The 115,343-nt window shown below is 40.0% G+C and carries 101 protein-coding genes, 2 tRNA genes, 3 rRNA genes and 1 pseudogene (1 of these 107 running past the window's edge); 48 read left to right on the top strand and 59 right to left on the bottom strand.

The genetic code is table 11. The annotated features are described in order from the left end of the window. The 5 genes from NGC85_RS00535 to gshA all read right to left on the bottom strand — a co-directional run. Positions 1-698, bottom strand: the 5' end (the start) of a protein-coding gene (locus NGC85_RS00535; RefSeq protein WP_254804503.1) for a hypothetical protein. Its footprint begins 1,717 nt before the window's first position; only the first 698 of its 2,415 coding nucleotides appear in the window; the start codon lies at positions 696-698; its stop codon lies beyond the left edge, outside the window. 2 nt (positions 699-700) lie between these two features. Continuing rightward, a complete protein-coding gene (locus NGC85_RS00530) occupies positions 701-1,234 on the bottom strand; it encodes a hypothetical protein (protein WP_254804502.1) in 534 nt (177 codons plus the stop codon). Positions 1,235-1,241: 7 nt separating this feature from the next. After that, positions 1,242-4,643, bottom strand: a complete 3,402-nt coding sequence (locus NGC85_RS00525) for a type VI secretion system Vgr family protein (RefSeq protein WP_254804501.1) — start codon at positions 4,641-4,643, stop codon at positions 1,242-1,244. A 169-nt stretch (positions 4,644-4,812) separates the two neighbouring features. After that, positions 4,813-5,319 carry a disulfide bond formation protein B gene (locus NGC85_RS00520; RefSeq protein WP_254804500.1) on the bottom strand — a complete coding sequence of 169 codons (507 nt, stop codon included), beginning with the start codon at positions 5,317-5,319 and terminating at the stop codon, positions 4,813-4,815. Between the two features lie 19 nt (positions 5,320-5,338). Beyond that, positions 5,339-6,913, bottom strand: a complete 1,575-nt coding sequence (gene gshA / locus NGC85_RS00515; RefSeq protein WP_254804499.1) for a glutamate--cysteine ligase — start codon at positions 6,911-6,913, stop codon at positions 5,339-5,341. Between the two features lie 227 nt (positions 6,914-7,140). Here gshA and NGC85_RS00510 point away from each other — a divergent pair, with 227 nt between their 5' ends. Genes NGC85_RS00510 through NGC85_RS00500 form a run of 3 tightly spaced genes read left to right on the top strand, consistent with a single transcriptional unit; the run spans position 7,141 to position 9,603 of the window. Continuing rightward, positions 7,141-7,680, top strand: a complete 540-nt coding sequence (locus NGC85_RS00510; RefSeq protein WP_005060266.1) for a DUF924 family protein — start codon at positions 7,141-7,143, stop codon at positions 7,678-7,680. 38 nt (positions 7,681-7,718) lie between these two features. Next, the gene (locus NGC85_RS00505; RefSeq protein WP_169108565.1) at positions 7,719-8,276 is read left to right on the top strand and encodes a hypothetical protein; all 558 of its coding nucleotides are present in this window, start codon (positions 7,719-7,721) and stop codon (positions 8,274-8,276) included. 19 nt (positions 8,277-8,295) lie between these two features. After that, a complete protein-coding gene (locus NGC85_RS00500) occupies positions 8,296-9,603 on the top strand; it encodes a DUF445 domain-containing protein (RefSeq protein WP_254804498.1) in 1,308 nt (435 codons plus the stop codon). A gap of 36 nt (positions 9,604-9,639) precedes the next feature. Here the strand turns inward: NGC85_RS00500 and NGC85_RS00495 are convergent, their stop codons facing one another. Beyond that, on the bottom strand, positions 9,640-10,089 hold the full coding sequence (locus NGC85_RS00495; protein WP_254804497.1) for a hypothetical protein: 450 nt from the start codon (positions 10,087-10,089) through the stop codon (positions 9,640-9,642). 317 nt (positions 10,090-10,406) lie between these two features. On the opposite strand from NGC85_RS00495, the gene NGC85_RS00490 reads away from it, so the two are divergent. Beyond that, complete coding sequence (locus NGC85_RS00490) at positions 10,407-11,561, top strand: methionine aminotransferase (protein WP_254804496.1); 1,155 nt, start codon at positions 10,407-10,409, stop codon at positions 11,559-11,561. 99 nt (positions 11,562-11,660) lie between these two features. Further along, positions 11,661-13,028, top strand: coding sequence for an MATE family efflux transporter (locus NGC85_RS00485; protein ID WP_254804495.1), 1,368 nt, complete (start codon positions 11,661-11,663; stop codon positions 13,026-13,028). Positions 13,029-13,104: 76 nt separating this feature from the next. Here the strand turns inward: NGC85_RS00485 and NGC85_RS00480 are convergent, their stop codons facing one another. Then, the gene (locus NGC85_RS00480) at positions 13,105-13,932 is read right to left on the bottom strand and encodes an SDR family oxidoreductase (RefSeq protein ID WP_254804494.1); all 828 of its coding nucleotides are present in this window, start codon (positions 13,930-13,932) and stop codon (positions 13,105-13,107) included. Positions 13,933-14,237: 305 nt separating this feature from the next. On the opposite strand from NGC85_RS00480, the gene NGC85_RS00475 reads away from it, so the two are divergent. The 4 genes from NGC85_RS00475 to NGC85_RS00460 all read left to right on the top strand — a co-directional run bounded on the left by NGC85_RS00475 (position 14,238) and on the right by NGC85_RS00460 (position 17,825). Next, entirely contained in the window at positions 14,238-14,915 is a 678-nt protein-coding gene (locus NGC85_RS00475; protein WP_005052631.1) for a TetR/AcrR family transcriptional regulator, read from the top strand. A 249-nt stretch (positions 14,916-15,164) separates the two neighbouring features. Further along, positions 15,165-15,875, top strand: a complete 711-nt coding sequence (gene phoB, locus NGC85_RS00470; RefSeq protein ID WP_005052633.1) for a phosphate regulon transcriptional regulator PhoB — start codon at positions 15,165-15,167, stop codon at positions 15,873-15,875. A 9-nt stretch (positions 15,876-15,884) separates the two neighbouring features. Further along, a complete protein-coding gene (gene phoR / locus NGC85_RS00465; protein WP_005060283.1) occupies positions 15,885-17,243 on the top strand; it encodes a phosphate regulon sensor histidine kinase PhoR in 1,359 nt (452 codons plus the stop codon). Between the two features lie 114 nt (positions 17,244-17,357). After that, a complete protein-coding gene (locus NGC85_RS00460) occupies positions 17,358-17,825 on the top strand; it encodes a DUF2147 domain-containing protein (RefSeq protein ID WP_005060284.1) in 468 nt (155 codons plus the stop codon). 68 nt (positions 17,826-17,893) lie between these two features. On the opposite strand, the gene NGC85_RS00455 is transcribed toward NGC85_RS00460, so the two are convergent. Then, entirely contained in the window at positions 17,894-18,346 is a 453-nt protein-coding gene (locus NGC85_RS00455; RefSeq protein WP_254804493.1) for a PACE efflux transporter, read from the bottom strand. Positions 18,347-18,440: 94 nt separating this feature from the next. Between NGC85_RS00455 and NGC85_RS00450 the strand changes: the two genes are divergently transcribed. Then, on the top strand, positions 18,441-19,325 hold the full coding sequence (locus NGC85_RS00450; RefSeq protein WP_254804492.1) for a LysR family transcriptional regulator: 885 nt from the start codon (positions 18,441-18,443) through the stop codon (positions 19,323-19,325). Between the two features lie 441 nt (positions 19,326-19,766). After that, positions 19,767-20,108, top strand: a complete 342-nt coding sequence (locus NGC85_RS00445) for a DHCW motif cupin fold protein (RefSeq protein WP_254804491.1) — start codon at positions 19,767-19,769, stop codon at positions 20,106-20,108. Between the two features lie 403 nt (positions 20,109-20,511). On the opposite strand, the gene NGC85_RS17440 is transcribed toward NGC85_RS00445, so the two are convergent. Continuing rightward, positions 20,512-20,637 carry a hypothetical protein gene (locus NGC85_RS17440; protein ID WP_302885510.1) on the bottom strand — a complete coding sequence of 42 codons (126 nt, stop codon included), beginning with the start codon at positions 20,635-20,637 and terminating at the stop codon, positions 20,512-20,514. Positions 20,638-20,733: 96 nt separating this feature from the next. On the opposite strand from NGC85_RS17440, the gene NGC85_RS00440 reads away from it, so the two are divergent. From NGC85_RS00440 to NGC85_RS00425, 4 genes are all read left to right on the top strand, one after another. Beyond that, positions 20,734-21,645, top strand: coding sequence for a LysR family transcriptional regulator (locus tag NGC85_RS00440; RefSeq protein WP_254804490.1), 912 nt, complete (start codon positions 20,734-20,736; stop codon positions 21,643-21,645). A 272-nt stretch (positions 21,646-21,917) separates the two neighbouring features. Next, positions 21,918-22,127 carry a cold-shock protein gene (locus NGC85_RS00435; RefSeq protein WP_005052641.1) on the top strand — a complete coding sequence of 70 codons (210 nt, stop codon included), beginning with the start codon at positions 21,918-21,920 and terminating at the stop codon, positions 22,125-22,127. 108 nt (positions 22,128-22,235) lie between these two features. Then, complete coding sequence (locus NGC85_RS00430) at positions 22,236-22,463, top strand: hypothetical protein (RefSeq protein WP_005052642.1); 228 nt, start codon at positions 22,236-22,238, stop codon at positions 22,461-22,463. Between the two features lie 428 nt (positions 22,464-22,891). Continuing rightward, complete coding sequence (locus tag NGC85_RS00425; RefSeq protein WP_254804489.1) at positions 22,892-23,644, top strand: DUF4882 family protein; 753 nt, start codon at positions 22,892-22,894, stop codon at positions 23,642-23,644. 92 nt (positions 23,645-23,736) lie between these two features. Here NGC85_RS00425 and asd read toward each other — a convergent pair whose 3' ends face one another. From asd to pncB, 3 genes are all read right to left on the bottom strand, one after another. Then, the gene (gene asd / locus NGC85_RS00420; RefSeq protein WP_254804488.1) at positions 23,737-24,588 is read right to left on the bottom strand and encodes an archaetidylserine decarboxylase; all 852 of its coding nucleotides are present in this window, start codon (positions 24,586-24,588) and stop codon (positions 23,737-23,739) included. Continuing rightward, on the bottom strand, positions 24,585-25,433 hold the full coding sequence (locus NGC85_RS00415; RefSeq protein WP_254804487.1) for a sulfurtransferase: 849 nt from the start codon (positions 25,431-25,433) through the stop codon (positions 24,585-24,587). Before NGC85_RS00415 ends, asd begins: the two co-directional genes overlap by 4 nt. 471 nt (positions 25,434-25,904) lie before the next feature. Further along, positions 25,905-27,101: a nicotinate phosphoribosyltransferase gene (gene pncB / locus NGC85_RS00410; RefSeq protein ID WP_254804486.1), complete on the bottom strand. Its 1,197-nt coding sequence runs from the start codon at positions 27,099-27,101 to the stop codon at positions 25,905-25,907. A gap of 149 nt (positions 27,102-27,250) precedes the next feature. Between pncB and dtd the strand changes: the two genes are divergently transcribed. After that, positions 27,251-27,691 carry a D-aminoacyl-tRNA deacylase gene (dtd, locus tag NGC85_RS00405; RefSeq protein ID WP_254804485.1) on the top strand — a complete coding sequence of 147 codons (441 nt, stop codon included), beginning with the start codon at positions 27,251-27,253 and terminating at the stop codon, positions 27,689-27,691. A gap of 48 nt (positions 27,692-27,739) precedes the next feature. Here dtd and NGC85_RS00400 read toward each other — a convergent pair whose 3' ends face one another. The 3 genes from NGC85_RS00400 to serB all read right to left on the bottom strand — a co-directional run bounded on the left by NGC85_RS00400 (position 27,740) and on the right by serB (position 30,335). Further along, complete coding sequence (locus NGC85_RS00400; RefSeq protein ID WP_005052654.1) at positions 27,740-28,219, bottom strand: hypothetical protein; 480 nt, start codon at positions 28,217-28,219, stop codon at positions 27,740-27,742. Between the two features lie 152 nt (positions 28,220-28,371). Further along, positions 28,372-28,707: a ciprofloxacin tolerance protein AciT gene (gene aciT, locus NGC85_RS00395; protein ID WP_005052656.1), complete on the bottom strand. Its 336-nt coding sequence runs from the start codon at positions 28,705-28,707 to the stop codon at positions 28,372-28,374. Between the two features lie 407 nt (positions 28,708-29,114). After that, positions 29,115-30,335 (bottom strand): phosphoserine phosphatase SerB, encoded by a 1,221-nt coding sequence (gene serB / locus NGC85_RS00390; RefSeq protein WP_254804484.1) that lies wholly within the window; start codon positions 30,333-30,335, stop codon positions 29,115-29,117. A gap of 68 nt (positions 30,336-30,403) precedes the next feature. On the opposite strand from serB, the gene NGC85_RS00385 reads away from it, so the two are divergent. The 8 genes from NGC85_RS00385 (at position 30,404) to glmS (ending at position 38,671) form a co-directional block, all read left to right on the top strand. Further along, positions 30,404-31,696 carry a hypothetical protein gene (locus tag NGC85_RS00385; RefSeq protein WP_254804483.1) on the top strand — a complete coding sequence of 431 codons (1,293 nt, stop codon included), beginning with the start codon at positions 30,404-30,406 and terminating at the stop codon, positions 31,694-31,696. A 236-nt stretch (positions 31,697-31,932) separates the two neighbouring features. Further along, entirely contained in the window at positions 31,933-33,054 is a 1,122-nt protein-coding gene (ribBA, locus tag NGC85_RS00380; RefSeq protein WP_005052661.1) for a bifunctional 3,4-dihydroxy-2-butanone-4-phosphate synthase/GTP cyclohydrolase II, read from the top strand. A gap of 11 nt (positions 33,055-33,065) precedes the next feature. Then, positions 33,066-33,536, top strand: a complete 471-nt coding sequence (gene ribE / locus NGC85_RS00375; RefSeq protein WP_004659764.1) for a 6,7-dimethyl-8-ribityllumazine synthase — start codon at positions 33,066-33,068, stop codon at positions 33,534-33,536. Between the two features lie 3 nt (positions 33,537-33,539). Next, a complete protein-coding gene (gene nusB, locus NGC85_RS00370; protein WP_005052664.1) occupies positions 33,540-33,989 on the top strand; it encodes a transcription antitermination factor NusB in 450 nt (149 codons plus the stop codon). A gap of 15 nt (positions 33,990-34,004) precedes the next feature. Next, a complete protein-coding gene (gene thiL / locus NGC85_RS00365; RefSeq protein WP_254804482.1) occupies positions 34,005-34,922 on the top strand; it encodes a thiamine-phosphate kinase in 918 nt (305 codons plus the stop codon). Next, on the top strand, positions 34,900-35,433 hold the full coding sequence (locus NGC85_RS00360) for a phosphatidylglycerophosphatase A (protein WP_254804481.1): 534 nt from the start codon (positions 34,900-34,902) through the stop codon (positions 35,431-35,433). Before thiL ends, NGC85_RS00360 begins: the two co-directional genes overlap by 23 nt. A gap of 22 nt (positions 35,434-35,455) precedes the next feature. Continuing rightward, positions 35,456-36,820, top strand: a complete 1,365-nt coding sequence (gene glmU / locus NGC85_RS00355) for a bifunctional UDP-N-acetylglucosamine diphosphorylase/glucosamine-1-phosphate N-acetyltransferase GlmU (RefSeq protein ID WP_254804480.1) — start codon at positions 35,456-35,458, stop codon at positions 36,818-36,820. A gap of 12 nt (positions 36,821-36,832) precedes the next feature. Beyond that, complete coding sequence (gene glmS, locus NGC85_RS00350; RefSeq protein ID WP_254804479.1) at positions 36,833-38,671, top strand: glutamine--fructose-6-phosphate transaminase (isomerizing); 1,839 nt, start codon at positions 36,833-36,835, stop codon at positions 38,669-38,671. 71 nt (positions 38,672-38,742) lie between these two features. Here the strand turns inward: glmS and NGC85_RS00345 are convergent, their stop codons facing one another. From NGC85_RS00345 to pncA, 3 genes are all read right to left on the bottom strand, one after another. After that, positions 38,743-39,381 (bottom strand): YitT family protein, encoded by a 639-nt coding sequence (locus NGC85_RS00345; RefSeq protein ID WP_005052676.1) that lies wholly within the window; start codon positions 39,379-39,381, stop codon positions 38,743-38,745. Positions 39,382-39,596: 215 nt separating this feature from the next. Beyond that, a complete protein-coding gene (locus NGC85_RS00340) occupies positions 39,597-40,061 on the bottom strand; it encodes an Lrp/AsnC family transcriptional regulator (protein WP_254804478.1) in 465 nt (154 codons plus the stop codon). A 94-nt stretch (positions 40,062-40,155) separates the two neighbouring features. After that, positions 40,156-40,782, bottom strand: coding sequence for a bifunctional nicotinamidase/pyrazinamidase (pncA, locus tag NGC85_RS00335; protein WP_254804477.1), 627 nt, complete (start codon positions 40,780-40,782; stop codon positions 40,156-40,158). 289 nt (positions 40,783-41,071) lie between these two features. Here pncA and dapA point away from each other — a divergent pair, with 289 nt between their 5' ends. From dapA to purC, 3 genes are read left to right on the top strand one after another with little or no spacing between them, the layout of a single operon-like run. Then, positions 41,072-41,965, top strand: coding sequence for a 4-hydroxy-tetrahydrodipicolinate synthase (gene dapA, locus NGC85_RS00330; RefSeq protein WP_005052681.1), 894 nt, complete (start codon positions 41,072-41,074; stop codon positions 41,963-41,965). Positions 41,966-41,981: 16 nt separating this feature from the next. Beyond that, positions 41,982-42,584: a hypothetical protein gene (locus tag NGC85_RS00325; RefSeq protein WP_034710646.1), complete on the top strand. Its 603-nt coding sequence runs from the start codon at positions 41,982-41,984 to the stop codon at positions 42,582-42,584. 36 nt (positions 42,585-42,620) lie between these two features. Then, positions 42,621-43,340 (top strand): phosphoribosylaminoimidazolesuccinocarboxamide synthase, encoded by a 720-nt coding sequence (purC, locus tag NGC85_RS00320; protein ID WP_005052684.1) that lies wholly within the window; start codon positions 42,621-42,623, stop codon positions 43,338-43,340. Between the two features lie 65 nt (positions 43,341-43,405). Here purC and NGC85_RS00315 read toward each other — a convergent pair whose 3' ends face one another. From NGC85_RS00315 to NGC85_RS00290, 6 genes are all read right to left on the bottom strand, one after another. After that, on the bottom strand, positions 43,406-45,139 hold the full coding sequence (locus tag NGC85_RS00315) for an amidohydrolase (RefSeq protein ID WP_254804476.1): 1,734 nt from the start codon (positions 45,137-45,139) through the stop codon (positions 43,406-43,408). A gap of 133 nt (positions 45,140-45,272) precedes the next feature. After that, a complete protein-coding gene (gene yddG / locus NGC85_RS00310; protein WP_254804475.1) occupies positions 45,273-46,157 on the bottom strand; it encodes an aromatic amino acid DMT transporter YddG in 885 nt (294 codons plus the stop codon). A gap of 103 nt (positions 46,158-46,260) precedes the next feature. Beyond that, positions 46,261-47,535: a replication-associated recombination protein A gene (locus tag NGC85_RS00305; RefSeq protein WP_254805520.1), complete on the bottom strand. Its 1,275-nt coding sequence runs from the start codon at positions 47,533-47,535 to the stop codon at positions 46,261-46,263. Positions 47,536-47,618: 83 nt separating this feature from the next. Beyond that, a complete protein-coding gene (gene ampC / locus NGC85_RS00300) occupies positions 47,619-48,806 on the bottom strand; it encodes a class C beta-lactamase (protein WP_254804474.1) in 1,188 nt (395 codons plus the stop codon). Positions 48,807-48,829: 23 nt separating this feature from the next. After that, positions 48,830-49,987 carry a PQQ-dependent sugar dehydrogenase gene (locus NGC85_RS00295; protein ID WP_254804473.1) on the bottom strand — a complete coding sequence of 386 codons (1,158 nt, stop codon included), beginning with the start codon at positions 49,985-49,987 and terminating at the stop codon, positions 48,830-48,832. A gap of 105 nt (positions 49,988-50,092) precedes the next feature. Then, positions 50,093-50,545 (bottom strand): YcgN family cysteine cluster protein, encoded by a 453-nt coding sequence (locus tag NGC85_RS00290; RefSeq protein ID WP_254804472.1) that lies wholly within the window; start codon positions 50,543-50,545, stop codon positions 50,093-50,095. A 189-nt stretch (positions 50,546-50,734) separates the two neighbouring features. On the opposite strand from NGC85_RS00290, the gene NGC85_RS00285 reads away from it, so the two are divergent. The 7 genes from NGC85_RS00285 (at position 50,735) to NGC85_RS00255 (ending at position 55,510) form a co-directional block, all read left to right on the top strand. After that, positions 50,735-50,893, top strand: coding sequence for a DUF1328 domain-containing protein (locus tag NGC85_RS00285; RefSeq protein ID WP_004878181.1), 159 nt, complete (start codon positions 50,735-50,737; stop codon positions 50,891-50,893). 163 nt (positions 50,894-51,056) lie between these two features. Further along, a complete protein-coding gene (locus NGC85_RS00280; protein WP_254804471.1) occupies positions 51,057-51,794 on the top strand; it encodes a dienelactone hydrolase family protein in 738 nt (245 codons plus the stop codon). Between the two features lie 203 nt (positions 51,795-51,997). After that, positions 51,998-53,035 (top strand): A/G-specific adenine glycosylase, encoded by a 1,038-nt coding sequence (gene mutY, locus NGC85_RS00275; protein WP_254804470.1) that lies wholly within the window; start codon positions 51,998-52,000, stop codon positions 53,033-53,035. 38 nt (positions 53,036-53,073) lie between these two features. Then, a complete protein-coding gene (locus tag NGC85_RS00270; RefSeq protein ID WP_169108598.1) occupies positions 53,074-53,610 on the top strand; it encodes a M23 family metallopeptidase in 537 nt (178 codons plus the stop codon). A gap of 9 nt (positions 53,611-53,619) precedes the next feature. Then, positions 53,620-53,865: a hypothetical protein gene (locus tag NGC85_RS00265; protein ID WP_005060356.1), complete on the top strand. Its 246-nt coding sequence runs from the start codon at positions 53,620-53,622 to the stop codon at positions 53,863-53,865. Between the two features lie 37 nt (positions 53,866-53,902). After that, positions 53,903-54,457, top strand: coding sequence for a DNA-3-methyladenine glycosylase I (locus tag NGC85_RS00260; protein ID WP_005060358.1), 555 nt, complete (start codon positions 53,903-53,905; stop codon positions 54,455-54,457). A 27-nt stretch (positions 54,458-54,484) separates the two neighbouring features. Next, a complete protein-coding gene (locus NGC85_RS00255) occupies positions 54,485-55,510 on the top strand; it encodes an NAD(P)-dependent alcohol dehydrogenase (protein WP_254804469.1) in 1,026 nt (341 codons plus the stop codon). On the opposite strand, the gene NGC85_RS00250 is transcribed toward NGC85_RS00255, so the two are convergent. After that, a complete protein-coding gene (locus NGC85_RS00250; RefSeq protein WP_254804468.1) occupies positions 55,507-56,934 on the bottom strand; it encodes a PLP-dependent aminotransferase family protein in 1,428 nt (475 codons plus the stop codon). The two genes, NGC85_RS00255 and NGC85_RS00250, sit on opposite strands and share 4 nt — an antisense overlap. A 90-nt stretch (positions 56,935-57,024) precedes the next feature. Here NGC85_RS00250 and NGC85_RS00240 point away from each other — a divergent pair, with 90 nt between their 5' ends. Further along, positions 57,025-57,435 carry a hypothetical protein gene (locus NGC85_RS00240; protein WP_254804467.1) on the top strand — a complete coding sequence of 137 codons (411 nt, stop codon included), beginning with the start codon at positions 57,025-57,027 and terminating at the stop codon, positions 57,433-57,435. On the opposite strand, the gene NGC85_RS00235 is transcribed toward NGC85_RS00240, so the two are convergent. Then, positions 57,383-58,285, bottom strand: coding sequence for a LysR family transcriptional regulator (locus NGC85_RS00235; RefSeq protein ID WP_005052718.1), 903 nt, complete (start codon positions 58,283-58,285; stop codon positions 57,383-57,385). The two genes, NGC85_RS00240 and NGC85_RS00235, sit on opposite strands and share 53 nt — an antisense overlap. A 136-nt stretch (positions 58,286-58,421) precedes the next feature. On the opposite strand from NGC85_RS00235, the gene dkgB reads away from it, so the two are divergent. Both dkgB and NGC85_RS00225 read left to right on the top strand, forming a co-directional pair. Further along, a complete protein-coding gene (gene dkgB, locus NGC85_RS00230; protein WP_254804466.1) occupies positions 58,422-59,228 on the top strand; it encodes a 2,5-didehydrogluconate reductase DkgB in 807 nt (268 codons plus the stop codon). Position 59,229: 1 nt separating this feature from the next. Continuing rightward, positions 59,230-60,417 (top strand): MFS transporter, encoded by a 1,188-nt coding sequence (locus NGC85_RS00225; protein WP_254804465.1) that lies wholly within the window; start codon positions 59,230-59,232, stop codon positions 60,415-60,417. A 68-nt stretch (positions 60,418-60,485) separates the two neighbouring features. Here NGC85_RS00225 and NGC85_RS00220 read toward each other — a convergent pair whose 3' ends face one another. The 6 genes from NGC85_RS00220 to NGC85_RS00195 all read right to left on the bottom strand — a co-directional run bounded on the left by NGC85_RS00220 (position 60,486) and on the right by NGC85_RS00195 (position 68,172). Then, entirely contained in the window at positions 60,486-61,136 is a 651-nt protein-coding gene (locus NGC85_RS00220; protein WP_254804464.1) for an START domain-containing protein, read from the bottom strand. A 97-nt stretch (positions 61,137-61,233) separates the two neighbouring features. Then, positions 61,234-62,055, bottom strand: a complete 822-nt coding sequence (dapB, locus tag NGC85_RS00215; RefSeq protein ID WP_254804463.1) for a 4-hydroxy-tetrahydrodipicolinate reductase — start codon at positions 62,053-62,055, stop codon at positions 61,234-61,236. A gap of 115 nt (positions 62,056-62,170) precedes the next feature. Continuing rightward, positions 62,171-63,286 carry a molecular chaperone DnaJ gene (gene dnaJ, locus NGC85_RS00210; RefSeq protein ID WP_005060380.1) on the bottom strand — a complete coding sequence of 372 codons (1,116 nt, stop codon included), beginning with the start codon at positions 63,284-63,286 and terminating at the stop codon, positions 62,171-62,173. Positions 63,287-63,430: 144 nt separating this feature from the next. After that, complete coding sequence (locus tag NGC85_RS00205; protein ID WP_005052732.1) at positions 63,431-63,808, bottom strand: hypothetical protein; 378 nt, start codon at positions 63,806-63,808, stop codon at positions 63,431-63,433. A gap of 132 nt (positions 63,809-63,940) precedes the next feature. Next, on the bottom strand, positions 63,941-67,069 hold the full coding sequence (locus NGC85_RS00200; protein WP_254804462.1) for an efflux RND transporter permease subunit: 3,129 nt from the start codon (positions 67,067-67,069) through the stop codon (positions 63,941-63,943). A gap of 2 nt (positions 67,070-67,071) precedes the next feature. Continuing rightward, the gene (locus NGC85_RS00195; protein ID WP_254804461.1) at positions 67,072-68,172 is read right to left on the bottom strand and encodes an efflux RND transporter periplasmic adaptor subunit; all 1,101 of its coding nucleotides are present in this window, start codon (positions 68,170-68,172) and stop codon (positions 67,072-67,074) included. A gap of 153 nt (positions 68,173-68,325) precedes the next feature. Between NGC85_RS00195 and NGC85_RS00190 the strand changes: the two genes are divergently transcribed. The 3 genes from NGC85_RS00190 to NGC85_RS00180 all read left to right on the top strand — a co-directional run bounded on the left by NGC85_RS00190 (position 68,326) and on the right by NGC85_RS00180 (position 73,307). Next, positions 68,326-68,949, top strand: a complete 624-nt coding sequence (locus tag NGC85_RS00190) for a TetR/AcrR family transcriptional regulator (protein ID WP_254804460.1) — start codon at positions 68,326-68,328, stop codon at positions 68,947-68,949. An 84-nt stretch (positions 68,950-69,033) separates the two neighbouring features. Continuing rightward, on the top strand, positions 69,034-71,715 hold the full coding sequence (ppc, locus tag NGC85_RS00185) for a phosphoenolpyruvate carboxylase (RefSeq protein WP_254804459.1): 2,682 nt from the start codon (positions 69,034-69,036) through the stop codon (positions 71,713-71,715). Positions 71,716-72,017: 302 nt separating this feature from the next. Beyond that, positions 72,018-73,307 carry a solute carrier family 23 protein gene (locus tag NGC85_RS00180; RefSeq protein ID WP_005060394.1) on the top strand — a complete coding sequence of 430 codons (1,290 nt, stop codon included), beginning with the start codon at positions 72,018-72,020 and terminating at the stop codon, positions 73,305-73,307. 57 nt (positions 73,308-73,364) lie between these two features. Here the strand turns inward: NGC85_RS00180 and NGC85_RS00175 are convergent. Then, positions 73,365-74,119 (bottom strand): annotated as a pseudogene (locus NGC85_RS00175) (SDR family oxidoreductase). 123 nt (positions 74,120-74,242) lie between these two features. Between NGC85_RS00175 and NGC85_RS00170 the strand changes: the two are divergent. After that, positions 74,243-75,154 carry a LysR family transcriptional regulator gene (locus NGC85_RS00170; RefSeq protein ID WP_254804458.1) on the top strand — a complete coding sequence of 304 codons (912 nt, stop codon included), beginning with the start codon at positions 74,243-74,245 and terminating at the stop codon, positions 75,152-75,154. Between the two features lie 114 nt (positions 75,155-75,268). Next, positions 75,269-76,162, top strand: a complete 894-nt coding sequence (locus tag NGC85_RS00165; RefSeq protein WP_254804457.1) for a LysR family transcriptional regulator — start codon at positions 75,269-75,271, stop codon at positions 76,160-76,162. 8 nt (positions 76,163-76,170) lie between these two features. On the opposite strand, the gene NGC85_RS00160 is transcribed toward NGC85_RS00165, so the two are convergent. The 3 genes from NGC85_RS00160 to ilvD all read right to left on the bottom strand — a co-directional run bounded on the left by NGC85_RS00160 (position 76,171) and on the right by ilvD (position 80,262). After that, positions 76,171-76,902 (bottom strand): sulfite exporter TauE/SafE family protein, encoded by a 732-nt coding sequence (locus NGC85_RS00160; protein WP_254804456.1) that lies wholly within the window; start codon positions 76,900-76,902, stop codon positions 76,171-76,173. 80 nt (positions 76,903-76,982) lie between these two features. Next, the gene (locus tag NGC85_RS00155; protein WP_169108617.1) at positions 76,983-78,272 is read right to left on the bottom strand and encodes a hypothetical protein; all 1,290 of its coding nucleotides are present in this window, start codon (positions 78,270-78,272) and stop codon (positions 76,983-76,985) included. 160 nt (positions 78,273-78,432) lie between these two features. Continuing rightward, positions 78,433-80,262: a dihydroxy-acid dehydratase gene (ilvD, locus tag NGC85_RS00150; protein ID WP_005052763.1), complete on the bottom strand. Its 1,830-nt coding sequence runs from the start codon at positions 80,260-80,262 to the stop codon at positions 78,433-78,435. Between the two features lie 605 nt (positions 80,263-80,867). Between ilvD and fmt the strand changes: the two genes are divergently transcribed. Both fmt and rsmB read left to right on the top strand, forming a co-directional pair. Next, positions 80,868-81,830, top strand: coding sequence for a methionyl-tRNA formyltransferase (gene fmt / locus NGC85_RS00145; protein WP_254804455.1), 963 nt, complete (start codon positions 80,868-80,870; stop codon positions 81,828-81,830). Next, entirely contained in the window at positions 81,827-83,134 is a 1,308-nt protein-coding gene (rsmB, locus tag NGC85_RS00140; protein WP_254804454.1) for a 16S rRNA (cytosine(967)-C(5))-methyltransferase RsmB, read from the top strand. The genes fmt and rsmB overlap by 4 nt, the downstream gene beginning before the upstream one ends. A 41-nt stretch (positions 83,135-83,175) precedes the next feature. Here rsmB and NGC85_RS00135 read toward each other — a convergent pair whose 3' ends face one another. From NGC85_RS00135 to NGC85_RS00120, 4 genes are all read right to left on the bottom strand, one after another. Beyond that, entirely contained in the window at positions 83,176-83,319 is a 144-nt protein-coding gene (locus tag NGC85_RS00135) for a methionine/alanine import family NSS transporter small subunit (RefSeq protein WP_005052772.1), read from the bottom strand. Between the two features lie 10 nt (positions 83,320-83,329). After that, the gene (locus NGC85_RS00130) at positions 83,330-84,808 is read right to left on the bottom strand and encodes a sodium-dependent transporter (protein WP_005052774.1); all 1,479 of its coding nucleotides are present in this window, start codon (positions 84,806-84,808) and stop codon (positions 83,330-83,332) included. A 369-nt stretch (positions 84,809-85,177) separates the two neighbouring features. Next, the gene (locus NGC85_RS00125) at positions 85,178-85,750 is read right to left on the bottom strand and encodes a DUF1287 domain-containing protein (protein WP_254804453.1); all 573 of its coding nucleotides are present in this window, start codon (positions 85,748-85,750) and stop codon (positions 85,178-85,180) included. Continuing rightward, positions 85,747-87,195: an aldehyde dehydrogenase family protein gene (locus tag NGC85_RS00120; protein ID WP_254804452.1), complete on the bottom strand. Its 1,449-nt coding sequence runs from the start codon at positions 87,193-87,195 to the stop codon at positions 85,747-85,749. The genes NGC85_RS00125 and NGC85_RS00120 overlap by 4 nt, the downstream gene beginning before the upstream one ends. A gap of 130 nt (positions 87,196-87,325) precedes the next feature. On the opposite strand from NGC85_RS00120, the gene NGC85_RS00115 reads away from it, so the two are divergent. Continuing rightward, positions 87,326-88,099: a TIGR04219 family outer membrane beta-barrel protein gene (locus NGC85_RS00115; RefSeq protein ID WP_169108623.1), complete on the top strand. Its 774-nt coding sequence runs from the start codon at positions 87,326-87,328 to the stop codon at positions 88,097-88,099. A gap of 50 nt (positions 88,100-88,149) precedes the next feature. On the opposite strand, the gene NGC85_RS00110 is transcribed toward NGC85_RS00115, so the two are convergent. The 9 genes from NGC85_RS00110 to tyrS form a co-directional block, all read right to left on the bottom strand. Beyond that, on the bottom strand, positions 88,150-89,925 hold the full coding sequence (locus NGC85_RS00110) for an SLC13 family permease (protein ID WP_254804451.1): 1,776 nt from the start codon (positions 89,923-89,925) through the stop codon (positions 88,150-88,152). A 373-nt stretch (positions 89,926-90,298) separates the two neighbouring features. Then, a complete protein-coding gene (locus tag NGC85_RS00105; protein ID WP_254804450.1) occupies positions 90,299-90,610 on the bottom strand; it encodes an ankyrin repeat domain-containing protein in 312 nt (103 codons plus the stop codon). A gap of 27 nt (positions 90,611-90,637) precedes the next feature. Next, positions 90,638-91,270 carry a hypothetical protein gene (locus NGC85_RS00100; protein WP_254804449.1) on the bottom strand — a complete coding sequence of 211 codons (633 nt, stop codon included), beginning with the start codon at positions 91,268-91,270 and terminating at the stop codon, positions 90,638-90,640. A gap of 88 nt (positions 91,271-91,358) precedes the next feature. Then, a 5S ribosomal RNA gene (gene rrf, locus NGC85_RS00095) occupies positions 91,359-91,473 on the bottom strand. A gap of 173 nt (positions 91,474-91,646) precedes the next feature. Next, positions 91,647-94,540, bottom strand: a 23S ribosomal RNA gene (locus NGC85_RS00090). Positions 94,541-94,954: 414 nt separating this feature from the next. After that, positions 94,955-95,030, bottom strand: a tRNA-Ala gene (locus NGC85_RS00085). Positions 95,031-95,100: 70 nt separating this feature from the next. After that, a tRNA-Ile gene (locus tag NGC85_RS00080) sits at positions 95,101-95,177 on the bottom strand. A 59-nt stretch (positions 95,178-95,236) separates the two neighbouring features. Next, positions 95,237-96,774: ribosomal RNA gene (locus NGC85_RS00075) — 16S ribosomal RNA — on the bottom strand. The 16S, 23S and 5S rRNA genes sit together here with 2 tRNA genes alongside, the layout of an rRNA operon. Before the next feature lie 499 nt (positions 96,775-97,273). Beyond that, complete coding sequence (tyrS, locus tag NGC85_RS00070) at positions 97,274-98,506, bottom strand: tyrosine--tRNA ligase (protein WP_254804448.1); 1,233 nt, start codon at positions 98,504-98,506, stop codon at positions 97,274-97,276. 61 nt (positions 98,507-98,567) lie between these two features. On the opposite strand from tyrS, the gene NGC85_RS00065 reads away from it, so the two are divergent. Beyond that, positions 98,568-99,701, top strand: a complete 1,134-nt coding sequence (locus tag NGC85_RS00065; RefSeq protein WP_254804447.1) for an anhydro-N-acetylmuramic acid kinase — start codon at positions 98,568-98,570, stop codon at positions 99,699-99,701. Positions 99,702-99,748: 47 nt separating this feature from the next. Here the strand turns inward: NGC85_RS00065 and erpA are convergent, their stop codons facing one another. The 6 genes from erpA to NGC85_RS00035 form a co-directional block, all read right to left on the bottom strand. After that, entirely contained in the window at positions 99,749-100,084 is a 336-nt protein-coding gene (gene erpA, locus NGC85_RS00060) for an iron-sulfur cluster insertion protein ErpA (protein ID WP_005055364.1), read from the bottom strand. Positions 100,085-100,205: 121 nt separating this feature from the next. After that, positions 100,206-101,210 (bottom strand): putative solute-binding protein, encoded by a 1,005-nt coding sequence (locus tag NGC85_RS00055; RefSeq protein WP_254804446.1) that lies wholly within the window; start codon positions 101,208-101,210, stop codon positions 100,206-100,208. Positions 101,211-101,432: 222 nt separating this feature from the next. Next, positions 101,433-102,440 (bottom strand): putative solute-binding protein, encoded by a 1,008-nt coding sequence (locus tag NGC85_RS00050; protein WP_005055366.1) that lies wholly within the window; start codon positions 102,438-102,440, stop codon positions 101,433-101,435. Positions 102,441-102,657: 217 nt separating this feature from the next. Further along, a complete protein-coding gene (locus NGC85_RS00045) occupies positions 102,658-103,659 on the bottom strand; it encodes a putative solute-binding protein (protein WP_254804445.1) in 1,002 nt (333 codons plus the stop codon). Between the two features lie 225 nt (positions 103,660-103,884). Next, on the bottom strand, positions 103,885-104,892 hold the full coding sequence (locus NGC85_RS00040; RefSeq protein WP_254804444.1) for a putative solute-binding protein: 1,008 nt from the start codon (positions 104,890-104,892) through the stop codon (positions 103,885-103,887). Between the two features lie 46 nt (positions 104,893-104,938). Beyond that, positions 104,939-105,946 (bottom strand): putative solute-binding protein, encoded by a 1,008-nt coding sequence (locus NGC85_RS00035; protein ID WP_254804443.1) that lies wholly within the window; start codon positions 105,944-105,946, stop codon positions 104,939-104,941. A gap of 211 nt (positions 105,947-106,157) precedes the next feature. Between NGC85_RS00035 and NGC85_RS00030 the strand changes: the two genes are divergently transcribed. After that, entirely contained in the window at positions 106,158-108,083 is a 1,926-nt protein-coding gene (locus NGC85_RS00030; protein ID WP_254804442.1) for an ATP-binding cassette domain-containing protein, read from the top strand. A 282-nt stretch (positions 108,084-108,365) separates the two neighbouring features. After that, on the top strand, positions 108,366-108,923 hold the full coding sequence (locus tag NGC85_RS00025) for a VTT domain-containing protein (protein ID WP_254804441.1): 558 nt from the start codon (positions 108,366-108,368) through the stop codon (positions 108,921-108,923). Positions 108,924-109,043: 120 nt separating this feature from the next. On the opposite strand, the gene gyrB is transcribed toward NGC85_RS00025, so the two are convergent. The 4 genes from gyrB to dnaA form a co-directional block, all read right to left on the bottom strand. Beyond that, positions 109,044-111,512: a DNA topoisomerase (ATP-hydrolyzing) subunit B gene (gyrB, locus tag NGC85_RS00020; RefSeq protein ID WP_254804440.1), complete on the bottom strand. Its 2,469-nt coding sequence runs from the start codon at positions 111,510-111,512 to the stop codon at positions 109,044-109,046. A 48-nt stretch (positions 111,513-111,560) separates the two neighbouring features. Further along, positions 111,561-112,643: a DNA replication/repair protein RecF gene (recF, locus tag NGC85_RS00015; protein ID WP_254804439.1), complete on the bottom strand. Its 1,083-nt coding sequence runs from the start codon at positions 112,641-112,643 to the stop codon at positions 111,561-111,563. A 27-nt stretch (positions 112,644-112,670) separates the two neighbouring features. After that, entirely contained in the window at positions 112,671-113,819 is a 1,149-nt protein-coding gene (gene dnaN, locus NGC85_RS00010; protein WP_005060448.1) for a DNA polymerase III subunit beta, read from the bottom strand. 111 nt (positions 113,820-113,930) lie between these two features. Next, on the bottom strand, positions 113,931-115,343 hold the full coding sequence (dnaA, locus tag NGC85_RS00005; protein WP_254804438.1) for a chromosomal replication initiator protein DnaA: 1,413 nt from the start codon (positions 115,341-115,343) through the stop codon (positions 113,931-113,933).

The raw sequence follows: 115,343 nt of genomic DNA, 5'->3' as shown, positions 1-115,343 counted from the left end.
GCCAATATATTTTTATCTACATCTTTTAAGCTAATATAAATTTTTCTATTACAACACTGTTCTAAATCAAACCCACCAAAATCCTCAATATATTTCTTAATATGAGTTCCATTGCCATCTACTTGTTTTATACCCTTAAATTTTGAAATCCCTAAAAAGGCACCTAGGCCTCCAATTCCAACAAGATGCATTCCGGCAATTGCGCCTGACTCTGTAATTTCTACATTCTGAATAGTTCTACCGAAATGCTCATTAAAATTATTATTTCTAAGTTGATTACATAAATATTTGACCCACTCCTTAATAATTTCATATTGGTTTTCAGGGCTTTTTAGAAAATCTTGTTTTGATTTTATATTCCTCTTACCAGACCACTTACCTACCCAGTTATTAGAGCTAAATTGATTTTTCCAACTTGTACGTAAAGATGAGTTTTTATCTGTATTCTTAATATCAGCATAAGAAATACCTTGATCCCCTAAATAATAACCTAAATCATATAAAGCCTCTTCTCCCCATTGAAACAATCCCATAAAACCACTTTTGTTTACAATACTAGCTGATTCCATGTTCAATGGATGGTTTAGAGGTAATTTTAAAACTGCTGAAGATTCCTTAAAGCTAACAGCCTCAATAAAACCTGCTAAATTAGTCTCAAAACTTTTACTTGACTTTTTAAAGTTAATTGTTTTTTTCATAATCAATTCTCTTTATACCAATCACCCACTTTATAAAAACTCATATTTACTGATGTATTATTCTTTAAATAACTATTTAAAACAGTTTTTGCCTCTTCATAATCTCCATTCTTCGCACAACTTAGTTCTACCCGAGAACTCTCATCTTCTTTCTGATGAGTAGCTACTTTTCTAAAGTAAGAAAATGCATTTTTATCATTATATGCAATCCATATTTCATCTTTATCCTCTTTATAATAAGCTCGATAAATATAATAATTGTTTTTATTATATGTAACTTTTGCACAATTTCCTGTAGACATCCATTGATTATTCTTTGGTTTTAAACTTAGTTGACTTAATAATTGCAATCGATTTTTACTAGTATTACTCTTTCCATAATCCCATATATGTTCACACTCTACTTCACCCATTTTTTTAATAGATACAACAGGCTTTTCATTCCAATATTTCATACATTCTTTAGCACTTTCTGCATGTAAATTTATACTATTTAGTAAAATACATGCACCAATCATTATCTTTACAGTGTTCATTATTAAATTAATCCTTAATTCCAAAACTTTCAAAATCTGCTTTTAAATCTGTATCTTCAATATGTTCATCACTATAGTGTTCATGGTTATGATCATCATCACCACCACAACAGGCCTCATCTGAACCATGACCTTGCCCTTCCGTGATCACTTCTTCAACCAGTTGTAGCTTATCTGAACTGTCATCATTCTTACCTAGTAAAAGAATTTCGACGCTATCTGGGTTATCACTAAAGATCCGCCCTGTCCTTGCTAACTGATCAAGAAAACCGATGTATTCTGTTTTCTTAGCGTGATTAATAACTTTATATTTAAATCCATCTTTCAATAAATCCGCATTAACCAACCCGCTAAAATCAAATCTTCGACTAAAAATTCCACTCTCTGGCATTTTAGGCAATTCTGAATTTACCGTTGCCCCCCCTGTAAACAAATGCTGACCAGCCTTACTCTCAAACTTACCACCTGTAGTTGAGAACACACCATCCGCATTAATTTTGAGTTGTGAACCACCCGCTGTTAATACAATCTCTTTAGGACTGGTAATTTCAATCTTATCTTCAGTAGAAATCAGTTTAATCACCTTCTTGGCAATCGCTTCAATCGCATCATCCTGCGCCTGCAACTCCAATTTCCCTTTTGCTGCATAAGCTCTAAAGCCCTTTTGCGCGGCAAACAAACTGATCTTGTCCTGTGCATGACCAATAATATTCTTCTGTGCACTCAAGTTAATTGAGCCACTGGCGCTCTCGGCAATATCCTGAGAGGCCTGCAAAATAATATTTTCAGGCGTAGTTAACGCAATTCCATTCGGTGAAGCCAACAACATCAAGGCCTGTCTGAAAATCTTGCCTTGCTCTTGTTGCTTGGCATCGGAACTGCTTTCCAAACCTTGAGTATAACCCTCCATAAAGCCCTGTAATGAGCCCAATGCTTTGGATGGGGTGATTTCTAGTTTGCTACCTTTACTAAAGGTTCCACAGCTACTCATCAGCTCAAAATCTTTAATATCGACATTGGCTAAAACCTTTCCGACTTCTTTAAGACTTTCAAACGGATTTTGCTGAATCCGATCTTTAATACTGGCAAGCTTGCCTTTGACAATATCAGCACCATGCTCTTCTACGTTTTCGATGAAGTCTTTTAGATTTTCTACCGCATCTTTGGCATCATTAAAGAACGCATTAAATTCTTCAACCGCACCTTTAGCATCACCACCGAGCGCACCAATATCCTCAATAAAACCACCGCAATCCTTTAAGGCATGGATGGGATCATTATTCATCCCTTCTTTAAATAGATTTAAAGTGCTACCCAGTGCTTGACCTGTGGTCTTAAGCTCCAGTGACTGAATAAACTTCGGTAAACGATTAATCACATTCAGCGCATCGGTCTGCTGCTTCGCTGCAATTTCACTGAGCATTTTCATGCTGTCATAGCCTTGCGATAGCAAAGATTGTGCTTGTACGGCTTCCAGATGATCAGCAATGGCCTGTTCTTGGGCATAGGTACTAATCAGCATGCCTTTGCCTGCCCGAACCGCACCCCAAGCATCAGTTCTGAGCTCAAAGCCCTCACCACGACCATTACTGGTCTCCTGCACTTTTGGGTGACTTAAATTACCTAAATTCAGCTGTGTTGCAGCATGGCTACTTTGCAACTGGGTACTGATTTGCCCTGTTGTATCATCGAAGCGTAACTGATTAAAACCACTCCCATTGACCTCCTGACTGCGGATACCACTGAGTTTTTTAGTGTCGGGAAGCTGCCCTTTAATATCAAATTTGGTCGGAGAACGCTGTGCTTCATGGATTCGTCCTGTCACAAAAGGACGGTCGATATTGCCATCAAAGAAGTCGATGACCACCACCTCACCAATCCGTGGTAAGAACCGTGCACCATAACCCTCTCCCGCCCAAGGTGTGAGGACATCCACCCATGCAGAATCGGTGTCATTGTCATTGCTACCTGCACCGCCATCATGTCCATGATCATCATTACGAGTAAACAGAAAACGTACTTTGATTCGTCCCCATTCATCCACATAAATGCTTTCACCTTCAGGTCCAACCACTTTGGCACGTTGCGGATAGACTATCGGACGATACTGTTCAGGATTATATTCAGGCGTTATTTTGATGTGACGGCGAATCAAGGTCAGTTCATTACCCTGACGCTCGGCATCATCATAGCTACTTTGATCCCAACGGCTCTGGATTAACAGCTGACGTACCTGTTGCTGTAAATCTTTAGGTAAATTATTTTGATTATAAAAATTCTTGGCAATAATCAGGAATTCTTGATCCGCCCCTTCATGCTGATCAATTTCAGGATGTTCTCTGAGATTAAACCAATAACCAACTTGGCTATCACGCACGGTACTATAAGCCTTAAAGTATTTGGCTTGAATAGCATACATATCATTAAATTGCTGATTCAGTTTTTCTAACTGACTGTTTCCAGAAGCAGTGGCTTGGTCTTCACCCTTTAAGTCCTGCATCCAAGCTGGACTGATATGCCATGCCTGTTCAAGACTCAAACTTGCCGAATCGAAACTATCTGAATGGCTATGCGTTGTCACCACTGAACCTGCGCCTTCTGCTTGTTCCAAGGCATCGGGCTGCCAGCGTTGCACATGGACTGCCGTTGGCTGCAAGCTTCGCACCGCTACAAAACCTGTAATACTGTCTTGGAATTCTGTCGCACTGCTACGGTGATAGCGAATACTCCGTCGAGCCAAAGCCTGATATTCGCTATTCTCATCAATTAGTCTGAGCTTTTGGGCTTGTATCGGCGTACTGGAATGGGCAACAAAAAGCTCAGCTTCATCAATTAACCAGTTAATTCCTTCACTACGCCATAACCGCGTCAGAAATTCATAATCTGATTCATTATGTTGCATCGTAAATGGTCGAATATCATAATTCTGACTCAAGCCTTTGAGATCAAGTGCCAAACTTGCTGCAAATAGTTGGCTTTTCTCTTGCCATTCCTTGAATAAAACCTCAGTGATTTCCACGATATTTTTATTCATAAAGACACGACTATTTCGACGTTTTTGCCATAAATTCGTTGCATCTTTTAAAGTGAGTTTATAGGGTGTTAAAGCGCCATCACTTTGCCCATAACAGGCTTCCGTTATTATTCCTGAGGTTCTAAACAATTGTCCTGAATCTGTGACCTGATCAACAGCGACCTGAACACCAATGAATTGTTTAAGAGGAATCTGTGCATTGACGGAAAGGCAAATCAACTCCGCTTCTAAGCCACTATTGAGCTGATGTTTTCCCTCTATACGTTGCAGTAAAACTTGATGATTGAGTAATTCATTAGAAAATTGTACGTGTATGGCACGTTTTTGTGCATTTAGCCCCATTTTTTCTAATACATTAAATATATTAAAAAGCATTTTTTATAATCGTAGTACAAAGAATCGGCTGAACTTTATAAAAAACAGAACTATCTGTCTACAAATAAGTGACCTAAATTAGCAAAAAATTACACTTTTGTTTTTTTCTGACAAAAAATAAACCCAAAATTGAGATAAGCAATTTTGGGTTTATGGTAATTATAAAAGCTTATTTTTTGAGGACATTATAATTCCTGAAAAGTTGCCATAAACAGATCAGTAAAATTAGGCTGAAATATAGGAGAGACCATACTGGTAAAGACTGTCCTAAGAAAGTCCAATCAACCATTGCACATTCCCCAGAGCCCGAAAGGACTTGTTGTAATACCGTTTTCATGGGTAAGGCATCGACCAAATAATCTAAACCTGGACCACAACTCGGCACTTGATCAGGTGGTAAGTTCTGCAACCAAACATGACGTGCAGCCACACCGACAGACCAGCCAATCGACAAAGTGGCTAACAAAGCATAGAAATGCTTAAAACCATTAGAGATAGGATTATGGATAAATGCAATCAGTGCGATAAATCCCATACCGATCAAACCAATCCTTTGGAAAATACAAAGTGGACATGGCTCTAAACCCTGCACGTGTTCTAGATACAAGGCAAATGAGATACCAATAATACTTGTCAGAACAAGCAAAGCACTGACCAAACGGTAATTCCATCGCATGGGAAATCCTCTAAAAATTTTAACGGTATTTTGCAAGATATTGGCTAAAACTCATGTCGTTATCTTGTTCAAGTTCAGCCTGTTTTTGCAACGAGATTTGCGCCAATTGTTCGAAATATTGTTTGCGTTCTTGACTAAGCGGATGGTGATCATAATGGTCGACATGTTGTTGTGCCATTACACTCCCAAAATTCCACGTTCCGCCATTCTCTAAAGTATCTTTAATGACCTGCGCGGAAAGTGTATCTTCAACATGATCTAAACGTTGTTGCATCACTTGAATAGACTTCTGATATAACTTTGAATCATTCATTTGATCTAAGATATTGGCACATTCTTGAATCGCATTTAAATGATGCTGTGCCCAATCTTGCAATAAAACGGTTGTTTGACCTAGTTCAATTTTGGCATCCGCTGCACGTCCACGATTGACCACTTCAGTTTGATTCTGATCAATTTGCTCTTGTTCTTCAGCAAACAGCTCTGGACTGTCACTTAATAAACAATACAAGGCTAAACTCTCAAGAAAACCTGCCGAAATTTCATCAATCCCAATTGCACTATATGGATTGACATCAACAGCTCGAAGCTCAACATAACCCACACCACGATTTTTTAAGGCTTGTGATGGTGTTTCGCCTGCCTGAGGAACTTGCTTCGGACGAACCAAACTATAGTATTCATTTTCAATCTGAAGCACGTGATCATTGATCTGAATCGGCTCACCTTGCTCATCATCCAAACCTAAATCACTAAATTCAGGATAAGGTGTATGTACTGCTTTCTGTAATCCATCCAAATAATCATGTAGGTCGTTATAATGAATACCGAGCTCTTTTTGTGCTGAGTTTTGGTAACCTAAACGCCCCATACGCAAAGCTGTCGCTTCAGGTAAATATAAGGTTCCTTTGACTAAAGGCTGTAAATGATGTTGGCGACCCGTTAAAAAACAACGACAAACCGATGGACTGGCACCCAACATATACATGACTAAAGGAATTAAACGGATAAAGTTCCGAATCAAACCAAAATAGCGATGACTACGATAATCTTGTGAGCTGAGCTGTTTTAGTTCTGGCTTGTTTTCATGGCGTTGTAATTCAGCAAATAAAGCATCTGGAAAAGATAAATTATAATGCACCCCCGAAATCGTCTGCATACGGCGACCATAACGTACGCCTAAACCATGACGATATAAGGTTTTGAAACGGCCAATATTTGAAGTCCCATATTGGGCTAATGTTATATTTTCTTCATTATCATCTAGCATACATGGCATCGACAGTGGCCATAGACGCTCGCCATCTTCTAATTGCTGATGTACGACACTGTGAATGTCTTTTAATTCGTTTAGTGCTGCTGCAATTGTGGTTTGAGGAGTGGTAATAAACTCCATCAACGCTTCTGAATAATCTGTCGTGATATGTGGATGTGTTAGTGCTGAACCCAAAGCTAAAGGATGCGTTTTTTGTGATAAAAAGCCATTACTTTGCATACGTAAGCTTTCACGTTCTATTCCACGCAACATCCCCTTTAATAGCGAGGCATCTACCCAAGTTGGTATCACAAAGGGATTAAGGCTGGGTTGATTCATATTATATGCTCGCTCGTTCAAGATCAGCCGACCCAATACATGGTATCGACTTCGCCGAATATGACAGTATTCAGACTGTGCTCATGATTTCGACTTAGCCAATTATAACGACAATTATGATCTAGTCATCTGATTTAGTTTGGCAATTTTTATCACAATCTTATTACATAAGACATGCAGAAATTGTGATTTTATTAAAAAATAAATCTTCCAACGGATACTTGTTTATGCAAGCACAAGACATTATTAATTTCTGGTTTGCGCCAGAACATCAGTCGCTTTGGTTCGCTAAAAGTGATGAATTTGATATTAAAATTCGTGATAAATTTCATACAATTCATCATCAAGCAACTCAAGCAGAACTTTGGTCATGGCGTCAAACACCTGAAGGACGTTTAGCCGAAATTATTGTTTTAGATCAATTCTCTCGAAACTTGTATCGTGATCAAGCACAAGCGTTTGCTTATGACAGTCTTGCTCTGGCATTGTCACAAGAAGCAATTAGTTTACAACTGGATGCACAGCTTAGTCCTGAACAACGCTCCTTTTTATATATGCCGTTTATGCACAGTGAGTCGAAGCTGATACATGAGTTTGCTCTCAAATTATTTCAACGATTAGGCAATGAAATCAATTTAAACTTTGAGAAAAAGCATAAAGTGATCATTGATCGTTTTGGCCGCTATCCACATCGCAATGCAATATTGGGAAGAATCTCAACCCCTGAAGAGTTGGAATTTTTAACTCAACCGAACAGTAGTTTTTAAGTCGGCTAAGCTCGTCATTTTAAAAACAGGAATAGCAAATGAAAAGATTATTGATATGTACACCGCTTCTTGTCGCATTGGCATTGGCAGGATGCGCGACGGTTCCTTCCAAACCACGAACCTTTGATCAACTTGGGCAATTCACCGCTTATCCGTTAAATAACAAAACCTACCGTATTGGTTTCCAAGCTGATAATAATTTAAGTTATGGTACGGCTGAAGAGATTACTTTATTAAAAGCAGCACAAACCACAATCAAAAATGGCTTTCGCTATTTCACCGTGGTGGATGACCCAAGCAATGCACGGCATAAAACGCAGCGACAAGCCGTGATTTATCCAACTCCATCATATTATCCTTATGGCTACTATCGTCGTCATCCCGCCTTTTGGCCCGATCCATTCTATGATATGCCACAAGTGGTCAATATTGATCCAATCCAAGTGTCGTATACTATCGAGTGTTTTCAGACTCAACAGCAATCACCCGATGCCTTTGATGCACAGCTAATTTTGCAATCGTTAGGGCAAAAATACGGTTTGAGTCCCACAGGAGAAGTGTTGCAGCCCCCTGCACCACCTCAAAATAAGAAATGATATTTATAAGGATGACTAAATGAGTTCAGTCGAAGAAATTCACGTTCCGAGTCTACAAAGAAGTAAATACTTCGCCACAATGGCACTGATTATTGCCGTGGTGACATGGATTTGCTTAATGGTCGCGGCACACTTTCTCCCTGAATATAAATGGCTCATCCATATTTTTATGCTTGCTGCTGAAGCAGGTGTGGTGGGTGGCTTGGCTGACTGGTATGCGGTTACCGTGTTATTCCGTAATCCCTTCGGAAAAATGCCACTGCCTAAACTATTGCGTGATCACACTGAAATCATTCCACGAAATAAAGCGCGTATCGCTGAATCCATGGGTCGCTTTGTACAGGAAAACTTTTTATCACCTCAAATTGTTGAACGTAGCTTAAAAAATGCTGATATTAGTTTGGCTGTCGGTGAATGGTTAGCAAATCCTAAGAACAATAAACAAGTGGTACAGATGATTCAGCACACTGTGCCGAAAATCTTTGAATTTGTCAGCCAAGATCAAATTGCTCACTTTGTACAAAACAACAGTGTGCAATGGGTCAGAAGCACTAAAGTCAATAAACTTGCCAGCGAAATGCTACGTGCTGTATTAGAAAATGATTTCCATCAAGATGTATTACAACGTGGACTTGATCTCGCACATGAATGGATGGTGTCTCATCCAGAAGAAGCGCGTGATCTATCTCGTAAATTATTTCAAGAACTGGGGGTTTGGAAACTCGCAAAAGGTGCAAGCTGGATTGGCATTGATGTACAGCAAAGAACCATTGACTCACTGATTGAAAAAGTTGAATCAATGTTGGCTAATCCTGAGCATCCTTGGCGTCAAGATATTGAAGCAACCACGCACTCGCTCATGTTACAACTAGCAGATACGGATAGTGGTGCTAGCCAACGTTTAAACAGTGGTAAAGATGCATTATTAGATAGCCCACAAGTACTGAACTTTATCAGTGGCGCCATCGCTATTTTATGTGACGCAATTAAAACGGATTTAATGCAACCAGACTCAGGCATTGCCACTAACTTACAAGTGGCGATTCAACAACTTGGCGAAAGTTTGATTCAAAATGAAAAAGTACGACAAGTTTTAAATGAGAAAATGGTCGGGCTGGGCACCACGTTCAGTGAACAATACAGCGACAAGATTATCCGTTATATCAGTGAGCGTATTCATGAATGGGATTCACGTGAAATGATTGCAAAAATTGAAAGCGAGGTTGGCGGTGATTTACACATGATCCGCGTCAATGGTGTAATCGTGGGTGCTTTTATTGGTTTAGCTCTCGGGATCATCCGTGCCATTGTTGAAAATGTTTTGTAAAGAATAAATAACTATGAGGAAGTTTATTTCTCATAGTTATGCAGATTGCGCAAGTTGCTGCTTACTTTGCTGATAATATCGAACCAGTGCGTCAGTATCCTGCTTTAAAAATGCAGTGAGATAGCTTTTCACCTGTACCAGTGAAAGTTGCTTAAATTGAACTGTCTCTTTTATCTGAAGCGTAATTAAGCCAAATATTTGTTTTTTTGGTACAACTATTGGAATATCTGTCTTTACAATAAAGCTAAGCTCCTGAGATGACTTATACGTATTCAATACGATTTCTATGGTCTGCCTCGTCTTCTCATCTGTAATGGTAAACGTCGGACTTGCACCATCTAGCTGCAACCAACGGCTTAATTGCTGCTTCCAGTCCATTCTGTCAAATTTGGTTAATATCCCAATGGTATTCAATGTCCCGAACTGCTCCACATCATTGAGATCAATATGATGTGGATAGCGTATTTTTAAATCGAAACTGTCCATACTCTATGCCCCATTTCACTATAATTGATATTTAATTGAATCCCTCGATGTAAATTATAGTACTTAAATCGCTCAACACAAATGCCTTATCATCATGAAAAACAACAAATTTTCTAGACATTTTTAAATAAAAACCGACCAATTCCGTCACTATTGTTTTTATTCAGACTCTCTTACTCTATTTTCCTGACCTAAGACACATTATTTAGTCAATTAACGGCAAGGTTCAATATTTACCTTCACAGAGGCACCTTGGTAAGAACTCAGCTTTCGCTATACAATCAATGCAAAATAGAATGTCAATCAGGTCAAAAACAATGTTGCAACTTCAGTCAAAACTCCCAAGCCAAGGCGTGACTATTTTTAGCGTGATGACTGAACTCGCACAACGACTAAATGCCCTGAATCTCTCCCAAGGCTTCCCCGATTTCCCCGCGCCACCTGCGCTACTCCAAGCGCTCAGTGAAGCGACGCTTTCAGGTTATAACCAATATCCTGCGGGTGATGGTGTTCTGACTTTAAGAGAGCAGTTGGCAAAACAATTCTTTGCAAGGGATCAATTACAACTCGACCCTCTCTCTGAAATCACGATTACCCCAGGCGCAACCATCGCGATTTTCTGCGCGATTCAAGCGTGTATTCATGCAGATGATGAAGTGATTATTTTTGACCCGAGCTATGACAGTTATGATCCTGCGGTACAGTTGGCAGGTGGAAAATCAGTGCATATCCATCTAGAAGCACCAACTTTTCAGGTGAATTGGCAAGAAGTCAAAGACAGTATCAATGCTAAAACGCGCATGATCATTGTCAACACACCACATAACCCAACAGGTGCAATTTGGTCTGAACTGGACTGGACACAACTGATTGAACTGATTCAAGATAGAAATATCGTGGTGCTCTCCGATGAAGTTTATGAGCATTTGGTTTTTGATGGGCAAAAACATCATAGTGCCCTGCAATTTCCAGAACTTCGTGAACGTAGCTTTGTCATCGGTTCTTTTGGTAAAACTTACCATGTCACCGGTTGGAAAACGGGTTATTGCGTTGCCGCGCCACAACTCATGCGTTTGTTCCGCCAAATTTACCAGTTTGCCAATTTCTGTGGCACCACCCCTTGCCAGATTGCGCTTGCCAACTATATGCAACAACATCCAGAGCATATTCAGGAGTTACCCGATTTTTATCAGACAAAACGAGATTTATTCAACCAACAGATTCAAAACTCACGTTTTAAATTGATACCATCTCAAGGCACTTATTTTCAAAATCTAGATTACAGCAACCTTCGTCCTGATCTCAACGATGTAGAGATGTGTCAGTTCTTAGCCGAGAAACATAAAATTGTGGCGATTCCGATCTCAGTGTTTTATCAACATGCACCATCTTCACTTCGACAAATTCGCTTTTGTTTCGCTAAAACTGATCAAACCTTAAAACGTGCGAGCGAAATCCTCGTACAGTGTTGATCTACAAAAATAAACTCAACAAGCCTGACTCGAACACAACGGATAATGATATGTTGAAGAAAACACAGCCGTTTCGGGATCAAGCTTGAAGGAAATTGAATGACTCCACACCAACCTTTGGTGATGCAACCGAATCTCTGGAAAACCTTTTTAGTTTTTTTAGTTCCCTTGATTGCCACTAATATTTTACAAAATCTATCAGGCACCATTAACACGATTTTTGTCGGTCAAATGATGGGGGTGGATGCAATTGCTGCAGTCTCTGTATTCTTTCCTATTCTGTTCTTTTTACTTGCTTTTGTGATCGGGATCTCCGCGGGGTCAACGGTTTTGATTGGACAAGCTTGGGGAGCACAAAATTTAGAGAAAGTTCGTAGTGTCATTGGTTCTACTATTTTTATGACCCTGATCGGTGGCAGTATTATTGCTGTACTTGGTTTAGTGTTTGCTAAACACATCCTCGAATTACTCGGCACCGATCCGAAGGTGATGCATCTATCTTTGCCTTATGTACAGTGGATGCTAGTGGGTAGCCCTTTGCTATTCGTCTATATTATTTACACCTCAATTTTACGTGGTGTCGGCGACAGCGTAACCCCTTTAATTGCTTTGAGTTTGACCAGCCTAATTGGTTTAGCTGTCACACCCGTATTGTTAAAAGGTTATTTTGGCTTTCCTGCTTTAGGTATTGTGGCTCCTGCAATCGCCACCATTATGGGCTACGCTGCGGTACTTATCTTTCTTAGCTTATATCTGAATTATAAAAATCATCCGCTCAAAATAGATGTTCGTTTATTAAAAAGTATTCGCCACGACCCTGTGTTAAGCAAATTGATTTTAAAACTGGGCATTCCAACTGGCATTCAAATGGTGACAACTTCGCTTGCAGGCTTAGTGATCATTGGTTTGGTCAATCAGTACGGCGCACATGCCACAGCCGCTTATGGTGCAGTCAATCAAGTGCTGAATTATATTCAATTTCCAGCACTCTCAATCTCAATTGCAGCATCTATCTTTGCCGCTCAAGCGATTGGTGCAGGCAAACCCGATTTATTAGCGAAAGTTACTCGCACGGCACTGGGAATGAATATCCTATTTACCGGAAGCTTGATCACACTGGCTTATTTATTTTCAAAATATTTAATGGCGTTATTTATTACGGATGACAGTGTGATTGAATTGGGGCAACAGCTTTTATTTATTGTGTTGTGGTCGATTCTGTTTTTTGGTGCTAGTGCTATTTTTGCATCGATTATGCGTGCTAGTGGCACCGTGAATGTTCCAATGATGATTAATATTCTAACCATTGTCTTAATAGAGGTGCCATCTGCTTATTGGTTTAGCTCGATGTGGGGCTTAACGGGCATTTGGATTGCGTATGCCCTTTCTTTTGTTTGCTTATGTGTATTGCAAGCGTCTTATTATCAATTTTTTTGGAAGAAAAGTAAGATCAAAATTCTCATCTAAACGTTTAATGATGAGTGATGTGGTCTCACCAATAAAAAAGCCATTCTGATTAGAATGGCTTTTTTAATTTTTTGGCTTACATCATCTTGGTCGCAAGTGCGGCAATACGTTGATAACCCGTCGGGAATAAACGTTGGAAAGAATCCACAATACGCGCATCTGTACCAATCAACAAACGACGTTTATCTTTCAATACTGCATTTAAAATTTGACGCGCTGCTTCTTCTGGTGGTGTGCGTAAGAATTTATCAAATTGCTTGATTGATTTATTCGGATCCATACCTAAGCTTTTTAAGCTGTCATTCATTTTTGCAGCTTTGGCAATATTGGTACGAATACCACCTGGATGTACGCAAAGTGAACTTACACCACTTTTCTCGATATCAAGCTCTTGGCGTAAAGACTCAGTAAAACCACGTACTGCAAATTTAGTTGCGTTATAAGCAGATTGTGTTGGTTGCGAAGTTAAACCAAAGATACTTGAGATATTGATGATATGGCCATCTTTGGTTTGTTTGATGAACGGTAAAAACTCTTTGGTACCGTAAACTACACCCCAGAAATTAATCCCAACAATCCATTCTAAATCTTCGTAACTTGCGCCTTCCACAGTTGAGCCTAGTGCCACTCCTGCGTTATTGAAGATTAAATTCACTGAACCATGATCTTGTACAGTATCTTGTGCCCACTGTTTAACTGCTTCACGGTTTGAAACATCAAGCACCTTGATTGTTACGGTGACTGGATATTGTTTCACTAGCTCAACAGTTTGCGCTAAGCCCTTTTCATTGATATCACTCAATGACAAATGACAGCCTTGTTTAGCCAATAAAATTGCCAATTGTTGTCCAATCCCAGAACCTGCACCTGTGATCGCTGCGACTTTATTTTTAAAATTTTTCATTGCCTATCCTTTGTATTGCGAATGAGAAGCACATATTTGTCTAGATCATGTGCAGTTTAAGCTGTAACCAATATAATTTTGACAATACAGGTTGTCAATATAGTACAATACAGCTTTAAGACAAATGGCAATAACAAACACATTCCTTGTCATATTAGGTCTATTTACATTCTAGGCTGAAGATGTTTAAACGATATACAGCATGTTTTGCAAAATTTAGTTATCCTAAGTCAGCAAGACCTCGTTAAAACGTAAACAAATCTTAGATATACGATTCAAAGACTTTTTTAGGGAACGGTTTTTCCATGGCAAATGAAGATCTAGCGACGCGCAAGAAAAATAATACCGAAGTGAAAGAACGCCAATTCAAAGGTCTATCTTTAACCGAACGCAAAGAAGCACGCCGCGAAAAGTTAATTGAGGCAGGCATCGCAACCTATGGAACACATGGTTTTTTCTCGGTTACGGTAAAAGACGTTTGTAATGAAGCCAAACTTACTGAACGCTATTTCTATGAATCATTTAAGAAAAGTGAGGAGTTATTTCAAACTGTTTTCTTAAAAATGATTGGAAAAATGCAAACCTGTTTGACGCAAGCCGTCATCATGGCTGCGCCTGAACCTAAAAATATGGTTACTGCTGGTTTATCTGCACTGCTAACCGCAATTAAAGATGACCCACGCATGGCACGCATTATTTATATTGATGCCATGTTGGTACAAGACTTACATAATCAGGCCACCATTCAAGAGACTTTGACGCAATTTGATCGGATTATTCAAGGTTTCGTGATGATCACCATGCCGAACGCTCCGCAAAGTGCCGAAGAAATCTCATTGATGGCAACTGGTTTAAATGGTTACGTCACACATATTATTATTCGTTGGGTATCCGAAGGCTTTAAACAGCCTTTGTCAGAGGTTTTGGCGGCCTGTTGTGCGGTATTTTTATCGTTTATAGAAACAACAACCGAAAAAAATTAAACTCTTTTTACAGTTTTGTGACCAAAAGAACTGCTAAAATACAATGATATTAACCCAATGAATTTATTTTGTTTATTGCAGAACAAGTTGTCATCATTTGGTCATTGCTCTGCCCTATAATTGTCACAATTTATTGCTAAATTCGACTTTATTCACTCTTTTGCAATGATATTGTCATAATTAATCTTTGTAATAAGCCTGTCATAACAACAAAACGGTTAACCGTTACATATTTAAGGGTATTGCGCTGTGAAAGATGACTATATTTTAATTGTCGATGATGAATTACCGATTCGTGAAATGATCCATACCTCTCTTGATATGGCAGGCTTCCAATGTTTACAAGCTGAGGATGCCAAACAAGCACATCAGATTATTGTTGATCAGCGTCCTGCTCTTATTTTGTTAGATTGGATGCTACCAGGTGGTATTAGTGGGGTTGATCTGTGCCGTCGCTTAAAACGTGATGAAAATTTATCAGAAATCCCTGTGATCATGTTGACTGCTCGTGGTGAAGAAGATCATAAGGTTCAAGGTCTAGATGCAGGCGCAGATGACTATATGACCAAACCATTCTCAACACGTGAGCTAGTATCACGCATCAAAGCCGTTTTGCGTCGCGCCAATGCACTCAGTGGTGAAAAGGTAATTGATGCCAATGGCTTAATGCTTGATCCAGTCAGTCAACGCGTCAGTTTTGGTAACAGTATTTTAGAGATGGGCCCAACAGAATATCGTTTACTCGCATTCTTTATGACGCATCCAGAACGTGCGTATACACGTGCTCAATTGCTTGATCAAGTGTGGGGCGGTAATGTCTATATCGAAGACCGAACCATTGACGTGCATATCCGTCGTTTACGCAAAGTTTTAGAACCTTTTGGTGTAGATCGTTTTGTACAAACGGTGCGCGGTACAGGGTATCGTTTCTCTACACGAGCAGATTTAGCAGTAGGTTAAAAATCCTTTATGTATGAACCTTATCCCGTCCCTGAATTGGCACGTGAACATCAACGTTTTCGTTACAGCAGTTTATGGACGTTTGCAAAACAAGATTTAAGATTGTTACTTTTTTTCTTATTAATTGCGAGCTTAATTGGATTTGGGGTTGGATACTTTTGGAGCTGTATTTTTGTTGCCTTTATCGTTTTTTTTACTCTACAGCTCCGCTCACTTTATTTAGTGAATGAATGGATTTCAAATCGTCCCTATGATGTACCGCCTAATTTAGGGGGTATTTGGGGAGCTTTGCTATTCAATGTCTATCGAGCTCAACGTCAAGAACGTATTGTACAAGCTGAAATGGTAGGCCTAATCGACCGAGCGCAGTCTTCGTTGGTCGCTTTGGCAGAAGCAGTCGTTTTAATTGACGATCAACACCAAATTGAATGGTGGAATCCAGCAGCAGAAAAATTATTAGGCATTAATCCTCTAGATCGTGGTCGTAACCTATTATCGATTTTACGCCAACCGAGTTTTATTGAATATTTTAACCATAGCGATCAAGCACCTGATGGTATTCGTCTACAAGCGCAAATGGATGAAGAACGATATGTTCAAGTCAAACTCACTCGCTTTGGTGGAGAAAGCCGTCTTTTAGTCGCATATGACACCACTCGAGTACATAATCTTGAACAAATGCGTAAAGATTTTGTCGATAATATTTCACATGAACTACGTACGCCTTTAACCGTATTGAGCGGATATATCGAAACTTTTACAGATCAAGATGATATTACGCCTCGTTGGAAACGTGCTTTCACCCAAATGCAATCACAAACCAAACGTATGAATGCCTTGGTGAATGACCTATTGCTATTATCTAATCTAGAAAATAATAAAAAAGTGGCAAAAAACCAGATCATCGATATGGCGAATCTAATGAACCAAATCTTTGATGATGCTCGTGCTTATAATCTTGATTATGGTCATACGCTAAATTTAGACATTGATAGTCATTGTGATTTAATCGGCTCAGATATGGAAATTGCCAGTGCTTTTAGTAACTTAATTACCAATGCAATTAAATATACGCCACCCGGCGGTATTATTACCATTGGTTGGCATGAAGATGGTGACCATGCCTATTTCACAGTACAAGACAATGGAATTGGTATAAATCCCAAACATTTACCTCGCCTAACAGAACGTTTCTATCGCGTAGATAGCGCTCGAAGCCGTCAAACAGGTGGTACTGGCTTAGGTTTGGCGATCGTAAAGCATGTCCTTATGCAGCATGGTGCGCATTTAGAAATTAGTTCTAAAGAAAATGAAGGTTCAACATTCACTGCCGTTTTTCCAAAAGAACGCTTATATCGTATGATTTAAGCAGCACAGGGAACTGCTGAGTTCCCTGAATTATAATGTTATCATTCCACTATAATTATATAATAACCCTTTGTTTAAAATCTTTATTTCTATAATTTACTTTGATCTAAATTTATGATGAATCTTCAATTTCTTCGTCCTTTGATTTTACTCATCGGACTCAGCACTCCCCTTTCTGTTTTTGCAACATCGTTTGATCCACTCATTGGCACATGGAAAGTTGTAGATGAACGTACCGGCTCTTATCTATCTGATATCGTGATTAGAAAAAATTCTAAGACAGAACAATACAGTGCTGTGATTGTAAAAATTTATCCCAGCAGTAAAGGAACAACGCCCACACTATGCACAGCGTGCTCAGGCACTTTAAAAGATCAACCGCTTCTTGGGATGGAAGTTCTCACAAATCTGAAAATGCTAAAACCCAATGAAGAATTAGGACAAGGTATTTGGATAAACAGCACCGATGGCAATAAATACAGCCTGACTGGTCGCCTAAGTAAAACTGGAAAAATGTTAAATATCAGTGCAAAAAATCCAAGTAATAATACTTTCCGCAATATGACGTGGATACGACTTTAATAAAACGCTTTCAACAAGTGTATCCATTCACACTGTTTTCAAGTAGCTGATTACTTTCAATTTGAGCATCAGTTTGATGTATTGATGCTCAGTTGTTTAGCTTCAACCAAATGATTGGGCAAACCAAAAACATGATCAAAAAAGTAATTATAAACAAAGGTATAGCACGGAATCAGTATCATTAAACTAAAATCAAGTAAAAACGCTTTTATTAAACTAATCTGCATCCACCACGCGATCAATGGAATTAAAATAGTAATTAAAACCAGTTGAAATCCAATCGCATGTGCCACTCTTCTCTTAACAGTTCGTGTTTTTGAAATTTGTTGTTTTTCCCACATTTCAAAAACATAGTTATAAATGAAATTGACCGTGACTGCGATCACAGCAATCAAAATAGATAAAGGTCCCGTATGACTCATACTGGTACCTGAAAGCATTGCTAACAGCATTGCACAGATAAAAAAACTAAAAATCTCATAGAAAAAAACATAAGTCACTCTTCTTTTTATACCTTGCATACTCACACTCTGAAATCAATAATCAGTGGATTTTACTCCGACATTCTGATAAAAAAAGTCAATCGTTATCAGATTTACTGACAAGAAAATAGATATGAAACTCAGCAGTGAACAGCTTGAATTGATTCTGGAAATTATTGATCGTGGTAATTTTTCTGCTGCGGCACGTGCTCTCAATCGCGTCCCTTCCGCAGTCAGTATGGCAATCGCCAATATAGAAGCTGAATTGAATTTAAAATTATTTGATCGAAGTAAAAACCATCTGAGCCCCACTGAAATCTCACTTTCGATTGAGCCACATGCCAGACTGATCGTAAATAAAATTCGCCAACTAGAAATGCATTTATCGGAACTTTCAACAGGTTTAGACACTAGTATTTGCATCGGTGTTGCAGCCGATTTGAATCAGAAATTATTATTATCTGGCATTCAACAACTCACTCAGCGCTATCCATTATTAAATATTGAAATGATTTGCGCCCCGCAACAAGAGTTAAAAGCACGTTTGCACAATAATGAAATCGATCTCTATGTTGCTTACAGTTCATCGAATATCGATACCAATCAACGATTTCGATTATTGGGTGTTGAAAAATTTGTTGCTGCTGTTTCTCCCCAAGATGCTCAACAGCTAAAAGACAGTCATAAAAATGAACTCACGACTTTGTCTGAATTAAGACAAATTATTGTTGCGAGTAAACAATATCCCCTTTCAGATCCGCGTATCTTAGTTTCTGAGTCATATTGGTATACCGATAATTTATTCATGGCAATTAATATGGTGGAACAAGGACTGGGTTGGGGGAATTTCCCGCTTTCTGTGGTCAATGAAAATTTCAGCAAGCAGAGTTTAATTCGTTTAGAATTTAGCGATACCACCAATGGACTGGATATGCCAATACATGCCATTTGGCCAAGCTATAAACCATTGAATCAAGCACTACAATTATTAATCGAACTTTGGGCAAAAAAAATTTAAATAGAAATGAAAAAAGCCCGACATCCAAGTCGGGCTTTTTCGTATTCCTTTCACTAGATACAACTCCTGACATATCTCACGTCCTGATGCGCAAACTTATTATTATTGTTTTATGTTTTGGAACATCCTGTTCCTGATGAGTTGATATTAGGTGATTTGATTAGGGCTGAATATGGGTCATTACCCCTAATAGGTGTAAGAAAAAGCGTACATGATTTATGTTTAAAAATCTGAGAAGAAATATCTAAGCCATTCATAAAAAATCTATCTTATTTTAAATCAATGGTTTTTGTAGTTTCTTAATAAGGTCTAAATAAGCATTTAATTTAATTTTTTTTAATTAATGTTCATTCGCCTCAAAGCTCTTCGCTTAAATAAGAGTATTGCAAAAACTAAATTTATCTATATTTTTAGAATAAATCTAAAGTTTTGGAACAGTATATGAATATTTTCCCTTTTCCATTTCAAGTCACTAAATGGGATGAAATAGAAACAGTAGAATACCGCGGAGAAACAGGAAATGCTTATTGGAAAACACAATACTTTGGTGAAGAAGAAAATAGAATTAGAGTAAGAATTGTAGAATACTCAGCCAATTACCTAGCTGACCATTGGTGCGAAAAAGGACATATTCTATTTTGTTTAGAAGGTGAACTTGAAAGCAGATTAAAAGATGGAAGGACGTTTCTTCTAACTCAAGGGATGAGCTATCAAGTGGGTGATCATGCCGAACCGCACCAATCCTTCAGTCTGAATGGGGCTAAATTACTCATTGTTGATTGAGTTAAGCTCATATGGCTAATGTAAAATACATAAGATTCAATCTTAAACCTCAGGTTTAGTGATACACCTAATTCACTACAATTCTGTTGCTTCTAAAAACAGCAAGCCAATGCACTCAGCCACTTGTTAGATTTGCAATAAAAAAGCCCGACATCCGAGTCGAGCTTTTTCGTATTCCTTTCGCTAGATACAGCTCCTGTCATATCTCACATCCTGATGCGCAAACTTATCATTCTTGTTTTATGTTTTGGAACATCCTGTTCCTGATGACTTCATATTAGGTGATTTAACACAGGTTGAAAATGGGTCATTGGCTGTAATTGCTGTAAGAAAAAACGTACATCAGCAAACCGCACCCATGTTTAAGAAATATAATCAAAAATTCGTATTTTGCTAAACTACTCTAATCGCCCAATACATCGCTATGATCTACTGTTTTTTCTACGCCCATATAAGCATCAAAACTTTGAGCAAATATACAAACCATAACGAAAGCGATCAATATCAATATTTTCTTTGTCATCATCATTTTGGTTTACTCAACTCAAGAACTTATGAAAAAGATATAAGATTTCTTTGATCTAATCTAATATAGAAAAAACACTGAATGATCTAATTTTGAGATATGTGGACTTTAAAACAATTCAATTATTTAATTACCATCGTTGAAACTGGCGGTTTTATTGCAGCTTCAGAAAAATTATTTATTGCTCAATCTGCACTCAGTCGACAAATTAAAAACTTTGAAGAAGAATTAGGTTTTGAGATTTTTGATCGTTCTGAAAAGAAAATAAAACTGACCCCAGCAGGCGAAGCACTCTATAAAAGTTTAAAGACCAATATCGATCATTTAAAAAGCTCAATTGTAAGCGCACAGAGTATTAGCCGCGGTGAAGGTCGTATTATTAAAATAGCGCACTCTAGCAGTATTGTGCTTGATCAAAATAAACTCGAAGTATTTGAACAATTATGTGATGCAAACATGATTGATATTGAAATGAATACTTTATCTTCTGAATTACAACTCGAATATTTATTAAATGGCACAATTGACCTTGGCTTCATCCGCCCACCGATTTATCACAATCTAAATGAGGTGAATTCAATCAGCTTATATACAGCACCTTTGTATGTTGCGGCTCATAGCTCAGATCCTTTTTTATCTGAAAAAGAAAGTGTATCTATCCGAGAGTTAGAGCAGTTAAATTTCGTTTCTGTACCTCATAAAGGACGCGGTGGTTTAAGTTATTTGGCTGCTAATTTATGTTTGGTCAATGGTTTTTCACCTAAAAGAACGCGAATATATTCCAGAAAAAGATCTCAGCTTGAGTTGGTTGCCAACGGCTTTGGGATTTGTATTGTTCCTGAAGAATTTAAGGTGATTCTTCCAAATAATGTCACACTCATTCCAATCAAAGATGAAAATGCTTTTAGTGAAGTAAAGTTGATTTGGAAAAAAGATCAAGATTCTGTCGTCAACCACTGTGCAGATTCAATTCATCGTTATTACGAATCTAAGCGTGAAAAAATGAATTGATTCAGTACGCTTTTTTTATCTATGCGATAAACACTTGATCTTTAGTTAAAAACATAAGATAAATAAATAATATATATAAAAAACTTGAATATTTATAAATATCATGTATAGTTGAACTAACTAGAAAAAGTATCGTTTAGTTAAATCTTCTTTAAGTATCGCAGTTTTAGTCATAATCCTTCGTTTTTTTTAGATCTTAAGCTTTATTCTTTTTCGAAGTTATGTACAGTCTTCGAATGACTGAAAATTATTAAAATTTAGTAGGATATATTATGTCTAATACAGTTACTGGTACAGTAAAGTGGTTTAACGAAACTAAAGGTTTTGGTTTTATTCAACAAGAATCAGGTCCTGACGTTTTTGCTCACTTTAGCGAAATTGCTAACTCGGGCTTCAAAACGTTACATGAAGGTCAACAAGTTTCTTTCAGCATCGCTCAAGGACAAAAAGGTCCAAATGCTGTAAATATTGTTGCTCTGTAATAAAGAATATGTGTAAAAAAAGCACTATATAGTGCTTTTTTTTCGTCTAAGAATTGAATTTTTCATTTTTAGCCTTAATCAAATAATTATATAAAAGTTGGTATAACATTGAATCAAACTAATAATCTTGTTGCTAAATCGATTAACGGAACTGAAATCTTAGTTTCACTTGTGCCTTTAAACAAAATGCAAAGTACTCGTGATGGATTTAAATCAATTGAAGTGGGAAAGCGAGTATTACTTCAATCAGGCGTTGAAGTTGACTTAAATCTGGATGGTCGTACTTTTTATACTGCGTTAAATCAGTTATTTAAGTTGAATTATAAAGTCGCTTAATTTTTCAAATTTTATCAATCGAATTAATTATAAAGAAATGAATAATCTAAAGAGAAAAAGCCCGACATCCTGTCGGGCTTTTTCGTATTCCTTTCACTAGATACAACTCCTGTCATATCTCACCCTGATGCGTAAACTTATAATTCTTGTTTTATGTTTTGGAACTTCCTGTTCCTGATGAGCCCATATTAGGTGATTTAGATGGGTACGGATATGGGTCATTGACTGGAATTGGTGTAGGAAAAAGCGCACATGATATAAATATTTAGCGAATCACACCCAAATTCCGCATAATCGATCTTTTTATTTGTTTAACGTTATAAGTGTTGAATTTCACTTATGTACCACTATGTTAATTTTAGAAAATACTTTTTTTAAATATACTATGACTATATATTAAAATTTCACAATAATACTGAGACGAATTAATGAAAAAAATTATCATATCTCTTGCTTTTGGATTAGCAAGTGTAAATTCATGGAGCATATGCGCTTACAATCTTGATGCAACACAAGCTGATTTACAATCTCAATTAAGTGAAAGATTTCCTTCAGTGACAGGGAGTGAAGTTTCTTATAGTACTACACTTACTAATAAAATATATTCAGCTATGAGCAAATCAATCTACAATAATCTAGTTACTTCAGCAGGTGATTTCAATACACTAAATGGTGATAAAGAATTAGCAACAAATGGAATACAAGCTTTTGAGTTTAAATTTAAACTTCCACAAATTTTAGATAACAAAACTATGCTAAATATTTTTCCAATTATTGCGGGAGGGAAAATGCTAAATGGAGAAAATATTAACTTTATGATTTCATATCAAAAATTAGGTTCAGTAAACTCTTTTTATCTAACACTAACATCACCAAATAATGTAGGTCAAACAACGACTTTACCTATCCAAACTACATCTGATGGATATCAATATTTAGGAATTTATTTAAATCAAAATTCAAACCAAATCGGGGTAATTTTTAACGGAGTTAATAAAGGATATATTGATAATTACCCCTCAAAATTGAAAAATATATTTTTCACAATAAATTCAAATTACACTGATATGACGAATCAAGATATAGGAAAAAATGTCGAAATTAAACTAATTACTGATTCAAGTCAGATTTCACAAAGTTACCCTACAAGTACAACTGATATTTGTGGAATAAATATTTAATTCTTATCCATAAAAATAGTTCATTTAACATAATACACCTTATGTGAAATATATAAAAAGCCCCTATCAAGGGGCTTTTATAATTTTATTAATTACACTGAATGACCTAATCGCTCACCCATTACCACAGTTGAATTGGCTTTAAATTGTTCTTCCCACACCATTTTATCTTTTTCAAATAAAACCACAGCTGTAGAACCTAAATAGAAACGCCCTAACTCCGCACCTTTATCTAACTGCATTTGGTGATGCTGTAGTTCAACTTTACCTGATGGCTTCACTTTACCAGTAGCAACAGTTTCAATCCCCGCCACAATCATTGCACCGACTAAAACTACAGCCATGCGACCAAGTTCAGTGTCAAACAAACACACCATACGTTCATTACGCGCAAACAAACCTGGTACATTTTCAGCCGTGGTTTGATTAACTGAGAACAACTCACCTGGGATATATAAAGTTTCAGTCAATGTACCTGCAAATGGCATATGTACACGGTGATAGTCTTTTGGTGACAAATAAACTGTCGCAAACTGACCATCTACAAATGGCTTTGCAAGTTGTGGATCACCAACCAATTTCTCTACAGAAAAACTTTGACCTTTGGCTTGGAAAATATCACCCGCTTCAATCTTACCAAGCTGAGAAATTGCGCCATCCGCAGGACACACAATACTATCTGCACGTTCATCCACACCACGCACACCTTGTTTTAATGCACGGGTGAAAAATTCATTAAATGATTTATATTGATTTGGATTAGCTTGTTCGGCAATGCTCATATCAATGCCGTATTTTGCTTTGAATGCTTGAATCACAGCAGTTTTCACCAAAACGTTTTCACTTGCTGCAACTTTGCCAATGACACGGCTCAGTTGATGTTGCGGTACTAAATTTTGTGCTTTGATAAAAAATTGTTTTTTTAAATCTGCTGAAAAACTCAAGATGGTGACTCCCCTGAAATAATAGGACTATCGAGGCGATTGCCCCATTCACTCCACGCACCATCGTAGGCTCTAACTTGCCAATTGAGCAATCTTGCCAAAATATACGCTAAACCTGAACGATGATGTGACTGACAGTACACCACGACAGGTTGCTGTAAATTAAAGCCTAATTGCTCTAAACGTTGCTGAGTGCGTTCAAGTGGGTGTAATTTTAGATGATTTTCACGGTTTAGGGCAGTACTCCACTCAAAATGCAGTGCATTTGGAATGTGACCGCCGCGTCGCGCTGCTAATCGCAAGCCTGTATATTCTTCAATGGTTCGGCAATCCCACAGTTGAATCTTCTGTTCTTGGACTTGCTCGAGTAGCTCATCATATTCAATTCGATGTTTTTGAACTGCATCAAGATCCACTTGCACCAGTTCCGTAACAGGGCTGAAACGTTCGACCTCAGCACTGGTCGGAAGCCCTGCACCTAACCATGCATGAATACCACCGTTAATGACACTGGTGCGTTCAAAACCTAGGCAATGCAAATTCCAAATCAAACGTCCAGCCCAAGCCCCACCTTCATCATCATAGACCACGACATGATGCAGAGGTGAAATATTTAATTTCTCAATCAGGAATTTTAAACCTTCGATTTCAGGCAATACACCATTGGCTTGTTCTTGCTGTGCAACCAAATATTTTGGCTGTAAATGAATCGCATGGGGAATATGTAGTTGCTCATATACCGAAGCTCGGCTTAAATCAACAATCCGAATCAACTCGCTGCCTAAATAAGGCACAAGCTGTTCGGGTTCAATCAGTAAACCCAGTTTAAAATCAGTGTCAGTCATTGTTATGGAATCTTGTGATCACAGCATTGTGGTTGATTTTAACATAGCTCACTTTTTATCTTTGTCTGATTTTTTGCATTCATTTAGCAGAAAATGAGATATACCGTCTGATGAATATCCATAATGCTTTTGAAATTTAATATAATCTATCAAATGAAATTGGATACTCGAAAACGTCATCCGCAACCTGAGCAAGTCAAAGCGATTAAAGCTTTGACTCAGCGCAAGACAAACGGAGTGCGTAGTTCATGCTCAAGCATAGCTTTCGCCTTGAGGTACTGCAAAAATTATTAATCTTAGCTATTCTTACCTCAGGTTTTGTGGATCTTACGCTGCTTTAGTCGCAGCTCAGGTTTTGCCTACTTTTCCCAAAAGAAAACTAGGTCGAACCGAAGGTTTACCCTAATATTTAGATCATGCTTAGCAATAAACAGCAGTCACAATAATCTGAATGAGAAGTTAACTTTTATTTTATCCAATCTCAAACACTTGTCTTAAATACGCCAAGAACGTTTCATTATCTGTCATGGTTTTTCCAGAACTATCGGAAATTTTTGCCACCGATTGACCATTACATTCCACCAATTTCAACACGATATTTAATGGTGTTTGCCCCATATCATTGGTTAGATTCGTCCCGATACCAAAACTCACTTGGAAGCGATCTTTAAAATATTGATGTAATAACCATGCTTTCTCTAAATTTAGACCATCACTAAAGGTCAGCATTTTGGTCTTGGTATCAATCTTTAATTTACGATAATGTGCATAGGCCTTATCTCCCCATTCATATGGGTCACCACTGTCATGCCGTAAACCATCAAACAACTTGGCAAAATACAGATCAAAATCACGCAAGAATGCATCCATTCCAACAACATCGGTCAAGGCGATGCCTAAATCCCCTCGATATTCTTGCACCCAAGCTTCTAAGGCTGCTTTTTGGAAATTACGCAATCGAACATCCAACGCTTGAAACGCCTGCAAAAACTCATGTGCCATCGTTCCAATTGGACTAATTCCTAATTCTTTGGCTAAAAGCACATTACTGGTTCCACGAAAGACTTTGGGCGCGGCTGCATGAAATGCTTGTACCACGTGTTTTTGCCATTCAAAACTATAACGACGGCGAGTACCAAAATCTGAGACTAAAAACGGTGGATCATTTTCTTGTTGTTGCTCTGCATAATGTTGTAGTTGGACTAACTTTTGCTGTAAACGTCGCTCACCTTCTATATAAACATTTTCATTGCGGATACGTCGGAAATACAGCTCATTGACGATGGCTAAGACAAATATCTCAAACATCATCGCCTGAACCATTGGACCTTCAATTCGGATATCTAATCGACCGGCATCATCAATCGTTGCTTGGATAAAACGACGTTTAAGTTGAAATAATTCTAAATAATCAACGAAATCACTTTTGATAAAACGTAATGATCGTAAAAACTGTAACTCGTCCTCTGCAAAGCGAAGTTCACACAACAAATCAAGCTGATGGTTTAGGTCCGTTAAAATATCAACCAGTGGATAAACGGTATCTTCTAGATTTCGACAGCGAAATAAATAAACACTATGGGTTTGTGGAAACTGATGTAGTACCACTTGCAACATGGTGAATTTATATAAATCAGTATCAAGTAATGATCGAATAATCGCAGACATAAAGGATGGTTTTAACCAATTTTTATAAGATATGTTTTGTTATACAACCAAATAACAGCGTTTGAATAGTAGACTTTTGATCCACAACTCAATTTTATCAAATCTCTCTGCTACACTTGCTCTTTTCATTTCATCTATCTTTCAATTCTATGCGCGCATTAATTCAACGAGTCCTCGAAGCTAAAGTCGTGGTTGACGGTCAAACAACTGGCGAGATCCAAAAAGGTTTATTGGTCTTTCTTGGTTTAGGCAAAGACGATACTTTGGATAAAGGTCAGAAACTGATTGATAAACTTCTTAAATATCGAATCTTCGATGATGAAAATGGCAAAATGGGATGGAATGTCAGCCAAGCCAATGGCGGTATTCTATTGGTTTCGCAGTTTACCTTGATGGCACACACACAAAAAGGCTTACGTCCTGATTTTGGACCTGCAATGCCCCCTTCGGAAGCCAAAGCGCTCTATGAACAATTGGTTGAATACGCACAACAGCAATTTGAAAATGTACAAACAGGTATTTTTGCAGCCGATATGAAAGTGCACTTAATCAATGATGGACCTGTGACCTTTAATTTAGAGATTGAATAAATTTCGGCATAAAAAAAACTCCCTATTTGGGAGTTTTTTTATGGTTGTTTATTTACCTGTTTTTTCTTTGATAAATGCGCGTGCTTGACGAATTTTTTCTTTTACAGGTTTTGGCACTTTTGGTGGAATCAATTTCGCAGCTTGGTTAAACCAGACCAGCAAACTAAAATCGCCTTCCATTTTGATGCTACCATCTTGCATACCCGTCATGAATGCAGTTGGATCACCTTTGACCAAAGTTTTTACGCCTTGCTCACTTGAAGCAAATTGCAAAATAAAATCAGCTTTTTCTGGATTACCCGCCACTGTATCAATTTTGCCATGATTCACAATAATTTGACGCGCCAACCCCAAGTCAGTACCAATTTGGATACGGAATTCACGGTCATGAACCAACTCAATAAACTTCGGGCTAGTACGTGCCAATTGCTTCATACGTAACGCCAAACCTGCCACCAATAAATCTAATGGATCAGTGCTTACATCAACGATCGGTAACTTAACCACAGGTAAAGAAGAAAGCTTCATGACATTTATGCCTACAGTATTATGATGAAATTTAAGACAACCGTATCCTAGCACAATTGTAGAAAACTCTGTAAAAGCTTTGTTTCAGAAAATTAATACAAAAAAGGCATGCTGAGCATACCTTTGATGTTATTAGAATTATTTATTATCAATTATCGACTAGAACATTGCTGTTGGTCGTCTTTATAAACTGGCGTATGTTCAATATATTGACGATTTGCCAATTGTTTTTGTGCTTGTTTGTCTTCACGTAAAAGGATAAATGTAACCGTTACCATCGCGAGGCTCAAAGCCGTCAGATAACTATAAGCGACTGACATCTCGAAAATGGTTTGCGCACCAAAGCGTACCACCTCTAACAGCCCCCAACTGAGCATACCTGCCAACATAAAACCTAACCAACGACGATAAGGAGAAAAGAAAACAGCTATAACTGCGACAGCGATTAAGCCAAATCCAACCCACATGGTGAAATTCGCTGCTTCCATAGAAACCTCCGTCTTAAAAAAGGTGGTCTGTTTAATCATCAGACCTCATATTGTTCTGTAATCTATAAACAGTAGTTTGTGTTGCATTCGTGTCTTAATGCATTATGGAGCGTTTTTTTTAGAAAAAAAGAGTTAAGAATGCGCCATACGACACAAGATGTCGCAATATGCTTTTGTCATTACATTTTTTTAAATTACAAAACTTCAAAATCTCTATATAGCATCAATTGCGGCGTGTCATTACAAAAAACTATCGCTATTTTTCGAGTTAAAAAAACTTTTTTCTGAATTTTTTTATCGTTGTTTTTCTATACATTTAGACATAAATATGACTGAATCATGACGCCCTTAAAAAGAGCAATGCCACTCAAAAGTGGCATTGTTTTAAAACATCGAAAAAAGAGATTTTAAGCTCGATTTAGATCTTTATCATGCATACCTAATAAGTACAAAACACCATCTAAACCTACACTTGATATCGCTTGATTGGCATTTTGACGTACTAAAGGTTTAGCTCGGAATGCAACGCCAAGCCCAGCAATCGAAAGCATTGGTAAATCATTGGCGCCATCGCCCACAGCCATCGCCTGCTCTAATGAAATCCCCATTTTCTCAGCCAACTGACGTAACAACTCAGCTTTACGTGCACCATCAACAATCGCACCTTTAACTTCGCCCGTTACAACACCATCTTGAACATCCAAAATATTGGCATGGACTTCATCAATTCCTAATTTTTCTTGTAAATATTCAGCAAAATACTGAAATCCACCCGATAAAATCGCAGTTTTATATCCCAGTGCTTTGAGCGTTGAAATCAGTCGTTCCGCGCCTTCAGTAATGGTTAAACGTTCTGCAATTTTCGGTAATACCGAAGCATCTAAACCTTTTAATAAAGCGACACGCGCACGGAAGCTTTGTTGAAAATCAAGTTCACCTTGCATCGCACGCTCAGTAATCTCAGCAACTTGTACGCCTACGCCTGCTTCTAAAGCAATCTCATCAATCACTTCTTGTTCAATTAAAGTGGAGTCCATATCAAAACAAACTAAACGACGATTACGGCGATAAGCATTATCTTCTTGTACTGCAACATCGATATTTAATTCACCTGACAAGCTCAAACAAGCAGCACGCATCGCTTGTGCATCAAGCATTTGTCCACTTAAGCCAAACTGAACGCAAGCACGACGTGGAAAATTGTGTGCTTCTTCTAGATCTAAACGACCTGATAAACGGGTGACCGTTTCGATATTAAAACCCTGACTCGATACAATCTTGGTCACGGCTTGTAAATGTTCGGCTGTTAATTCAGGTGCAAGTGCCGTCACGATGTAACGTGTTCGACCACCCTCACTGACCCACTGATCATATTCTGCGTTGGAGATTGGTTTAAATCGCACAGTTAAGCCAATATCATGTGCTAAAATCAGAATCTCTTTCATTGCAAGTGCAGTTGCGGTCTCATTATCCGAAGCAACAACAATCCCAAGGGTAAGTTGATTATGGATAACAGCCTGACCTACATCGAGTATTTGCAAAGAATGTACGGAGAGTACCTGCATTAATCGAGTAAACTGATTCGGTTGATCTGGTCCTAAAAAGGATATAAGAATGATTTCACGCATGAATTGACTCGTGTTTGAGCGACAACTATTGTATGTAAGAATCATAACATAACCCAACCTAAATCTATTTGCCTTGGAAGTTTAACTTGAATGCGCCTCGCCAAGGGCTATTTGCTAGCCTACTGATCGTAAGTTTTGCATTGCATACCTTTTTATTGGTGATTGCAACGACACATCAACTCAATGAAAACCGCGCTAGCCAAGGACAACTGATGACCAGTCAGTTAGTGGCAGATAGTCTTGCAGAACTGGAACCTGCCAATACTGTTTCATTGGCCTTAGTTGCCAATCGCTATGCAACCAATCCAAGTGTGGCATCGATTCGTATCCTAGATGCGAATAAACAAGTACTCGCCACCAGTGGTATGGCAAAAACACGTCAAGGTGAGGTGTTTGTCCGTGATGCATTACAAAATGAAAAGAAAGTTGGGACAGTTGAGATTACTTTGATCGAACCAAGTATTGGCGAGATTTTACGCACCCAATGGTTAGCTATTTTAGTCTCTCTTTTTATTCATGGTTTGATTTGGTTAGCCTATCGTGCAATCGCACGCCCAACACGTAGCGAATACTTAGCACGCATTAATCAAGAAAATCATCTTAAACATGAAATTCAGCGATTAACCCAAGCCTTAGCTCTCGAAAAACAAAATACTGTAACTTTGGTTGCCCAAGCTCAACAACAAGCAAAAGCGCAACCTAAACCGCGTGTCGAAAAAACATCAACCCCAACTGCACAGGCTGATGATCAAGTTTTGGCTTTGAATATTCAATTCTATGATCCTAAGCAACTGCTAAGCAGTGTAAATCAATCTGTTTCAATCCCGTATTTCAAACTATGCCAGTTATTCTTGGATAAAAGCATTGATTTATGCAGCAAGCATTATCAGATTAATTCGACACAAATTCGAGTTGAACAAGAGTTTAATGCCGAAGGCGCAACTTTAACCACCAGTTCTAATCATCCTCAAGCACTTGAATGTTTAATGATGGTTGGTGCTGTGTTCCAACTGTTGGCAGACGTACTTTATAAACGTTACCGTGAAGATAAACGCTTTGCACTACAAACACGTGCTGCCGTATCAAATGCAGTTGATGCAATGCAACTTGACGCAATTGAAGCCGCAAAACGCTTAACACAGCATTTACATGCGAAAGAAGCAGCTTTACATCTTCATCATGATCACCTTAAAACCGTTCAAAACAGTTATGAGTTGGTGGTGATGCCAAACCCAAGCAATGTGATGACTCGTCATGCATTTATGATTAATGGTATGAATGAAGCGTGTGCAACAGTCGCGCAAAATCTACGTACTGAAATCCTAATGGGTAAAAAAGCAAAAACGCCAACCGAATCATAGAAAAACGATAGTGTCGTTTCTTCTGTTTTAATTATCTTGAGGAATCTTACCCCTCCTCAAGATAATGCTCTAATTTATTTGACTTCATTTCAAAAAATGTTTTCCGAACGATTGCTCATCAAGCTCAGTATTTTTATTGCTGAAGAAGCACAGGCGAAATTTTTTAAAATGCGTTAAACTATGCCAGATTTATCGAATACTAGTGCCTGAAAAGGCAGCATCAAAGGTGAAAGCGAATGCCGCTGAGTCGTGTTGAAGAGCTTGTCGCAGATATTCGTGCAGGCAAAATGGTCATCCTTATGGATGATGAAGATCGTGAAAATGAAGGTGACTTAGTCATCGCTGCTACACATGTTCGTCCTGAAGATATTAACTTCATGATCACTCATGCCCGTGGTTTAGTCTGCTTAACGCTGAGCCGCGATCGCTGTAAACAACTGAACTTGCCGTTGATGGTTGACCAAAATGGCGCACAGCATGCGACCAATTTTACGCTTTCAATTGAAGCGGCTGAAGGGATCAGCACAGGTATCTCAGCAGCAGAGCGTGCGCATACGATTCGTACGGCTGTTGCAGCACATGCAAAGCCAAGTGATATCGTTCAGCCCGGTCATATTTTCCCATTAATGGCTCAACCAGGTGGTGTCCTACACCGTGCTGGTCATACTGAAGCAGGTTGTGACTTAACACGTTTGGCAGGTTTAGAACCAGCTTCTGTGATCTGTGAAATTATCAATGATGATGGCACCATGGCACGTCGTCCTGATTTAGAAGTGTTTGCTGAAAAACATGGTCTAAAAATTGGTACGATTGCAGACCTGATTCATTATCGTATGACCAATGAGCAAACCGTTGAGCGTTTGTCTCAAGAAACCATTGAAACACAATACGGTACATTTGAACTCTATAAATATCGTGAAATCGGTAACCCTGATATTCACTTAGCTTTGGTTAAAGGTGAACCAAAGCAAGGCGTAACCACGGTTCGTGTCCATGGTTTCAATCCTGTTCGTGATCTTTTAAAGCTCAATAAAGCCGATGGTTCTCCAGCATGGAATCTTGATCTTGCAATGAAAACCATTGCTGCAAGTGACCGTGGTGTATTGGTATGGATCGGACAAGATCATTTAGAAGATTTAGGACATGCCTTACACTATCTAAATCAGCCAAAACCACTGAAATCGAATGCTGCATTATCTCAGCAATATCAAACGATTGGTGTAGGTGCACAGATTTTACGTGATCTAGGTGTTGAAAAAATGAAGCTGTTGAGTTCTCCACTTCGTTTTAATGCCTTATCAGGATTCAATTTAGAGGTGGTGGAATACATCACTGCCGATCAAATCACAGCAAAATAATAGAGGTTGCTATGGCAATTCGCCGAATTGAAGGTTTATTACATCTCGCAAGCGAAGGTCGTTATGCGATCTTAGTGGGTCGTTTCAACAGCTTCGTGGTTGAGCATTTACTTGAAGGTGCAATTGACACCTTGAAACGCCACGGTGTTTCTGAAGATGCGATTACCGTGATTCATGCACCAGGTGCATGGGAACTTCCTATTGTTGCGAAAAAATTAGCAGCATCAAATAAGTTTGATGCCATCATTGCATTAGGCGCAGTGATTCGTGGTAGCACACCACATTTTGATTTTGTTGCTGGTGAATGTGCCAAAGGTTTAGGGGTCGTTGCCCTTGAAAGCACAATGCCAGTCATCAATGGTGTCTTAACCACAGATAGCATTGAACAAGCAATTGAACGTTCTGGTACGAAAGCAGGCAATAAAGGCAGCGAAGCTGCATTGACTGCAATCGAAATGGTTAACTTATTAAAGGCAATTTAAAGCATGTCGCAAACACTTCAGGCCGCTTATGCAGCGAAACGCAAAGCACGTCGTTTTGCTGTACAAGGGATTTATGAATGGCAAATGAGTCATAACCCTGTACATGAAATTGAGGCACGCACGCGTGTTGAAAATGCAATGCACAAAGTTGACCTTAACTATTACCATGAATTGCTCACTCAAGTGGTTGCTCAACATGAAGCTTTAGATGAGTTGCTCGTCCCTGTACTTGATCGTGAATTATCTGCACTTGATGGTGTAGAACTTGCAACTTTACGACTCGGCGCTTATGAATTACGAGATCATCTCGAAGTTCCTTATCGTGTTGTACTTGATGAAGCAATTGAGCTAGCAAAACACTTTGGTGGTGCAGACAGTCACAAATACATCAATGGTGTATTAGACCGTTTATCATCGAAGCTTCGTGAAGCTGAAAAACAACAAGCAAAATAAAAGGCTTGATGTTTTATGGCTGAGTTTTCAATTATTGACCTCTATTTTAAACGTACATCCAATACAGATGTCAATTTAGGTATTGGTGACGACTCAGCCGTTATTACCCCTCCTGCATCACAACAACTGGTGATCTGTGCAGATACGCTGGTTGCCGGTCGCCATTTTCCATTAGACACTTCTGCCCACGCGATTGGTTGGAAAAGTGTGGCTGTCAATTTATCTGATTTAGCTGCAATGGGCGCAAAACCCCATAGTATTTTATTGGCACTTAGTTTACCAACGATTGATCATGACTGGCTGGCTGGTTTTAGTCAGGGTCTATTTGATTGCTGCGATCAGTTCGGTGTCAGTTTAATTGGTGGCGATACCACACAAAGTACCCAGCTAACGATCAGTGTGACTGCATTAGGTTGGATTGAGCATGGTCAAGCCGTCACACGGGCTGGTGCTCAAGTCGGTGATTATATTTGTGTTAGTGGTCAAATAGGTGATGCTGCCTTTGGATTACAACATCTTGGTCATGCATTACAACAACGTTTAGACTACCCTACCCCACGCTGCCTCTTAGGACAACAACTCAAAAGTGTGGCATCGAGTATGATTGATATCTCAGATGGATTAGCACAAGATTTAGGACATATTCTGAAAGCATCAGATGTCGGCGCAAAACTATTTTTAGATCAAATTCCGATAGATAAATCACTAAAACTGTTAGATAAGCAACAAGCTTGGCACTATGCCTTAGCGGGTGGTGACGACTACGAGTTGTGCTTTACAATATCACCGCAAAACTTTGAAAAACTGTCGCGACAACAATTAGATGTTCCGATTACAATAATCGGCGAAATTACCCAACAAACTGGATTGTTATTTGAGTATATGGGGGAAATCCACCCATTACATGTTCATGGATACCAACATTTTGCATAAACCTCCCATTCACTTTCGCCAAATGACTTGGTTTGACCGCTTCATCGTTTTTTGCGGTGTGGGATTTGGTTCTGGCCTCAGCCCGAAAGCACCTGGAACTTTTGGTTCAGCCTTTGCTTTATTGTTTGTGCCGATTTGGTTATACCTTGGATTTAACAGCAGTCTCGTCATTATTTTACTCATGTCATTGATCGGCATTTATATTTGCGGTCATACCGCAAAAGTGATCAATGTTCATGATGACGGACGTATTGTTTGGGACGAATTTGCTGGGCAATCGCTTACCTTTTTACCTTTGCTCTACTTACAGCAAATGAATTGGCCGTGGGTCATTGTCGGTTTCGTATTATTCCGTATATTTGACATTTGGAAACCATTCCCAATCAGCTGGGCCGACCAAAAAGTTTCTGGTGGCTTGGGCATCATGCTAGATGACGTTATTGCTGGTCTTTGGGCAGCATTTTGTATTTTTATTTTTCATTTTTATTTTTATTTTTATTTTTTGACTTGAGCCATTGCTATTAGGGTTAGTTATGTCAACAACTGTTATTATTCTTGCAGCTGGAAAAGGAACGCGTATGCGTTCGCAATTACCAAAAGTATTACAACCCATCGCAGGTCAACCGCTGCTCGGTCATGTAATTCACACCGCAAAAAAATTAAATGCCCAAAATATTATTACCATTTATGGGCATGGTGGTGAATTGGTTAAACAAAAGTTTAGTGGCGAACAGATTGAATGGGTTGAGCAAGCAGAACAACTTGGAACAGGTCATGCTGTTCAAATGACCCTACCCGTTTTAGCTCAAGATGGTATTTCTTTAATCCTTTATGGCGATGTTCCTTTAGTTCGCCAAAGCACACTTGAACAATTACTTGCGGCATCTAGCCAATCAGGTATTGGTATGATCACACTGAATGTTGAAAATCCAACGGGTTATGGACGTATTGTTCGCCAAGCAGGAAAAATTCAGGCAATTGTTGAACATAAAGATGCCAATGACGAACAACGTCAAATTCAGGAAATCAACACAGGCATTTACTGTGTCAGCAATGCCAAATTACATCAATGGTTACCAAAACTTTCTAATAACAATGTACAAGGTGAGTACTACCTCACAGATATCGTTGCCATGGCCGTTGCTGATGGTTTAGAAATTGCCTCTATTCAACCTGAACTGGCATTTGAAGTTGAAGGTGTAAATGATCGTTTACAACTCGCGACTTTGGAACGTCAATTTCAACAACAACAAGCCAAAGAGTTAATGCAACAAGGGGTTCATTTAATAGACCCGAGTCGTTTTGACCTACGTGGCACGCTTAAATGTGGGCAAGATGTACAAATAGATGTCAACGTGATCATCGAAGGTGATTGTGAATTGGGGGACAATGTTCAGATTGGTGCAGGTTGTATTTTAAAGAATACGCGTATCGCAGCAGGAACCAAAGTTCAAGCCTATAGTCTTTTTGAAAATGCCGTGGTAGGTGAAAATACTCAAATCGGCCCTTTCGCACGTTTGCGCCCAGGCGCGAATCTCGCAAATGATGTGCATATTGGTAATTTTGTCGAAGTGAAAAACTCTAATATTGGAACTGGCTCTAAAGCCAATCATTTTACCTATTTAGGTGATGCCGATATTGGTACTGGTTGTAATATCGGAGCAGGAACGATTACTTGCAATTACGATGGTGCAAATAAGCATAGAACTATTATTGAAGATTATGTATTTATTGGCACTAATAATTCGCTGGTTGCTCCAATCAAAATTGGTCAAGGTGCAACTACAGGCGCTGGATCAACCCTGACACGAGATGTGGCTGAGCATAGTTTAGCTGTCGAACGTTCTAAACAGTTTGAAAAAGCAAATTATCAACGTCCCCAAAAGTTGAAGAAATAAGAGGATCAAATTATGTGTGGTATTGTTGGTGGCGTTGCTGAACGTTGTGTAACTGACATCCTGATTGAAGGATTAAAACGTCTTGAATATCGTGGTTATGATTCTGCTGGTTTAGCATTATTAAATAATCAACAAATCTTACGTGAGCGTCGTGTAGGAAAAGTCGCAAATTTAGCTGAAGCCGTATCAGAACAAAAATTAACAGGCAATATTGGTATTGCACACACTCGCTGGGCAACACACGGTAAACCAACTGAAGACAATGCACACCCGCATATTTCAGGTAATGTTGCTGTGGTTCACAATGGTATTATTGAAAACTATCAAGAACTTAAAGAAGAATTACAAGCTTTAGGTTATATCTTTACTTCTCAAACAGATACTGAAGTTGTTGCGCATCTGACCAATGAAGCACTGAAACAAACGGACAGTCTCTTAGAAGCAGTACAAAGTATTATCCCTCGCCTTAAAGGTGCTTATGCACTGGGAATCGTACATACAGCGCATCCTGACGAACTCATTACCGTTCGTGAAGGTTCACCGCTTGTCATCGGTGTCGGTATTGGCGAGAACTTTATCAGTTCAGACCAACTGGCGTTATTGCCAGTGACCAACCGCTTCGTTTATCTAGAAGAAGGTGATATTGCTCGCCTAACACGGACGAGTATCGAAGTTTTTGCACAAGGTGAGCGTGTTGAGCGCCCAACCAAAGAGCTAGATGCGACGGTGAGCAATGCTTCAAAAGGTGAATATAAACACTACATGCTCAAAGAAATCTATGAGCAGCCAGAAGCAATTCAACAAACGATTTCTCAGGCGCTGAATGGCAATAACTTGCGTGAAGATTTTCTGCAATATGCCAATACCGATTTTGCGAAAATTCAACAAGTACAAATTATCGCCTGTGGTACCAGCTATCATGCAGGGATGATTGCCAAATATTGGTTTGAGCAACTGATTGGTGTGTCATGCCAAGTTGAAATTGCAAGTGAATTCCGTTATCGCACCCCTGTGATTGTGGCGAATACACTGTATATCTGTATTTCACAATCAGGTGAAACAGCTGATACATTGGCTGCGCTTCGTGAAACTCAAAAACGTGCGAAAGCAAAAAATATCGATATCAGCACGATGACGATTTGTAACGTAGCGACCTCATCCATGGTTCGTGAAACAGATCATCATTTACTAACTTTAGCGGGTCCAGAAATCGGTGTTGCTTCAACTAAAGCATTTACCACACAGCTTGCAGCTTTGATGCTGTTGATTTTAAAAGTAGGTCAAGTAAAACAGACGCTGGCTGAAACTCAACTGGTTGAAATCATAGAAGGACTTTGGCATTGCCCTAAAGTGCTCTTAGATACATTGCAATGTGATACAGAAATTCTACGTCTATCTACCTTATTTGTTGAGAAAAATCACTGCCTATTCTTAGGTCGTGGCACCAATTTCCCAATCGCGCTTGAAGGTGCATTAAAACTGAAAGAAATTTCATATATTCATGCTGAAGGTTATGCTGCTGGCGAACTCAAGCATGGTCCGCTTGCGCTAGTGGACAATGAAATGCCTGTTGTCATTTTGGCACCTAAAGATGAAATGCTTGATAAACTCAAGTCAAATATGGAAGAAGTTCAAGCACGTGGTGGGGAACTATTTGTTTTTGCTGATGAAAACAGTGGTATTAATGGCAAAGACCGCCAACATGTCGTTCATGTTCCTGCTGTCAATGAATGGTTAGCACCTATCGTTTACAGTTTGCCAGTACAACTGTTGTCTTACCATGTTGCAGTACTGCGGGGGACTGATGTCGATCAGCCACGTAACCTTGCTAAAAGTGTAACAGTCGAATAATTATTGCGTAAAAAAGGAGGGTTATCCCTCCTTTTTTATGCTTAATGAAAATTTAAAATTTGTCGTAAAACTTAAGCAACATATCGGCTGTTTTTATGATTTAACAAAATAATGGAATTTAAAATAATAGCGCCAAAAATTGAGACTAAAATTAATTTCCAATCCACAAAAAATAGTGAAACAAGTAATATGCTAACATCAATTCCCATCTGCACCTTACCAGCAGGAATTTGAAAGCGTTCTTGCAAATACAGCACCAATAAATTAATCCCACCCAAACTAGAACGATGTCTAAATAAAATTAAAAAACTTACGCCCATGAGCGTATTTGCAAAAATAGTGGCGTAAAGAGGATTTACATCACTGAGGTGAAAAAAGTGAGGGATTGTTTCCGTAAAACCTGCCAACAAAGCAACTGCAATAAAAGTTTTAACCACTAAACCAACACCCATTTTTTTATAGGCAAAATAATAAAACGGAATATTAATAATAAAAAATAAGATACCAAATTTTATATCTGTGACGTAATGAATCAGTAAAGACAGGCCCGCCGTTCCCCCAGTCATAATTCCAGCTTGCTGCAATAAGGTCATAGCAAAAGATAAAATAAATGTTCCGATCAACATTGCTAATGCATCTTCAATCTTTGAATGTTGATCAATTTCAGGCATGACTGGACTTACCAAAGACACATTTTGATCGGTATTCATAAGGGTAAAACTCTATAGGAGAACAACAATGGGAGATATCTTTCAAGGAAAGACATGGCATATTTGATCATTTTTATTCAAATTTCGCAATTTATTATTATATTTTCACCATAAATGCAATTTATGTTCACAATAATCTTTTTAGAATGATCTCCTTTCATAAAAGAAAAAAGCAATTTTTTATTCAGATAATTAGAGAAATTTATCAAACTCTTTTATTTGGTTGCGATACCATTTTCTTTTAATTTTTCTAAAACAATTGAAGTATTTAAATTACTCACCCCGAAATCACTTGAAGATAAAGTTCCGATCAATTTGACCATCTCATCTAAATTTTGAACAGCAACTTTAAGTGCAAAATCATAACTTCCAGTTAATTTATGAATATCTTTCACCGCTGGTTCATGTAAGAGAAACTCCACAAAACGATCATGCGTTGCATCATTATAATTTTGCAATTTCACTTCGATAATACCCATAACCGGTGTTGGATCTGCTCTTAAAGCAACTTGTGCATAATATCCAGTAATAATTTTTTGCTGTTCAAGATGAATGCGACGACGCGAACATTGTGAAGTAGACAACCCAACTAATTCAGCCAGCTCTTGATTGGCTAATCGCCCATTCATTTGTAAATGATGAATAATTTTTTTATCAAAATCATCAAGCTCTTCGATCATGAAACTCTCTATTAAAGGCTGAAATATCAGTAAAACAACGATGTATGGTTATTCAAAGTTTAACGTTTTTAAATTCACTCTCACAAGTCTATAACTAAAGCTGAGATGAATGAATGCGATGAATCCCTTTCTTTGTCATTTCTCGCCAAGCGTTGTCTAAAGAACCATTTAAACTAATCGCTTTGCAAGCATCCTCAATTACATATGTGTGATACCCCATTTCAGCAGCATCTAATGCCGTCCAAGCCACACAATAATCGGTTGCAATTCCCACAATATAGACCGTATCAATTTGATGTTCTTTTAAATAACCATTCAAACCTGTTGGCGTTTTTCGATCTGCTTCCTTAAATGCCGAATAGCTATCGATGTCCTGATGAAATCCTTTGCGAATAATTAACTGCGCTCTTGGAATATTGAGCGCAGGATGAAATTCAGCATCATGCGTGCCTTGTACGCAATGCTTTGGCCATAGCACCTGAGTACCATAAGCTAATTCAATTGTTTCAAAAGGCTTTTTATGATGATGATTTTCTGCAAAAGAAATATGCTGCTCTGGATGCCAATCCTGAGTGAGCACCACATGCTCAAAATTTAATGCCAATTGATTGATCAATGGAATAATTTGATCAGCATCTGCCACAGCCAAGTTGCCACCTGGTGTAAAACCATTCTGTACATCCACAACAATTAAAGCGACATGATTCAATTGTTTTTGCATCTGCTCCGTCCAAGTCAATTTTATCTATTGAACAATACGCTGCTCAAACAAATCTGACCACTACACTTTCATTTTTAAGTGTGATGAAAACGATTCAATACAAAGATGAATTAAAGTTTTCCACAGTTTAACGAAAGCATATTGTTCTTATGTCTCCGATCAGTCATAATTTGCATAATTGTCATTCAACTCTTCTTCACGTTGAACGACCAATCAAAATACTGCAACCATCCACTATTTCGTTTCAATCACTTCAAATTCGGATGGAAAAATAGGATATTTTTTTAAAATGACTCAGCTAGCACAGAATATTCATGGCTCAATTGTCGCAATCGTCACCCCAATGTTTGAAGATGGCGGCGTAGATTGGAAGAGCCTTGAGAAGCTCGTTGAGTGGCACATCCAACAAGGTACTCATAGCATTGTTGCTGTAGGCACAACGGGCGAAGCTTCTACACTCAGTATGGAAGAACACACACAGGTCATCAAAGAAGTGATTCGTGTAGCCAATAAACGCATCCCAATTATTGCTGGCACAGGTGCTAACTCTACTCGTGAAGCCATTGAGCTCACACAAGCAGCTAAAGATCTAGGTGCAGATGCAGCTCTATTAGTTACACCTTATTATAATAAACCGACGCAAGAAGGTCTTTATCAACATTACAAAGCAATCGCTGAAGCCGTTGATATTCCGCAAATTCTTTATAATGTTCCAGGTCGTACTGGCGTAGACATGCAAAATGAAACGGTTATACGTCTTGCCGATGTCAAAAATATTGTTGGTATTAAAGATGCAACTGGTGACGTTCCGCGTGGTCAAGCCCTCATCGAAGGTTTAAACGGTCAAATCGCTGTTTATTCTGGTGATGATGAAACTGCATGGGAACTGATTTTACTGGGTGCAAAAGGTAATATTTCAGTTACAGCAAATGTCGCACCAAAACAAATGAGTGAAATTTGTGAAGCTGCATTAGCTGGTGACAAAACCAAAGCACAAGATCTGAATCAAAAAATTGCAAATCTACACAATATTTTGTTTTGCGAATCAAACCCAATTCCTGTGAAATGGGCGTTACATGAGATGGGGTCTATCGGTACTGGTGTACGCTTACCTTTGACTCCGCTTGCTGAGCAATATCGCGAACCGCTCCGCAGTGATTTAAAAACTGCCGGAATTATTTAAATACGAGCAATTTATGATGCAATTACGTCTTGGTGTTGTACTAGTCATTTCAGCTTTAAGTTTGGCTGGTTGTGGTCGTTTTGCCCTCAATAATCATTCTTTAGATTATAAAAAGGCACAAGCACTTGAACCACTCAAGTTCCCTGAGAATGCAACGGTAAGACCATTTACGCCATTGTATCCAGCCCCTACGGTTGACCCACTTGCGATTCAACATGCGCCAACATTTGAAAACAAGACGGGCAATCGTTATGCATTACCTCGTCCAGAGGCATTGAAAGCAACAAGCAATACTCCTGAAGTTGCAGCAACAACTTTGGGTCGTCCACAACTGGTGATGGATGGAAATAAAAATCCATTATTAAAAGTGGAAGGTCCAACAGCAGCTGCATGGCAATATGCATTTGCGACTCTCAGCAGCCTAAATTATCAAGTTATTTCACAAGCAAGCAATGGTTATGAAGCAACCATTAAAGTGGGTGATCAGAATTATCTACTTAAATTATCTGCTGTGGGTTCAAATAATACGATTGCGCTTTTCAAACTTGATACTACTTTTGCAGATACAGCCGTTGCAACTGAAGTGTTAAACCAGATTTATCAAAATTGGCCAGCTTAGTCGTTTACTAGGCATACTTTTTCAAAAGGTTCCCCCATGTTAAAACAAACCTTGCTCTATACTGGTAAAGCAAAATCTGTATATGAGACAGATAATGCTGATCACCTAATTTTAGTGTTTCGTGATGATGCATCTGCATTCAATGGCGAAAAAATTGAGCAATTAGATCGTAAAGGCAAGGTCAACAACCGTTTTAACGCCTTCATCATGGAAAAATTGGCTGAAGCGGGTATCGAAACTCATTTTGAGAAATTGCTTTCTCCAACAGAAGTATTGGTTAAAAAACTTCACATGATCCCAGTTGAATGTGTGATTCGTAACTATGCTGCAGGTTCACTTTGCCGTCGTTTAGGTGTTGAAGAAGGCAAAGAATTAACGCCTCCTACATTTGAATTATTCTTCAAAGATGATGCACTTGGCGATCCAATGGTAAATGAATCACAAGCCATCGCTTTAGGTTGGGCAACAGCTGATCAACTTGAAAAAATGAAAGAACTTACTTACCAAGTGAATGATGTACTTAAAGCATTATTCGATGCAGGTAATATGATTTTGGTTGATTTCAAACTTGAATTCGGCGTATTCCATGACCGTATCGTATTAGGTGATGAGTTCTCTCCAGACGGTTGCCGTTTATGGGATAAAGACACCAAGAAAAAACTGGATAAAGACCGTTTCCGCCAAGGTTTGGGTGGTGTGGTTGAAGCATATGAAGAAGTTGCTGCACGTTTAGGCATTAACTTAGACAACATCTAAGTCTAACTAAATATTTAGCACATATAAAAAACCAGTCCGATTGGACTGGTTTTTTGTTTTTAATATTACTGATTTTGATAAATGAGATTCCCTTCTTTGTAGGTCGCCAACACCTTAATATTTTTAATTTTTCGACTAGGGATGGTTAATGGATTTTGATCTAAGATCACCAAATCAGCAAGCTTGCCTTGCGTTAAAGTACCTTTGGTCTGATCTTCAAAATACTGATAAGCAGCCCAATCAGTCATCGATTTTAAGGCAAGATAAGGACTTATACGTTCATCTGCACCCAAAACATAATCACTACGTGTCACACGATTGACCGTAGCATCGAGCATCATCATGCTATGTGGTGGAACAACGGGAGCGTCGTGATGTTCAGTAAAGATTAAATTTTTCTTTAACGCTGTTGCTGTTGGCGAAATATGGGCAGCTCGGGTTTCGCCTAAGGTTTGCTGACGATGCCAATCGCCCCAATAAAAGGTATGTAGCGAGAAGAACGAAGGAATAATGTCTAATGCCTTCAATTGGTCTAGTTGATCATCTCGAATGGTTTGCGAGTGAATCAATACACTTCTACGGTCAGCTTTACCTTGCTTTGCAGTCGCATCTTTCACAGCACCAATAAACTGATCGATCGCGGCATCACCATTGGCATGTGCAAGTACCTGCCAACCATGTTTGAAGGCTAAATTGATGTATTGATTGACCTGTTGATCCTCTTTGATCGCTGGATAGCCTTTGTAGTTTTTATCTTTACCTTCAGGTGGCACTAAATATGGTTGTGTGAGCCAAGCAGTCTTGCCTTGTGGCGAGCCATCTAAACTGATTTTCACCCCACCTATACGAAAGTGATGATCATATTGTCGGCTACTTCCTTGCTTGAGCATGTATTCTTGACTAGTGGTGATATCAGGATAGGAAACGACATCAATCGGAAGATGATTTTGCTTGGCAAGAGCATGCCACATCTCGGTCGTGCCCTGATCTGCTCGTCCCTCTTGTACTGTGGTGAAACCATTTTTGACATAAGCATCAATACCTTTACGCGCAATTTCAAACATCACTTGTGGTGGCACATCTTTAAAAATTGAACCAATCGCAGTAAATAATGCTGACTCCTCCAGTACACCATTCGGAACATTCGAATCTACTTCTCGACGAATCACACCACCCGCTGGATTGGGGGTATTTTGATTAATGTTGAGTAGTTCTAGTGCTTTATGATTCACCGAAGCCAAATGACCCGATTGATGTAAGATCATCACGGGTTGATCTTTGGAGACGCGATCTAAATCGGTTGCGGTCGGATGATTTTGTTCTTTTAGTTGTGCATCATCATAGCCATTGCCTAAGATCCAACCGCCCATCGTTTGAATAACTTGAGGATTTTGTTTTTTCCATTGTGTTAATACCTGAACCAATGAATCAATATCAGAAACTTGACCATCTGGCGCAGGATAGAGATTTGCAACCATCTGATGAAATCCAACCATATTTACATGACTGTGTGCATCAATAAAACTCGGCAAAAGTGTTTTATTTTTTAAATCAATAGATTGGACATTTGAGTTTGCCAAATTCTCTGCTTGTTTTTTTGAACCAACAAAAATGATCTTCCCATCTTTAACCAGCAAGGCTTCTGCATATGTTGGCGTCATACCTTCCATCGTTAAAATTGGACCACCAAAAAACAATTGTTCAGACCGCTCTCGATCAAGTGGTGTGCTTGCACAGCCTGATAAAGTAAACGCGATGATTGTTGCTGTCGTCAGTTTATTTAAATATTTAAAAGTCATAGATTAAAACCATATTTTTATTATGCCTTTTTAGATTAAATCGCATTCTTTCTGATATAAAAAGGTATAACTTGTTATTTTTGTAATGCTTGATAAATTCTTGAATAAATAAAGAGTGTCAACCACTGTAAATTTATGACTTCGTCTTTGTCGCCAACCAACAGAGTATAGAACCGACGCATACCATCAGTGCGCCATACCAAAAAGAAAGACCCAATGGTGTATTGAGCAAAATTGCAGCAAAAAAAGCTGAAAGCACAGGAATAAAATAAGATGCTCCTGCCAGTAATATCACATTACCATGCAAAATCCCGACATTCCAAGCTGCGTAGCCAAAACCCATCGCCGCAGCTGCGAAAAATAACGAAATGGAGGATGACCAGTCAAAATCAAATCTGCTTCCACCCATCACCAAATATTTAATCCAAAGCACAATCGACACCAGAATAAAGAACAAAGTGATGCCATTCACCCCATTGGCGATCCTTGCTGTCAGCGTACAATAACCAGCCCATAGCAATGTACCCATAAATGCCAATCCATAGCTGAGCGGATTTTGTTGAATATTCGCTGTCATGCCGATCAAATCAAATCCTTGATCTCCCCCCAAAACCCAACAAATACCAAGTAGAGAAACAACGAAACCAGGAATAATCAGAAAATTTGCTTTTTGTTGATTAAATAAAATCGCCGCAACCATGGTGAAAGTCGGCCATAAATAATTGACCATACCGACTTCAATCGCTTGTCTATTCGTTTGGCTATATCCAATTGAAAGTGAAAGACAAATTTCATAGGCGACAAATAAAAGAGCACCCCAAATCAAATAATTTTTTGGAAAGCTTTTTAGGCGAGTCCAGCCGACTGAGAAAAACAGGAAAATTGAAGCAAGCGTGTAGATTAATGCTGCTCCACCGACCGCACCAAAATGACTGCTGACATCTTTGATCAAAGCAACAATCGAACTCCATAACAAGATTGCAATCAATCCAACCAGCGTCGCTTTTTTTGTGTTCATCTTTATACAAATTGGGAGTGTAGACCACAGCAAATTTTCTTATTTACATCAGAGCCTTGCTTTGGAAAATTTAAAAAAAATAGCAAATACCAAAAATATTTATCTACTGCTGCTGTTGTTCCTGCTGCCAACGGCGTTGTTGTAAACGTTCACCTTCAACTTCACGTTTATTTAAGGCGCGTTCATAGAGCTTAGTACCGCGTAACTCAGGTGGTAAATATTCTTGCAGCACAAAATGTTCTGGATAATTATGTGGATACAGATAGTCCACCCCATAACCTTGCTGTTTCATCAATTTGGTCGGAGCATTTCTTAAATGCAAAGGTACAGGTAAATTTGCAGTTTTTTCAGCAAGTTCCAATGCCTTATTAATCGCGAGGTAGGTGCTGTTACTTTTCGGACTCATCGCCAAGTACACCGCGCATTGTCCCAAAATAATCCGTGCCTCAGGCATGCCTACTGCTTGGACTGAACGGAAGCACTCTCCTGCTAACAGCAGAGCATTTGGATTTGAATTGCCAATGTCTTCCGATGCGGCAATTAACATTCGACGTGCGATAAAGACTGGATCTTCGCCGCCTTTTAGCATACGTGCCATCCAGTACAACGTTGCATCTGGATCACTTCCCCGAATCGACTTGATAAATGCCGAAACCAAATCGTAATGCTGTTCGCCAGATTTGTCATAGCGTGCGATATTTTGCTGCGCGACTTTAACAACGATGGCATTGGTTACGATATTTTCGATATCAGGTTCAAAAGTACTGGCAATGAGATCAATCAGATTAAGTGCTTTGCGTGCATCACCCGCAGCAAATTGAATCAGTGCATCATATTCTTCAATTTGAATAAAACGCTGTTTTAAAAACTTATCGCTTTGGATGGCTTTATTGAGTAAGGTCTGAATCGCATCAGCATCTAGACTATTTAGCGTATAAACCTGACAACGAGACAGCAGCGCGCTATTAACCTCAAACGATGGATTCTCGGTCGTTGCTCCAATTAAGGTGATTTTTCCTTTCTCAACGGCATTCAGTAAGGCATCTTGCTGCGATTTATTGAAGCGATGAATCTCATCAATAAATACCACAGGCGTTAACAGATCTCCGCTTTCTGCGATCACCTCACGTAATTCTTTTACACCCGTATTCAGTGCAGATAGGCTGATAAAAGGACGATCCACTGCTTGAGCCAGTAATAATGCAATCGTGGTTTTCCCGACCCCTGGTGGTCCCCAAAAGATGATTGAAGGCAAATGCCCTTGATCAATCATCTGACGTAAAGGGGCATTTTCACCTAGCAAATGATCTTGTCCAATAATTTCGGACAAGTCACGAGGACGTAAACGTTCAGGTAAAGGAATATGCGTATCTGACATCATCACTGGCTTTATGATCTTTTAACCCTAGTCTATTGTGTCTAACACAAATCTACAATTTGAATCTGTGCGCATGCGACACTCTATTGCGTACTGTTTGCTTGAATCAACTGCTGCATCACGCCATAGCTGGCTTTAATTCGTTCTTCGTTTGGAAAATTAATATTGGCTAACATCACAATCCCGATTTTTTGTTGCGGAATAAAGGCGGCATAGGCACCAAAACCATTGGTTGCACCAGTTTTATTAAAGAACGTTGCTGCTGAAGCAATGTGTGGTTGCTTGATTGGCGTAACTGTATGACTTTCTAAAGCCATTTTGCTTGAATTACCTTGTAAGAGAGTCTCAAGCTTAACAGGATAAGCATATTGCTCCCATCCTAAGCCCTGCGTCATTGCACCGACTTTAAAATAACCCACATGGGTACTTTCAATCGCTTTGCGAAGAGGTTGTTTCAATTTTGATGGATTGATCTGCGCATCCAAAAACTTCAACATATCAGAACTACTACTTTTTACACCATAGGCTTCTGCATCAAACATACCTGGCGTTACACGCATCGCTTGGTTGTTTTTATAGCCCCAAGCGTAGTGTGGTAATTGCTGTGTAGGGACATTGATAAAACTTTGTGTCATATCCAATTGAGGAAAAAGTGTTTTCTCAATCAATTCTGCATACGGTTTTTTCATCGCCAAAGCTGTGACATAACCCATTAATCCAATACTTGGGTTGGAATATTGACGTGCCGCGCCAACTTTGGTTTTTGCTTGCCAGTTTTGAAAATATTGAATCATCTGTTGCTGTTGCACGACTTCATCTGGAAATTGCAACGGAAAGCCACCTGCACTATAGGTGCCTAAGTTCAAAATAGTAGCTTGATTAACGGCAGTATTTTTGAGTTCAGGAAAATATTTAGCAGGATGATCAGAGAAAGACAACTGTCCTTGTGCCTGCGCGTATCCCGCTAAAGTCGCATTGAACGTTTTACTAACAGAACCAAGTTCAAATAAGGTACTGTTGCTGACCGCTTGTTTGCTTTGCTGCGAAGCAACACCATAATTCACAAAATAGTGTTTACCATTTAAAGTCACAGCAACCGCCAGACCTGGAATTTTGTATTGATCTAAGAGCGGTTTAAATTGCTGATCAACAATTTTCTTCACCTGTAGATCGGTTAAAGGCTGTGCCCATAAACTTGAACTACAAGATAAAAGTCCAATCAACATGAAGGTCTTTTTTGAAAATAAAGTTTGGTATTTCGATGGAATCATTAATTTTTTCACTTGATTAAAATTTAGTTGCTACTCAGTTTGAGTAATCTCGCTTTAGAACCATCTTCAATTACCCAAATCGAGCCATCTTGTGCTTGTTGTAAACCACGAATCCGTTGTTTCATGTCTAGACGCTGAACTTCTTTCGCAGGTTGCGATTTTAGATCAACTACCACAATCGATTTAGATGACAAGCCACCAATTAAGGCTTTCTGTTGCCATAGAGGGAATTTATTGCCTGTGTAAATCATCATGCTAGAAGGTGAAATCACAGGTGTCCAATCAATTGCAGGCGCTTTAAATTCTGGACGCGTCTTGTGATCTGGAATCGGTAATCCAGAATAATGATCACCATTCGATACAATTGGATAGCCATAGTTCGCCCCTTTGAGAATGAGATTAAGTTCATCCCCTCCTTTTGGTCCCATTTCAACTACCCACAATTGCCCCTGCCCATCAAATGCCATGCCTAATGGGTTACGGTGTCCCAATGACCAAATTTCAGCAGTAACGCCTGCTTGTTGACTAAATGGATTATCAGCTGCTGGAGAACCATCTTCATTCAATCGGAGAATCTTACCTAAATTGCTTTTCATATCTTGGGCAGGATCAAATTTTTGTCGCTCCCCCGAACTGATCCAAAGCTTTCCATCGGCACCAAACAGCATACGATGCCCATAATGTCCTTGTCCTGAAACCTTAGGTGTTTGCTGCCAGATTGTTTTTAAGTCCGTGAGCTTCGGTTGTGCGGGATTAGATAAATCGAGTTTGGCGCGGGCAATCTCAGCCCCATATCCACCTCGACCTTTGACCGCATAACTGAGATAGATCCAATGATTATTGGCAAAATCTGGATGTAAAATCACATCACCCAAACCTCCTTGCCCACCATAACTTACGACAGGGATACCTTGAATATTGAGACTGGTTTTAGTTTTGGGATCAAATAATTTTAACTGCCCTTTGCGCTCAGTCACTAATAAACGTTGATCAGGTAACACTGCGATCGCCCAAGGTTCATCGAACTGAGCAAGCGCTTCGAGTTGGTAAGTCTGATTTATAGATGTTTTACTTGCTTGAATCGAAGCCTCAGGTGTTTTGGAGTTGGTATTATTTGGACCGCAGGCAAGCAGTAATAAGGCGCTACTACAAATTAAAGGTGTTACTAACAGTTTTTTCATTGTTGATCTCCCTTCACATCCGTTTATCTTACGGAGATCTGCACATAGAAATACTGTAAAAATGTTGTTTTTACTCATACTGCTTTAATGAATGAATTCTAAATACTAGCGTATCCAGCGCACCACGTAATCTTCGATATCTTCTTCATTAATTTCAACTTCTGAAATACACCGCCCTGCCGCCGATTTTTTAGCTTTAATCACGCTTTGACGAGAACCCGTATTTAAGTAATGCCATGAAGGTAAATTTTTTCCTTCATTTAAGCGTCGATAAGCGCAACTCGGTGGCAACCATGTAATCGTTTGCAAACGTTCTGGTGTCAATTGGATGCAATCTGCAACATGCTGCTGACGATTGATATAGTCCGAGCAGCGTGCGGTCTTACAATCGAGTAATTTACATGCCACTTTAGTGTAGGCGACTTCAGCCGTATCTTCGTCTTCTAGTTTTATCAAACAACATAAACCACAACCATCGCAGAGTGCTTCCCACTCAGTATTATTCAACTGATCAAGCGGATATTGTTTCCAAAAATTGGGTCTTAATTCAGCAGACATACGGGTGCGTTTCGGGCTAAAAAATCAGTATTAATTATAGCATTTATTATTCAACAAGCTGGTTTTAGATGCGCTTAACTGATTAACAATTCTTAATCATTTCAACACTTCAACCACAGAAAAACCACATTTAGTTTAAAAAACACACGCTATAGTAAGCACATAACGATAAATTTAGGAGGAAGTAATATGTTCCGCTGGGCTATTATTTTTGCAGTGATTGCATTAATTGCTAGTTTACTTGGTTTTGGTGGTGTTGCAGGTTTATCTAAAGACTTCGCCGTAATCTTACTGGTGGTTGCAGCCATACTTGCCGTAGTTGGTTTCTTATCACGTGGTAAAGTTTAGCTTTCTAAGAATTAGAAACTGAATAAAATAAAAAAAGAAGAATCATCGTATTCTTCTTTTTTTATTTCTAGCTTCTCATTTCATCTAAAAAATTTTACATCTCGTCCATCATATTATTTTATGCTTTATCCACTATTTTAAAAATACAGTTTGGGATCTGAAAATGAGTTTTTCTATTACTACTCGTGAAATTGAATATACAGCAGCAGATGGTCAACGCTTAATCGGTTATTTTGCCTCACCTGTTGTAGATCAACCTGTTGCAGGTGTAATCGTCGCACCTGAATGGTGGGGACGTAACGAATATACGGAACAACGTGCACGCGAACTTGCAGCTCATGGCTTTGCTGCCTTAGCAATCGATATGTACGGTGATAAAAAAGTTACTACGACCGTATCTCAAGCTTCAGAATGGATGAATCAAACCTTTGAACAACCAAATACGATCGTCAATCGTGCAGAGGCAGGTCTAGCGACCTTAGCAGCACAACCTGAAGTCAATGCTGATAAGCTGGCGGCAATTGGCTTTTGCTATGGTGGTAAAGTTGTACTTGATTTAGCTCGCTCTGGTGCAGATATCAAAGCAGTTGCGACATTCCATGCGGTATTAGCGACCAATGCTCCTGCTCAAAAAGATCAAATTAAAGCGGAAATTTTAGTACTGCATGGCGAACTTGATAGCATGGTGACTTTAGATGATGTCGCAAGTTTCCGTCAGGAAATGCATGATGCAAATGTAGATCATGAAGTGATTATCTTTGAAGATGCAAAACACGGTTTTAGTAATCCACTCGCAGATGAACGTGCAAAAGCGAATCATGTTGATCTCGGTTATAACGCAGAAGCAGAACGCCAAGGTCTTGAAGCGATGTATGAATTGTTAGATAAATATTTAAAGTAATTGATAAGCGAACAAACCCTCGATAATGCTTAGTCGTGCAAAGGTGGTATGAATGTCGCCTTTGCTCTAGAAAACATTAACTCGCATTCACATCAATATTTTACTTTATCTGTATTGCATCATGTATTTTTGAAAGATAGATAACATCCTATCAATCCCTGATTTCCGCTATAATGCCCCTCTGCTTTTGATTGTTCTGATTCATGTCTGATTTTTCATTTTCTGATGCGCTGCTTACATGGTTTGACCAACACGGTCGTCATGACTTACCGTGGCAAGTCGCGGATGACCCTTACAAAGTTTGGGTCTCAGAAATCATGTTGCAGCAAACACAAGTCAAAACAGTGCTGCAATATTTTGATCGTTTTATTCAACGCTTTCCGACTGTCAATGATTTGGGTCAAGCCAGTTGGGATGATGTTGCCCCGTACTGGGCAGGTTTAGGTTATTACGCTAGAGCAAGGAATTTGCACAAAGCGGCAGGCATTGTAAAGCAGCAAGGAAAGTTTCCTGAGACATTAGAACAATGGATTGAACTGCCAGGTATTGGACCATCTACAGCGGGTGCACTGATGTCTCTCGGATTACGCCAATATGGCGTGATCATGGATGGTAACGTGAAACGTGTTTTAGCTCGATTCTTTGCCATCGAAGATGATTTATCTAAACCACAACATGAACGTGCTTTATGGCAAATCGCAAAAGACCTATGCCCACAACAACGCAACCATGATTACACTCAGGCGATTATGGACTTGGGTGCAACCGTCTGTACACCGAAAAAACCCTTATGTCTTTACTGCCCAATGCAGCAGCACTGCCAAGCTTATCAACAAGGATTAGAACAAGAACTGCCCTTTAAAAAAGCCAAAAAGCCTGTGCCTATAAAAACGGCAGATGTTCTAGTAATTCAATCTGGTAATGAATGGCTTTGGCATCAACGTGATGCGCATGGTTTATGGGGTGGTTTATATTGTCTGCCAATTATTGAGCAGACAACCGAACTACAACAGATTGAGCAACACTTTAAACTACAAGCTCAATTATCATCTCTACAGATTAGTCATAGTTTTACCCATTTCACTTGGTTGTTGAATGAAAAACTGTTCCACGTGGAACATGATCAAAAAGAACAACTCAGCATTGAAATGAACGGGATATGGCTCAATCCTGAAACGGCGATTGCGAAAGGCATTCCGACTGCTATGAAAAAATTGATTACAGCTAAACAAAAATCGTGATGTTATTTATGCTGTAAATCATAACGCAAGGAGTTTTTGTGCGTCACTCAATTTCTTATTCGGTTCTTGCTGTGTTGATCATATTACTTGCAGCGTGTACCACAGCACCTAAGAAACCAACACCATTACCGAATGCTCAAGTCAATAAACTCAAAAGTATGCGATTGGACAGTCGCCTTCCAGTTCCTGTCAAAGGAATTAGTCGGAATGAATTACGAGATACTTGGGGCGCCGCACGTAGTCAAGGGCGCAGTCATGAGGGGATTGATATCATGGCAGAGCGTGGAACGAAAGTGTATAGTGCTACCGAAGGCTTAGTTGCTGATTTACGTAATAATAATCTTGGTGGTAAAGTGATTTGGATCATGGGTCCATCAGGTTCTTGGCATTATTATGCTCATTTAGATGGTCATAAACGTGGTCTTAATGTTGGCGATTATGTTCGTAAAGGTGACCTGATCGGTTATGTGGGAAACACGGGCAATGCACGTCACACCGCCCCACATTTACATTACGGGATTTATTTAAATGGTAAAGGGCGTGGCGCAGTCAATCCATATCCTTATTTACGTTAGGAAAAAACAATGTCAGATGCATTGATCGAACGACTGGTTGAATTCGCAGAATCAGGTAATCAGCAAAAAATTATTTCGAATGGGACCAGCTATCAAGGTTGGATCATGGAAATTACGGAAGATGCTTTGTTGATCAGCACGGGCTTCGCCGATAAATCAGGTAAAGACTTTTGGCTAAAGTTTAGTGATTTAAATACATCAGAACTATATTATTGGGACACACGCCCAAATGAATGGGTTAAATTTGAACTATAGATAAAAAACTTTCTAATAACGATAAGGAGCTTCCACGATGACAACCCAACGCTGTGGCTGGTGTTCGGATGATCCCTTGTACATTGCTTACCATGATCAAGAGTGGGGCAAGGCACAATATGATGAAGCTCATTTATTTGAGATGCTTTGTCTTGAAGGGCAACAAGCAGGTCTATCATGGATTACTGTTTTAAAAAAACGTGAACATTATCGCTCCCATTTCTTCCAATACCCAATCTCTCAGATTGCTGCGCTGACGGATGATCAACTTGAAAATAAACTGACCGATTCTGGTTTGATTCGCCATTTGGGTAAATTAAAAGCCATTCGAGATAACGCGATTGCATGGCAAGCCTTGAAAGATGAAGTCGCTGATGTATCAGCATGGTTATGGAGTTTCGTTGATCAAAAAGTCATAAATAACGATGTTGCAAACTATCGTGAAGCCCCTGCTCAAACTGAATTGAGCCAGAAATTATCTAAAACGCTAAAAAAACGTGGTTTTAAATTTGTTGGACCAACAACCTGTTATGCCTTTATGCAAGCAGTCGGCATGGTGAATGATCACGAAAACCACTGCTCTTTTAAATAAAAAAAATCCCTTCAGAGGACAGTTCTCATGAGTAATAATCAAATACGTGCTTATGCTGCGATGAAAGCAGGTGAGCAATTGGTTCCTTATCAATTTGATGCTGGTGAGTTACAAGCACACCAAGTTGAAGTCAAAGTCGAATATTGTGGTCTATGCCATTCAGATATTTCTGTGATTAATAACGATTGGCAGTCTTCGCGCTATCCAGTAATCGCAGGTCATGAAATTGTGGGTACGATTAGCGCTTTAGGATCAGAAGCCAAAGGTTTGAAACTAGGTCAACGCGTTGGAATCGGTTGGACAGCTGAAACTTGCCAAGCTTGTGATCCATGTATTGGTGGTAATCAAGTGCTATGTACTGGAGGCAGTGTTGCAACGATTGTTGGACATGCGGGTGGATTTGCCGAAAAAGTCCGTGCCGGGTGGCAATGGGTCATTCCTTTACCTGATGACTTAGCTCCTGAGAGTGCTGGCCCTTTATTGTGTGGCGGGATTACGGTATTTGATCCGTTGCTCAAACATAAAATCCAAGCAACGCATCATGTGGGTGTCATTGGGATCGGTGGATTGGGTCATATCGCAATTAAATTATTGAAAGCATGGGGCTGTGAAGTCACTGCTTTTAGTTCTAATCCAGAAAAAACTGAAGAACTCAAAGCCATGGGCGCTGATCATGTCGTGAATAGCCGTGATGCTCAAGCAATTAAGGCGCAGCGTGGTAAATTCGAATTATTATTAAGTACCGTCAATGTCACCTTAAATTGGCAAGCCTATTTAAATACTTTAGCACCGAAAGGCAGCTTACATTTCCTCGGTGTCACTCTAGAGCCTATTCCTGTTTCGGTGGGTGCAATCATGAGTGGTGCAAAATCTGTTACCTCATCACCAACAGGCTCACCTTTGGCACTTCGTCAACTGCTTCAGTTTGCCGCGCGTCGCAATATTGCACCTCAAATTGAGCTTTACCCAATGTCTCAACTCAATGATGCAATCGAACGATTGCATTCAGGACAAGCACGTTATCGCATCGTACTGAAAGCTGATTTTGACTAACTCAAAGGCATCTTCAAACTTTGTCTGATCCAATCCGCCAACTGCTGAATCGCGTGGCGGATTTCATCAGTCAATGCATGCCCTGCGTTTAAGCGAATAAAGTGTTGATAACGTCGATCTTCGCCAAACACTTCTCCTGGTACGATGTTAATTCCCTTGCCTTGCGCTAAATAGTATAAATCCAGTCCTGTGATTGTTTCAGGAAGCTGCATCCATAACGCATAACCACCCTGTGATTGACTTAAAGCAATCGAAATACCTTGAAAAGTCTCTAAAATACAAGCTCGATACTGTTCAACCTGTTGCATTAACTTTGGTCTTAATTGATCCAAATGCTCTCGATAACCACGGCTATAAATAAAATCTGCTAAACCAAGTTGCAAAGGCGTATTTACCCCAACATTGTTTGCCATTAATTTTGGGCGCAAATATTCGAGCCGCTGACCGATACAAAACCAACCGACACGATAAGCAGTCGATAATGATTTTGATACCGAACCACACCAAAGCACATACCCTTGCTGATCCCAATAACGAATCGGTAATGGTCGCTCTTTTTCAAAACTACATTCGGCATAGATGTCATCTTCGATGACAAAACATTGATACTGCTGAGCCAACTCTGCAATCTTTTGTTTTTGTTGATTGTTTAAACAATATCCTAATGGATTCTGATAATTGGCAGTCAATAAACAGAGTTTCGCACTGCCCTGTTGCATAAAGAATTCCAGACGTTCCAAATCGATACCGAGATGATCAGCAGGAATTTCAATAATCTTACGTTTTAAACTTGCCAACATCTGCAACTGACCGTTGAAGGTTGGAGTTGGAATAATAATGCTATCCCCTTCACGGCTCATCTGCTGGATTAATAATGCAATGGCAGGCATACAACCATTACTAATAAAAATATCCTCAGTGGCGACATAAATTCCATCTTCACGCCAATGATCTGACAGTGCTTGTCTTAATAATTGATGCCCCTGCTTATTACAATATAAAAAATCTTCGGGTTGGCAATGTTTAAGAGCACGTTGTAAAGAACGACGCAATCCATCTACAGGAATCAAATGTGGCGACAGTTGAATCGCCCCTAATGGCGTTAAATGGCTTTGAATCGAAGCAGTTTGAATTTGATTCTGCAAATCTAAATTTGAAACCTGTCGAGCTTTAGATTCAAAATGGGGACTATCTGGAATCGGGCTTTGGTATTGTCGAGAGCTGACAAAATATCCTGACTTGGCTTTGACGTAGATCAGCCCTTTTGCTTCCAATAATTCATAACACTGCTGGGCTGTACTCAAACTAATATTTTGCTGACGAGCAAATTCCCTTAAAGAACTGAGCTTCTGTTGCGGTTGTAATTCATGTTGATAAATCTTTTGCGATAGCTGTTCAGCCAAACGCTGGTATTGAAATGCCATTTCTGTACTGCTTTTTTATAAATTTCTGTATCTGTATTGGTTTATAGAACACCGTTAAGCTATAAAAATCAATAGTGAAGGAGTAAGACAATGAAAAATAGAATATTATTTATATTAACCACAGTTTTATTTGCTGGTTGTCAGCTCACTGATCAGCAAGCACATCAACAGCAAGAGGTATGTAAAACCCTATCTCAGGGATATTTAAAAATTCAAAATCAACCAACTTATGAATTATGGAAACTTGAACACATCCCCACTCAAGATCAAAAAGATACCTTGAAGCTAACCTATAAAAAGCCAAATGAAAACGGTGTGGTTTTAGCAGGAACACTACTTCCAACTGTTGTTTTGGAATGTAGTCTACAACAGCAGCATATCGTCGTCTCTTTGGTACAGGCGACTGGTGAGCCAACTCCTGTTCTAGAAGTGCAACTTCCCAATCAAACTATTGGCACACTGAAAAACCGTGAGCTAATTGCTCAGACAGAAACTCGATAAATAAACGAACACGCTTCGGTAGATGCTCTTGTTGATAATACACAGCATGGATGCTTTGATAAGAGTACTCAATTTGATCTTCAAATAAGGCGATCAATCGCCCCTCATTGATATCTTGCCAAACTTCAAACTCAGAAAGTCGTGCAATACCTTGTCCACGTAAACATAATTGTCTGACCGTTTCACCACTCGATGCTTTAACTTTAGCCTGTGCTAAAAAGTATTCACCATCGACTTTGATAGGCCATTTATTGATATATGTTGGACGAGTAAAACCCACAACATCATGTTCATATAGCTGTTTGGGTTGTTGTGGCATCCCTTTTCGACTTAAATACTCTGGACTTGCAACAATATATATACGGCTTTTACACACCAATTTGGCATGTAAACTCGAATCATTTAATTCTCCAAAACGAAATGCCACATCAGTTTTGTGTTCCAAAAGATCAATGACTAGATCATTACTATTTAATTCAATTTCAATATTTGGATAGCACTGCCTAAATTTATGTACTAATGGAGTAATCACATGCAGAATAAAAGGTGTCGCCGAATCTACTCGAATAACACCTGCGGTATCTTGATCCGATTTTTGTAATGCTTCTTCTGCTGCATTTAAATCACTTAAAATTTTGCGCGCATGATTTAAAAACTGCTGCCCTTCTTGGGTCAATTTTAGTTTTCGTGTGGTGCGCTCCAGTAAAGTCACTTCCAACTTCGATTCTAAACGACTTAATGAACGGCTAAGCCCTGAAGCGGTTTGCCCTAATTTTTCAGCGGCAGCAATAAAAGAACCAGTATCTACAATGGTCATAAAAGCATGCAGTTCTTCAATGGTCGATCTCATTGCTACCTCTTAATTATTGATATTTAGTCAACTATATTTTGCAAATTCATCTATTTTTTAGCAACAATAATCATTGCAAAATCGCATCTATAGACAGAATACGCTCCATTGAGCAGAAATAGATGAGGTAAATCACATGCGTATCCCAAAATTTGGTTTAGGTACATTTCGACTTAAAAACCAAATCGCCATTAATTCAGTCAAAAATGCATTAGAGGTCGGTTATCGTGCCATTGATACCGCTCAAATTTACGAAAATGAAGCCGCCGTAGGGCAAGCCATTGCTGAAAGTGGTATTGCGCGACAAGAGTTATTTTTAACGACAAAAATTTGGACCAGTAATTTCTCTGAAGAAAAATTAATCCCTAGCCTGAAAGAGAGTTTACAGAAGCTTGGTACTGATGCCGTTGATCTGACCTTAATTCACTGGCCTGCACCCTCTCAAGGCACCAATATTACTGAGCTAATGCAATTATTATTGGAAGCAAAACAACAAGGTTTGACCAAACTGATTGGTGTTTCTAATTTTAATATTGCACTCACACAGCAAGCAATCGATAGCATCGGTGCAGAACATATTACAACCAATCAAATCGAGTTAAGTCCCTATTTACGAAATCAGAGCTTAGTGAATTATCTAAGCGAACAACAGATCGATGTGACCTCATACATGACACTTGCCTATGGCAAAGTGTTAAACGACCCTGTTTTGCTTGAAATTGCGTCACAGCATCAAGCCACCACTGCACAAGTTGCATTGGCTTGGGCACTACAGCGCGGTTTTGCCGTCATTCCATCATCCACTAAACGTGAAAACCTGATCAGCAACTTAAAAGCGCAAGATTTAAAATTAAGCGCGGAAGAGATGCAGATGATAGCGCAACTAGAACGTAATGGACGTGAAATCGACCCGCCTGAACTTGCACCGCAATGGGATGAATAGAATGGGCAAAAGTATCAATCTTCCTCTACTTGCGCTAGCAATTGGTGCTTTTGCAATTGGAACCACTGAGTTTTCGCCTATGGGCTTGCTGCCCAATATTGCCAATGATCTTGGTGTGTCGATTCCAAGCGCTGGTATGCTGATCACAGGTTATGCCTTGGGTGTTATGCTCGGTGCACCGATTATGACCTTATGGCTCGGTGGTTTTGCTCGTCGTAATGCGCTTATTTTACTGATGGCAATTTTTACGATTGGTAATCTAATCGCAGCGTTTGCACCTAATTATATGAGTCTAATGGGAGCGCGTTTAATCACCAGCCTGAACCACGGTGCTTTTTTTGGAATTGGATCAGTGGTTGCCGCGAGTGTGGTTCCAGCAAATAAACAAGCCAGTGCTGTAGCCAGCATGTTTATGGGACTCACCATTGCCAATATTGGTGGTGTGCCACTTGCAACTTGGATCGGGCAAAATATTGGTTGGCGAATGTCCTTCCTCGGGATTTCAGCACTCGGTCTTATCACCATGGTTGCTCTTTGGAAAGCTCTACCTGTCGGTTCAGTTGGGCAAAAACCTAATGTGAAAATGGAGCTGAAGGTGCTTACTCGACTACCTGTGGTTTTGGCATTGCTCACCACGGTGTTTGGTGCCTCTGCCATGTTTACCCTATATACCTATATTGCGCCGAGCTTAGTACAATTCACCCACGCTTCACCGACCTTTATCACCATGATGTTGGTCTTGATTGGTATTGGTTTCTCAATTGGTAATCACTTTGGTGGCAAATTTGCAGATTTATCTTTAGATAAAACCCTGATTGGCTTCTTAGCTTTATTGATTGGATTAATGCTGATTTTTCCAATTCTTGCACAAACTCAACTGGGCGCAGCCATCGGTTTAGTGATTTGGGGTGCGGCAGCATTTGCAATCGTTCCACCTTTGCAAATGCGCGTGATGTCAGTAGCTCATGAGGCATCAGGACTGGCATCTTCGGTCAACGTTGGAGCATTTAATTTAGGCAATGCCATCGGTGCAGCGGCTGGTGGCGCAGTGTTGAGTATCGGCTTAAATTATACGGCCGTTTCCATGATCGGTGCGCTATTAGCAGGAGTCAGTTTAATCTTGGTCTTTATCCAAATCAAACTAACAACCAAACCAAGCACAACATTAGAACAATGCTCTCAAAGCTGATGCGGAAAAGAAAAGCCTGATATAAATCAGGCTTTTCTTTCATACAGGTACAAAGATTCAAATGCATATTATTTCAATACGTCAGGCAAATTAGGTTGTGCATATATTGGATTATTCACCTCCTTTTTCATTTTCATTAACATTTGATACGGTTGTTGTTGAACAAACATATTTACAAAGCTTAATGGAATTGAGCCAGCTGGATCAGCATAACCATTGGTGATGACTTTGACTTTATTATTGGCTATTTTTTGAAAAGTCCAATCACCAGAATACTTGGTCAATCGAACCACATCCGCTTGTTCAGGGTAATTATTTTGAATGGCATTATTTTTAATACTAATGCTGCCATCAGCATTTTTAGTCATTTTGCCTTTAATCACCACATCTCGATCTTTTAATGGAAATGGGAAATCTAAAACCATATAAAGTGTGAACTCACCTTTTTTCTCATCTCGAGCTAACATTTGTGCTTTACCCACATAAGGCACCCATTGTGGTGTCCGTTCGACATCAAGAACCACGGCAACAGCACGTTCTAATGGCACATCGAAAGTGGTTTCAGCTTTATATTGAATAATCGGATTGTTGTCTGTTTGGTATGTCCAAACCTTAATATTATTGCGATGCAAACTGAGTTTCGCTGTATCTGATGCAGCAGTAACCGCAAAACTGGTCATGCTGAGCAGAGTCGCAAGGACGATATGTTTTTTATTCATGTCACGCTCAATTGTTATAATGATGGCAAGAGCTTGTTTTCACTCATCTAAGAAAGAAAGCTCGACAAGCTCTGTTATAGTACAAAAAAGGAACGTTTTATACTTCCAAATCGTTAAAGCCTAAAACATCTTTCATGTCATATTTACGCGCTTCACGTCCGACCACCCACGCTGCTGCGCGTACAGCACCAGAAGCGAAGTTCATACGATTAGTGGCTTTGTGTGTCACTTCAACACGCTCACCTTCACCAATAAACATCACAGTATGCTCACCCACGATATCGCCACCACGAATTGTTTCAAAACCAATGGTTTGACGATCACGAGGACCGGTATAACCTTCACGTCCATAGACCGCGACTTCTTTTAAGTTACGACCTAAAGTATCAGCAATCGCCTCACCCATCATAAAAGCAGTCCCCGATGGTGCATCGACTTTATGACGGTGATGAGCTTCAATAATTTCAATATCTACAGTGTCACCAAATACTTTTGCAGCTAGCTCCAACAGTTTAATAGATACATTCACGCCAACTGAATAATTGGCTGCATAGACGACTGGTGTTTGAGTTGCCGTGTCATCTAAAAATGCTTTTTGCTCATCAGACATACCTGTCGTACCAATCACCATCGCTACGCCTGCTTCACGGCATAACTTTAGGTGCTGTTCTGTTGCAATAGGTGCAGTGAAGTCAATCACCACATCACAGTCTTTTAATACTTCACTCAGACTTCCTGCCACCTTGACGCCAAGGCTTCCCACACCTGCAAGCTCACCTGCATCTGTACCCACTAAGCTACTTTCAGGACGCTCAACAGCCGCAGCCAGTTGATAGCCAGCCTGTTGAACAGCTTGTATTAGAATACGTCCCATGCGTCCGCCTGCACCTAAAATACCAATGCGTGGAGAAGTTGACATAATTTTTCCCAGTCTTTTATTTAAACAATCTCGCTACTATAGCAAAACTCTCACATTACGCTAAAAAAAACCCATAAAAAAACCTGCCGAAGCAGGTTTTTTAGCTAAATATCGATTAGTCGAATAAACGATCAAAGAAAGATTTTTTCTTTGGAGAAGACGCATGTCCATCACCATCCAAAGAGGTTTGTAATTCTTTCAATAACTCGCGTTGACGACTGGTTAAATTCACAGGCGTTTCAACCACGATACGGCAAAGTAAATCACCGACCATGCTACTACGGACAGGACGAACACCCTTGCCACGTAAGCGGAATAATTTACCAGTTTGTGTCCCCTCAGGAACTTTCAAACTTACACGACCATCAAGGGTCGGGATTTCCATTTCTTTACCGAGTGCAGCATCTGCGATGCTCACTGGCACATCCATGTAAAGATCAGCGCCATCACGTTGGAAAATTTCGTGTTCACGCACCACAACTTCTACATATAAATCGCCCGCTTGACCATCACGAATTGCTTCACCTTTACCAGTTAGACGTACGCGATCACCATTATCTACGCCTGCTGGAATAGTTACTTCAAGCGTTTGTTGACGATCAGCCACGCCCGAACCATGACAACTGTTACATGGGTTTTTGATTATTTTACCTTGACCACGACAGGTACTACAGGTTTGCTGAACTGAGAAGAAACCTTGTTGCATACGCACTTGACCCGAACCATGACAGGTACGGCAAGTTTCTACATCATTTGGATTTTTAGATCCCTTACCATCACAGACTTCACAAGGTGCTGGTGCTGTAAAGGTGATGGTTTTTTTCACACCTTTAACCGCCTCTTCAAGCGTGAGTTCCATGACATAACGAAGATCTGATCCACGGCGTTGACGTTGTTGTTGACGACCCCCACCACCAAACGCACCACCGAAAATATCACCGAATTGGCTAAAAATGTCTTCAGCGCTAAAACCACCACCGAAACCGCCGCCGCCGCCGAAACCGCCTTCAAAAGCGCTATGACCAGCACGATCATACATACTGCGCTTCTCACCATCAGAAAGCACTTCATAGGCTTCTGATGCTTCTTTGAATTTCTCTTCTGCTTCAGCGTTGTCAGGGTTACGATCTGGATGATACTTCATCGCCAACTTACGATAGGCTTTTTTAATCTCATCATCACTTGCGGTTTTCGAAACGCCCAAAACCTCATAATAATCACGTTTAGCCATGGTTGGCGATGCTCCTCACGGAATAAATTCAATCTCTACAAAAACAAATAGGCTCTATTGACATTTTATTTCTAAAGTCAACAGAGCCTTAATAGGGGTTAGATTACAGATTTACAAGGGCTACCCAAACAAAAAAGCGATAATTTAGAAAACAGCTTTATTTTTTAAGTATTTAGAAACGCCATTTAACCAAGCATTTAATAAGTACAACCATGCAATCAAACCAAAGACAACACCAGCAACAGTCATTCCTGTCACCCATAAAGCGCTATCCCAAGCAAAAAAGAATAAGGGTATAAACCAAAGTGCCGCGAAAAAGGCCATCAATATAAACAACAACACATTACGCATGATCCAAAGTGCATGTGCATGTATCCATACTTCAGCATTATCCACAATTGCAACTTTTCGTGCTAACACATACGCAAACGCTGCAAACACAATTGTAAATAATGCAAGAAACATGAACACGTATGAAATCACCACATAGCGGCGATGTTGCTCAATATTGTCTTGCGCCATGCTCTATATCACCTCATTCACTGCATTTCGTTAAATTGGTCATGCAATGAAATTCAATTATTTTTTGGTCTTAAAATATAGGTGCTACTATATTGAAATTTTCAATATTTCGCACCTTTATTCACAAAATAATTACGATAGTTGTGTTGTTTTCTTAACCTTAAACCATGCTGCATAGAGTGCAGGCAAGAAAAATAGGGTTAATAAGGTTGCTACGATCAAGCCACCCATAATTGCCACAGCCATCGGACCAAAGAAAATACTGCGTGATAATGGGATCATTGCAAGCACTGCTGCGAGTGCGGTCAACACAATTGGGCGGAAACGACGCATGGTTGCGCCAATCACTGCATCCCACGGTGCATGACCTGCATGAATATCTTGCTCAATCTGATCAATCAGAATCAGCGAGTTACGCATGATCATGCCTGAAAGCGCAATGGTGCCAAGCATCGCCACAAAACCAAAGGGTTTATTGAACAGCAATAAGAATGCAACCACACCAATTAAACCCAATGGCGCTGTCAACAATACAATTGTCGCACGAGACATACTTCGTAATTGAATCATGAGTAATGTCATCACCACGGCCAAAAATAATGGCATACCCGCATTCACCGAGCTTTGACCTTTGGCAGATTCTTCAACTGTGCCACCCGCTTCAATTAGATAACCATTCGGTAGATCAGCACGTAAGCTTTGCATTTGATCGGCTAACTGCTGAACCACGGTTGCTGGTTGCAAATGGGTGCGAATATCCGCTCGAACAGTAATGGTTGGTAAACGGTTCCGATGCCAAATCAAACCTTCTTCAAAGCGTGATTCAATTTTTGCAATTTGCGCTAAAGGAACGGTGGTGCCATTACTGGTTGGTACAGCCAAACTTGCTAAAGACGCGACTTCAGCTCGTTCAGTTTTATCACCACGTAAACGAATCTCAATCAGTTCTCTTTTTTCACGATATTGATTCATCACCGTTCCTGTTACCGAGGCATTCAGGAAGTTTGCTAAATCTGAGCTAGATACACCCATTTGACGTGCGCGATCTTGATCAATTTCAATAGCGATGATTTTACTCGGCTCTCCCCAATCCAGATGCACATTGGTGGTATTTGGATCTTCACCTAAAACTTTGGCAACCTTTTGTGCCCATAAACGTACCGTTCCCAAATCCTCACCAGAAACACGATACTGCAATGGATAGCCCACAGGGGGGCCATTTTCTAATAAAGAAACACGAGTGCGGACTTGCGGTAATAACTTTTTAATTTGTTGATCTAACGAACGGCGGATTTCATCGCGGTCATCTAATGAAGAAGCCAACACCACAAATTGTGCAAAACTGGCTTGTGGAAGCTGCTGATCTAGAGGCAAATAGAAACGTGGTGAACCAGTTCCGACATACGCCACATAGTTATCAATACCTTGCTGTGTTGATAAAAATTTCTCAACTTTTTTCACGGCTTGTTCTGTAGCCGTGAGTGATGCACCCTCTTCGAGTTTTAAATCCACTAAAATTTCAGCGCGATTGGAAGGTGGGAAAAATTGTTGCGGCACGAGTTTAAACATCGCCACAGAGAGCACAAAAATACCCACTGTTACTGCAATCACCGTTTTGCGGTAGGTAATACAGATTTCCACCACACGACGGAAAGATTGATAAAACTTAGACTGATAAGGGTCATGGTGTTGACCATGTGCCTCAACAACAGGCGCAGGTTGCTTACGTAATCTCGCCCATAAACGCACATACCAAGCAGCTTGTTGCTTTTGCTTGGTGAAGTCAGGTAATAATTTTTCACCTAAATATGGCACAAATAAAACAGCTGCAATCCAAGACACAACCAAAGCAATGGTCACCACTTGGAATATTGAACGGGTATATTCACCTGTACCCGATTGTGCTGTTGCAATCGGCAAGAAGCCTGCTGCTGTAATCAACGTTCCTGTCAACATTGGAAAAGCAGTGGTTTGCCATGCAAAACCTGCGGCTTTGAGCCTGCTGTAGCCCTGCTCCATTTTGATTGCCATCATTTCAACAGCAATAATCGCATCGTCAACCAACAAGCCAAGAGCGAGAATCAAAGCACCGAGGGAAATTTTATGCAGACCGACATCGAATAAGCTCATGCCAGCAAAAGTCATTGCGAGTACCAATGGAATAGACAATGCAACGACCAAACCCGTACGGAAACCAAGCGAGAAGAAACTGACCAATAAAACAATGATTACGGCTTCGGCAAGAACTTTTAGGAACTCTTGAATACTACGCTGTACTGCAACGGGTTGATCTGAAACTTTTTGCAGTTTCATTCCTAAAGGTAAGCTTTTCTGTAAGCTGTTAAATTCAGTCTCAAGGTTTTTACCTAAGGCAATAATATCACCACCTTTACGCATCGAAACGGCAATACCAATACCATTTTCGCCCATGAAGCGCATACGCGGTTGCGCAGGTTCACTAAAACCACGATAGACATCTGCTACATCACCGAGTTGAATGGTTTTGTCGCCCACCAATAACGGCATTTTTTTCAGATCATCGACACTATGCAAATGCCCACTCACCCGAAGCTGAATACGGTCTGTGCCTGTCTCAAAGAATCCTGCACTTGCCATATCATTTTGTTTTTGAATTGCTTCTTGGATTGCTGTAACGGGTACACCCAGTTGAACAGCTTTAGTATTAGATAGTTCAATCCAAATTTTCTGATCTTGCAAACCAACTAAATTGACTTTGCTGACATCTTTGACCCGTTGCAATTGCAGTTGCAAACGATCTGCATATTCTTTCATCACCGCATAGTCAAAATCTTTGCCTGTCAGCACATAAATATTGCCAAAAGTATCGCCAAACTCATCATTAAAGAATGGACCTTGCACACCACTTGGTAACTGATGACGAATATCATTGACCTTTTTGCGAACGTTATACCAAACATCTGGAATGGCACTCGAAGGCAAACTATCTTTGGCGACAAAAGTAACCAGCGATTCACCCGGACGTGAATACGCCATAATTCGGTCGTATTGTCCTGTGGTCATTAACTCTTTTTCAATTCGATCTGTCACCAAAGTCGAGACTTCTTTGGCAGTCGCACCTGGCCAGTAGGTCTGTACCACCATCACTTTAAAGGTAAACGGAGGATCTTCACTTTGAGACAACTTGGAGTAAGAAATGATTCCTACAAGTCCAAGCAATAGCATGAAATAAAGGACAATGCCTTTATTCTTAAGCGCCCATTCTGAAAGGTTAAATTTCATGATTAACCTCCAGCTTTAAGCTTAACTTCGCGATTTTCACGATCTACTGGATGAATTTTTTGTTGGTCACGAAGTAAATGCACACCGCCAACCACGACCCAATCTGTTGCTTTGAGACCAGAAAGAATCGGTACACTATCACGCCCATAAGTACCCAATGTCACAGGAACTTTACGTAAGGTTTGATTACTATTGACGACCCAAACATAGCCTTGCTGATCATTTGCGGTGACACTCGATAAAGGTACACTCAGCACATTATTTTCATTAGCCACAAAAAATACACGTGCACTTTGACCCAGTTGAATGTTCGACTGACCTTCAAGTAAAGAGACTTTCACCGTAAATGTGCGTGATTGATCTGCTGCAGGAGAAACCTCACGGACTTTAGCAGCAAAACGTGCATCAGGTTGCGACCAAAGCGTGACCCACGCAGGTTGCCCCACTTTAATGGTACTCACCAATTGCTCTGGCACGCCAAAAACCACTTCACGCTCGCCTTCAATCGCCAACTGATAAGCAGCTTGACCTGCTGCAATAACTTGCCCAACTTCAATTTGACGTTGCGTGATTACACCATTTTTATTCGAAATCAGCTGGTTATAACCTGTTTGATTGGAAGCAACTTCATAACTAGAACGTGCTTGTTGTAAACCTGCTTGTGCCGATTCGTATTGATTTTTGATCGCATCGAACTGCGAGCGACTGACTGCATTAATAGGTAAAAGTTGTTGATAACGCTTGTATTCTTCAGATGCAATTTTTGCTGCTGCCTGCGCACTATCAAATTGTGCTTTGGCTGCATTCATTTGCAATTGCGCATCTTTAACATCTAATTTAGCAAGCACTTGCCCCACTTTGACCCGATCACCGACATCGACATACCGTTCAGTAATTTGTCCTCCGACCCGGAATGCAAGTGCAGTTTGTTGTCTCGCTTGGACATCACCTGCATAGCTTTTTTGATCAACATGATTGCTACTTGGCTGAGCCACCATGACATAAGGGATTTCCTCAGTCTTGGGAACTTCTTTTTGACATGCTGTTAAAGTGACACTGCTGAGTACGAGCAACCCCACAATTACATGATTTAGCAGATTCATCTCTTTTTCGCTCTTATTCAAATTGATTTTTTAAGGCACAATATGAACATTATGATAGATTGTTTATTTTTTAATTAATATACCCATGAGTACACTAATTAAAAATTAAATCTATAAACTTGATTTGTAAACAAATTAAAAGAGAAAGGTATAGTGCACATTCACAGTGGTCGCCCAAAGGATTTAGAAAAAAGAGCCAAGATCTTACAGGCGGCGAAATCTATTTTTCTAAAAATGGGTTTTCATGCGACCAACATGAATCAAATTGCCAAAGAAGCTGGTGTCACTAAACTGACGGTGTATAACCACTTTCAAGATAAAGCCAATCTATTTATATGCGCGATTGAAGAAAGCTGTGAAGAATCTATTCGAGCAAAACAATTTGAACTGACAGCAGAATCTGATTTTAAACAAGCGCTTTATTTAATGTGTGATCGTGCTTTAGGCATTATTTATTTACCCGAGGCAATAAAATTAGATTGTCTTATGTTTGAACTTGCAGCCGAGCAAAGTCCATTAGCACAACAATTTTTTGATGCTTCTCATACTCGAATGTGCAATGTGTGGTGTCATTTTTTTGAACAGGCGATCGCGTTTAAATTTATTCTAGCAGACCAGCCGATTAAACAAACTGAACTGATGCTGTCACTTCTATTAGGCATACGCCATCAAAAAGTTTTGCTGAATTTAGCGCCCGTACCAACGGCAGCTGAAATTGATCAGATGATTCAACAAGCGATGGAGATTTTTTTGCTTAAATATCAACCTAAAAATTAGATAATATTCACATTTTTTTACGTTCTCCACTTGGATTGTCTCTCAATCACGCTATAGTCGAATGAGAACAACAGGAGAAATAGAATGATTCAGCAAATCACTGCTCCATTACGTGAAGATGTCCGTTTATTGGGCAATTTACTCGGTGAAACCCTTAAACAACATGCAGGGCAAGATTTGTTTAATCAAATTGAACAAATTCGCGCATTGGCAAAAGGCGCTCGTGACGGTCAACTTGAAGCAGAAAAACAATTAGAACAACTTTTCCTTGGTTTAAAAGACGAAGAAATTTTACCCCTGACCCGTGCATTTTCACATTTCCTGAACTTCGCCAATATTGCAGAGCAATATCACGTCGTTCGTAGTCGTCGTCAGGCTGAATTTGATGAACAAGCACCGAGTCCAAATCCTCTTCCTCATTTATTCGAAAAATTTAAAACCCAACATATTGATACACAACAGTTGTTTCAGCAAATTTGTGATCTAAAAATTGAACTGGTATTGACTGCTCATCCGACTGAAGTGAGCCGTCGTACTTTAATTCAAAAATATGATGATATTACCGATTGTTTATCCAAACTCGATCAGCAAAAACTCACGCCAAGAGAACGCCAAGAAACGATTGCTACATTAAAACAATTGGTCAGTTCGGCTTGGCAAACGGATGAAATCCGTCAACATCGCCCGACCCCTGTTGATGAAGCAAAATGGGGCTTTGCAACGATTGAACAGACCTTGTGGAATGCTGTACCCAAATTCGTGCGTGAACTGAATGAATTGTCTCAGCAACATTGTGACCAGGCTTTACCACTGAATATTGCACCAATCCGTTTTGCTTCATGGATGGGTGGTGATCGTGATGGTAATCCAAATGTTACCCATCAAGTGACTCAAGAAGTGCTTTGGCTATCACGTTGGCAAGCAGCGGATTTATACCTGCGTGATATTGAAAATCTGCGTTGGGAACTCTCCATCCAAAGTTGCTCTGCTGAACTGACTCAAGCCTTGGGTTATGAGCATCCTGAACCGTATCGTGAATATCTACGTGAAACCCGTGAGCGCTTAAAAGCCACTCGTTATTGGTTAGGACAACGCCTACAAGGAAAAGAAGCCGATGATAGTCATATCATTCGAAATAAAGATGAATTACTACAACCCTTGTTACTTTGCTATCGCTCTTTAATAGAAAGTAATCTTGCTGAAATCGCCAACGGACAATTACTTGATTTTATTTATCGAATCAATTGTTTTGGGATTGAATTACTTAAACTTGATATACGCCAAGAATCAGGTCGACATCGTCAAGCCATTTCAGCGATTACTGAATATTTAGGCTTAGGTAATTTTGAATCATGGACAGAACAAGCACGTCAGAACTTTCTGATTCAGGAGTTACAAAGCAAGCGCCCGTTATTGCCAAAGTTCTTTACTGAACCTGAAGGAAGCTTAATTCAGCACCCTGATGTACTCGAAGTCTTTGCCACCATGCGCACTTTAGCTGAGCAACCGACCGAGAGTTTGGGTGCGTATATTATTTCGATGGCGGAATATCCAAGCGATGTCTTAGCTGTACTTTTATTACAAAAAGAAGCAGGAATTCAGCACCCGCTGCGCGTGGTACCATTATTTGAAACCTTAAAAGATCTCGATGGTGCAGCCAAAACCATGAACACCTTGTTTAATATGCATTGGTATAAACAGCATATTCAAGCTAAACATGAAGTGATGATTGGCTACTCAGACTCTGCAAAAGATGCAGGTTTTATGTCAGCTAACTGGGCACAATATCGTGCTCAAGAAGAATTAACGGCTGTCGCTCAACAACACGGCGTGCAATTAACCTTATTTCATGGTCGTGGTGGTTCGATCAGTCGTGGTGGTGCGCCAACCCAGCAAGCGTTATTCTCTCAACCACCGGGTTCAATCTCAGGAGCCATCCGTGTCACTGAACAAGGTGAAATGATTCGCTTCAAGTTCGGTTTAGAAGGTATTGCGCTGCAAAATCTAGAGATCTATACCGCCGCGACTTTAGAGGCAACCTTATTACCACCACCTGAACCGAAAAAAGAATGGCGCGACCTGATGAATCAAATGACTGATTTATCGGTACAGGTTTATCGTCAAACCGTGCGTGAAAATCCGAATTTTGTGAGTTACCTGCGTACCGTTACGCCTGAGCTAGAATTGCAAATGCTGCCGCTTGGTTCACGTCCTGCAAAACGTAAAGTCAGTGGTGGTATAGAGTCTCTTCGGGCGATTCCTTGGGTATTTGCATGGACACAAATTCGATTAATGTTGCCTGCTTGGCTCGGAACAGGAACGGCGATCAATCAAGTACACGAACAACATAAAAAAACACTGGATGAGATGTTGGAACAGTGGCCATATTTTCAAACCTTAATTGATATGTTGGAAATGGTATTGTCCAAATCTGATGCCAACATTGCTTTGTATTATGAATCTCACCTGACTCAAAATCAGGATTTGAAAGTGTTAGGTGTAGAGTTACGTCAACGTTTGCAAAATGCAGTAGATACCTTATTAAACTTAAAAGGTGAATCAAAACTTTTGAGCAATAACGAAGTGCTTGATCAATCCATGCAGGTGCGTAAACCATATTTATTGCCTTTGCATCTGTTGCAAGCAGAACTGATGAAACGTCGACGTTTATATTTAGCAGAACACCAAACGGAGCATAGCCCAGTCGATCACGCCTTAATGGTCAGTATTGCCGGGATAGCCGCTGGCTTGCGTAATACTGGCTAAATTTTACTATTCTGAGCCATGCCATCAATAGAAATAAGTGCTATTGATGGCAAAATTGGCAAAATATTCCATTTCTTTAAAAAAAATTTAAAAATTTTTTCTATCTCTCTTTTTTAATATTTCAAATATTCGTTGAAAAATAAACAATAAATCCGAAAGTTTATTTTAAAACATATTTTACCAAAAGGTAAAAATACAAACTTAAAAGACAAGAACAATCAAGATTCTCAATGGCCTATAGGTGAAAGCTTGATTTAAGAAAGAGTATCATACGCGCTGATATCACATAATGAGTCTCATCTATGTCAAATTGGTTTCCAAAATGGCAGCCGTATCAGGGGAAGATTGATCATCGACCTGTTGCGACAAATGAATATTTACCGCCCTTACAAAGCGCGGTGCTCGGCGTACAACATGCATTTGCAATGTTTGGTGCAACTGTACTCGCACCCTTATTAATGGGTTTTAGCCCGAACCTTGCCATTTTAATGTCAGGGATTTGTACCATTATTTTCTTCTTGATTACGGGTGGTCGTGTACCGAGTTATCTCGGTTCAAGTTTTGCATTTATTGGTGTTGTTGCAGCAGCAACAGGTCATATCACAGGCTCAGGTGCAAACCCCAATCTTTCAGTAGCACTCGGAGGTATTGTTGCCTGCGGTATTTTATACGCATTGATTGGCTTTGCCGTCATGCTAACAGGTACACGTTGGATTGAAAAACTTATGCCGCCAGTGGTGACTGGTGCCATTGTGATGATCATCGGTTTGAACCTTGCTCCTGTGACCATCAAAGGCGTTGCAGGTCAACCGTTTGAAATGTGGATGGCACTTGTTACTGTTTTAAGTATGGGCGTTATCGCAGTCTTTACCAAAGGCTTGTTACAACGATTATTGTTATTGGTCGGGCTACTGATTGCCTATGCAATTTATGCGATCACAACCAATGTGCTAGGCTTTGGAAAGCCGATTGATTTTTCTCAAATCGCAGCAGCACCGTGGTTTGGTATTCCAAGCTTTTCACATCCAACCTTTGACATGAATGCAATTTTAATTATTGCACCTGTTGCCCTTATTTTAGTGGCAGAAAACTTAGGTCATATCAAAGCAGTCGGCGCAATGACAGGTGAAGATCTTACTCCGCAGCTAGGCAAAGCATTTGTCGCCGATGGTCTCGCGACCACATTATCTGGTGGTGTAGGTGCACCAGGAATGACAACTTACGGTGAAAATATCGGGGTGATGGCTGTGACTCGAGTTTATTCAACCATCGTGTTCGTGATTGCAGGTGTTTTCGCCATCTTCTTAGGACTTTCGCCTAAATTCGGTGCAGTAATTAGTACCATTCCAACTGCTGTACTTACAGGCGCTTCAATTGTAGTGTTTGGCTTAATCACCATTGCAGGTGCAAAAATCTGGATCGAAAATAAAGTCGATTTCTCCAATAATAAAAATTTGATCATCGCATCAGTGACCATCATCTTAGGTGCAGGTAATTTTGAACTATTGTTTGGAAGCTTTAACTTAGGTGGTATCGGAACCGCAACTTTTGCAGCAATTTTATTAAATTTATTATTTAGTTTAAAAAAATAAATCTCACACATTCAAAGGCAGCTTAGGCTGCCTTTTTTTATTGCTTTAAAGCTTTCGCTACACAATGCCACCATTGGTTCTGATCACCTGTGCGTTAATCCAGTTACTGGCATCACTTACTGCAAAATCGATCACGGCAGCAATATCTTCAACCGTACCTAAACGTTCTAAAGGAGCTGCTTTAGCCAACTGCGCAATCAACGCATCACTTTTTCCTTCAAAGAAAAGTTCCGTAGCTGTTGGTCCAGGTGCAATCGCATTTACAGTGATCTGCTTACCTCTGAGTTCTTTAGCAAGAATGGCAGTCAACGACTCAATTGCTGCCTTTGAAGCAGTATATATGCCATAGCCTTCGAGCTTCATAGCAATGACGCTGCTGGATAAATTAATAATTTTACCACCTTGTTCAAGACGTTTCGCTGCCTCGCGCATGGTATATAACGCACCTTTTAAATTAATCGATAGAACACTTTCAATGGTTTCATCATCCAAAGCCTCAATTTTTTAAAGCACATAATTCCTGCATTATTGATCAGTACATCAATTTTTCCATAGGTTTGAATCGTGAAATCAAATAATTGTTTGACCTGACTTGATTGACTCACATCTGCCTTAAACGCAGTTGCCGTACCACCCGCCGCTTGGATTTTTTTTACAACCTGATTGGCTTCTACATCATTATTGGCGTAGTTAACCATGATCTGATGACCTTGTTGTGCCAATAAGCTTGCGGTAAACGCACCGATACCACGAGATGCGCCAGTAATTAAAATCACTTTGCTCTGATTTACAGTATTGGATTGTGTATTCATTTTCGACCTCACATAAGTCAACAGATGACTGAATACGATCTATGATACTGTTCAGATAGAACTAGATAATCCATCAAATTTCGGCATCTTTATGCGGATAGACCGAACAAAAGAATGAGTCCTATGGATAAATTAAATGCAATGTCGGCATTTGTGCAGGTTGCTGAACAACGAAGTTTTACCAAAGCTGCCCAATTACTCAACCTGCCGCGCTCTACCTTGACAGACGCGATTAAACAATTAGAAACTGAACTAAATACGCGCTTATTATTTCGCACCACGCGTCAAGTTAGTCTGACAGATGAAGGCAATATTTATTATCAGCGTTGCAAATATATTCTTGGTTATATTGATGAATCAGATCATGATTTCCTTCATGCCAAGCCTAAAGGTGTATTAAAAATTGAAGTTCATGGCATGTTTGCCGCTCATTTTATTATGCCAAAACTTCATTTATTTTTAGCTGAATATCCTGAAATTCAACTTCAATTGACTGAAAGTGATCGCTATGTCGATGTCATTAAAGAAGGTATCGATTGCGTCATTCGGATTGGTCATCTTAATCATAGTGAATTGGTGGTCAGACATTTAGGTGATATTCAACAAGTCACTCTAGCAAGCCCCCAATACTTAGAAAAATATGGAATACCTAAGAGCCTCAACGATTTGAAGCAGCATTTTATGGTCGGATTTTACTCCACCGCCCGACAAAAAACGTTGCCTTTAGAATTTTTGGTGAATGATCAGTGGCAAATGTATGATTTAGCCACTTTCATTCAGGTTAATGGTGCACATTCATATTCAGCCGCCGCTGATCAAGGCTTTGGCATTATCCAAGTGCCTCGTTACGGTCATGTCAAAGAAATCGAAAATGGCCAACTGCATCAAATATTCAAACAATATCAAGTTCCATCTTTGCCTGTTTCCCTACTTTACCCTTCTAAAACCTTAGTTACACCTCGGCAAAGAGCGTTTATTGAATGGATCGTGCAACTATTTAAGGATCATCCTTTAGAAGAAATTAAATCGTTTTAGTGCCCTTAATCTAGATTTTATTTTGATCCTATTTTTATGCAGATATTCAGCATGCTATCTTTATTAAGTTTATTTTTAGTATGATGATTTTTTGCATTTCAATGCGTTGTGCTCATGCGTTTTGACTTTTTTGATTTACAATTATTGCTGCATATCATTGCAACAGGCAGTCTAACCAAAGGCGCTGAACGCTCCGCTATCTCATTGCAAGCAGCGAGTGAACGCATCAAAAAACTTGAACAATATTTCAACACTCCCCTATTTACTCGACAAACAACTGGCGTTGAGCTCACCAGTGCGGGTCATGCTTTAGCTGAACATGCAAGAACGTTGATACAACAAAAAGATCAACTTGAACAAGACATGCAACGTTTTCGAGAAACCACACCGCTATCACTAACATTGTGGTGTAATTCTTCTGCACAAAGTGAATATTTACCAACATTATTACCGCAATATTTAATGCGCCACCCTGAAATTAATATTGACCTACATGAAGCCGAAAGCTCAGAGATCATTACAGCACTGAGCAAAGGCATCGCTCAATTAGGATTGGTATCCAGCTTCTTTGATATCCAACCTTTACAAACACAGGATTTTGCCAGTGATCCTTTAGTGCTGATTTGCCCTCGCTCACATGCACTGGCGCAGCATCAACAATTGAACTTAATTAATGCATTAAACTACGGTTTTATTGGTCTAATGCCACATCACTCTTTGCAGCAATCCATCGAAACTCAAGCCAAATTACTAGGCTTTAATATCCAATATCGTTTGCGTTTACCGAATTTTGCTTCAATTGCTGAAGTCGTGGCTGAAGGTGTAGGTGTTGCCATTATGCCTGCACGTGCCGCACAACGTTTACAACCCACCTATCATTTTCATACGGTACAACTGCTGGGTGCTTGGGCAAATCGTAAACTATTGCTGGCAACTCAGGATTTCAAGCAACTATCACAAGACTATCAAAACTTTGCCGATTTTTTATTGCAACATCGTCCGAAATGATCCTTCCATTAATGAGATAACATATATCCACCCAATGCCAACAACCCCATAAAAAATAGGCGACGGAAACGTTGTTCATTCAACTGATAGCGGATTTTTTTACCTAGCCACATGCCGATTAAAGCAGCAATTAAAGCAATAAACGAAAGACGATAATCCAGTGTAATACCTGTGATTGGATTGTGATGTAAAAACACGGCTAAACAAATCGTAGAGATGGTAAAGGTTAAGCCTAAAGACTGAACCAGTTCATCGCGTGTCAAATGCAAGGACTGCAAATAAGGTACAACAGGGATGATGATCACACCTGTCGCCACGGTCACGGCACCCCCAATATAGCCCACCAAAGGTGATAACCATCGTTCATATTTACTCAAATTTGGAAGATTTTTGACCCATAGACCGTATATGCCATACAGCACTAGCATCGTTCCTAATAAGATTTCACTGTTTTGCCCATGACTTTGGCTCAAGGTCGGTAAAAAGCTCCAAACGGATCCGATCACAACGCCAAGCAGTAAAGTCCAAAAACGACGAACAAAAGTCCATACTCGACCTTCTGCAAAAAGCTGCCAAATATTGGTAATCATTGAAGGGACAATTAAAAGTGAAGCTGCCTGAAATGGACTCATGGCAATGGTTAATAGCCCCATACAGACTGCGGGCAAGCCAAGACCAATCATGCCTTTAATCATGCCTGCGAAGACAAATACCATCACAATAATTGCTAAAAAAGTCATGCCCTGCCTCCAATCTTAGGTTGGAGTTATGCTACGGAAAAAGTAGGGTCTGGGCGTATTCTTATTTTTGGAAGTAGGCCTCAAGCAGAGGTTGAGGCCAATTTATATTTATCCTCTAAAACATTACTAATAATGCTTTCAATCATCCACACTCGATATAGGCTATTAAAGACATAACTTTGCCCATCAATCCTGAGTTCCAACACAGGAAAATCTGGCTGATGCTTTTGCTGACACAGTTCATCATTGTGCTGAAGTAAAGCATCTATATCTTGTTCAGTAATAGCATCAATTTCTAAACGCTTTTGCATGCGCTGAAAATGTGTTTTAAATGAGAGATCTTTACCACGTGTCCAGACCCCTTCCAAGATTTCGTGGATACAATCCACTTGCTGTTGTTCTGGAACACTGTAAAACAATCTTGCCATCTCATAGGTCGCTTCTTTGGTTGGACGGCAAAAGGGGGTAAATGCAACTTCAGTTCGTTTAGACACCCGCGTTGCGAGACTCCAGTCAAACCAATCACGTCCTTGATAACTTAAAGGAAAAACTTTGAGTTGAATATTATAATAATTCGCCAGCTCTTCTTTGATATAGGAAAGCAATAACCAACTCATTGGATCTTCTAAGGCGATATATAAATCAAGCTCTGGATGCAAAGTTTGAATCTCATTCAATGCTTCGCCGTCATTAATTAAATGCTCGCGCCATTCGATATGATTAATCAGAAAAATTGGATTTCCTGTCAGCAATTTTTGTTGCTTTAAACGACGTGTCAGTCGCAATAGATCATCAACGGCTTGATATTTACGCTCACCAAATTCGAAATAACTTGCAATAACGGGCACATCTTTGAATATCCGCTCAGGAAAATCTTGAGGGCTTTGATGTTGATTTGCCATCGCGTACAACGTTCGCAATTTACCGTATTGCTGTTGCCACAACATATGGAACACATCTTCAAGCAAATGTAAGAAATTTTGTTCGCGCAAAGGCGTATTTCTAAGAATAGTTTCAGCTTGTTGTAAGGCTTCAGGACTTGGAATTTCTGGCGTTTCATCGAATCCAAAACGATGCTGTTTAGCTAAAATCTTAGCGTCATTTAAGCAATACTGTAGCCAATCCTCTGCTGACATTGCATTCGGTGGTTCAGCATCCTGCTTAGAAATAATTATTTTTAAGGGTTTGAGTTCATCACTCAAGATTTCATTGAGTTGATCAAGTTGTTGTACCGCAAGATAGCTATAAACATCGTCCAAACGTAAATAAATACTTAAACCCTGTCCCGTGGGTAATACCGCCTGACGAGAAGGTTTTTGATAGAACCAACTCGATCGGATGGGATCAAACCAACGACGTAACAAAGACATGTCGATAGCCTCTAATGGTTATAAAGTTCTTGATGGGGAAGTTATCTCTAACTTGTATGCGAACAAGCGAGTAATAATTATATTGAGTATCTTATAAAACAAGAAAAAAGTCCCCCTGAGATGCGATTATAGCATCGCAAGTAAGAGGGACTTAAACAGATTACAAAACGCGTACTGCACCTTTGGCTGCACTGGTTGAATGCAATGCATAAATTTTCAGTGATTTGGACACCTTACGTTTACGCTCTTCCACTGGATGCCAACCTTTCGCTTCTTGAACAGTACGACGATGTGCCATCGTTGCATCATCGACATCAAGGTGAATGCTACGATTTGGAATATCAATTTGAATAGTATCACCATCTTCAACTAAACCAATCGCACCACCTTCTGCTGCCTCTGGAGACACGTGACCAATCGATAGACCTGAAGAACCACCAGAGAAACGACCATCGGTAATCAAAGCGCAGTCTTTACCTAAACCTTTCGATTTCAAGTAACTGGTTGGATACAACATCTCTTGCATACCCGGACCACCACGTGGGCCTTCGTAGCGAATCACGACAATATCACCAGCAACAATTTTATGATCTAAAATCGCTTCAACAGCCGAATCTTGGCTTTCAAATACTCGTGCTGTACCTGTAAATTTCAGGATTGATTCATCCACACCTGCAGTTTTAACGATACAACCGTCTAATGCAATGTTTCCATAAAGCACCGCTAAACCACCGTCTTTAGAGAAGGCATGTTCCGCATTACGAATCACACCTTTTTCACGGTCACCATCTAAAGTTGAATAGTAACGGTTTTGCGAGAACGCTACTTGCGTTGGGATACCACCCGGAGATGAACGATAAAACTCATATACATCCGCATCTTCAGTGCGAATAATATCCCATTTATCTAATGCATCTTTCAAGGTTGGTTCGTGTACCGTTGGGCATGATGTATTTAACAAATTGGCACGATCTAGCTCGCCCAAGATTGCCATGATGCCACCTGCACGGTGTACATCTTCCATATGTACGTCTGATTTTGCAGGTGCAACCTTAGACAATACAGGCACTTGACGAGATAAACGGTCAATATCATCCATGGTGAAATCGACTTCTGCTTCATGTGCAGCAGCGAGTAAGTGCAATACGGTATTGGTTGAACCACCCATTGCAATATCTAGGGTCATGGCATTTTCAAATGCAGCTTTGGTTGCAATTGAACGCGGCAAAATAGTGTCATCATTCTGTTCATAATAACGTTTTGCTAATTCAACAACTAAACGACCTGCTCTCAAGAATAATTTTTCACGATTGGCATGTGTTGCAACGATTGAACCATTGCCCGGTAAAGAAAGACCTAACGCCTCAGTTAAGCAGTTCATTGAGTTCGCGGTAAACATACCTGAGCACGAACCACAAGTTGGGCATGCTGAACGTTCGAACGCTTCAACCTCCTCATCGGTATAGCTTTCGTCAGCTGCAACCACCATCGCATCAACGAGGTCGATCGCTTTTTCATTGCCGCGGAACTTCACTTTACCCGCTTCCATCGGGCCACCAGAGACGAAGACGACTGGAATATTTAAACGCATTGCTGCCATGAGCATTCCCGGTGTGATCTTGTCACAGTTCGAGATACAGACCATTGCATCGGCACAATGTGCATTGACCATATATTCAACTGAATCTGCGATCAAATCACGTGATGGCAGCGAATACAGCATGCCATCGTGACCCATTGCAATACCATCATCCACCGCAATCGTATTGAATTCTTTCGCAACACCGCCAGAAGCTTCAATTTCTCTCGCTACCAATTGCCCTAAATCTTTAAGATGCACGTGACCCGGAACAAATTGAGTAAATGAGTTGACCACCGCAATAATTGGTTTGCCAAAATCCTCATCTTTCATACCTGTCGCACGCCATAAACCGCGTGCGCCAGCCATATTTCTTCCATGTGTTGATGTTTTTGAACGATAATCAGGCATTTTGTATTCCCAACAGGTTTGTGCGCGAGATGAATAAGAGATTCTCTCTGGCGAAATGATACTGAGCTTTTTCCATCATACTACAACTCATCGTTTAACAGATGACCTACTTGTAGAAGTTTTTTTTTGCTGATTTCAGTACCGAATTACCTCAGCAGATTCCAGTTTTTATAGAAATACTTGCATTGTGTCGTAAATATAATTGTGCAACCTATACTCAAACATACACTTCCAATAAGCGTGCGATTAAGGAGGCTAATATTAAAATAAAAATTATCACCGTGCCTAAGGCGAGCTCTTTGCTGATCATGGTTTCACCTATTTTTATTATTTAAGTTCTGTTTTCACTCATCGCACTTACATCAACATGTGAGCGAGCCACTGATTAACTCAACTCATCACCTCTTATCAACTAAAGCGAGTTAAGTTCTAATTGGCAATTCGTCTGCGTTGCGGAGCAGTTCTATTCGATTATACATAAAAATGTTCATTATGCACATTTTTATGTATAAACTGCGTAGCCTTTCTCGATTTTGATTACGCTTTTCAGTTTAGGACTTTGTTATAATCAACACAGATTGATTTATTTTGAAGAGCTCACCCGATTGAAAATCATTTTTGCTGGTACGCCTGAATTTGCTGCAACGGCATTGGCGGCATTATTAAAAACATCACACCAGATTATTGCGGTTTATACTCAACCTGATCGCAAGGCAGGAAGAGGACAAAAATTAACCCCCTCTCCTGTTAAGCAACTCGCGCTTGAACACAGTTTGCCTGTTTATCAACCTTTGAACTTTAAAGCATCTACCGAAGAAGGCTTGGCAGCTCGACAAGAACTTGCCGCACTTGGCGCAGATGTGATGGTGGTTGCTGCCTACGGTTTAATCTTGCCACAAGCAGTATTAGACACACCTAAATATGGCTGTCTAAATATTCACGGCTCATTATTGCCACGTTGGCGTGGCGCAGCGCCGATTCAACGTGCCATAGCCACAGGTGATGTAGAAACTGGCATTACCATTATGCAAATGGCGGCTGGTCTGGATACTGGCGATATGATGTATAAGACGTATTGTCCAATTACAGCCGAAGATACCTCTGCAAGCTTGCATAATAAACTTGCGATACAAGGCGCAGAAGCGATTTGTACCGTGCTTGAATCAGAGCAAAGCTTAAAAACATTTATTGAAAAGCGTGAAGTTCAAGACGAAGCGCTGACTGTATATGCGCACAAATTGGTAAAAACCGAAGCGCGTATTGATTGGACACAAAATGCGGTTCAGATCGATCGAAATATCCGAGCTTTCAATCCTTGGCCTGTTGCCTTTATTCAACTGGATGAAAATAATGCTTTGCGCGTGTGGGGCTCAATGCACTCTGACCACAGCAAAGCTGATGCTCAAGTCGGTGAAATCATCGCGATGGATAAATACGGTGTGCATGTCGCGTGTGGCGAAAACACTTCAGTCTGTTTAACCAGCTTACAATGGCCAGGTGCTAAAGCGCTCAATCCAGTGCAAATTGCACAAACTCAAAAATTGCATCTTGGACAAATTCTCCCATGAACCTATCGAATCAATCATCTGCAAAAAATTTGAATTTGCGCGCACAAGTGGTCAAAACACTTTTGGCTGTTCAAAATGGGCAATCTTTGGCTTCCGTGTTGAATCAACATATCAATATTGTTTCTGAACGTGACCGTGGCTTATATCACGAACTTACTTTAGGTTGTTTACGCCAGTGGTATTCTTTAAAAGCAATTACCTTACCATTGCTGACCAAACCATTAGACAATGAAGCACTAGAAAGTTGTTTATATCTTGGTTTATATCAAATCTTATGTACACGTATTCCTGTACATGCTGCAATTTCAGAAACTGTAAATGCTGCTAAGCAATTGGGTTTCGAGCCAATGAGTGGTTTGGTTAATGCGATTCTGCGTCGTGTTTCACGTGAAACAGATGAATTTCAAACAGCGCTGAATAATACGCATGGTTTACCAAGTTGGTTATTCAAACGACTTAAAAAAGATTGGCCTGATCAATTTGATGAAATCTGTCAAAATTTAAAACAAGTTGCACCGCTGACTCTGCGCGTCAATGAACGCCAAGTCAGTCGTAATGAGTATCTTGATATTTTAGATGAAGAACAGATTGATGCTCGTCCTTGCACACTTTCAAGTGTTGGTATTGTTTTGGAACAAACGGGCAATATTACTCATTTACCGGGTTTCGAAGAAGGCGGTTTTTCTGTTCAGGATGAACATGCTCAATTATGTGCAACTATTTTGCCAAACTTAGATGGTAAAGTCGTTGTCGATGCCTGCGCTGCACCTGGTGGTAAAACAGCGCATATTCTTGAGCGCTATAATCCTAAAAAACTGATTGCGCTTGACCATGATGCAAAACGTTTATTACGTTTGTCTGAAAATATAGAACGTCTAGCCTTAGATCAAACCGAGGTTGAGATTGTTACAGCGGATGCAACGACTTGGCAGGCAGAAGAAGCCGTCGACTGTATCGTGCTCGATGCACCGTGCTCTGCAACAGGTGTAATTCGTCGCCATCCAGATATCCGCTTGTTGAGACAATCAACTGACATCGCGCAAACAGTGGCATTACAGCATCAAATTTTGCAACAGATGTGGCAACAGCTCAAAGTTGGCGGTAGCTTGCTGTATATCACTTGCTCAATTTTAAAAGTAGAGAACGAACAGCAAATGGCGACTTTCTTTGCTGAACATAGCGATGCAGAAGAAATCAAAATTGAAGCGGATTGGGGTATTGAACAGACCTATGGTCGTCAGTTATTACCTTACCTACATTCAGGTGATGGCTTCTATTATTGCCATATTAAAAAAGTAGCGTAATAAAAAAAGCAGGCTGAAAGCCTGCTTTTTTTAAAATTAATTTACAGCGTATGCTGGTCTTTGACTTCTTCCAGAACATCATCAAGCTCTTCTGGGTTTTTCATCAAGTGTAGGATAGACAAAGCTAATCCTCCCCAAACAAACAGCATGGCAATAATCATCATTATGATTGCTGAAGTATTCATATGTGCTCTCCTAGCGATCTTTTATTTTACTGAGTATGATTGCAACAACAGCACAGAAAATCACGCTGCCCCAACCGAATAAGCCTTGTAAACTCATGCTATAAGTATCGTAACCATTTTTGACGAGGTTAAACAAAGTCATACTTAAAGTCGTTAACAAAACCAATGAAGTAATAACGGTTAAAGTAAATGCCCAGCCCTTACCCAATTGGATCGTTGAAATACGATTCACATGATCACGAAGTTCGATTAATGCAGAACGTTTAAACCACGTAATACAAAGGATCGAAACAAGCGCACCGCCCACAATACCAATGTTATTGATAAAGTGATCGACAATATCCACCAGTTTAATCGCATTTACGCTTGAGAATAAGATCACGGAAACCAATGCACTACCGCCACCAATGATGGTTACGGCTTTCTTACGGCTCCATTTCAACTTATCTTGCATCGCTGCAATCGGCACTTCCAAAATACTCACCATTGAAGAAATACCCGCAACAAAGAGTGATGAGAAGAATAAAAGACCGAAAATATCTGAACCTGCACCTAAGCTTGAAATAATCTTAGGGAAAGCAATGAAGGCAAGACCAATACCACCACTGACAACATCTTGTACATTGCTTCCTGCTGCATGTGCCATAAAGCCCAATGCTGCGAAAATACCAATACCTGCCAAGATTTCAGTCGAAGCATTTGCAAAACCAACGATCAATCCAGAACCTGTGAGGTTGGTTTTAGGCTTGAGGTAAGAGGCATAGGTCACCATGATCCCGAAACCAACCGATAACGAGAAGAAAGTGTGTCCATATGCAGCCAACCACACTTTATAATCCATCATTGCCGACCAGTTTGGGGTGAAGAATGCATTCAAACCTTGAGCAGCACCTGGTAAACGTAATGATTGAACTACGAGGATGGTAAATAAAACAAAGAGTAACGGCATGAAAATCTTATTCGATAATTCAACGCCTTTTTTAACGCCACCATACAGAATAATTAATGTTAATGCCCAAATACCAACGATCGGCCAAAATAAATGGCTGACAAATTGGAAATCAAAGCCAGAAGCTTTTGATGTTTGCAAATAGGTATTAAAGAAGAAGCTTTCAGGGTCGCTTCCCCATGCTTGACCAATCGAGAAGTAAACATAACTACCCGCCCACGTCAGCACGCTGGCATAGTACAAACCAATAATGATACAAACACAGACTTGCCACCAACCTAATGTTTCACCACCTTTAAATAACGCTCTATAAGCTTTTGGAGGTGAGTTACGGGCACGATGACCTGTCGCATAATCTAAAAATAAAAGGGGTAAACCAGCGGTAATGAGTGCAATAAGATAGGGTATAAGAAAAGCACCACCACCATTTTCATATGCAACATATGGAAAACGCCAAATGTTGCCTAAACCTACAGCTGAACCTACAGCTGCAATAATAAAACCAGATCGTGATGTCCAGTTTTCACGAGAATCTGCCATAGAACACCTAAATATATACCAGTGACCTTTTCAAACTGTGTTAGCTTTTTATTATCCAACAGACATGAAAAGTGCCGTAAAAATCTTGTTTAGCTTGCATGAAATTTCAACCTTGTGAGTCTCTCATTTTCATGAACAAACAAGCAAAAACCAAACCATCTTCCTTAAAGATTAGATTTTATTTTCTGCTTTGTAATAGCCGAACAATACCTGTTTTTGTTTCTTTTTACTGTAAATTCTACAAAAAATTCCTGCCGTTCGTCGCTAATTCCAATCCAATTGATTATTTTTCAACTCAATTAGAAAACTAGCTTTTGAATTTATCGTTAGATAAAAACGCTCAGCCATTTAATCGGTTTACATCGGCATTTAGTTTTTAATTCGATAATGCCCTGTGACCTTATATTTAAATAAAATATCTGATTCTTCAGCGCCACGACCAATATTATGTAAAATTAACGGTGTTTTCTGAAAGATGCTTTTTTTGTCAGAGACAATTCCGATATGCACCAATCCTTGCCCTAAATCCCATGTCACAACATCTCCTGCACGATAATTCTGATCAGTGATTTGATAACCTTGTCGTTGGAAATACGTTGCGATATTGGGTACTCGACGATGATCTATATTTTTATCAGGTGTTTTGAGCCCCCATTTATTTGGATAAACATTAAAATGTTTACGCATATCTTCATGCATCTTTTGTTGTAAATCGATGCCTTGCTGTCGGAGTGCACGTACAACAACATCAGTGCAGACTCCTTTAATCAAAGGAACATCGCCCATTGGATAAACTAAGCGCGTATACGCTGGATCATAATATTTTGTCACTCCAATCTGTTTTCTCGCATCAGTGACCAACTGTTGTGAGGAAAATGCCGATACCGACACATTCCAAAACATACACATAACGACTAAGACCAGTTTCCATCCTCTCATCATGAAAGCTCTTTAATCGCCAACAAACGCTCTTCTTGCATGTCATGAATGGCAGAATGAATACCCTCACGTCCTAAACCAGAATCTTTTACACCGCCATAGGGCATATTATCTACACGGAACGTAGGAACATCATTGATAATTACCCCACCCACATGCAAATGATCCCATGCATAAAGCATATGATTTAGATTTTGAGTATAAATACCTGCCTGTAAACCAAAACGGCTTTGATTAATCGTGGCGATGCCCTGCTCAAAGTTTTTAAATTTTTCTAAAATGGCAATTGGCCCGAATGCTTCGTCTTTGTAAATTTCAAGTTTAGCATCAACATTCTCCAACAATGTCGGATCAAGAAAGACGCCTTCAAGATTGCCGCCAATCAATATTTTGGCACCTTTTTTCTCAGCTTTATCAATCCATTTTTTCAAACGTACTGCTTCAGCTTCTTTAATCATTGGTCCCACAATTGTTGTACTTAAAGCAGGATCGTCTACTTTTAGTTTTTTTAATTTAGCTAATAATTTCTTTTTTACTTCGGCATAAAGATCAGCATGAACCAGAATGCGTTGCACACTGATACAGATTTGCCCTGCATGCCCATAAGCTGCACCGATTAAACGATCAATAATCGCATCATCTATTACGGTGTCAGCATCAATTAAAACCGCTGCGTTGCCGCCTAGTTCTAAAGTGACTTTCTTACGTCCCGCACGTGCTTTCATATCCCAACCGACTTGGTCAGAACCAGTAAAGCTCAATAATTTAAAACGATCATCTGTCACTAAAATATCAGCGGCTTGACGATCACATGGCAATATTGACCAAGACCCTTTCGGCAAATCCGTTTCTGCTAAAACTTCAGCAATTTTCAGCGCACTAATCGGGGTCAAGCTGGCGGGTTTTAGCACAAAAGGGCAACCTGCTGCGATCGCTGGCGCAATTTTATGCGCGACTAAATTCAGTGGAAAATTAAATGGACTAATCAAAGACACTGCACCTATCGGCACATGTTTTACCATACCCCGATAAGGCGAAGCAGCAGGCGTTACAGCTAAAGGAATCATTCGACCATCATCAAGCTGTGTGACGGCATCAGCGGCCAACTGAAAAGTATTAATTAAACGCTCAACTTCAGCACTCGCTGCACCGCGTGGTTTACCGCCTTCGGCAATTAAAATTTCAGTCAGTTCATCACGTAATTCATTAAAACGTTTCACGCAATGCAGCAATATTTTTTGTTTTTGAAAGGGTTTCAGTGCTGCCATTTCTGCCTCAGCACTAACCGATGCAGCAATGGCTTTTTCAAGCACTTTTGCATCTGCTAACGCTACTCGTGCATACGCTGAATTTCTATACTTATCATGTACTTCTAACCATTGACCTGTCTTAACTGCTTTCCCAGCAACATAAAGTGGATAGTCCACAACATTCTGTACATCAGCCATTATTATTGCTTCCTTTTAAAAGTTTAAATTTAGACTACTGCATATTTTCTGAGATCACTATATGATTCGCCCATTCACTGATGAATTCACAACAATTCATTACGCTTTTGATATGAATTAGGACATGGCGATGAAAATTTTAAAAATATCAATCTTGGCATTAGGGACAGGCTTTTGTGGGCTAGCACAAGCAGATGTGATTGGTGTAAAAGCAGATGCCAGTTATTGGTTTTATGATGGTAAGGCTCAAGTTCAACCTAAACCAAACACTTCATCGTTAGCGAATCAAACAGGTGTAGATAATCTTCTGTTAAACCCTTATGCCGGTCTATCTGCACCTGAAGAAAAATTAGATCGTAAAGGTTCAGCACAAATCTCTCTTGCCTTTGAACATCCGATTCCACTCATTCCAAATGCAAAAATTCGCTATGTGAATTTAAAATCACAGACTGAAAAAGAAATTGCAGGACAACCTGTGTATGACTTGAACATCGATCACACTGATTTTCTTTTATACTATGAAATCTTAGATAATATCGTCGATGCGGATGTTGGTCTTGGTGCAACCAAATTGAATGGTGATATTAAGACACTAAATCTTAGTAAAATTGATATCGATAAAACCATTCCTGTTATTTATGGATCAGCAGGAGTTAAACTGCCATTTACAGGCTTAAGCGCAAAAGCGGAATTGTTATATAGCAACTTTAACGATACCAAAATCACGGATGCTCAAGCAGAGTTACAATATAACTTTATTGATAATTTATTAGTCGATGTCGGCTTAAAAGCAGGTTACCGTATTTTAGATGTGAAATTCGATGACTACAAAAGCAATAACGTCAAAAATGATCTTAAATTTGACTTTAAAGGTCCTTATATCGGCATAGATGTCCATTTCTAATATCGTCGCTCTCTAAACGAAAGACCCTGAATCATTCAGGGTCTGACCGACTACAGTTTGATTGGAAATACCACGAGCAACATCAAAACTGTCACTGTTCCAATAAAAATATTCATGGGCAAACCCACTTTGAGAAAATCATTAAATCGATAATTTCCAGGCCCCATGACCATAAGATTAGTTTGATAACCTAGTGGTGTCGCAAAACTAGCAGATGCACCCATCATAATTGCAAAAACAAATGGAATCGGGTTTAAATGAGCCTGTGAAGTGATTTCCAACACGATTGGCAAGGTCAGTAATGCCGCTGCATTATTGGTAATGACTTCTGTCAGCACTGAAACGAAAAAGTAGGTTAAGATTAATAATAAAATTGCCTCACCTGCACTGAAATGCACAATAAATTGTGCTAATAACTCAGCAACACCTGTTTTCTCTAAAGCTGCCCCAAGAGCAAATGATGCAGCAATCGTTAAAATAACCGTTAAGTCTAAACTTTTCTCTGCCTGTTTTACGGTTAAACACTTTGTAAAAAGCATCGCCCCTGCTGCCAATAAAGCCGCATTCAACATACTCAGGAGTTCAAAACTTGCAGCTCCCACTGCTACAAGTAAAATTCCCCATGATAATAGAGCCTTATCATGTTTGAGCGGTTCATGGTCGAGTTCATTGACCAGTAAAAAATCTTTATTATATTTTTGCCGCGTCACAAAAGCTGGACGAGCTTCTAACAACAACGTATCACCAGCCTGTAATTTGATATTACCTAAACCACCTTTCAAACGCTCACCATTACGAGCCACGGCTAACACAACTGCACCATAACGATTGCGAAACTTCGAGTCACGAATTGCGCTCCCGATCGCTTCACAATGTGGTGAGACCACAGCCTCAACTAAACGACGTCCTGCATGTGATTCTTCTAAGGCTGATTTTTCGTCAATACTCGACGGAGCAATTAAACCATTAATTTTAAGAAGTTCAGTAATCGCCTCTGTGTCCCCAGCAAAGACTAGACGATCATCACCAAATAAAATTTCATCTGAAGAGACTGCGGACAAGACTGTTTGTTGACGCTCGATCTCAACGAGATAAACTCGCTTTAAACTTCTTAATCCCGCAGCTGCAACCGATTGTCCCACCAAAGGACCATTTGGGCTTACGATGACCTCTAAGGTAAATTCACGTAGATTAGAAAAAACATTTTGCTCTTGATGATGGGGTAACAACTTTGGCGCAAACCAATACATCGCAAACATACCAATGATGGCAACAGGTAAGCCAATAACTGTGATATCAAATAGACCAAAACCTGCTTCACCAGTTAAGGTCTGATACTGACCATTAACCACCAAATTGGTACTTGTCCCGATCAATGTAATCGTTCCGCCAAGAATTGCGGTATAACTCAATGGGATCATGAGTTTTGAAGGAGGAATTCCTATCTTTTTTGACCAACTATTCAATGCAGGAATCATGGTAGCAACCACGGGCGTATTATTTAAAAAAGCACTGAGTGGCGCTATAGGTAAAAAAATCCGTAATAGAGCCATCCGCTCAGATTTCGGTGAACCTAATAATTTATTAACGAATAAGTCAATTCCCCCAGAATTTGAAATACCTGCTGCAACCACAAACATTGCAGCAACTGTAATCAATCCAGAATTACTGAAACCTGCCAAAGCTTCTTGAGCAGTCAACACACCAAATACACTTAATATCGTTAAAATTGCCATCATTACGATATGCGGAGCAATTTTTGAAAATATCAGTGTAAGCAGCCCTCCAAGCGTTAACGCCAAAGACAACCAACCTTCCCAGCCCATCAAGCAGTCTTTCCATACATCTATAATTTTCCGAATTCTATATCGTTAAAGTTCATATACAAATGCGATTAAAAGCTAACCTTAGCTAAAATATTCATAACAAAATTCATAGATTTGGTGTTTTTTCTATTTCACAGTTGAATCACGATTGAATTGTACGCTTCAGCCTACAAAAATCGCAGCAATTGACGAATATACCGACCTCAACTTTTCATCTACTATAAGATTTATACAGAGACAGGAAGTCTCATTGAGAATAATAAAACACACAGGACGTGGTCGTTCATAAGGAATATAAACGACAAGAAACTGAATACGAAGAAGCCCCGTCAGGATGATGGGGCTTCTTTTTATCTATTATTTTATGCGTGATTTAAAGACTTCTAAGATATGCAACTATTTCGCTATGTTCTGCCAACTCAGCAAGTTGTAATGCCGTATATTCGCCTTTATAAGCTACATTAGCACCCTTACTCACAAGTAGCTTCACTACAGCCAAATGATCATTCTCCGCAGCAGCCTGTAAGGCACTATAACCTTCGTCATCGGTCTGGTTTGGATCTACGCCCTCTGCCAATAGCTGCTCGATTTGTTCCACATCACCTAAGGATGCCCAATACACCAGCTCAGGAAGATGCAGTTCATCATCATCTTCAGGCAGTGGAGAGAAAGAGTTGAGTTTCATAATAATTCTCTTTAATAACCTTTCAAATCAATAATTTTCAACAACAAATTCACCTTGAGATTCAGCAACAAGAAATTGAACCACATTATCACGTGTCTCTAGAACCCATACACCTGTAAATTCTGGTGTTCGTATTACGGTAAAATACAACTTAAGAAGATCACGAATCGAACTTATACCCTCCTTTATTACTAAAGCAAAACCCTCCCATTCTTTATTATTTCCCCAAGGATTATCAGCGTGTAAATATTTCCCTAATCGATCATATAATTTAATAAACTGATTTTTGTCAAAGAATTTCTCTGTTTTCCTATCAAAATGCCAAGTTCCATCCTGTAACTTTTTAGCTGGTAACAAAGGTATAGGATAAAAGTCAGAATTTATACCACTTAAAGCTTTTAAAATTGAACTCGCCTTATAATCTTTTGTATAGTCAGGATTTTTATCAGCTTGAGCACGGTATTCTTGATATTTAATTTTATTTGGAGCGATTGAGGCTAAAGCAAATATTTCTAATGCTTTACGTAAATGTAATATTGAAGATTCTAATTCTAATAAATCTTTGATTTCAAAATATGACTCTATAAGACTTTCGCACTTTTGTAATCGAAATAGTGCCTCATTTACTTTATCAGTATAAATTTTTTGTAAATCTTTCATTATAATATCTGTTTAAAATTCAAACGATACATTAATCATATAATAAAAAACACCCCTAGCCGTTAGGTTAGGGGTGTTTAGAATTAAAAGCTGGCGATGACTTACTCTCACATGGCAAGTGCCACACTACCATCAGCGCGAAGAGGTTTCACTTCTGAGTTCGGGAAGGGATCAGGTGGTTCACTCTTGCTATTGTCGCCAGCAAACTGTTGTGGTGTTTTCGGGTCTTATTCACGATGTAATCATCGTATGCCTTACTTACGGTCCAAAGAGTTATTAACGGATTAGATAATTGGTCTGTATTGTAACTAGTTTGTACACTAAATCAAGTTAAGTATTGAATTTATCTTGAATACAACAACTGTTTGGGTGTTGTATAGTCAAGCCTCACGAGCAATTAGTATTGGTCAGCTTCACACGTCACCGTGCTTCCACACCCAACCTATCAACGTCCTAGTCTCGAACGGCTCTTTAGAGGACATAAAGTCCTAGGGAAATCTTATCTTGAGGTAGGCTTCCCGCTTAGATGCTTTCAGCGGTTATCCCTTCCGAACATAGCTACCCGGCGATGCCACTGGCGTGACAACCGGTACACCAGAGGTTCGTCCACTCTGGTCCTCTCGTACTAGGAGCAGATCCTCTCAAATTTCCAGCGCCCACGGTAGATAGGGACCGAACTGTCTCACGACGTTCTAAACCCAGCTCGCGTACCTCTTTAAATGGCGAACAGCCATACCCTTGGGACCTGCTTCAGCCCCAGGATGAGATGAGCCGACATCGAGGTGCCAAACACCGCCGTCGATATGAACTCTTGGGCGGTATCAGCCTGTTATCCCCAGAGTACCTTTTATCCGTTGAGCGATGGCCCTTCCATACAGAACCACCGGATCACTAAGACCTACTTTCGTACCTGCTCGACTTGTGGGTCTCGCAGTTAAGCGCGCTTTTGCCTTTATACTCTACGCGTGATTTCCGACCACGCTGAGCGCACCTTCGTACTCCTCCGTTACTCTTTAGGAGGAGACCGCCCCAGTCAAACTACCCACCAGACATGGTCCTCGCCCCGGATTACGGGGCAGAGTTAGAACCTCAACATTACCAGGGTGGTATTTCAAGGACGGCTCCATTGGAACTAGCGTTCCAACTTCAAAGCCTCCCACCTATCCTACACAAGTAAGGTCAAAGTTCAATGTCAAGCTGCAGTAAAGGTTCACGGGGTCTTTCCGTCTAGCCGCGGGTACACTGCATCTTCACAGCGATTTCGATTTCACTGAGCCTCTGCTGGAGACAGCGCCGCCATCATTATGCCATTCGTGCAGGTCGGAACTTACCCGACAAGGAATTTCGCTACCTTAGGACCGTTATAGTTACGGCCGCCGTTTACTGGGGCTTCGATCAAGAGCTTCGCTTACGCTAACCCCATCAATTAACCTTCCAGCACCGGGCAGGCATCACACCCTATACGTCCACTTTCGTGTTTGCAGAGTGCTATGTTTTTAATAAACAGTTGCAGCGGCCTGGTTTCTGTGGCTGCCAATAGCTCAGGGAGCAAGTCCCATCACCGTCAGCAGCGTACCTTCTCCCGAAGTTACGGTACCATTTTGCCTAGTTCCTTCAGCAGAGTTCTCTCAAGCGCTTTGGTCTACTCGACCTGACCACCTGTGTCGGTTTCGGGTACGATTCCTGTGTAACTGAAGCTTAGAGACTTTTCCTGGAAGCATGGTATCAGCCACTTCACTGTACAAGTACAGCTTGCTATCAGCTCTCAGCATAGAGCACCCCGGATTTGCCTAAGATGCATGCCTACAGCCTTCCACCTGGACAACCAACGCCAGGCTGACTTAACCTTCTCCGTCCTCTCATCGCATTACACAGAAGTATTGGAATATTAACCAATTTCCCATCGACTACGCCTCTCGGCCTCGCCTTAGGGGTCGACTCACCCAGCCCCGATTAACGTTGGACTGGAACCCTTGGTCTTTCAGCGAACGGGTTTTTCACCCGTTTTGTCGTTACTCACGTCAGCATTCGCACTTCTGATACCTCCAGCATACTTCTCAATACACCTTCATCGGCTTACAGAACGCTCCCCTACCACTTACGCTAATGCGTAAATCCGCAGCTTCGGCACATAGTTTTAGCCCCGTTACATCTTCCGCGCAGGCCGACTCGACTAGTGAGCTATTACGCTTTCTTTAAAGGGTGGCTGCTTCTAAGCCAACCTCCTAGCTGTCTATGCCTTCCCACATCGTTTCCCACTTAACTATGATTTTGGGGCCTTAGCTGGCGGTCTGGATTGTTTTCCTCTTGACTACGGACGTTAGCACCCGCAGTCTGTCTCCCGGATAGTACTCATTGGTATTCGGAGTTTGCATCGGTTTGGTAAGTCGGGATGACCCCCTAGCCGAAACAGTGCTCTACCCCCAATGGTATTCGTCCGAGGCGCTACCTAAATAGCTTTCGGGGAGAACCAGCTATCACCAGGCTTGATTAGCCTTTCACCCCTATCCACAAGTCATCCCCTGGCTTTTCAACGACAGTGGGTTCGGTCCTCCAGTTAGTGTTACCCAACCTTCAACCTGCTCATGGATAGATCGCCTGGTTTCGGGTCTACACCCAGCAACTAAACGCCCTATTAAGACTCGATTTCTCTACGGCTCCCCTATTCGGTTAACCTTGCTACTGAATGTAAGTCGCTGACCCATTATACAAAAGGTACGCAGTCACCGAACAAGTCGGCTCCCACTGCTTGTATGCATGCGGTTTCAGGATCTATTTCACTCCCCTCACAGGGGTTCTTTTCGCCTTTCCCTCACGGTACTGGTTCACTATCGGTCAGTCAGGAGTATTTAGCCTTGGAGGATGGTCCCCCCATATTCAGACAAGGTTTCACGTGCCTCGCCCTACTCGTCATCATTGTGTGTGCCCTTTCGTGTACGGGAATATCACCCTCTACGTTCGCACTTCCCAGAGCGTTCCACTAGAACACACACAACTTAATGGGCTGCTCCCCGTTCGCTCGCCGCTACTAAGGGAATCTCAATTGATTTCTTTTCCTAAGGGTACTGAGATGTTTCACTTCCCCTCGTTCGCTTCATAAACCTATGTATTCAGTTTATGATACCCGCCTTATAGCGGGTGGGTTCCCCCATTCAGAAATCTCCGGATCAAAGGATATTTGCCGCCTCCCCGGAGCTTTTCGCAGGCTATCACGTCTTTCATCGCCTCTGACTGCCAAGGCATCCACCACATGCACTTAATTACTTGACTATACAACCCCAAACAGTCGTTAACACATACAAGTGAGTGTTAGCGTTGCAAACTTAATTGCTACTATTCGTTGTCTGTGAACTTAATCACCATACAGCTTCAATCTAAATTCATTACCAAAACGCTTGATTCAGTGTTTTTGCTAGTTCTCAGATTAACTCTTCATCCAACTGAAATACTTACGTATTACTGTTAGTGTTGAATTAATCGAGTTTGAACAATTTATTTCAGACTCAATTTTCTAATCTGTTAATGATTAACTACCACCTCGTCGGTGCGTAGTAAACTGTGATAAATCACAGAAGTTAATAAACTCAAATCAAAATCTCTTTTGACTTATTTAGGTATTTATTAATTTCTATAATTTACTTTAGCTTTGAATTAATTTCGTTCTTACAAACTCTTTTTAATTCATGGTGGAGACTAGGAGAGTCGAACTCCTGACCTCCTGCGTGCAAAGCAGGCGCTCTACCAACTAAGCTAAGTCCCCAGCTTAAATCATAATGAACGACATATCTTTCAATCTAGCAGCTTGTGATTATTCATCACTTCGTCAGTAGTGGTGGGTCTGACAAGACTTGAACTTGTGACCCCACGCTTATCAAGCGTGTGCTCTAACCAACTGAGCTACAGACCCTCAGATACATCTTCGAAGAACAACTTGTTGTGGATTCTTACCGGCCATCAATCTTTCGTTAAGGAGGTGATCCAGCCGCAGGTTCCCCTACGGCTACCTTGTTACGACTTCACCCCAGTCATCGGCCACACCGTGGTAAGCGTCCTCCTTGCGGTTAGACTACCTACTTCTGGTGCAACAAACTCCCATGGTGTGACGGGCGGTGTGTACAAGGCCCGGGAACGTATTCACCGCGGCATTCTGATCCGCGATTACTAGCGATTCCGACTTCATGGAGTCGAGTTGCAGACTCCAATCCGGACTACGATCGGCTTTTTGAGATTAGCATCCTATCGCTAGGTAGCAACCCTTTGTACCGACCATTGTAGCACGTGTGTAGCCCTGGTCGTAAGGGCCATGATGACTTGACGTCGTCCCCGCCTTCCTCCAGTTTGTCACTGGCAGTATCCTTAAAGTTCCCGGCTTAACCCGCTGGCAAATAAGGAAAAGGGTTGCGCTCGTTGCGGGACTTAACCCAACATCTCACGACACGAGCTGACGACAGCCATGCAGCACCTGTATGTAAGTTCCCGAAGGCACCAATCCATCTCTGGAAAGTTCTTACTATGTCAAGACCAGGTAAGGTTCTTCGCGTTGCATCGAATTAAACCACATGCTCCACCGCTTGTGCGGGCCCCCGTCAATTCATTTGAGTTTTAGTCTTGCGACCGTACTCCCCAGGCGGTCTACTTATCGCGTTAGCTGCGCCACTAAAGCCTCAAAGGCCCCAACGGCTAGTAGACATCGTTTACGGCATGGACTACCAGGGTATCTAATCCTGTTTGCTCCCCATGCTTTCGTACCTCAGCGTCAGTATTAGGCCAGATGGCTGCCTTCGCCATCGGTATTCCTCCAGATCTCTACGCATTTCACCGCTACACCTGGAATTCTACCATCCTCTCCCATACTCTAGCTGACCAGTATCGAATGCAATTCCTAAGTTAAGCTCAGGGATTTCACATCCGACTTAATCAGCCGCCTACGCACGCTTTACGCCCAGTAAATCCGATTAACGCTCGCACCCTCTGTATTACCGCGGCTGCTGGCACAGAGTTAGCCGGTGCTTATTCTGCGAGTAACGTCCACTATCCAGTAGTATTAATACTAGTAGCCTCCTCCTCGCTTAAAGTGCTTTACAACCAAAAGGCCTTCTTCACACACGCGGCATGGCTGGATCAGGGTTCCCCCCATTGTCCAATATTCCCCACTGCTGCCTCCCGTAGGAGTCTGGGCCGTGTCTCAGTCCCAGTGTGGCGGATCATCCTCTCAGACCCGCTACAGATCGTCGCCTTGGTAGGCCTTTACCCCACCAACTAGCTAATCCGACTTAGGCTCATCTATTAGCGCAAGGCCCGAAGGTCCCCTGCTTTCTCCCGTAGGACGTATGCGGTATTAGCATTCCTTTCGGAATGTTGTCCCCCACTAATAGGCAGATTCCTAAGCATTACTCACCCGTCCGCCGCTAGGTAATGTAGCAAGCTACATTTCCCCGCTCGACTTGCATGTGTTAAGCCTGCCGCCAGCGTTCAATCTGAGCCATGATCAAACTCTTCAGTTTAATATCATTTGTGCTTTATTCTAAGCACCAAATCTGGCTCATCAATTTTCTGACTTTAATTTCTCAAATAAACTTCGAGTAATTTCTACCATTCAATCAATGAAATATTTTCGATCGATTAACCAGTAAAAATCCACACAAGTTGTTCTTCTATTCTCTTAATGATCTTCTCGATGATTCGTCATCATCAAGCTAGGTCGGCTATATTACTCTGAATTTCTTCAAAGTCAACAGGTAATTTAGATATTTATCAAACTTATCAACCAACTCAAGAATCTAACCATTCTAGCCAAATCCTTGTTTCTCAACAAGTTTTTATCTGCATCACCGCCGATGGATGTGCATTCTACAGCATTTCAGGTCAGGCGCAACCCCCTTTTTTATTATTTTCTTTTGCATGTTTCTTTTTTCTACAAAATCAGTGTTTTCGTTGTTTTTATCAGCTATTTACGTATAAAAAGCAGGCTCATGGCCTGCTTTTTATTATTTACATTTCGAATTAGTCAGTAAAAGTCACCCGTGCAATGGCTTTTTTTCCAGATTGAATGATTAAAGTGACATTCTCTTTTACAGAGTAGCTCATATCGACTACATTCCAGTCAACTTTAACTGCACCACGACCCACAGCATCTTTTGCAGCGGCTGCATTCGGGTTTAAGCCCGCAATGCGAAGAATGGTTGCAATAAACAACTCACCGCCAAACTCGCCACGAGAAATGGTTACTTCTGGTGTATCTTCTGGCACTTCGCCTTCGGTTACACGGTTACCTGCGCTCTTATGTGCATTTTCAGCCGCTTCTGCATCATGGAAACGTTCAACCAACTCAAGCGCCAAAATACGTTTGATTTCTTGTGGGTTACGACCCGCAGCCATTTCATCAAGCAAGACTTTGATTTCATCCAATGACTTAAAGCTCAGTAAATCAAAGTAACGTTCAATCAAGCTATCTGGCATCGATAAGATTTTTTGATACATTGCACCTGGGGTATCAAATACACCAATATAGTTGCCTAAAGATTTAGACATCTTATTCACGCCATCTAAACCTTCAAGAATCGGCACAGTAATACATACTTGTGATTCTTGACCGTAACGACCTTGTAAAGTACGTCCCATCAATAAGTTAAAGGTCTGATCTGTACCACCTAACTCCACATCAGCTTCAAGTGCAATCGAGTCATATCCTTGTACCAATGGATAGAGGAACTCATGAATTGCAATCGGTTGATGGTTGTTATAGCGCTTAGTAAAGTCATCACGCTCTAACATACGTGATACAGTTTGCTGACTTGCCAATTGAATTAAATCAGCCGCAGTTTTTTGGCTAAACCATTCTGAGTTAAAACGTACTTTGGTTTTATTCGGATCTAAAATTTTAAAGACTTGTTCTTGATAGGTTTTGGCATTGGCAATCACTTGCTCTTGTGACAACGGCGGACGCGTTGCGCTTTTACCAGTTGGATCACCAATCATGGCTGTATAATCACCAATCAAGAAAGTCACTTCATGACCTAAATCTTGAAAGGTTTTTAATTTATTAATTAGAACCGTATGTCCTAAGTGTAAATCAGGAGCCGTTGGGTCAAAGCCTGCTTTTACACGGAGTGGACGATTCTCTTTCAGTTTTTTCAATAAATCTTCATCAGAGATAATCTCGTGCGTGCCTCGTTGAATGAGAGCAAGCTGTTCTTCGGCTGGCAAGAAATTTGACATCACAAAACCTAAACACATCAGTTATTCAATTTGTGCGATATACTAACATTTTTTCAGCATCTTGCAGGATAAGTTGTATATGAGCGCAATCTATATTGGTGTAATGACAGGCACGAGCATGGATGGTGTTGATATTGTTGCAACTTCATTTGATCCTTTAATACTGCACGCTACGCTGACAGTGCCTTTTGAGCCTGAGTTACGTGATGAATTAATGGCACTCACGCTTCCAGATGACAATGAAATTGATCGTATGGGTAAAGCCGATGTTGCTTTAGCCAAAATGATCGGTCATGGCATTAATCAATTGATTGAAAATAATAATTTAGATCGAACGGATATTAAGGCGATTGGCTCACATGGGCAAACCATTCGCCATCGTCCTGAATACGGATTTACCTTACAAATAGGTGATCCCAATATTATTACTGAGATCACTCAACTTCCTGTTATTTCAGATTTTCGTCGTCGCGATATGGCTGCTGGTGGGCAAGGTGCACCATTAGTGCCTGCATTCCATCAAGCTTTATTTCAGCATGATAGTATTCACCGCGTGATTTTAAATTTAGGTGGCATTGCCAATGTCAGCATGTTGCCTGCTAACGATTTAAACGGCGTATATGGCTTTGATACCGGCCCTGCCAACATTTTGATGGATGCTTGGTGTCATCGCCACACTGGACATCCTTATGATGAAAATGGGGATTGGGCAGCCTACGGTAATCCAGTTCGTTCATTGCTAGATCGTTTACAGACCCATGAGTTTTTTGCCAAAGAACCACCGAAAAGTACAGGGCGCGAAGACTTTAATCTCGAATGGCTTGATGATCAAATTAGCGATTGGCGTAATGATCTTGAATATGATGAGCTTGAAGATACGCCTGAAAATATTCAAGCAACGCTGATGAAACTCACCACACGTGCGATTAAAAAAGCCATTTATCGCAGCAAAGAGTTCATGCCTACAGGTGAGGTCTATGTATGTGGTGGTGGCGCTTATAATTCATTTCTGCTTGAACAACTGCGTTGGCGTTTGCGCAAACATAATTGGTCAGTACAAACCACAGATGCTTTAGGCTTGGCACCGACATGGGTAGAAGCAACTGCATTTGCTTGGTTAGCAATGCGTTTTATGCAACAACTCAGTGGTAATTTACCAGCCGTCACTGGAGCCAGTGGTGATCGTATTTTAGGAACGATTACGGCGGTATAAACAAAAAAAGCTTCTCAATTGGAGAAGCTTTTTAAATCAAAAATCTTTTAAATCGAGAAAGATGAACCACAACCACAGGTCGTTGTTGCATTCGGATTCTGCACGACAAAACGCGAACCTTCTAATCCTTCTAAATAATCGACCACTGAACCAATTAAATATTGATAGCTCAATGAATCAACTAGCATTTTAACATCGCCATTACTGAATTCAGCATCATCTTCATTCATGCTTTCAGCAAAATTAAAGCCATAAGAAAAACCTGAGCATCCACCACCCGTTACATATACGCGTAACATAAGATCGTCGTTGCCTTCACTTTCGCGCAATTGGCGAACTTTTTTGGCAGCATTATCTGACAATTCGAGAGCTTGGGCATTCATGATGATATTCCTCGGACTTTAACACGTCTTTCATAAATAAAAGACCCGATATGTAGTATAGCATACTCAATATCGGGTCTGTCTTGGATGTTTAAAGTGCTGTTAAAGAGTTTTTACATGTTTATTTGTAATTCTCTTCTTGTAAACCACATTCAAAGTTTTTGGCATCTTCACGGCAGCGGAATTGCCACAACAATTTCATCATACGCTTATCATAAATACCTTTTGCCGTCAGACTAATACGCGCTTCACGCATTAATTTTTGATAACCAGGTTTATCTGAAGCAGGAACTTCCATCCAATATTTTTGTGGAATATCGGCTTTCATTTTACCTAGAATGGTAAAAGCACGTGGCAGTTGGCCTTTAATCCACTCTCGTGATTTTTGACCAAATCCTGCTGGGAATTTTTCTGGATGAATAATTAAATTACCAGTTACCTGTAAAATTGGATAATTCACAATTGCACCTTTAGTGCCTAAACCTTTATGTAATTCTAGAGGTTTAAAGGCTGCGGCAGGTGCGCCAATAATATCGACCTGACCATTGTTAAACTTTGCACCAAAGTTGGTGATATCAGAGCTCACTGCTTGAGCACCGACTTGAGAGGCCATAATTTTTTGTGCTTCATCATAATCTAGAACAGCAATTTTCTTACCAGCAGCTTTAGCGACAGTATTGATATTACGGTCATTGACCAGCAGATACGCATCTCCGACTGGAATAACACCTACGACTTCGTATTTTCCATTCACCATCGCTTTTGCAAACACTGGGCTTGCTAGACCTTGCATTACTTTTACTGCAAGCTTGAGATCAGTAATCGCACCGATTGCATCCAATGAACCTGTAAACTGGTTAAATTGACGACCGCGCATACCCGTGATGCTTACCCCATCACATTTACCTGCTTTAAAATCTTCAGCAATAACAGCTTCATTAGTACCAACTTTCAACTCAATATCAGCGCCCCAATTTTTTGCGGCAAGCTGATAATCTTTCATTAATGCGTATACATCGCCACTTTTACCAACGATATCAAATACACAAATTGTTTGTTTTGCTTGAGCACCAGCAGATACTGCTGCTATACCCGTTACGAGTAGGAGTGTTTTAAACCATTGCATATTATTTTTCCTTTGCATCTATGCTGATTGTTGTTGCATAACACTAAAATTAAATAAACTCTGTGATGTCCTAGCGAGTCTTCAAATAAATATCATTTGGATTTATCTAATCTTATGATCTCGATTTTTATAAATAAAGACAATGACTTAAATGACGGCGCTTATTAAAACAAAAAGCCTAGATTAATCTAGGCTTTAAGTAGCTTTTATCGCATTTTAGGATTATTCACCTGGTAATGCACATTCAAAGTTTGATTTGTTCACTGAACAACGAGATTTTTTCAATACAGACATCATACCTGCATCGTAGATACCGCGCTTAGTCAAATCCATACGACCATCACGTAATAATTTTTGATACTTCAATGTGTCTTCCGCGCTTAAGTTCATTTTGTACTTCGCTGGAATTTCAGCTTCGTAACGTTTGATCATTGCAAATGCTTTTGGTAGCTGCTTCACAAAGTAATCACGAGATTTTTGACCAAAACCAGCAGGGAATTTTTCTGGACGAATAACAAGATCCGCAGTTACTTGTAATACTGGGAAATTGAAGATACCACCATTAGTACCTAAACCTTTGCTCAATTCTAATGGTTTATATGCATAAGCTGGCGCACCAACCATATCTACTTGACCATTGTTAAATTTAGCAGCGAAGTTAGAAATATCAGAAAGTACTGCTTGAGCGCCTACGCGTTGTACCATGATCTTTTGAGCATCATCGTAACCCAATACAGCGAATTTCTTACCAGCTGCTTTCTCAATCGAGTTAATATTTTTGTCGCGTACGAAAATATAAGCAGCACCTAGTGGAGAGATACCCGCAATTTCGTATTTATTACCACCAAGATTAGTGGTCATTTTTGCCGCATTACGAGCGTCAAGAACATATGTAATCGCACGTTGAGCAATTTCATTGCTTGGCGCACCACCTAGAGAATCGATAGAACCCGCGAATTTATTGTATGGACGAGCACGCATTGCTGTCATAGCAACTGCAGCACATTTTCCAGCTTTAAAATTGTTATCTGCGACTTGTTCGTCCGTAATTGCAAGAAGGTTTACATCAGCACCCCAGCCCTTTGCTGCGAGCGCCCAATCTTGCATCATTTTGTATGATTCACCTGACTTTCCTAATAAGTCGAATACACACACGTCAATTGCTGCTTGTGTCGACGCAGACACACCTAAGATTGAAGTTGTTGCAATAGCAAGTGCAATTTTTTTCATATTTTTCATCCTTTCACAAACTTTATGTTTGTCTCCTTGTTCGAAGCAAATATTAATCATGTTTTTGACAAAAAAATAGAGCATCTACTCTATTTTTATGTCGTTATTGTTTAGTTTTTGTCCTGTTTTATCTCATTGACTTATTTTCATAGACAATTTTGTTATAAGCACTCCACTTTGTTTATAAAATTATAAATCGATTGTTATCCATATACTGTTACTCACCACTCAAAGAACACTCAAAGTTAGTTCTTTCAACTGTACAACGCGCACGCTTGAGTACATTCATCATATTAGCGTCATAAACGCCCTGTTTGGTTAAATTCATTCGTCCATCACGTAACATTTTTTGATAACGTATTTTATCTTCATTTGAAAGCGTAATTCTTCTTGCATTCATGCCTGCTTCTAGACGCTGAACTGTAGCGAAGTTACTTGGTAATTTTTTCACAAACCATTGTCTTGATTGGATTCCAAAATTAGCAGGGAACTTACTTGGTCGAATAATAAGATCACCGGTAATGTTTACAACAGGAAAGTTAAATAAAGCGCCATTGCCTAAACCTTTATTAATTTCTAAAGGTTTGTATGCATAAGCAGGAGCAGCAATCACATCAACTTGCCCACTGTTAAATTTCTTTACGAAATCTGAAATATCGGATGGCACAGCCACCAAATCTATGCTTTCAACAATCGCTTTTTGGGCATGGTCATAATGTAAATAAGCAAACTTTTTACCTTTGGCTTTTTCAATGGTATCTATATTTTTATCACGAACAAAAATATAAGCAAGCCCAACTTGAATGATGCCCGCTACTTCATATTTATCGCCATTAACTGAGGTAACTAAGCGATGACGATTGCGTTTATCTAAGACATAAGTAATAGCTTTTTGGGCAATTGCATTACTGGTTACTGCCCCTACCGCATCAACAGAACCTGCAAATTTATTATATTTCCTTGCGCGCATGGACGTCATGTAGACACCATCACACTTACCCGCGTCAAAATCTATTTCGGCTTTTTCTTCATCTTGATAAGGAATAAGCTCGACATCGCCATTCCAAGATTTAGAAGAAAGTTTCCACTCTTCAATCAGTTTATAAGACTCCCCAGCCTTACCCAATAAATCGAATACACAAATTTCTTGTTTTGCATGTACAGGAGTCACCATGACAAATAGAGTCGCAGCACTCAATGCCCAAAGTCCTTTTTTCATCTTGTTTTCCCTTATTTGCTGTTTTTGCATATTTTTCCACCAGCTAATGACAAATATAGTCAGGTTTTTAATAAAAGCCTAGTCTTTTTACCTACATGCGTCGGGTTTTTTTGGTTTTTATAAATACTCATCACATTTTAAAATCATAAGAAAACCAGATTTTAAGAATGATTATTTAGCTGAAATAATCATTCTGTTTGCTTGATATGAGTAGATTGATTAGAGCTACTCACCACCTAAAGAACATTCAAAACTTGTCCGTTCTACAGTACAGCGGGCACGCTTGAGTACACTCATCATAATTGGATCATAGACACCTTGTTTGGTTAGTCGTATACGTCCATCTCGAAGTATTTTTTGATAACGAACTTCATCTTCTTTTGGTAAATCTAATTTATATTTTGCAGGAATTGAATTTTCTAAGCGCTTGACCAAATTAAAGCTTCTCGGTAACTGTTGGATAAACCATTCACGCGATTGAGCACCAAATTGTGTCGGAAATTTTTCAGGTCGAATAATTAAATCACCTGTAATATTAACGACAGGAAATGAGAACATTGCGCCATTATTGGCAATACCACGCTCAATTTCTAAAGGTTTATAGGCATAAGCAGGTGATGCAATCACATCGACTTGATGACTATTAAATTTTTTCACAAAATCTGAAATTTCAGAGGGTACAGAAACCATTTCCAAACTATCTACAATTTCTTTTTGCGCAATATCATAGTGTAAATAGGCAAATTTTTTGCCTTTAGCTTTTTCAATCGTATTTAGATTTTTATCACGGACGAAAACATAGGCTAAACCAAATTGTAAAATACCCGCAACTTCATAACGTTGATTATCAACGGTTGCCAACAAACGCCGTTTATTGCGTTTATCCAAGGCAAAACTGATTGCCTTTTGTGCAACCTGATTATTGGTTACTCCACCAATCGCATCAATTGATCCTGCAAAACGATTGTATTTACGTGCACGCATCGATGTCATATACACCGCATCACATTTGCCTGCTTCAAAATCATTTTGTGCTTTTGCTTCATCTTGATATGGAACTAGCCGAACATCAGCATTCCACTGTTTGGTAGCAACAGCCCATTCCTCGGTAATTTTATAGGTTTCACCCGCTTTACCGAGTAAATCAAATACGCATACTTTTTGTTTTGCTTGTAGTTCGCTCGTCATCCCCATACCGACCAACGCAACTAAAGCAAACAACCCCTTTTTCATTTTCATTCCCTACTAAAAGTAAAATTATTAAACGCAAAAATTAAAACTATTCACCACCTAGGCTACATTCGAAATTGGTTCGCTCTACCGTGCAACGTGCACGTTTTAATACGCTCATCATTGTTGGATCATAAATTCCACGTTTGGTTAGCCCGATCCGTGCTTCACGTAGAATCTGCTGATAGCGTGTTTTGTCGTCACTAGTAAGATTGATTTTGTATTGAGCAGGCAATTCAGCTTCTATTCTTTGAATCATCGCAAAATTACTATTCAAACGACTTAAAAACCACGCTCTAGAATTTTGACCAAAATTACTCGAAAACTCTTTAGGGCGGATAATCAAATCCATTGTCATATTCAGTGCAGGGAAAGTGATGATCGCACCATTAGCCCCTAATCCTTTATGTATTTCGAGTGGTTTATAAGCGTAAGCTGGCGCCGCCATAATGTCGGCTTGTCCGTTATTAAATTTTTTCGCTATATCTGAAATATCCGAAAGTACCGCTTGCCCACCTAAACTTTTAACCACAATTTTTTGTGCTTCGTCATAGGCTAAAACAGCAAATCTCTTTCCTTTGATTTGCTCTATCGTATTGATTTTTTTATCTTTGACAAAAATATAGGCTAAACCAATTTGAGAAATACCTGCGACTTCATAACTTTGGTTACCGATCTGGGTAGATAAGCGACGTTTATTTCTTTGATCCAAAGCAAAACTAATGGCTTTTTGTGCAATCGCATATGTAGGTACTGCACCAATTGCATCGACTGAGCCAGCAAACTTGTTATAGCTTCTGGCACGCATGGATGTCATATAGACACCATCACAATACCCTTGCTCAAAATGCTTTTCAGCTTGCGCCTCACTTTGATAACTCAATAAGGTCACATCTGCTCGCCATGTCTTAGCAGCGAGTGCCCACTCTTCCATGACTTTGTACGCTTCACCTGATTTACCCAATAAATCAAAAACACAAATTTTCGTTGATGCCTGAGCTTGGGTATTAAAACCCAACGCTAGCATTGCCCCCAATGCAAGAAATCCTTTCTTCATCATTAATCCCATTACTATATTTCTAGTCTTGTTACTTATTTTTTCATTTAAACTAAATAATAATCTGATTTGAGCTGCAAAAATAGAGCTTTTACTCTATTTCTTATAAATTGAATCACTTAATTTAATCGAGTAGATATCCTGTATAAAAATTTGCATTCATGGGTATACACCTTAAAATGCTGTCATCTATTCGCTATTCTGCATAATCATGATCCAATTTGACCAAGTTTCATTACGCCGTGGTGGCCGAGTCCTATTTCAGAAAGCCTCTATGCAGCTCCATCCTGGCTGGAAAATTGGTTTAACAGGTGTGAATGGGGCTGGTAAATCCACATTGTTTGCAGCTTTTTTAGGTGATCTAGGTGCAGATGAAGGGAATTTGACTCGTCCTTCTGTATGGACAGTTGCGCATATGGCACAAGAAATTAAAGCACTCGAAATGCCAGCACTCGACTTTGTACTTTCAGGTGATGAAGAATATTGGGATATTCAAGAAAAATTAGCCCATCCAGATCAATTGAGTAACGATGAGTTAGCAAAACTCCATGGTCGCTTTGATGAAATACATGGTTATGTTGCACCTGCAAAAGCGGCTCAGCTCATGGCAGGTTTGGGTTTCTTAGATCACCAATTGAGTTTAGGTGTTGCGAGTTTCTCTGGGGGTTGGCGTATGCGTTTAAACTTAGCGCGTACCCTGATGAGCCGTTCAGATCTGCTGTTATTAGATGAACCGACCAACCATTTAGATTTAGATGCAATCTTATGGTTAGAAGACTGGTTAAAAGCATATGAAGGAACCTTAGTTCTAATTTCACATGACCGTGATTTTTTAGATGCAATCACCGACCATATTTTACATATCGAAAATCAAGAACTAACGCTGTATACAGGCAATTACTCTACTTTTGAAACGACACGTAGTGAACGTTTAGCCCAACAGCAACAAGCTTTTGAGAAACAACAAGAAACGCGTGCTCATTTACAAAAATTTATTGATCGCTTTAAAGCCAAAGCAACCAAAGCACGTCAAGCACAAAGCCGCATCAAACAACTGGAACGGATGCAACAACTTGCTCCTGCACATGTAGATACACCATTTACCTTTAGTTTCCGTGAACCAACCAAAATGAGCTCGCCACTGTTGAGCTTAGATGCAGCGACGATTGGCTATGGAGATAAAGTGATTGCGGAAAAAGTCCGTTTACAAATCACGCCTAGCTCCAGAATTGGTTTACTCGGTATGAATGGTGCGGGTAAATCAACACTGATTAAAACGTTAGTCGGAGATTTACCTTTACTCGCTGGAGAACGCAAAGCATCTGAATTGCTTAATATTGGTTATTTTGCTCAACATCAAATGGATGCCTTAGATGCCAATGCCAGTCCGATGTTACAACTGGCTCGGATTGCGGATAAAAAAATCAGTGAAGCTGCTTTACGCTCTTTCTTAGGTGGATTTGGCTTTAGTGGTGAACGTATGGATACGCCATGTGAAAGCTTTTCTGGGGGGGAACGTGCGCGTTTAGCTTTGGCACTGATCGTATGGCAACGTCCAAATGTTTTAATTCTTGATGAGCCGACCAACCATTTAGACTTAGATATGCGCCATGCTTTAACAATGGCTTTACAAGATTTTGATGGTGCGGTGGTATTGGTTTCGCACGAACGTCAATTGATTGCGAGTGTATGTGATGATTTATTGCTGGTTCATGCAGGTAAATGCATTGAATTTGAGGGTGATTTACAAGACTATGCGAAATGGTTACGTGAAGCACGTCAACAACAAATGAATGCTCAAAACACCGTACAGCAAACTGCGAATACACAAACTCCCGCAACCAAAATAGATAAAGAAGCGCAGCGTAAAGAAGCGGCTCGCCGCCGTGAACAAACTCGACCTATACGTAAAAATATTGAAAAAATAGAAGCTCAAATTGAAAAGATTCAGCCTCGTTTAAATGAAATTGAACAAGCATTGGCTGAAAGCAGTTTGTATGAATCACATCGCAAAGAGGATTTGAAGAAGGTCATGCATGAACAAACTGAGTTCAAAAACAAACTGGCGCAATTTGAAGAGCAATTATTAGAGTTAATGATGGAGCTTGAAGAGCTAGAAGGCTCTTTCGAAGTTTAGATGGTCATCTCACCCTATATTCACTAGGGTGAGATTTTCTCACGATTTAATTTTTTGATACTTAAAAGCATAATGAATCTCTATAAAGCTGTCATGAAATGCATAAAGATTTGATTTAAGCTAAAAGTTGGAATTTTCTCACAAAATTGAGCTTTGCTTTCAGGCTCGATATACTCAGCTTAATCCTTTTAAAGTCATCACTTTCAAATGGATCCTGAGGGTTATTTTTTATTTTTTGTACTTCAATTTGGTGAGTACTCTATTTGGGATCATACAAACTGAATGAATTCTTTAGATTTTGTTTTTAATTTTGAGCATATCCTTCCCATTTTAGTTCAAGAGTATGGTTTATGGATTTATGCAATCCTTTTTCTCATTATTTTTTCTGAAACTGCTTTTGTTTTTATGTTTTTCCTACCTGGTGATAGTTTATTACTCACTGTTGGTGCGTTGTGTTCGGTGGTTGAAATCATGCACCTTGGCTACATGATTAGCTTATTATTCTTTGCTGCGGCATTGGGTTACATGGTGAACTATCATATTGGACGACATTTTGGTGATCGTATTTTCAATATGGATTCCCGTTTTATAAAGCAAGAATATCTCAAAAAAACCAATAAATTCTTTTTACAACATGGTGGTAAAACAATCTTGCTTGCTCGTTTTATTCCTTTCGCTCGTTCATTTGCGCCCTTAGCTGCAGGTTCAAGCAACATGAATTATACCCATTTTGTCATTTATAACATTCTAGGCGCATTCCTTTGGATTAGTGTTTTAGTGACTGCTGGTTATTTATTTGGTCATGCACTCATTCAAGTGAGTGACTTTGTTGATCCCTAAATTCAGCAAGTTAAGATGTTTCACGTGAAACATTTATATAAGAAAAAGGCGATGCATCAAGCATCGCCTTTTTCTTATATACGAGAGAAATAATATGTATTAAATCTCCCATCAATTTAATTAAGCATCAATATCCGCATTCAGTGCATTCTCTTCAATGAAGGCACGACGTGGTTCTACATCATCACCCATTAAACAAGAGAACATACGATCTGCTTCAATGGCATCATCAATCGTCACTTGCAACATATGACGGTTTTCAGGATCCATCGTGGTTTCCCAAAGTTGATCAGCATTCATCTCACCCAAACCTTTGTAGCGTTGGATCATCATGCCACGGCGTGAGTCTTGTAAAATATGTTGCCATACTTGATGAAAGCTATTAACTTGAATACGACGCTCACCTTTTTGTAGATAAGCACCCTCTTCAAGCAATTTGAACCAACTCTTCGAGTTTTTGAGCAACCGTGCATATTCCGCTGAATTTAATAATCCAGCATCTAATAAATATGAATGCGGCAAATTATGTACGTACACCGTGACACGTGGCCAGTAATGTGCAGATTTCTCACCTTGCGCATTCTCACGATCAAATGCTTCCAAGCTAATCTCTGGACGTAAACTTGGCTGTAATTTCTCAATCGCAACACGTAATTGCTCTGCCCATGTTTCAACATAGTCACGTTCATGATTATGATCAGTTTTGAGCGCATCTAACTCCAACAACCCATCAAGCAAGCTTGCAGGATAACGTTGTGTTAAGCGCTGTAAACTCTTTTGCGAGACTTGATAATCTGCAATCACTTTCGCCAAAGCTTCACCAGTAATTGCTGGTGCATCAGCACTAATATGCAATGAAAGCTCATCAATCGCATTGGAAATTAGGAACGTTTCCAGTGCATCATTGTCTTTCATATACTGTTCATGCTTACCTTTCTTCAATTTGTACAAAGGTGGTTGTGCGATATAGATGTAACCACGCTCAACCAACTCAGGCATTTGACGGAAGAAGAAAGTCAATAACAACGTACGAATATGTGAACCATCCACGTCCGCATCGGTCATGATAATGATTTTGTGATAACGCAATTTGTCAGGATTATATTCTTCACGACCGATACCACAGCCTAAAGCGGTAATTAAAGTACCGACCTCTTGGCTTGAAATCATCTTGTCAAAACGCGCACGTTCAACATTCAGAATTTTGCCTTTTAACGGTAAAATCGCTTGCATTTTACGATTACGACCTTGCTTCGCACTTCCGCCCGCAGAATCACCCTCGACTAAATACAATTCAGACAATGCTGGATCTTTTTCCTGACAGTCTGCCAATTTACCCGGTAAACCAGCAATATCCAATGCACTCTTACGGCGTGTCATTTCCCGTGCTTTACGCGCTGCATCACGCGCACGCGCTGCATCAATAATCTTGCCTGCAATCGATTTAGCTGCTTGTGGATTTTCTAGCAAATAAGCAGAAAACTCTTTGTTCATTGCCTGCTCAACAGCAGGTTTAACTTCGCTTGAAACCAATTTTTCTTTGGTTTGAGAAGAGAACTTAGGATCAGGCACCTTCACTGAAATAATCGCGGTCAAGCCTTCACGCGCATCATCACCAGTAACAGCAACTTTCTCTTTTTTCAATAAGCTTTCATTTTCCATGTAGCTATTTAAGCCACGGGTTAATGCCGCACGGAAGCCAGCAAGGTGTGTACCACCATCTTTTTGCGGAATGTTATTGGTAAAGCAACGTACATTTTCTTGGTAACTATCGTTCCACTGTAACGCGACTTCTACACCGATGCCATTATCAGCATCAACGGTAAAATGGAAAATATCGTTTAAATGATGTTTACCTTCGTTAATATATTTAACGAACTCAGATAAACCACCTTCATAGTCGTAGACATTTTCAAGGTTGACACGCTCATCACGTAAAACGATACGCACACCAGCATTTAAGAAAGAAAGCTCTCTTAAACGTCGTGCTAGAATTTCAACGCTAAAAATGGTCTGACTAAACGTTAGTTCACTCGGCCAAAAACGAACAATTGTACCTGACTTGTCGGTATCGCCAATAACACGCAGCGGGTACTGTGAATCGCCATGTTGATATTCTTGTTCGTGTATTTTTCCTGCGCGGTAAATCGTGAGTTGTAATTTTTTTGAAAGTGCATTTACAACGGATACACCGACGCCGTGTAATCCACCTGATACTTTATAACTATTGTCATCAAACTTACCGCCCGCATGCAGAATCGTTAGAATAACTTCAGCAGCAGACACCCCTTCTTCAGGGTGAATATCGGTTGGAATCCCACGACCATTATCCGACACACTGACAGATTCATCTTCATGAATCGTGACTAAAATTTCATCACAATGTCCAGCTAATGCTTCATCGATGGCATTATCCACCACCTCAAACACCATATGATGCAAACCAGTACCATCATCGGTGTCACCGATGTACATACCAGGACGTTTACGAACCGCGTCTAATCCACGTAATACTTTAATACTAGAAGAATCATAAGCCTTTTCATTTGTTTGTTCTGTTTGAGAGACTGATTGAGACTCTGAACTCATGGTTACTCCCTAGTAAATATCTATCTATCCAAAGAAGAGGAAATAAAATTATGGCGCAGCGAGACTGATTTGACCGTGTACAACATGGAACAATTGAAAAGAAATCGACAATTCATGTAAGTGTTTTAATACCGACTTATGGTCTAAGGTGGTCATAAAAACTTGACTCCCTAATTGACTTAATCGCTCAATTAAACGTTGTTGTGCAGCTAAATCTAACTCTGCTGTCAGATCATCTAATAATACCACAGTTTCCTTATTACTCGCATGTAGCATTGCAATTTGTGACAGTTTTAATGCCATGATTAACAACTTTTTTTGCCCACGAGACAACACATCATCTGCATTACCAAAAGGTGTTTTTAGACGCAAATCAGCACGATGTGGGCCATACTCTGTGTAGCGTCGATCTAAGTCTTTTTGATGGTATTGAACTAGATCTTGTAATAGCCCATGCTCGGTATGAAACCCTGCATGGTATTCAAGTTCGATCTCTAAATTAGGTAAAAGAAATTTTAAATCTTCATGGAATAATTGATTCCATTGCTCCACGATAGCAATACGTTGTGAGTGAAGAATTTCACCATAATCACTCAGCATTTTATTCCAAGGCTCTAAATCTGCCAGTGTCAAATTACGCCGCGTTTTAAGCAAACTATTACGCTGTTTTAGTGCTCTAGAATAGTACTGCCATGCAAAGTAAAACTCTGGTTCCACGTGGAACATCAGCCAATCCAACAATTGCCGTCTTGGTTTTGCGCCGTGATCAATGATATCGGTACTCTGCGGATCAATATGTTGTAGAGGGAGTAACTTTGCGAGCTGCCCTTGGGTCGCAATCGTATCGCCATTTACTTTAATCAATTGCTCGCCAGAAGCAAACTTCTGCATACCTATACGTTCATTGATTGATTGTGCGAATACAATTGCATCTACAGCATCATATTGAATGTAATGTTTAGGAATATGGGTGCGGAATGATCTTCCTGTTGCTAATAAGTGAATCGCCTCTAAGACTGACGTTTTACCTGATCCGTTTATACCGTAAAAAATATTAAACGGCTGCAACTCAGTAAGTGCAACCGTTTTTAAATTTCGTACACGCTCGATATTTAAACGCGTAATTTGCATGATTTAAAGCTCAAATATCGGTATCAATTAAACTCGCATTGGCATCACGACATAAGTTTGATCAGGATGTGCTGGATCTTGCACAAGAACCGATTGATTGGCTTCTGACATGCTCATTTTAACATCGTCACCATCTAATACACTCAGTACATCAAGAATATACTGCGCGTTAAATGACATTTCCAATGGAGCATCTTGATACTGGATCGCAATATCTTCGACTGCTTCATCTTGTTCTGGGTTATTGGCACGTAATTGCAAAGAATCTTGGTTGAAATTTAAGAAAACGCCACGGAGCTTTTCATTACTTAAAATCGCAACACGCTGCAAAGATTGTTTAAAGACATCATGCGCGATAAAGACATGTTTATCGCCACCTTTTGGAATCACACGGCGATAATCAGGAAATTTGCCATCAATCAATTTCGTGGTAAAACGAACGGTAATTTCACTTTGTTCTTTGTCACGACTCGGCGTTTGAATCGTTACATTTAATAGTTCACGACCAATTAACAACGTCAGTTGTTCATCTTCAATACTGAGTAAGCGCTGTAATTCTCCGACAGCTTTACGTGGCACAATGGCTTGTATCGGCGCAGAAGCAGTAGAAGAAGCCAAAACTTCACACAAAGCCAATCGATGACCATCAGTCGTCACTGTACGTAATTGATTTTGATCAATTTCAAGCAAAGTACCTGTCAAATAAAAGCGGACATCCTGAACTGCCATCGCAAATGCAGTTTTCTCAAACAAACGCTTTAATTCACGTTGCGTCACTTGAACTTGCGTGCCTAAACTATTCTCAGTCGATAACAGCGGGTAATCTTCAGCTGGAAGTGTACCCAATACAAAACGACTATTGCCTGATTTTAAGATACAACGTTGATCTTCAGTAATTTGTAAATCAATCAATGCTGCTGTTGGTAAAGATTTACAAATATCAACCAATTTACGCGCCGGAACCGTAGTTTCACCTGCTTCTAAACAAGCACCTTCAGCTAATGTGGTGCTTGCAACCAATTCAACTTCTAAATCAGAACCAGTAATGGTTAAGGCCTGTTGCGTGGTTTGAATTTTGACATTTGAAAGAATATTCAAAGTATGACGGCGTTCAACAGCCCCCACTACATGCGATAAAACATTGAGTAAACTTTCTTTAGCGATTTTCAAACGCACGATTTATTCCTCTTACAACAGAAGCCAATATGAATGTTAGCAGTGTACTATGCGGTAGTTAAAAGCCGTTTGCAACTATGAAACGAGGGTCAATGAAGATTAACTCCTCGATTAACTTTGTAATAGCCGAAGTAGATTTTTATAATCTTCATTAAAAATTGGATCTTCCTCACGCAAACTGGTTACTTTTTCACAGGCATGCATCACGGTACTATGGTCACGCCCACCAAAAGCCATCCCAATTTCAGGAAAACTATCCCCTGTTAACTCGCGCGCAAGCCCCATTGCCAACTGACGAGGACGTGCATAAATACGTGTTCTTTTCGGACCAACCAATTCTTTCAATGGGATTCGGAAATATTCACTCACTACACGTTGAATATTTTCAACACTAATCGTTCTCGCTCGAATCGCTAAAACATCTTTTAATGACTCACGCACCACATCGAGATCGATCACCGTACCTTTAAAGCGAGAAATTGCCACAACTTTATTTAAAGCACCCTCAAGTTCACGAACGTTCGCAACCACTTGTTGAGCAATAAATAAAGCACAATTTCGAGGTAAATCTACTCCACTATTTTCAGCTTTTTTCAACAAAATTTCGATGCGAGTTTCAATATCTGGCGGTTCAACCCCTACAGATAATCCCCATGAAAAACGAGAAACTAAACGCGGATCAAGTTCAGTTAACTCTTTAGGATAACGATCTGATGTAAGGATAATCTGCTTTGATTCGTCCAATAAAGCATTGAAAGTATAGAAAAACTCTACAAGACTTGCTTCTTTACCAGCAAGTAAATGAATATCATCGACCAATAATAAATCTAAAGAACGACAATTTTTCTTAAATTCTTCAACCTTACCTTTTTGCAAAGAACTGACAAAATCTTGTACAAAACTTTCCGAGGTCATATACATCACACGCGCATTTGGTTTCGCTTGTAATAATGCATTACCCACCGCTTGCATTAAGTGTGTTTTACCTAAACCTGTCGGCCCATATAAAAATAAAGGATTGTGTTGAGAAGCACCAAGCTGCGTTAAAACTTTACGACAAGTTTCGGCTGCCATTTGGTTAGAACGCCCCTCAACAAAAAGCGAAAATGTAAATAACGGATTAAGTTGTCTCTTTTTTGGAATTTTATTTGCACTTTGACTAGGTTGAACCAAATCAGCTTCTTTTTTTACTTTTATTGCTGTTGCTGTTGCTGTTGAAGAAACGGGTTGTGAATTCAAAGCAGCAGTTGTTGTCGCTGGTTGCTCACTCGATGACAAAATTGTGCCAGGACGCGAATCAACCAGAATTTCAACTTGACGCACCCGCCCCTCTGATAATTGCTCAGCGAGAATTGAGATCAGTTCTAAATGATTATCTTGAATATAACGAGTCCAATAAGGGTTCGGTGCATATAAACGCATCACGCCATCGGCTTCTTCAGCAACCAAAGGACGAATCCACATCGCAAAGACGTTATCAGAGAGCTCTTGTCGCAAGCGAGTTAAGCAGTCTGTCCAGAGCAT

The sequence above is a fragment of the Acinetobacter sp. Z1 genome (assembly GCF_024296945.1).
Taxonomy (GTDB): domain Bacteria; phylum Pseudomonadota; class Gammaproteobacteria; order Pseudomonadales; family Moraxellaceae; genus Acinetobacter; species Acinetobacter beijerinckii.
Note: the sequence above shows the minus strand (reverse complement) of the source record. Positions and strands in the feature narration are given on the sequence as shown.

Excerpts from the sequence above, each read along its gene's own strand:
- NGC85_RS00530 (WP_254804502.1), bottom strand. The coding sequence starts at position 1,234 with ATGAACACTGTAAAGATAATGATTGGTGCATGTATTTTACTAAATAGT.
- NGC85_RS00525 (WP_254804501.1), bottom strand. The coding sequence starts at position 4,643 with ATGCTTTTTAATATATTTAATGTATTAGAAAAAATGGGGCTAAATGCA.
- NGC85_RS00520 (WP_254804500.1), bottom strand. The coding sequence starts at position 5,319 with ATGCGATGGAATTACCGTTTGGTCAGTGCTTTGCTTGTTCTGACAAGT.
- gshA (WP_254804499.1), bottom strand. The coding sequence starts at position 6,913 with ATGAATCAACCCAGCCTTAATCCCTTTGTGATACCAACTTGGGTAGAT.
- NGC85_RS00510 (WP_005060266.1), top strand. The coding sequence starts at position 7,141 with ATGCAAGCACAAGACATTATTAATTTCTGGTTTGCGCCAGAACATCAG.
- NGC85_RS00505 (WP_169108565.1), top strand. The coding sequence starts at position 7,719 with ATGAAAAGATTATTGATATGTACACCGCTTCTTGTCGCATTGGCATTG.
- NGC85_RS00500 (WP_254804498.1), top strand. The coding sequence starts at position 8,296 with ATGAGTTCAGTCGAAGAAATTCACGTTCCGAGTCTACAAAGAAGTAAA.
- NGC85_RS00495 (WP_254804497.1), bottom strand. The coding sequence starts at position 10,089 with ATGGACAGTTTCGATTTAAAAATACGCTATCCACATCATATTGATCTC.
- NGC85_RS00490 (WP_254804496.1), top strand. The coding sequence starts at position 10,407 with ATGTTGCAACTTCAGTCAAAACTCCCAAGCCAAGGCGTGACTATTTTT.
- NGC85_RS00485 (WP_254804495.1), top strand. The coding sequence starts at position 11,661 with ATGACTCCACACCAACCTTTGGTGATGCAACCGAATCTCTGGAAAACC.
- NGC85_RS00480 (WP_254804494.1), bottom strand. The coding sequence starts at position 13,932 with ATGAAAAATTTTAAAAATAAAGTCGCAGCGATCACAGGTGCAGGTTCT.
- NGC85_RS00475 (WP_005052631.1), top strand. The coding sequence starts at position 14,238 with ATGGCAAATGAAGATCTAGCGACGCGCAAGAAAAATAATACCGAAGTG.
- phoR (WP_005060283.1), top strand. The coding sequence starts at position 15,885 with ATGTATGAACCTTATCCCGTCCCTGAATTGGCACGTGAACATCAACGT.
- NGC85_RS00460 (WP_005060284.1), top strand. The coding sequence starts at position 17,358 with ATGATGAATCTTCAATTTCTTCGTCCTTTGATTTTACTCATCGGACTC.
- NGC85_RS00455 (WP_254804493.1), bottom strand. The coding sequence starts at position 18,346 with ATGCAAGGTATAAAAAGAAGAGTGACTTATGTTTTTTTCTATGAGATT.
- NGC85_RS00450 (WP_254804492.1), top strand. The coding sequence starts at position 18,441 with ATGAAACTCAGCAGTGAACAGCTTGAATTGATTCTGGAAATTATTGAT.
- NGC85_RS00445 (WP_254804491.1), top strand. The coding sequence starts at position 19,767 with ATGAATATTTTCCCTTTTCCATTTCAAGTCACTAAATGGGATGAAATA.
- NGC85_RS17440 (WP_302885510.1), bottom strand. The coding sequence starts at position 20,637 with ATGATGATGACAAAGAAAATATTGATATTGATCGCTTTCGTTATGGTT.
- NGC85_RS00440 (WP_254804490.1), top strand. The coding sequence starts at position 20,734 with ATGTGGACTTTAAAACAATTCAATTATTTAATTACCATCGTTGAAACT.
- NGC85_RS00435 (WP_005052641.1), top strand. The coding sequence starts at position 21,918 with ATGTCTAATACAGTTACTGGTACAGTAAAGTGGTTTAACGAAACTAAA.
- NGC85_RS00425 (WP_254804489.1), top strand. The coding sequence starts at position 22,892 with ATGAAAAAAATTATCATATCTCTTGCTTTTGGATTAGCAAGTGTAAAT.
- NGC85_RS00415 (WP_254804487.1), bottom strand. The coding sequence starts at position 25,433 with ATGACTGACACTGATTTTAAACTGGGTTTACTGATTGAACCCGAACAG.
- pncB (WP_254804486.1), bottom strand. The coding sequence starts at position 27,101 with ATGTCTGCGATTATTCGATCATTACTTGATACTGATTTATATAAATTC.
- dtd (WP_254804485.1), top strand. The coding sequence starts at position 27,251 with ATGCGCGCATTAATTCAACGAGTCCTCGAAGCTAAAGTCGTGGTTGAC.
- NGC85_RS00400 (WP_005052654.1), bottom strand. The coding sequence starts at position 28,219 with ATGAAGCTTTCTTCTTTACCTGTGGTTAAGTTACCGATCGTTGATGTA.
- aciT (WP_005052656.1), bottom strand. The coding sequence starts at position 28,707 with ATGGAAGCAGCGAATTTCACCATGTGGGTTGGATTTGGCTTAATCGCT.
- serB (WP_254804484.1), bottom strand. The coding sequence starts at position 30,335 with ATGCGTGAAATCATTCTTATATCCTTTTTAGGACCAGATCAACCGAAT.
- ribBA (WP_005052661.1), top strand. The coding sequence starts at position 31,933 with ATGCCGCTGAGTCGTGTTGAAGAGCTTGTCGCAGATATTCGTGCAGGC.
- ribE (WP_004659764.1), top strand. The coding sequence starts at position 33,066 with ATGGCAATTCGCCGAATTGAAGGTTTATTACATCTCGCAAGCGAAGGT.
- nusB (WP_005052664.1), top strand. The coding sequence starts at position 33,540 with ATGTCGCAAACACTTCAGGCCGCTTATGCAGCGAAACGCAAAGCACGT.
- thiL (WP_254804482.1), top strand. The coding sequence starts at position 34,005 with ATGGCTGAGTTTTCAATTATTGACCTCTATTTTAAACGTACATCCAAT.
- NGC85_RS00360 (WP_254804481.1), top strand. The coding sequence starts at position 34,900 with ATGGATACCAACATTTTGCATAAACCTCCCATTCACTTTCGCCAAATG.
- glmU (WP_254804480.1), top strand. The coding sequence starts at position 35,456 with ATGTCAACAACTGTTATTATTCTTGCAGCTGGAAAAGGAACGCGTATG.
- glmS (WP_254804479.1), top strand. The coding sequence starts at position 36,833 with ATGTGTGGTATTGTTGGTGGCGTTGCTGAACGTTGTGTAACTGACATC.
- NGC85_RS00345 (WP_005052676.1), bottom strand. The coding sequence starts at position 39,381 with ATGAATACCGATCAAAATGTGTCTTTGGTAAGTCCAGTCATGCCTGAA.
- NGC85_RS00340 (WP_254804478.1), bottom strand. The coding sequence starts at position 40,061 with ATGATCGAAGAGCTTGATGATTTTGATAAAAAAATTATTCATCATTTA.
- pncA (WP_254804477.1), bottom strand. The coding sequence starts at position 40,782 with ATGCAAAAACAATTGAATCATGTCGCTTTAATTGTTGTGGATGTACAG.
- dapA (WP_005052681.1), top strand. The coding sequence starts at position 41,072 with ATGACTCAGCTAGCACAGAATATTCATGGCTCAATTGTCGCAATCGTC.
- NGC85_RS00325 (WP_034710646.1), top strand. The coding sequence starts at position 41,982 with ATGCAATTACGTCTTGGTGTTGTACTAGTCATTTCAGCTTTAAGTTTG.
- purC (WP_005052684.1), top strand. The coding sequence starts at position 42,621 with ATGTTAAAACAAACCTTGCTCTATACTGGTAAAGCAAAATCTGTATAT.
- NGC85_RS00315 (WP_254804476.1), bottom strand. The coding sequence starts at position 45,139 with ATGACTTTTAAATATTTAAATAAACTGACGACAGCAACAATCATCGCG.
- yddG (WP_254804475.1), bottom strand. The coding sequence starts at position 46,157 with ATGAACACAAAAAAAGCGACGCTGGTTGGATTGATTGCAATCTTGTTA.
- NGC85_RS00305 (WP_254805520.1), bottom strand. The coding sequence starts at position 47,535 with ATGTCAGATACGCATATTCCTTTACCTGAACGTTTACGTCCTCGTGAC.
- ampC (WP_254804474.1), bottom strand. The coding sequence starts at position 48,806 with ATGATTCCATCGAAATACCAAACTTTATTTTCAAAAAAGACCTTCATG.
- NGC85_RS00295 (WP_254804473.1), bottom strand. The coding sequence starts at position 49,987 with ATGAAAAAACTGTTAGTAACACCTTTAATTTGTAGTAGCGCCTTATTA.
- NGC85_RS00290 (WP_254804472.1), bottom strand. The coding sequence starts at position 50,545 with ATGTCTGCTGAATTAAGACCCAATTTTTGGAAACAATATCCGCTTGAT.
- NGC85_RS00285 (WP_004878181.1), top strand. The coding sequence starts at position 50,735 with ATGTTCCGCTGGGCTATTATTTTTGCAGTGATTGCATTAATTGCTAGT.
- NGC85_RS00280 (WP_254804471.1), top strand. The coding sequence starts at position 51,057 with ATGAGTTTTTCTATTACTACTCGTGAAATTGAATATACAGCAGCAGAT.
- mutY (WP_254804470.1), top strand. The coding sequence starts at position 51,998 with ATGTCTGATTTTTCATTTTCTGATGCGCTGCTTACATGGTTTGACCAA.
- NGC85_RS00265 (WP_005060356.1), top strand. The coding sequence starts at position 53,620 with ATGTCAGATGCATTGATCGAACGACTGGTTGAATTCGCAGAATCAGGT.
- NGC85_RS00260 (WP_005060358.1), top strand. The coding sequence starts at position 53,903 with ATGACAACCCAACGCTGTGGCTGGTGTTCGGATGATCCCTTGTACATT.
- NGC85_RS00255 (WP_254804469.1), top strand. The coding sequence starts at position 54,485 with ATGAGTAATAATCAAATACGTGCTTATGCTGCGATGAAAGCAGGTGAG.
- NGC85_RS00250 (WP_254804468.1), bottom strand. The coding sequence starts at position 56,934 with ATGGCATTTCAATACCAGCGTTTGGCTGAACAGCTATCGCAAAAGATT.
- NGC85_RS00240 (WP_254804467.1), top strand. The coding sequence starts at position 57,025 with ATGAAAAATAGAATATTATTTATATTAACCACAGTTTTATTTGCTGGT.
- NGC85_RS00235 (WP_005052718.1), bottom strand. The coding sequence starts at position 58,285 with ATGAGATCGACCATTGAAGAACTGCATGCTTTTATGACCATTGTAGAT.
- dkgB (WP_254804466.1), top strand. The coding sequence starts at position 58,422 with ATGCGTATCCCAAAATTTGGTTTAGGTACATTTCGACTTAAAAACCAA.
- NGC85_RS00225 (WP_254804465.1), top strand. The coding sequence starts at position 59,230 with ATGGGCAAAAGTATCAATCTTCCTCTACTTGCGCTAGCAATTGGTGCT.
- NGC85_RS00220 (WP_254804464.1), bottom strand. The coding sequence starts at position 61,136 with ATGAATAAAAAACATATCGTCCTTGCGACTCTGCTCAGCATGACCAGT.
- dapB (WP_254804463.1), bottom strand. The coding sequence starts at position 62,055 with ATGTCAACTTCTCCACGCATTGGTATTTTAGGTGCAGGCGGACGCATG.
- dnaJ (WP_005060380.1), bottom strand. The coding sequence starts at position 63,286 with ATGGCTAAACGTGATTATTATGAGGTTTTGGGCGTTTCGAAAACCGCA.
- NGC85_RS00205 (WP_005052732.1), bottom strand. The coding sequence starts at position 63,808 with ATGGCGCAAGACAATATTGAGCAACATCGCCGCTATGTGGTGATTTCA.
- NGC85_RS00200 (WP_254804462.1), bottom strand. The coding sequence starts at position 67,069 with ATGAAATTTAACCTTTCAGAATGGGCGCTTAAGAATAAAGGCATTGTC.
- NGC85_RS00195 (WP_254804461.1), bottom strand. The coding sequence starts at position 68,172 with ATGAATCTGCTAAATCATGTAATTGTGGGGTTGCTCGTACTCAGCAGT.
- ppc (WP_254804459.1), top strand. The coding sequence starts at position 69,034 with ATGATTCAGCAAATCACTGCTCCATTACGTGAAGATGTCCGTTTATTG.
- NGC85_RS00180 (WP_005060394.1), top strand. The coding sequence starts at position 72,018 with ATGTCAAATTGGTTTCCAAAATGGCAGCCGTATCAGGGGAAGATTGAT.
- NGC85_RS00170 (WP_254804458.1), top strand. The coding sequence starts at position 74,243 with ATGGATAAATTAAATGCAATGTCGGCATTTGTGCAGGTTGCTGAACAA.
- NGC85_RS00165 (WP_254804457.1), top strand. The coding sequence starts at position 75,269 with ATGCGTTTTGACTTTTTTGATTTACAATTATTGCTGCATATCATTGCA.
- NGC85_RS00160 (WP_254804456.1), bottom strand. The coding sequence starts at position 76,902 with ATGACTTTTTTAGCAATTATTGTGATGGTATTTGTCTTCGCAGGCATG.
- NGC85_RS00155 (WP_169108617.1), bottom strand. The coding sequence starts at position 78,272 with ATGTCTTTGTTACGTCGTTGGTTTGATCCCATCCGATCGAGTTGGTTC.
- ilvD (WP_005052763.1), bottom strand. The coding sequence starts at position 80,262 with ATGCCTGATTATCGTTCAAAAACATCAACACATGGAAGAAATATGGCT.
- rsmB (WP_254804454.1), top strand. The coding sequence starts at position 81,827 with ATGAACCTATCGAATCAATCATCTGCAAAAAATTTGAATTTGCGCGCA.
- NGC85_RS00135 (WP_005052772.1), bottom strand. The coding sequence starts at position 83,319 with ATGAATACTTCAGCAATCATAATGATGATTATTGCCATGCTGTTTGTT.
- NGC85_RS00130 (WP_005052774.1), bottom strand. The coding sequence starts at position 84,808 with ATGGCAGATTCTCGTGAAAACTGGACATCACGATCTGGTTTTATTATT.
- NGC85_RS00125 (WP_254804453.1), bottom strand. The coding sequence starts at position 85,750 with ATGATGAGAGGATGGAAACTGGTCTTAGTCGTTATGTGTATGTTTTGG.
- NGC85_RS00120 (WP_254804452.1), bottom strand. The coding sequence starts at position 87,195 with ATGGCTGATGTACAGAATGTTGTGGACTATCCACTTTATGTTGCTGGG.
- NGC85_RS00115 (WP_169108623.1), top strand. The coding sequence starts at position 87,326 with ATGAAAATTTTAAAAATATCAATCTTGGCATTAGGGACAGGCTTTTGT.
- NGC85_RS00110 (WP_254804451.1), bottom strand. The coding sequence starts at position 89,925 with ATGGGCTGGGAAGGTTGGTTGTCTTTGGCGTTAACGCTTGGAGGGCTG.
- NGC85_RS00105 (WP_254804450.1), bottom strand. The coding sequence starts at position 90,610 with ATGAAACTCAACTCTTTCTCTCCACTGCCTGAAGATGATGATGAACTG.
- NGC85_RS00100 (WP_254804449.1), bottom strand. The coding sequence starts at position 91,270 with ATGAAAGATTTACAAAAAATTTATACTGATAAAGTAAATGAGGCACTA.
- tyrS (WP_254804448.1), bottom strand. The coding sequence starts at position 98,506 with ATGTGTTTAGGTTTTGTGATGTCAAATTTCTTGCCAGCCGAAGAACAG.
- NGC85_RS00065 (WP_254804447.1), top strand. The coding sequence starts at position 98,568 with ATGAGCGCAATCTATATTGGTGTAATGACAGGCACGAGCATGGATGGT.
- erpA (WP_005055364.1), bottom strand. The coding sequence starts at position 100,084 with ATGAATGCCCAAGCTCTCGAATTGTCAGATAATGCTGCCAAAAAAGTT.
- NGC85_RS00055 (WP_254804446.1), bottom strand. The coding sequence starts at position 101,210 with ATGCAATGGTTTAAAACACTCCTACTCGTAACGGGTATAGCAGCAGTA.
- NGC85_RS00050 (WP_005055366.1), bottom strand. The coding sequence starts at position 102,440 with ATGAAAAAAATTGCACTTGCTATTGCAACAACTTCAATCTTAGGTGTG.
- NGC85_RS00045 (WP_254804445.1), bottom strand. The coding sequence starts at position 103,659 with ATGAAAAAAGGACTTTGGGCATTGAGTGCTGCGACTCTATTTGTCATG.
- NGC85_RS00040 (WP_254804444.1), bottom strand. The coding sequence starts at position 104,892 with ATGAAAAAGGGGTTGTTTGCTTTAGTTGCGTTGGTCGGTATGGGGATG.
- NGC85_RS00035 (WP_254804443.1), bottom strand. The coding sequence starts at position 105,946 with ATGAAGAAAGGATTTCTTGCATTGGGGGCAATGCTAGCGTTGGGTTTT.
- NGC85_RS00030 (WP_254804442.1), top strand. The coding sequence starts at position 106,158 with ATGATCCAATTTGACCAAGTTTCATTACGCCGTGGTGGCCGAGTCCTA.
- NGC85_RS00025 (WP_254804441.1), top strand. The coding sequence starts at position 108,366 with ATGAATTCTTTAGATTTTGTTTTTAATTTTGAGCATATCCTTCCCATT.
- gyrB (WP_254804440.1), bottom strand. The coding sequence starts at position 111,512 with ATGAGTTCAGAGTCTCAATCAGTCTCTCAAACAGAACAAACAAATGAA.
- recF (WP_254804439.1), bottom strand. The coding sequence starts at position 112,643 with ATGCAAATTACGCGTTTAAATATCGAGCGTGTACGAAATTTAAAAACG.
- dnaA (WP_254804438.1), bottom strand. The coding sequence starts at position 115,343 with ATGCTCTGGACAGACTGCTTAACTCGCTTGCGACAAGAGCTCTCTGAT.